Below are 115,343 nucleotides of genomic sequence, written 5' to 3' on the forward strand. Positions count from 1 at the left end.
ATGAAAATAATTTGTATCGATTTGCGGTTGTGTAAATGCTTTTACGCTCCCACCTAGCTGCGCGATAAGTGTATAGCATAATCGCTTAAAGTCTTTCCCATCTGGTTTTGGCAAATCATTTGAGTTTTGAGTTTTTCCTGTAATCCCTTTTTGGAGAATCACATAATCTCCTCCCTTATAGTGTTGACTGGCAACAAATACCTTACCAGATTACTTTAGCCTCCTCTAGCTTATCCAGCTCAACTGGGAGCTTTTGCATGGATGGGGGACAAACAGTATTATACTCTTTGATTTTCTTATTAATTTTCTTTATGTCTTTTTGCGTTTTAGCAGTTAACAACATGGCCGCAATTTGCTTTTGAATCTTCAGCCAATACGGCAAGTACCCTGCATCTTTTGCAATCTGCTGGAAGTTTTGAAAAATATCTCTTTCCACATATCCCTTTGGCAACGGCCTTCCCGCACCCTTTAAGTTAAAATTATCTTTTTCACCAGCTGCTTCGAGTATCTCACCGATTAAATCATTGTGTTTTTTGTCCATTGTTCATCTCCCCCTTTTCGGTTTACAACTAATAAGCTCTCACATAACTTTTATAGTATATAATATGCAATTATGCTTTAAAAATTGAACCAACAATTAAACGGTTGCGACAAGCTCCACCTTTATTCTATCTGGATCCTCGAAAAAAACAGCATAATGCTTCTTTCCACCAGCAAAGGGATGATGCTCCCTGTATAAAATGGAAATGCCCTTTTGCTCTAATCGCTTTGTCATTACATCAACATGTTCACGTGATTTAGCGTAAAAAGCAAGATGATTAAGACCAACACGCTTCCGATGGTAGGAAGCGTCTAGATAAATTTCCTCAGTTTGAACAAAAACGAGGTAACTGTCCTCTAGCTTCCAACTGCGTCCCTCGTTCCAACTTTGGTAAAGCTCATATCCCAATTCCTCCAATAACCAACCCCAAAATGCTATTGAATCTTCCAAATTTGACACGTTAATTTCCACATGATGAATAAGGCCCTTTGTCATCGTCTATTCTCCCTTAAAAAACTTTTCAATCTAACATATATATTTCGCTATTTCTTTCATGAATTCCTCTATTTGATAAAGGGCTTCCCTCTATTAACCACATTACACTTCGACAGCAAGCTAAAAGATTCTTGCCTATCCCCATCAAAAAATAAGCTTAGGGCAGTTCCAGCTGCACGCTAAGCTTATTTTCATTTTAATATTTATGCTGAATGCGTCTCCTGAATCTCATAGCTACTTGCATACACATAAAACCTATCACACCACCAAACGTATTTAAAAGTATATCATCGACATCAAATCCTCTCGCCCAAATAACTCCAAAATAACTGAGGATTAATTGGAAAACTTCAATTGCTAAATTGAGAATAACGATCATTAATGCTGCTTTGGAAATTTGTTTAACTTGAAATAAAAGTGCTAAATAGACTCCAAATGGTACGAGCATGATCAAATTATAGAATGTTAATTTCACCGAATTCCAAAAATAGAAATCTAAACCATTTGCCTGATAATGCATCACCCAGTCATTGACAAAAAAGAAAGGTATCCACTGCACTTTAATCATTCTCGCTTCCAACGGCGGTATGGTGATCCCTCCCATTGTAAGCTGCAGGACATACACAAAATAAAACATAAACGTATAAAAAATAAATTTCCTTAACAGATTTCTTCCTTTATTGCGAATCAAATCGATCACTATATATAAAAGTATTAATATTGTTCCAAAAAATGCAATGTTAATAGTCAAATGCATAAGCTTCGTTCCTTCCTACGAATGGATATTAAATTGTAAATCTTTTTGTCGATAAGCACTTAGAACAACACCAATAACAATTGCATGAATCAATGTTGGCATCAAGCCATAACTAATAAACGGCAGTGGCATACCAGTTAAAGGCAAGTACCCAAAATTCATCCCGATATTGTAGATCAATTCAATCGTAATGAGTGCAATTCCACCAATCGTCAGGAGTTTTCCAAACGAATCTTTCATCATATTACTAACAGCAATTAGTCTACTTATTAAAAGAAGCAAAATGAGAATGATAAAAAAAGACAGTACCAATCCGTACTGAGCTAACAGATTGAGAAAAACAAAATCGGTATGTCCTTCATATAGGAATAATTGCATATCGGACTTCCCAAACCAATTTAGATGCTGTAGTTGTTGTTTAATTATCAAATAAAAATAACCTTCGTCAGAGGCGAATTGCTCTGGTTTCGAGTATCCCATCAAGCGATTATGAATATTTTCGGCAAATAGCCATGTTCTTTTAGTAGTTGCTTCGCACGTCTTAATCGTGTTTTTACGGTATTGGAATTGATACCAGTTACGCTAGCAATCTCTTTAATTGGCATTTCTTCAAAGTAAAACAGATAAATAACTTCTCTAAATTCAACTGATAAAGACATGACAAGTGCGACTAATCGATCATCCTCATCCTGTTGAATCACTTTGCTCTCTAGTTGATTGGCTTCATCGAACTCAGAATCGAGAACCTCATTTGAAAGAACTACATTTTTGTTATACCAGCTTTTCAAATAATCTTTACAATGATTGATTGCAATACTCCAAAGCCAGGTTTTCAATTTAGCCTTCTTCCTGTAGGTATGTAAGTTCCGATAACATTTTATGAAAATATCCTGTGTCAAATCCTCTGCAATCGTTTGATTTTTCACGTACGAATAGACAAGCTGTAAAATATCTTGTCCATAATTTTTCATCATTGTATCAATCATAATTGCTTTATCATCAGATCCGATTGATTCTACGATATACTCATCCACAATTTCCCCTCCTATTAAGTTAGACGAAGCACAAACATGAAAAGTTTTCCCTTCAGCATCAGCATACTATGAAACTCTTTTCAACCCATATGTATAAACAGGCAATATTGTTGGCACAATTGTATCAAAATACTTTCTATTATCTTCCTCTCCATGTAAAATAGAAATAAAAATGGTCGAAAGTAGTGATATTGATTGGTTCATAAACGATGGTTTCAAGTAATGCTTTTTTTAATTATGCTTTTTCTCTTAATCTGGCTTGTTTCAATTACACATTTCATCTTTTTTCCTGTTATTAGATTGATTGGTGCTGTTGCACTCCCAATCATTGGCGCTGGAATTTTGTACTACTTAACGAAGCCATTAATGCATTTGTTCATGCGTCTAAAAATAAATAGAATATTTTCGATTATATTTGTGTACTTAACACTTATCTTAATTGCAACGTTATTCATTATTTTCATTTGGCCGATTGCGCAGAATCAGTTCTCTACAATGATTGACAGCATACCACAAATGGTAAAACTTGCTGAAGAAACAATTCAATGGGTACAAAAGAACTATGAAGCTATTCCAGAGCAGGCAGTTTCGATGATTAATGACTTCGTCGCTGACCTCCCAACACATTTGGAAGGGATAGCAAATAATATCCCAAGCTTTATTGGTGGCTTTTTAGGGCAAGTTGTTTCAATTGCAATGGGAATTGTACTTATTCCGTTCTTCCTTTTCTTCATGCTGAAGGATGGGGATAAATTAATTCCTTTTATCACACAAGTATTTAGTAAGAAAAAAGCAGCCAATGTTAGCAGTTTACTCGTTAAGATGGATAAGGTTTTATCTTCGTTCATTCAAGGACAGTTACTTGTTAGTTTCTTTGTAGGAGTATTGCTGTTAATTGGCTATCTCATTATCGGGTTGGAGTACGCTCTAGCATTTGCCCTTTTTGGGATGATTACCAATGTTATTCCTTTTCTCGGTCCGTATCTAGCTGTTATTCCCGCATTAATCGTAGGTGGATTTCAGGATCCGATGAATCTTATTTGGATTTCGTTAATTATGTTCATCGCCCAGCAAATTGAGAGTTCAGTCATCTCACCTAATGTAATGGGACAAGTATTGCAATTGCACCCGTTAACGGTGATAACAGTTATCCTTGCTGCCGGAAGCATTGCAGGCTTCCTCGGTATTTTGTTCGCGGTACCGTTCTATGCATTACTACGGACAATCATTATGCACTTCTATAATACGTATCGGGATTCTAAGAAAGATAAGGAAGATGCATTGATATAACGTTTCACTTCCACAAAACCGCAGAGAAATTTAATTTTCTCTGCGGTTTTTTTATGGATTCCGGTCACATGAAAGGTCACCAACAGACAATTTGATCGCTGAATGGATCCGCGGGCTATTTTTGTTGCTCTTCATTGCTGGTTTATCAGTTTTAGATTTATTAAAACTCTGATTTGTACTTACCTGCTCTAAATTAAGATTAATCAAAAATCAATTTGATAGTAATTCATGATGCTCCGCTATTCCTGGACATTTGGACTCGACTTCAGTGACCGAATAACACCACTCCTTCTATGATCAGGTCTTCATGCTGACTTTGAGTTACCGTATAAATTGAATATCTCTTCGCCCGGCTACTCATCACTACACCTGGTTTAAAATACTTATAGTTGTTGAACAAGATAATCAAGTACTTCTAGTTTTTAATAAATCGACAATAACACTTGCATTACAAGGTAATAAAACATATACTAAGCATATACCTTGTAATACAAGACTAATATTCCAGAAAACAAATATCTTGTTATACAAGATAAGGGAGGTTTGGTTATTGTGTCGACAACCCAAATGATGAAAGGGATCTTAGATGGTTGCATACTCGCCATCATTAAAAACAAAGAAGTCTACGGCTATGAGCTAGCTGAAAAATTGGAAGGATATGGTTTCTCTAACTTCAGTGAAGGTACAATCTACCCATTATTATTACGCATGCAAAAAGAAAAATTAGTAACCTCTACATTAAAGAAGTCCACAGCAGGACCGAAACGAAAATATTATCGCCTGACAGAAAACGGAGAACAAGAATTGCAAGATTTTATAGAAAGATGGGAGAACTTAAAGACGAACGTTAACCATGTCTTAAAACATGAAACGAAAAAGGAAAAGGAGATTAAACATGATGCCTAAAAACGTACCGCTATCCAAAAAAAGCAAACAATTTTTAGAAAACCTTCGCGTTTACCTTTTTTCAACTGGGAAAAAGGAAAAAGAAATTGATGAAATCGTCGAGGAATTAGAGGATCATTTAATGCAAGCAGAGAAAGATGGGAAATCAATTGAACATATTATTGGTCAATCGCCTAGAGCATACATGGAACAACTTGCTAGCGAAATGCCAATTGACCTTAAAGCTTGGATGAAGTATATTCCAATGATTCTATTTGGTGCTTTTTCGTTCACAGTTGTCAGAGATTTATTTGAAGGAACGCTTGCTTACTCCCTTTTAGAGATTATCGGATTTCTTATCATAGCCATCTTATTCTTAACAAGCATTTCACTTACATTTCGGTATATTGCTGGAAAAAACCTGTCTACCGGAAAACAATTTGCTATACTTTATCCAGTTGCACTGTTACCGATGGCCCTTTTTATCGGTCTGATTTTCCTTAACCAGCATGTTACGACACCAGTCATTAGCTTTGGCATGATTGGAACCATTATCATTGCAATCGTAACATTGATTTTTATAATTGGGATTTCCATTTGGTCTAAAACCTGGGTACTTCCAATTGTTTTAACTTTCGTTTCCCTGCCAGATTATCTGCTCGGCTTTACATCATTAACAGAATCTGCCCGATTAATTACAGGCACTTGTATTACATTTGGCGGCATTTTCATTTATCTTTGGATCTCAAGTAAACTGGCAAAAGCCTAACACACATGAAGGGGATTACCGATTATTCTCTGACTTGGTAATTCCCTTCTTTATGTTACGCATCTTCCCCTGCTTCATTTGGATATTTCTCCTGTAAAAACTCCACAGATTGATTGATCAATGCTTTCAAAACATCCACATTAATATCAGCAAGTTTATTAATATACACACAAGCTTTTCCGGTTGTATGCTTTCCGAAATCTGTCAGCAGATCCTCTCTTCTGTCATCACCGGCTGCAAAATATAAACTATGCTTTGCCCTGCGTGGCGAGAATCCGACTAATGGCGCATCTCCTTCATGACCAGATGCATATTTATAATGATAGGAACCAAATCCAATAATGGTTGTTCCCCACATTTTAGCCGGATATCCAGTTGTTTCTGTAAAAATTTCAAGCAGCTTATAAGCATCCTCTCGCTTTTTGGCATTGTCAATATCCTCAATAAATGCCACAACATCTCGATCATTTTCTTTCATTTTTTGCTCATACATCTTTCATTTCCCCTCTCTTTCCCTCTGCTTTATAATACATACGAATATTCCAATTAAACATTTTAGCAGTAACTCCTCCGGCTTGCAGCAAAGCCTTTCGCATTTTATCACTATATGGAATTGTTTTTACTTTTTTATCACCTAAGTATAGGCCAATTAAGCCTTGATGGATCATTTCATGAAATTTCCGATCTGGCAACCCGCGTACATCTGTTTTTGTCTGTTTAATAAAATAAAGGAAACGCTCTTTCATTTTATTCCAATCCTCATAATAACTACAAAAGTTAAGATCTCCTTCGTCACGATCCTCTTGTTGATCAATATAGTAATCAAGCAAGATATGCAGCCCCTGCATGTAAGGAAAATAGCCATCATAAATAGCTTGCGCTGTATTTGATTTGAGTTTTCCGCCAAGTCCGTAAGATACAAGACAAAAAATTCCCAAGGTTGAACCACTCGCAGCAGAAAATTCATACCATGAGAGATTTTCATTCGTATCTTTATTTTTTTCAAACCATGACGTTAACCGTGGAATTCTTTCTCTTAACTGTACATGCTTATGAACCTGTAAATCTGCGTATAATCCTTGGAGTTTGAGAAGCTGATTCTGGATTTGTTCAAAGGATGCTACATCTCTTAATGTTTCTTGACATGTTTGAACTAACTCCGCAAGATAGCCTCCATCAGCTTGATCATCTCGCAGTTCATAATAATTTTTCATTGGATTCATAGGCGTTAAAGCATCCTTCATCGCTTCATGCAACATACGGAAATCCTTAGGATCAAGCGAAGTGCTTCGATCACAAAGATTATCCAAATAATCACTGATTGTTTGATACGCAACAATAAAACGAACTGCTTTTTTCTCTCTTTCTCCAGCAAGCAGTGCATAAACACTTCCACCTTGACAGTGAAATCGTTTATCTTTTATGCTAGCAAGAGCTTGGGTGCGCAACTCATCATTCGGTATCTGCTCTGCTCTACGCTTCCAGTAATTCATTTCCTCATCAACCATTGGAAAGATTCGTTTAAACACGATTCTTAGTAATGTAATCGCATTTTTTGGTACCTTTGTCAATCTATTTCCTCCATTCCAATTGGTGAAATTTGCTATACTAATTATAGCATCATATACAATAGGAAAACAAAAAACAAGGGGATGTAAACATGATTAGGCCTTACAAAAATATTTATCCAACCATTCACGAAACTGCTTTTATTGCAAAAGATGCTGTAATAAATGGAGACGTTACGATTGATGAGGAATCTAGTGTTTGGTTTAAAGCAATTATCCGCGGTGATGTTGCGCCAACTCGAATTGGGAAACGGGTTAACATCCAGGATTTTTGTATGCTGCATCAAAGCCCAAATAAGACACTTCTCATTGAAGATGATGTCACAATCGGCCATCAAGTTACCTTACACTCTGCTATCGTTCGGAAAAATGCCTTAATTGGAATGGGATCGATTATCTTGGATGGTGCGGAAATCGGAGAAAATGCATTCGTTGGTGCAGGAAGTCTTGTGCCACCCGGAAAGAAAGTACCTCCTAACACGTTAGTAATGGGAAGACCGGCAAAGGTTGTACGCGAGCTATCTGAAAAAGATTATGCGGAAATGGAACGGGTTCGTACATCTTATGTAGAAAAAGGTAAATATTATAAGGAAAATACAAATATGGGACATTAATCAGTTAGGGGCTTGAAATAATAGATCAAGCTCCTCTGTTTATCACCCTAAAAGACCAAAGAACTCAGACCTCAACGCTACAATGACAAGTGTGGAAATAAATATAACTTGACTGAGCGTAAATAGATAATCATTTTTCCCTTCTAGGTATTTCCACTCCATGTATGCTCGAAACAATTCCTGTATACCAGTGAAGATCATGCCAAGTAAAAATAAATACAGCGTAACATCAGAACTCGAGGAAATAGTTGTATAAATGAAATAAAATCCAGCACCTATGTATGCAATGACAGCTATTAATCGTAACCTTTTATCATACTTTTCATGTATATCGTTCACATAATTATTAGAAAACCATTTTGGACGCTTCACGTGCAATAATATTCTCATGATCGAATTAAATATAAAAATAATAAGTGAAAGCACACCTATTAATATGACAATATCCAGTAGTAGACCACTATTATCTTCATAATAGTACATGAGCATTCCTCTCTTTCTAGATTATAAATCGTATGCTAGCCCAAACTCCATCAGCTAAACAAAAAGCTGCACAACTCAATAAGAGCTGTACAGCTATAATATTATTTTGTCAATGCGATTAACTCATCAACTTTATCTGTTTTTTCCCATGAAAATGCAACATCCGTTCTACCAAAATGACCATATGCTGCTGTGTTTTTAAATATTGGCTGACGAAGGTCGAGCATCCGAATAATTCCTGCTGGGCGAAGATCGAATAATTTGCGAACCGCAGCTACAAGTGTTTCCTCGCTTACCTTTCCAGTACCAAATGTATTAATCGCAATGGATACAGGCTCTGCTACACCAATTGCATACGCCAATTGAACCTCACATGACTTCGCAAGACCTGCAGCAACGATGTTTTTTGCAACATAGCGAGCTGCATATGCAGCAGAGCGATCTACTTTCGTTGCATCCTTTCCACTAAATGCTCCACCGCCATGTCGTGCATACCCACCGTATGTGTCTACGATGATTTTACGACCAGTAAGTCCTACATCCCCCTGTGGTCCCCCAATTACAAAACGACCAGTTGGGTTAATGAAATACTTTGTGTTTTCATCCAAGAGATCAGCAGGTACAACGGCACGAACCACATGCTCAATCATATCTTTTTCAATTTGTTCAGTAGTAGTATCTTGGTGATGCTGTGTAGATATAACGATTGTGTCGATTCGGATAGGCTGATCATTTTCATCATATTCTACAGTAACCTGTGTTTTCCCATCCGGGCGCAGGTAATCTACAATTTTTTCTTTTCTTACATCAGCAAGGCGCTTCGCTAATTTATGCGCTAATGAAATCGGTAGTGGCATAAGCTCTTCGGTTTCATCACAAGCAAAACCAAACATTAACCCTTGATCTCCAGCTCCTATTGCATCAATTTCATCCTCGCTCATTTTTCCTTGGCGTGCTTCTAGTGCGGTGTCAACACCGCCAGCAATATCTGCTGACTGCTCATCAATTGCCGTCATTACAGCACATGTTTCCGAGTCAAAACCATATTTAGCTCGAGTATAGCCAATTCCTTTTATCGTTTCTCTTACAATAGCAGGAATATCTACATATGTGCTTGTCGAAATTTCCCCCGCTACTAACACTAATCCAGTTGTTACAGTTGTTTCACACGCAACTCGTGCATTCGGATCCTTTTTTAAAATTTCATCTAGGATAGCATCTGAAATTTGGTCTGACATTTTGTCTGGATGACCTTCTGTTACTGATTCTGAAGTAAATAAACGTCGATTTACAGCCATTAGGCTAAACTCTCCTTTATTGTATGTTACGGAACTCTAATTTAAATGTTCTACATATATTATTCAAAGTACCTTCAAAAGGTAAAACTTTTCCCACTGACCAGGTCAATCGCTTTTCTATGAATATCATTTTATATATAACTTCTCTATAAAAAACAAAAAAGCCTTTCCTTCAAAGACATGAGGAAAGGGTATACTGGCCTTTCGCTCTTATTGTTCAAGGAAGTGTTCCTTGCATCAGGTTAGCACCAATTCACATCATGTGATGGTTGCTGGGTTTCATCGGGTCTGTCCCTCCACCAACTCTGAATAAGAGTATCCGTTCAACCTTTAGATTAACGAAAGTAGCTGTAGGTGTCAACTATTTTCGGATGGTGGGCTATTATATATTTTTTATAATTTATTTTTAAATAGTATGGACTAATAATATAAATGTGTTATACTAATAAGCATCTTAAGAAAATAAAAGTTGTCACAAACGTATAAAATCCTTAAAAAGGCAGGAGATAATGACATGAAAACGGTGGAGAGATCATTAATTAAAGAGTTAAATGAACACAATAATATGCATATTAATTTGTCGGTAGCACAATTAGTAGAAAAAATTTTACGTTATCAAGAAGGAAGTCTTACTTCTACGGGTGCAATTCGAGCAACTACTGGAAAATATACTGGGCGTTCTCCCGAAGATAAATTTATTGTAAAAGATGAGGTTTGTACAGATTTTGTTGACTGGGGAAAGGTAAACCGTCCAATCGAAGAAAAAGTATTTGATAATCTTTACAGAAAAGTAATAGATTATTTAAAAGAAAAAGATGAACTTTATCAGTTTCAAGGGTTTGCTGGTGCGGATAAAAATTATCGCCTGCCAATTCAAGTCATCAATGAATACGCATGGCATAATCTTTTCTCACGTCAATTGTTTATCACGCCAACAGATGAAGAGTTAGAAAATCACCAAGCAGAGTTTACTGTTGTTTCTGCTCCAAATTTCAAAGCAGATCCAGCTGTCGATGGAACAAATTCGGAAACATTTATCTTAATCTCCTTTAAGAAACGTGTTGTTTTAATTGGAGGTACTGAATATGCCGGTGAAATAAAAAAATCTATCTTCTCAGTGATGAACTACTTGCTGCCAAAGCGAGATGTTTTGTCCATGCATTGCTCAGCAAATGTTGGTCTAGAAGGTGATGTAGCCCTGTTCTTCGGCCTTTCCGGCACAGGAAAAACAACATTATCCGCTGATCCTTACCGCCGTCTAATTGGAGATGATGAGCATGGCTGGAGCCCGAATGGCGTGTTCAATATTGAAGGTGGATGCTATGCAAAATGTATTAACCTATCGGAGGAAAAAGAACCCCAAATTTTCAATGCCATTCGCTATGGTTCTGTACTCGAAAATGTCGTTTTAAATGAAAAATCACGAATTCCTGATTATGATGATACGACATTAACAGAGAATACGCGTGCTGCATACCCGCTTGAGAATATTGATAACATTGTGTCACCAAGCGTTGCTGGCCATCCAAATACAATCATCTTTTTAACAGCAGATGCTTCTGGGACACTGCCGCCAATCAGTAAATTAACGAAAGAGCAAGCAATGTATCATTTTCTAAGCGGCTATACGAGCAAACTTGCAGGTACAGAGCGCGGGGTAACAGAACCGCAAGCAACTTTCTCAGCATGCTTTGGCTCTCCTTTCCTACCTTTGGCACCAGCAAAATATGCTGAAATGCTAGGTGAAAAAATTGATATGTACAATTCAAATGTGTTCCTAGTTAATACTGGCTGGACTGGCGGATCTTACGGTGTTGGAAACCGTATGAAGCTATCCTATACGCGTGCAATGATTCACTCTGCTCTAGAAGGCGAGCTGAATTCAATGGAAACTGTAAAAGATGAAATTTTCGGATTAGAAATTCCAATGCATGTTCCAGGAGTTCCAGATGAAGTACTCATTCCGAAGAAAACATGGAATGATCAAACAGCATATGAGGAGACGGCAAAATCACTAGCATTAAAATTCCATGAGAATTTCAAAAAATTCAATAATGCAAGTGATGCAATTAAAGAAGCCGGCCCGGTTTACCAAGGGTAATAATTCTGTTTACTCATCCCAAAAGGATTTTATTTATATGAGTGGAGTCAGTATCAGCATCATGCTGATAGCCAGCCTGTTTTTATGGGCTGGCTTTTTATGTTCCTCCCTCCAATTTTTACTTATAACCGATAGATCGATTTCCCCCTTTGACTATAACTGTATATTTCGGATTTTTGCTCCATTTTACACACGCTATTCTATTGCCCAGGTTATTAGTCCAGACCCATGCACTAAGGCTCTGTAACCTTAAAAACCCGCACCACTATACTTAAATCTGCAGTTTCAAAACCTTTACTATTCCCTCTCGCCCTCACCTCAACTAGGCATTCACACATTTTCCAGTTTCGCATAAACTGTGTTGATAAATGATCACGTATTCTGAAAGGAACGAAACGCATGAGAAAAATTAAATTGATTGCTGTTGTAACAGTTGTTTTCCTCATTTTCCTTTCTGCTTGTAATTCAGCGCAGACAACTAAAATCAGCTTAGCAGAGGTCACTCGCTCCCTCTTTTATGCACCACAATATGTAGCGCTCGAGAAAGGTTTTTTTGAGGAAGAAGGACTGGAGGTAGAACTTCAGACAACATGGGGTGGAGATACGACAATGACGGCACTTCTTTCTGGTGGAGCGGATATCGCGCTCGTCGGGTCGGAGACTTCCATCTATGTGTATGCACAGGACTCTAAAGATTATGCGATTAACTTTGCACAGTTAACCCAGACAGACGGGACATTTTTAGTGGCAAAGGAGCCACAACCTGATTTTGAGTGGGAAGATTTAGAGGGTAGTAACTTTTTAGGACAGCGTGTTGGCGGGATGCCACAGATGGTTGGTGAATTTGTATTAAAGAATCATGGCATTGATCCACATGCGGATTTAGATCTCGTACAGAATATTGATTTTGCCAATATCCCTGGAGCATTTTCATCTGGTGATTATGAGTATGTCCAGCTATTTGAACCGACCGCTAGTATTTTAGAGAAAGAAGGTCAGGGACATATTGTTGCATCCTTTGGAGAAGAATCCGGTACAGTTCCATACACGGTATTCATGACGAAACAGAGCTTCATGGAAGAAAATGACGAGGCAGTTGAGAAATTCACCCGTGCGATTTATAAAGCTCAAGACTGGGTCGCGGAAAACAGTGCAGAAGAAATTGCTGAAGTTATTGAGCCTTATTTTGAAGACACAGATCTGGATATGCTTGCTGCATCGATTGATCGTTATAAAAGCCAGGATTCCTTCGCGATCGATCCAATTTTAGATGAAGAAGAATGGGAAAATTTAAAATCAATTATGGATGAAGCTGGTGAGCTTCCAGCAGATGTTCCATACACTGATTTAGTGAACACAGATTACGCTGAAAGAGTTATGTCTGATTAAAGGAGGAGATTTTGTGTCATTTCTGACGTTGGACCATGTCTCCCATCATTACTTTTCTAAAGAAAGCTATACAAAAGCAATTGACAACATTTCCATAGCGGTTAAAGAAGGTGAGTTTATTTCCCTGCTTGGTCCGAGTGGCTGTGGTAAATCCACGCTCTTATCCATTATTGCAGGGATTATCCAACAAACAGAAGGTACGGTTTCACTTCAAGGGAAATCAACTGCCGAATCTGAGATGGAAATTGGCTATATGCTTCAGCAGGATTATTTATTCCCATGGAAAACAATCCTGGATAATGTCTTACTTGGACCGAAAGTCAATCATACGCTGTCAGATGAATTGAAGAAAAAGGCGATTCAGCTATTAAAAGAGGTTGGACTGAAGGATGTTGAGATGAAATATCCGAGTGAGCTTTCTGGGGGAATGCGTCAACGTGTAGCATTAGTCCGCACTCTGATTAATAATCCAAAGATTCTGTTGCTTGACGAACCATTTTCTGCACTGGACTACCAGACAAAGCTTAACTTAGAGGATTTAGTTTCCGATTTGTTAAAAAGCTATCATAAAACAGCGATACTCGTTACCCATGATATTGGCGAAGCAATTGCAATGAGTGATCGAATCTTTATGATGAATGCCAATCCTGGATCCATCGCAAAAACTTATGAAGTTCCAATCGAGCTTCGCAATGAAGTACCATTTCTAGTAAGAAGACATCCAAAATATCAACTTATCTTTGATAAAATATGGGATGCTCTTGAATCAAAAGAATCACAGCAAAAGGTGGTGGATATTCCAGATGAATGATCACCACTTATTTGAAAATTACAAACGTGGATTAAAACGAGAGAAAAAGATAGTGCTCTTTTGGCAGCTTACCATTCTCCTTTCATTTTTCTCACTTTGGGAAATTGCTAGTCGCCTGTACTGGATTGATCCGCTTCTTTTCAGTTCACCAAGCAGCGTATTTGAATTACTTGTCACACGATTTGCAAATGGTTCGATTTTCAATCACTTACAAGTAACCTTGTTTGAAACCATTCTCGGGTTTATTATAGGGACAATAGGTGGAATTCTCATTGCAATCTCACTATGGTCATCTGCACGATTTGCTAAAATTATGGGTCCCTATCTCGTCGTACTAAATGCAATGCCTAAGGTTGCATTGGGACCAATCCTCATTGTTGCACTTGGTCCTGGTTATTTATCCATTATTGCAATGGGATTTATTATTTCTGTTATTGTCACTACACTCGTCGTCTACTCTGCATTTAACGAAGTGGATCCAAATTATGAGAAAGTGCTCCGAAGCTTTGGAGCAACAAGATGGCAATGTTTTAAGGAAGCAATTTTTCCAGCGGCAATGCCAGCAATGATTTCTACCCTTAAAGTAAATGTGGGACTTTCTTGGGTAGGTGTTATTGTTGGGGAATATCTTGTTTCCAAGCAAGGACTTGGCTATTTGATTATTTACGGATTCCAAGTATTTGATTTCACCCTTGTTATGTCAAGTCTCGTTATTATTGCGATACTGGCAGCTATTATGTATAAGGTTGTGGAGAAATTAGAACGATGGTTAATTCGCAATCGAAACACATAGCAAGTTTTGCTGTGTGTTTCTTATTTTTTGGGTTCGTTAAAGGGATTCTTAGAAAGTGTATTTTGCTTTCTAAGAATCCCTTTATATTTTGGCGTGCAAAGCTTTAGGCGAATTTCTTAGTTGCACTAATGCAGATCTGCCTATATAAAGAAGATCAAACCATCAGATTTAATCTCCCTTTACTTGACTTTATGATGTTTCAAATAATCCATACAGTTTTCCAGTACGCCATCTTTCATTATAAAACTATATTTCTTCATTTGCTTTACTCTATTCGGGATAAATTTTAACAAAACTGGCCCTTCTGTTTCATAGTAGGTTTCTTGCTTTTTAAGCTCGTCCACAATCGCATAATAGACATTTTTTACGACAATATCTTTCCGACCATTCACCTTATATTGACCAATATAGCTTATCTCCTGAACTTTACCACCAGTTTCTTCCCTTACTTCTCGAATAGCAGCATCACACGCTGTTTCTCCTTCTTCTACCTTTCCACCCGGGAATTCCAATCCTCGTTCCCGATGCTTCGTCAGCAACCAATTTCCCTTGTATTTACAAATTACCCACACATGCTTAGGCTCCTGAGAAAAAGGATGATCGTCAAAGGAAAGCTTCACTTCATTGTTGTAGTAGTCTCTAAATGTTATCAAGTCATTCAACTGCCTTCTATTGTACGAAGTTCAAAAGTCCGGTAAAAATGACACATCGAGAACAGAGGACTCTCGACTAAAAACCGACACGTTCTGTGTTGTGTCGAACGCTGAAGTCAAAACATCCTATGTAAGCCCGGTACGGCTACTTCGTCTCCTCGAATTTCGAGGCATAGGATGTGCTAGCGCCAGCATTGCAACACAGCTTTTCGATGGGGCGAGTAATTACATTCCCAAGACGAGACTATACCCGACCCCGGTCTTTTTATCCTTCTTTTGAACACGTTTATACGTAAAACTGATGATAGTTAACATCTGTTATTTTCCAACCGTTATCATAGGTAAATTCAAACTCCACCTTATAATCACCATAAAGTTCTGTTGTGTTCTCCTGTATAACCTTAACGGTCGAAGCATCTACTGGTATCATATCATAATCATTTTCTTCTATAAACCATGGTGGTGTTTCAGTTGGTAAAATATACATCCCATCCGATTCTTCCAAGTAATAAAATTCAACATAGTCTTGGGCTACTTCTTTTGTAGTAACTTGCTCAAATGCCCCTAATAACTCATCTTTTGTCTGGAACCCGATAACTCTATAATCGTTATCCACATCTTGAACGAGAATATCCATAAATGTATTGGTCAGCGAAACGACATTCTCATGTGTTAAGGTCGGTTCCTGCTGGGCAATAGGTTTCTCCTTCATTTGATAGGATATCATTTTCTGTTGGTTTTCAGCATTTACATGCTCTACTTCTATTGGATTACCGAACATAATAATACATGTAAGGATTGCAATGGTTAAGCTCCACTTTAATACGCTATGCCGCTTTTTTCTCATATAAAAAGCCTCCCTGTTTTATGAATAGATAAGTTATGAAAAAATGTTTCGTGGTAAACTATTCCTTTTTTTCAAGAGGCCTAAACACATTTATTGGATTGTTCAAAAAATCTGTTGAAAAGGACACTTTTTAAAATTATATTCCATTGCTTGTCTACATATGATTATCTCCTAAAATTCCCATTCCTTCAATATGAGAGCGGCTTTGTTCATCTCCAAGCTTATAAATCATTTCAAAAACCTTTGTCATGCTATCATCATAAGCGTCATTCGATTTATCATTGTGATAAAGCATGATTGGTACATGCGCACGTACATACGTATCTAATCCAGCCTTATCCATATTATCTAGCTTTGCTCGCAGCATTGTTACTTCCTCTGTTGTAGCATAAATTGTATAGTCATCATTATTCCCATAACGTACTAGTGAAATTTCACCTGCTGGTATACATACATAATACTTTTGTTTTTCCATAAGACACCTCCTACCATTAATTTGTCTCATCTAAAGAAAATTAAACAAAAAAAGAACATCTCCAATACGTGCAGATGTTCTCTTCGAAATCCAGCTTATGGTCGCTCCGGATCGGCGTCATCAATCGTTCCTTCTGTATATTTTGTTGGATTAACTTCTGTATCTACGATGTCATCCTCTGCTTGACGATTGCTTTTTTCTTTTACAATCGTTTCATCAATAGTTTTATCAAACTTGCGCAAGTACTTAGCAGCAAAGTCTTTTCCCCCTAAACCAAATGCAAGGCCGAATGCCAACGCAAGGCCACCAAGAATAAGGATAAACGCTGCATTCACAATCGCTGAGGCAATCCCTAATTGTGTTAATGCCATAAATCCTGCGAGCACAAGAATCGAATACTTCGCAAACGCAGCAAGCAGGTTAGCAGCTGGACCATCAAGTAGATTAACCAGCACTTTTTGAACGATGTTCGCTAAGATAACCGAAACACCTAATACGAGAACTGCTGCAAGCACATTCGGTAAATACGCTGTTATTGCTGCTGCAATTCCCACTAGGAAATGAAGCTCTATCAGATTTAGTGCTTGGACCGTTAAGAAAAAGACAATTAAAATTTGTACGATATACCCTGCAATTGCTGAAGGTGTCATTCTGTTGTCAGAAATGCTTTTTCCACCAATATGCAGTTGTGAAGCTAGCCGGTTGAAACCTAGACGTTGTAAGTAATTTTCAACAAATCCACCAATTAGTTTTCCTAACCAGATACCTACAAGAATGAGGGCTATGGCTATCAATATACTCGGAATCATCGTCATAACCGTATGCAGCATAGCAATTGCTGGGTCCGTAATACCTCTTAGCTCTAATTGTTCCAATGCAGCAATCGCAATTGGAATCATAATGACAATAAATACGACTTGCCCTACAAATGCTGCAAAGCTTGTTCCTTCAAAAAGCCTGGAAAGTTTTAAACGATTCATTAGCTTCTCTGAACCAACAGCTAGAAAGAGATTTGTAACAATGTTTTTCACTATTTTTGCGACAAACCAACCAACAGCAAAAATAATTGCAGCAGCAACTAACTTTGGAATGAATACAAGAATGGAAGATAGCAGCCCACTAAACGGCTCTGCAACTCCATGAATATTTAGTGCATCCAGCACACCTGGAATGAAAAGTAATAGTAATAAGTAAAAGGCAATATTGCCGAGTGTATCTATATATTTTTTAATTTCCGATTCTGTTTTTGCGATTTTCAACTTGAAAAACAGATGCTGCAAGTTAAGCTTTTTACTGCCCTGAACAATAAGCCATCTAGCAATGCTAGCAATAATCCACGCAAAAAGAAGAATTAACGCTGCAGCTAAAACTGCTGGGATTATACTCAGGAACGTGGATATCAAGTCAGAAAGTGGATTTGCAATCATATTCAGATTAAGCACATTAAAGAACAAGATAAATACAATCAAGAGAAGTATGTAATATACGACTTTCCCAATTACCTTCTCTGATTTTATTTCTTTATCACTCATACGAAACTTATGAATTAATTTATCGTCCCAATCGGTTTTGGAACATGCTTTTTCAACGGCATTTCCGATTGCTTTAGCAATAAGCCAACCAACCAGCAATATAATAAGAGCTACAACAAAATTTTGTAAACCCTGCATAAAGCTTGATGTAACATACTGATCCATAAAGTTATCCATAAAACAAATGCTCCCTTCCAGAATTTAATAATATATACCATAAGGGAGCAATCTTTAAACCTAATCTTTTATTAGTAAATTAATGGTTTAACTTGTTACGTACTAGTTTATTGCTTGCATTCCTTGGGAGATCATTGACAAAATAAAACTCCTTCGGTTGCTTATATTTAGCTAGACGTGTTTGGAGGTATTCTTTAATTTCTTCAATAGTTACATCCATCTCTTTCACGATAAAAGCAATTGGGACCTGTCCCCACTTGTCGTCCGATTTTCCAGTAACACCGGCTTCTTTAATTTGCTTCATCCCACTTAAAACACCTTCAATTTCCGAGGGGTAAATATTTTCCCCACCCGAAATAATTAAGTCCTTTCTACGATCCACGACATATAAATAGCCGTCTTCATCTAAATAGCCTAAATCACCTGTCGCTAGCCATCCCGCTTGAAACGATTCTTCATTTGCAGATTGCTTATGATAATATCCCTTGGTCACCATTGGACCTTTTACAAGAATCTCCCCAATTGAATCATCTGCTTGTGTTTCAATTTTAAGCTGGGCTGGAAATAATGCCTTCCCTGCAGAACCGAGCTTTTCCAGAGCATCCGTTGGACTCAGTGTAACGATTTGGGAAGCCGTTTCTGTCATGCCATAAGACTGAAAAACTGGCACGTTTTTTTCCTTTGCTCGCTCTAATAAAGCTTTTGGCGCTGGACCACCACCAAGCAGTATACAACGTAATTCCTTCGGATAGCTTGCTTTGCCAAGCTCATCGAGGAGTCGTTGAACCATCATTGTAACGACCGAAACAATTGTCACACCCTTTTCCATTAATGCGTAGTGAACTGCCTTCACATCAAATTTTTCTAGTAAGTAAATCGGCATCCCGTATATTACACTCTTTATCGAGGTTGATAAACCACTCACATGAAAAATCGGCAGTGGAATTAACCATTTATCACGCTTGTCAAGGCCAAGATTTAGAGCAGAGCCCATTGCACTCCACCAATGATTCCCATATGTATGTACAACACCTTTCGGAAACCCGGTCGTTCCTGATGTATACATAATTGTAAAAATAGCATCTAAATTCAGTTCGGTCTCTAATATCGCCTTCTTCTCTGGCAATACATCAATATCGGAAAAGGAATGGATTTTTTCTACTTGCAGCATGGAAGCTTGCTCTTTTAACGAATCTGCTGTTAAAAGGAAAGTAGCATTTGCATCCTTCAGCTGATAATTTAATTCATCATTCGTCAGTCTTGTATTGAGTAGAACACCAACTGCACCAAGATAGCTTAATGCATGAATCGCATTCAACATCGGAATTTGATTCGTGGAGAGGATCCCAACATGACTTCCTTTTTCAATTCCAAGATATGTTAATTTTCGAGCAAAACGCTGACTGCTTTCTCTTAGCTCATTAAATGTAACCATCGTACCGTCGTCCATTTCAATTGCTGGATGGTCTGGTGATAAGTCTGCTTGTTTCGTTAACCAATGCGGAATCGTATCCGTCATTTTTCATTCTCCTTAACTACATTATTTCAGCATGTTTCGCTCTCTGAACAACCTCTATCACATAAAGTGAAAAACCTTTGCCATTAGAAGCAAAGGTTTTGTACGATTAAACACCGATCAAGGGAAACGCGGGAACTGTTTGAAGTTTGGCTTTCTTTTTTCTTTGAAAGCATCGCGTCCTTCTTTTGCTTCATCTGTTGTGTAATAAAGCAATGTAGCATCTCCACCAAGCTGTTGTAATCCAGCAAGTCCATCTGTATCTGCGTTAAAGGATGCTTTTAGGAAGCGTAGTGCTGTCGGTGATTTTTCTAAAATTTCTTCACACCATTGTAATGTTTCTTCTTCTAACTTTTCAAGTGGTACGACAGTATTCACCATCCCCATTTCATATGCTTCTTCTGCATTATACTGGCGACATAGGTACCAGATTTCACGAGCACGCTTATGACCAACCATACGCGCAAGGTAGCCTGCGCCATATCCTGCATCAAAGCTTCCTACTTTCGGACCAGTTTGGCCGAAGATTGCATTGTCTGCAGCGATTGTTAAATCACACACAACGTGCAATACATGTCCGCCACCGATTGCATACCCTGAAACCATAGCAATTACCGGCTTTGGAATCGTACGAATTAAACGTTGTAAATCAAGCACATTTAATCGTGGAATTGTATCTGTTCCAACGTAACCGCCATGTCCACGAACGGATTGGTCTCCGCCTGAACAAAATGCTTTATCTCCTTCACCAGCTAAAAGAATAACGCCAATTTCAGAATCATCACGAGCATCCGAAAATGCATGAATCATTTCCTGTACGGTTAATGGTGTAAATGCATTACGCTTATGCGGGCGATTAATCGAGACCTTCGCAATTCCATTATATTTTTCATAAATAATTTCTTCATATTCTCTTACTTTTTCCCACTGCACTGTCATATTAAATCCTCCTTGAAAATTACTGCTAAAAGTGTTTATCCCTTCCTTTTAATCTGTAACCGAATCGATAAAGTGAACCTTCATTCAGTAAGGACCCTTCACCTACTAAATGCTAGGTACGACCTAAAGATCCTTGAACAGAGCCAGGAATTTACGGGCTGTTTTACCACCATTTTTACGCTTTGTCTTTCCAACACTTAAAGTTGGCGTATTACAGTCTGTTATGCGTGATAAACTTCCTTACTAGTTTACCAAAGATTTCAGGTTTTTCCACATGAACTGCATGTCCAGCATTATCACATATATTCATCTTACTTGATTTTAAGTGCTTCTGCATCTTTTTATTCATTGCAATAAACTTTGGATCAAGTTCTCCAACAATCAGTTTCACTGGACATTCAAAGCTTTCTAGATGACTCCACCACGGTTCTTGAGCCCCTGTTCCCATTGCACGCAATGATTGCGCCAAACCTTCTGTTGTTTGTGAAAGACGCTCACGCCGAATATCTTCCTGCACTTTGGACGGGAGGCTTTTTTGAGATACAAATAATGGGATATCCTGCCAATAATCAACAAATGCTTGTACGCCATCCCGCTCAATTCGTTCGGCTAACTTTTCATCAGCCTCCATTCGCAGACGTCGCTCTGATTCGTCTGCTATGCCTGGTGAAGCACTTTCCAATATTAACGATTGAATCATTGCAGGGTAGTTTAATGCATAGGATAATGCCGTTCGTCCTCCCATTGAATAACCAACTAAATGGATTTTTTCTAATCCAAGAAATTGAAATAACGCATGTAGATCTGTACAGCACATTTCCATTGTTCTAACGTGGGAAGCCTGTGTCTTTCCATGCCCTGGCAGATCAATGGCGATAATTTGATAGCCTGATCCGAAGGCGCTTTTCACATGCTGCCATGTCTTTGTGCTCCCTGTAAATCCATGAAGCATGACGATCGGGGTCCCTTCTCCATCTACTTCATACCAATACGTCGCTTGACCAATCGTGTGATACAATTTACCCATCCCAATCCTGCAAGATTTCCTTTTCAATTGCATTCCATTTTTCTTGATGCCATGTCACATTTTCTGTACGATCTGTTTTAATTTCAATAACAGAAAGTCCTTCATGCAGGTAACTTGCAGCAAGCAGCTCCTTCAAGTGGTCTTCTGTCATTGCTTGCATATATTCACCACCATACATTTCAATCGCCTTTTTAAATTCAATATCGACTGGTGTTCCAAATAACGCTTCAAAATGCCTCTTATCATTGGACTGTGGTAAAAACGAGAAAATGCCGCCACCATTATTGTTAACAAGTAAAATCGTTATATTTAATTTGTAGTGCTTCGCTGCAAGCAACCCGTTCATGTCATGGAAGAACGAAAGATCACCAATTAAGAGTGTCACTGTTCTCCCTGTTGCAGCAGCTCCAACACCACTAGATACGACTCCATCGATTCCATTCGCGCCTCGGTTAGCGAGAACCTGCACCTGCTTCGGTGTTGTCATAAAAAAGGTGTCAACATCGCGTATTGCCATGCTGTTTCCTACATATAGCGTGCTTTGATCCGGTATAACTTCACAAAGACCACGTACGGCCTCTCCCTCTGTTACCTGTGACTCCTTGCCGCTTAAAAGATGTTTCTTTGAAATTTGATTCATTTCCTGCCAACGATTTAGCCAGCTCAACTCCACCTCATTTATAGATGAAGTTGCTTGTATTGCACGACACAGCATTACTGGATCAGCAAAGATAAACTCCGTCCTATTTCCCGCAGGCTCTCGATAACCGCTGCTTCCCTCAACAATGTATTGTTTCACATGTGCATGCTCTTTCACATAAAAAAGATATGCCTTCGAAACTGGCATTGCACCGAAACGGATAATATAATCAGGTTCCAACTGTTCTCGTATCGTTTTGTTTCTTAGAAAAGCATCATATGCTTCAATCACATGATCCTTCTCATGGCTCCCAGCGCGGACTTGAGACAATGGATCGGCTAAAACCGGAAGCCTCCATTTCAATGCGAGTTCCGTAATCACTTGAGCAAATCGCTTATCTGTTTGTGGACCACAGACAATAAGTCCTTTTTTTCCATCAGCCAGTTTCTGAACAAGCTGTTCTATCTGCTGCTCGGATAAACGCTTCTCACCGTCCATAAAAGTATTAACGGTTTGCATTTCATCTGTCGCATCAGGGTTTTCCCATATGTTTTCCAATGAAAAGTCGGGTGTAAGCGGCTCACGAAACGGAAAATTCAAGTGGACAGGGCCTGGGTTTCCCTCGTTTGCCATATACACTGCACGAGCCGCTTTATTACGTGCGTAACTGAGCATATTTGGTGTTGCTTCAGGAAGTGCCATCTCATGAAACCACTTTGGATAGTCTCCGTAAAGCTTTAATTGCTCAATTGCTTGTGGTGCCCCAACATCACGCAACTCATGGGGCCGATCTGCTGTTAAAACAATTAATGGCACCCTACTATAGTAAGCTTCAACAATTGCTGGAAAATAATTCGCTGCTGCTGTACCGGACGTACAGACAAGCGCAACCGGTCGATCCAATTGTTTCGCAATTCCCATTGCAAAGAAAGCAGCTGACCGTTCATCAACGATAACCCATTCTTTGATATCAGGATGCTCTGTAAAGGTTAATGCAAGTGGAGTAGAACGCGATCCCGGCGAAATAACCACATCGATTACTCCACTTTTTACAATTTCATCAACTACATTAGCTGTATAACGTGTTAATTTTTCAATATGATCCATTGACTTTTATCCTCCTAAAACGGTAAGCATAGGAAGAAGCTTAATTTTTGTTTCTTCATACTCACTTTGTGGATCTGAATCTTTCACTACTCCACAACCTGCAAAAAGCGATGCCTGATTCTTTTGGATTAGTGCCGAACGAATTGCAACCGCAAATTCTCCATTATTAGAGCTGTCCATCCAACCGATTGGCGCGCCATACCAGCCACGGTCGAGTAATTCATGCTCCCTAATAAATGCAAGTGACTCTGCTTTTGGACTTCCGCCAAGCGCTGGAGTCGGGTGCAGTTGCTTAATAATATCTAATATTGTAAAGCCATCCCTTAGTTGTGCGGTAACCGGAGTATAAAGATGTTGTAAGTTTTTAAAAGGGCGAACAACTGGAACTTCCGGAATCGTCATCTCTGTACAATAGTCTTTTATTCCATGCTTAATCATCTGCACAACAAAATCATGCTCCTGACGATTTTTTTCATCATTCAGCAGCGCTTCACTAATTTTCATGTCTTCTTCTTCCGTTTTGCCACGTGGTGCAGTTCCTGCCAGACAAGTTGATAAAAGCTTGTTTTTCTCCACTTTAACAAGTCTTTCTGGGGTAGCACCAACAAAGCAATCATCCCCGATTTCATACGCAAAAATATAACTATTTGGCTGTGTCTTTAATAAATTATTTAAAATCGATGAAATCTCAGCGTGACGGTTGAATGTAAGGCGTAATTCACGAGCAAGCACGATTTTTTCCACGTGTTGGTTACGAATCTCATCTGTGGCCTGTCGAACAATATCCATCCATTTTTCAGGGTCCATTTCGCTTTCATCTACAATATGCAGTATATCATCTGGAACCTTCTGCCCCAGAAGCAATTTTTGTTCAATCTGCCTTAGTTCTTCAGCTAGTTGTTTCGCATGATCATTTTTTCTTACACATACATTTATCGTTAAATAGTACGAACTATCATATTTTGTAAGTAAAAATTCAGGAACTCTAAATTGACTGGGTCGAAATTTCTTCCATAATTCTGTCTGCGCATTTATTGGGTCAAAGGACATGCCACCAAGGGCAACAATCCCGGTTCCAGGAACCTCGTATGGATTATGGATATATGCTTCGTTTAGCATCTTGTTCCAAGCTGCTTCAATCACTTCAAATCGAGATTTATCTGCTCCCATTTCAAACGCATTGCCAACGCCTGTAAGCCAAAGCATTTGCGATGAGCTTGTCCAAAACGTACGATTTTCAAAAATATGCTTTGCCGCTTCAAAAAACTGCAGCGGATTTGTGGTCGCTATTTTTTTAGTAAAACTAACAAGTCTACGATCATCTTCTGCCTGAAGCTGCTCGATTGCTCCATTAAGCAATGATGCAAGTTGATCCTCTTTTATTTCAATCATTTATATAAACCTCCACAATGATGCTTTAAAGGTGTCATCCTTTCTATTTTATGCTATGCTCGCCAGTTTCTCAAGGAAAGCATCTAGATTTAGTTAGAAAACTTGACTTTCACCAAGCTTTAATGAATGCCTTTATACAAGACGTATAGGAATAAATCCTCCCCATCTTGCCAATATATGACACGAATAACAACTAGATGACATTGACACCCTTCTTTTATTTGCTAAAATTAGTATGATATCTATTGATAATTTGCAGGGGGAACTATTTGATGCAATCTACAGAAAAAACAACGATTAAACATGCTTTAAATGAACGTGAAGGATTTCACGTCTGGTGGAGACTTATGCGTCCACATACACTGACAGCCTCATTTGTCCCAGTATTTGTCGGAACAATGATTGCTTTTAATGAAGGTGCGATCAATTGGCTGTTATTTTCAGCAATGCTTATTGCATCCTTGCTTATTCAAGCTGCGACGAATATGTTTAATGAATATTACGATTTTGTACGAGGGCTAGATAACGACAATTCTGTTGGTATTGGCGGGACGATCGTTCGTGATGGTATTGCTCCCAAAAAAATACGCAACTTAGCTTTCATCTTTTATGGGATATCCATTCTTATCGGAGTTTATATTTGCATCGCTTCCAGCTGGTGGATTGCCGTTATTGGTTTAATATGTATGGCTTTCGGTTATTTATATACAGGAGGACCTATTCCAATATCCTATACACCATTTGGTGAATTATTTTCTGGTGTTCTAATGGGCATGGTTATTATTGGTATTACCTATTTCATTCAAACGGGCACAGTATCACTATCCATGATTTGGATTTCAATTCCCATTACGATATTAATCGGAAACATTAATTTTTCCAATAATATTCGTGATCGTGATGGCGATAAGCTTGGCGGCAGAAAAACAATAGCAGTTCTTATCGGCAGGGAAAAATCAATCACATTGCTTGCTACATTAATGCTCGTTGCATATGGTGTTACAGCATTGCTCCTTATTACGGGTATCTTACCATTATGGTCATTATTAACATTTTTAAGTGGCTTGAAGGCGCGTGAAGCAATCCGTAAATTCCGTGGAAAACAGACAGCAATTGAAATGATGCCTGCGATGGCAGCAACTGCGAAAACAAATACCATTTATGGATTTTTATTAGGAATCTCACTGCTTCTTGCAGAGCTCATCTAACTTAACCCGTAACCATCCCATCTAGAAAACTTGGTAGCCATAAGCTCTCAGGCTGATACCATGGTTAAACTTACACAGATAGGAATGGGATATACTTGCCTCTCTGCCAACGAAAGGAAGGATGTACATGAGTAACCCACTAAGCAAAGAGAAATTGAGTTATTTTAAAGAACAGCTATTACAGCTAAAGAAAGAAACAGAAGAAGAAATTAAAGCCGAAAATAATACCGGTCCGAATGAATCGGTCGGGGAACTGGCAAATTATGATAATCACCCAGCAGATATGGGTACAGAGCAATTTGAACAACAGCTTGATGCCGGATTCGACCTCATGCTTAGAGATCGCCTCCAGGAAATTAATGATGCACTTCGTCGAATTAAAGATGGAACATATGGAATTAGTGAAAAATCAGGAAAACCGATCCCTGTTGAACGATTAGAGGCAATGCCGACTGCACGGAATTTAGTGGAGGAAGAATAATCACCCTCACCCTTCAGATATAATATCCACCAAAAGGCTCAGAGATAAAGTTCTCTGAGCCTTTTTAATTCGTTCGTCACTTCCAACTTTCCTCTCTAACATCCAGTCATCCGATGTATACACTTTCACATGTTCCAGGTGCTGGTTCATAAAAACAATGTAATTTAAACTGTCCAGAAAAAGGCTGATCATACCATGTTGGAGGGCATGGACCATATGGGTTAAAATACCACAGCGCATATTTCGCCGGGTGTTGTCTCCAATGCTTCAGATTTTGTTCCGCTAACCGTCTTTCAGAATCTCTTGCTCTTTGATAAAACATATTCCCTTTTTGAACGGCTTCAAAAGAATAATTACCACCTTGCACTTGAAAAATAACATCCTCAATGTTTCTTAAATCGTTAAAATCCGGACAATCTGCCACAACACGGTTAACGATAACATTCCCTACATAGAGCATTCCCTGTTTTCCTTCACCTTCAGCCTCTGCTCTCATCATCCTTGCCATTAAGTCAACGTCTGCATCCCGGTAAGCGATTCTTGCCATTTTACCACCTCTAGAATAAAGTATGATAGAAATGCTTGTATTAATGTCATTGTTTTGAAGAATGTTTAGGAAAATGAGGGTCATTCTGTAAAAGCAACGAATGTAATATTCAAATCATGTGGACATACTGATCGCTTTTTTGTAGATAATAAGACTGTTTCACAATATAATTAGGAGGCTCAATATGCCACAAGATCAACAAGCTAATAAGACGTTGCATTCTAGTACGAAACCAGGTTTTGCCGGGACTGACACTAAAAAAGTAAAACAAGAAATCCAAAAGGATTTGAGCGAAGGACAAGGTGCAATGACTGCCCGTGAGGCCGGAGCGATGAGAGATTAAACGTAAGTGTTTCATGTTAAAGACGAACGACAGTCAAATTAATCATAGGAAATATACGTTGACTACTACAAGTGAACAAGGTAAACAAGCATAGGTGAGACGCCACAGTGCGATAGCACAAAAGGGCTCACCAGCCGCTTCTGGATGCACGAAGTATATTTCCTAACCAGTCTTCTTCCCTCGCAAAAAGAGGAAAATCGTATTCTTGAAGTAATTTACCGGTTAGTGCAATAACAGAATTTCTATGATTGGATTAAATTATTCTTTAAATCTTTTATCTCAATGCCTTCATTTTTTAATTTTAACTCTGCTTCTTCTTCCACAATGTCTTTGAAAAGCGTTAAAATAGTATTAAATTCAGTATGCTTACCAAGCAAAAAGCTCATCTTATATTCTATATCTATCCAAGTGCTAATATCTGCCTCATTATGTTGTATTTGAGCTTCAAGTTTATCTAAGGCATTTGCAACTTTTGCTTCAAATGTTTGTTTGTTTTCAAACTCAATCCATAGATTGTACAAACTTTCCCCTAAATCACCTTTCAGTGTTCCCCTAATATTCTCTATTGCTTGCATCTCATTAAATTCTTTCTCTTTCTTTTTCTCAGCGTTTTGCATCGTATCGAACGCTGGTATCCTGCGCTTCAGCTTCAACTAAATCGTGAATTATAATCATTTTTAATAATTTTGCTATGTCAACCTTTTTCTCTAAATATGGTTCTATCAGCATCGCCATTAAAGATACTCTCCAAGTATGTTCCGCAACACTTTCCTGCCTGCCATTGGACAGCCAACTGTGTCGTAGTTCATATTTCAGTTTCTCTCCTAATTTGATAACTTGCAGAATACCTAAAAGATTTTCTCGAATATTTTGTCCTCCTCGAAGTAAAATAATAGCTGATGTGGGACCTCATCTCAACTTCATACGTTAGCGCAATAATGAACGAGCAAACATTGATTGATCTTTAGTTATTCACCCATTAATTTAATAAGAAATATTGGCTTCATGCTCAAAGTTCGCACTAGCCCACGCACCTTCAATCTTAAATAAATCATATACAGCTTCACGGTCGGTCGGCGGTTCTTCTATCCAATTTATTAGTGTACGAATAATAGGCTTTTTAGCTGGGAAATGGTGGATATAGACTTCCGCTTGCTCGTAAAGCCGTGTCGACCAAATCTGAGAACGCACCATTACCATTGAATAGTATGTGCGAATAAGTTTACGGGCGAAGTTTTGTGAAATCACTTTAAAATCTTCATCGGAAGCTGTTTTTAACCTATTTAACGTTCGACTAAGAACCTCGCAAATATCACCATTGAAGCGAATAGCTATCTCTGAGGTAAGTTTGTACGGACCAAATCGATCCCCCAAATCCTCTCCGTAGACACAAACACAAAGTTCCTTAAGAAATGCATTTTCGAAATAATTTGAGGGGTCAACCGTATAGTCGTAATATGCAATAGCTATACCAATGTCACGAACCAGTGAACGATACTTTCCAGACAATTCTCCAGTAAGTTTCTTTAATTCAGCCAACTTAACGGAACTCAGTTTACCATCAAACATAGCAATAAGGTCTAAATCTGATTTTGAAGCAACCGCTTCACCTCTTGCTACACTACCGTACACATAAACACTGTGCAATTGTTGATGAAACAAATTGCTAAGACTCTCGACAGATTCTTGAATGCAAGAAACATAGATATGATCAATTTTATCTAAACTAACATCGCTTACAATAAATCCATTAGGGTCTAGTCCGTATCCAGCTCTTAGACTAACCAATCCAGTCCCCTCCCTTTTCTCTCACCCTTGCATTTAGACTCAATTAATCTACTTAGAACTTAAATTTTTTTAACAGAAAAAAAGTAAAAAATTCCACCGACCATCCAAAAAGGTTCCCAAAAAGTTAACCGCCAAAACGTTGCATAGGAGTCTAAATTAAAATCTAATATATCCAACGCACTTAAAGTAATCGTGACAAAATTTAGTAAACCATACAAGAATAATAACGCCCCTACAATTTTTGTCACGTAGTACAGTATTCTGGTTATTATTGAATTCTTCCATGTTACAAGAAGCATCGACAACAATACCACGCCGAGTAATTTAATAAAACCGGTAATCCATACAATAACGACGAACGAGGGGGCAGGGTTTAAGGACTTCTCGTAAATGGCCCCTCCTAATGACCTGACACCACCTAGGCCACCCATTGCCCAATAAAAACTTATGCCCGAAAAAACAACAGTCCAACTAATGCCCAAAGTGATGAACCAATAATTCCTCTTCACCAGAAAGAACCCACCTCTTCTATTACTACAGTATTTCCACCAGATATTCATGTAACGTTGTTCGTTGCCTTTTACAAAAGTTACATTTATCTTTTTGTTTAGGTTAGTACTAGTAGTCTATCAAAGATTATTTATTTTCCTGGATTGACTCTAAGGATCGTCCCACATGGATCAGAAATCCAATAACCGTCAGAGTTCTCGTGAATCTCTACTTCGTCTCTTCTACTAATATGATTGTCCTGCAAATAATTTGCTGCTGTTTTTAGATTGTCTGTCTGAATCTCAAGCCATACATATTGTTGGGAATAATTATCCATACAATCCAACCACAGAGTGGCATCACCAAACTGAAAGGCATGGGATTCAGACATGAAACCCAAATAGGGTAGCTTTATCACTTCCTTATAAAAATGCACTGTTTCGCTGTATTTGAATTTAGGAATCTTTATGGCGATATTATTTCCACCTTCGAATTCATTCATTGTCATTTTCAACTCCCCCTAGCGATTTTACTCGTTTGCAATCAAATATACCGGGACGATGAGGCACCACTTTTCCTTATTTTTAGGTTCACCTATTTCTCAAACCTTCTAACATGTTCTGTAAAACAATCATTGCTTCTTCTATCACGTCTTTCTGATTAAGGTGACCCGAAATCCACAATACCACTTCATTCATTGCTCCAGAAAGACAATGCGACATTGCCTCTACAGAAAAAGGCTTTATTAGGTCCTGCTTCTGCATAAACTGTAATTGTTCCTTCAGTGATTTCATCGAATATTTTTCGTCCATTATTCTAAAGGTATCCCAGCCTAATACGGCCGGGCCATCAATTAAAAGAATGCGTTGATTATGCGATTGTACTGCCCCTTCCAGAAAAGCCCGGCACCCGTTGATTAATTGCTGCCAGCTATCATTATTTTTTGCTGCCTCAGATTCTACATACTCCCTTATCTCTTTTTGAACCATTTCAAATACGGCAAGAAAAATCCCTTTTTTATTTTTAAAATGATGATATAAGGCACCCCTCGTTACATTTGCTTCTTTTGCGATCTCTTCTAAGGTAACGTTCGCATATCCACACGCTATAAAATGCTGTCTTGCTATTTCCAATAAATTTTGTATTGTTTGTTCTGTTTCCGTTTTATTTTTTCTCATGCTGTCTACACTCCTCACTCCACCTGACGCAATAACTCCAACGCATGTTCATCCTTTGATTTTATCAATGTTCTTAATCCGTTTTTAATAATTTTAGGGTTTATACCATTACTATCTGATATAAGCCTTTGTATCCATTTGAGGACTGCTTCGGGATTTTCTTTTGTTAAATCATTCATATGGTTTGCTACAGATTTTTGAACATAGCGGGAGCTGTCATGCATTAAATTCTCTAGCAAACGTAAATTGTATTGGACATTATCCTTTAACGGAGGAATCTTTTTAGCCCATGGGAGTCTTGGTCGAGTTCCTTCACTCACCAATCTTCTTACATGTGAATTAGGATCCTTTATCCAATCTTGAAAATAGGCCATACAGCGATCAGTATCTGCATGTAAATAAGGTCGGATAGCATACTCTGATGTATGCCGTTTTGTTATTTCATATATTGCATTTAAGGATAAGTCAAAATGCTCCAGTCCGTAGCTTTCGACAAATTTAGCGATCGGCATTAGAAAATAGCCCTTGGTAAACATGCCTTCTTCTGTATTATTTTCTGGTCCCAAAATCTTTAACAAGACAGCTAAAGCTTCTTTGTAATCAGTAGGGAGATGTTGTTTTAATGTGTCCGCAATTACCTCAACGCGAGCCTTTAATTCTATATTTTCAACTTCTATGGCTACAGTATCCACAAAAGACTTCTTGGTAAAATGAGGATACTGCGCCTGAATTAAATATGCCAGCCGAAGAGCCAATTCCCTATCAAAGTAATATTTTAATGGCGTATATCCACTCATAATGACTTCTACTCTCTCACTTCCTCTAAGTAATGATCTTGAAAGGACTGATCTGCAGTAATAACGGTAATGACATCAATCAATACCCCATTTGGGTCAATTGTAATAAAATGCCTTTGACCAAATGCCTCGTTACGTAAATCGAGATGTAATGGAAGCTGTTCTTCCTTAATCAATTGCTGATACACTTCGTCTACATTTTCTACTTCAAAATTAAGAATTAATCCTTGTACAGAATTTCCAAAAGAAGAGGGCACTGTTTCATGAGTAGACTGCAGGATTGCTAATTCATCACCAGTCTCTTCTTGCTTCAAACTCATGTACCAATCCGCTTCAAAAACACTTGAGAATCCAAAATACTGTTGATAGAATGCACTTGTTTCCTTTACTTTCTGTGTCATCAATACGGGGTAAAAACTACTTAGTCTCATTCACTTCACACCTCATCATAAGTTAAGTTTATTTTAACATACATACAATATGTATGTAAATGTTTACATTTATAGATTATTGTAACTATAAAGTTTGATAAAAACTTCACGCGATCATTGAATCCTTATGGTTTAGCCCATATCAAATATAGGCAACCCGCCATATAACGCTCTTCCTTAATAAGTTGTAAACTAGATTTTTTTACAATTTCACTAATATTTCTGTCCTGGTGGCACCCTACAAATTTTAATGCCAACGGATCCAATGATTTTTGTAGCCATGATAATGGTTTGTTCGTACTGATTCCATGCTCCATCATAAGTATTTTCCCTCCTGGCTTACACCATTTTTGAAAGTTGTTTAAGACAATGACAGGATTTTGATACGCGCATAAAGTTGTTGAAGATACAATCGTATCAAAAATGCTTTCGTTAAATTTCACAGACTCAACATCTTCTTTTATGAATGTAGCTTTAAAAGGAAATTCTTTTGCGGCCAATTGCGCTACCTTCATCATTTCACCACTGAAATCCACCCCAGTCAATTCAACGTCTTTATTATAGAAGGGAAAATTAAGACCAGAACCAATACCAACCTCTAAAACCTTTCCTTCTACATCTTGAAAAATCCGCTCACGAAACCGATAAGCACTATCGTTTTTGCGGCGTTTGTTATACTTATTTGCTTGTTTATCAAACTTTTTAATTAAGGATTTACGCTCCATATCTTATCCCTTTCTCGTAGTAATTTATGTGAAGATACATCATAATTTGAAACTTTATAATATTCCATAATATTTTAACATATATAACCAAATGCTTTCGTTAATTTTATATCAATGCGCATCTCAGATCACAAAAAATCACACGACTGAAAAGTTTAGTTCTATCCTTGTGAAGTTATTTATTACCAAAGGAAAATCAAACCCTAAAAACTTTATGATGTTTCAATTAACCAGGGGTCAAGTTCTGTTTTCTCCGTACAAAAAAAGCTAACCCCCTAGTCAGAGATTAGCTTTTAATATTTATATAAATTTCGTTTGCTGCTGTGTGATCCAGCTATGCATTTTTATAAATAATGGCACAAATAATAGTGCTACGATAATACCTTTTATAATGTTGAATGGCAGTACACCTGCTAAAACAGATGCCCAAATCACTTGATTTGTCATTTCCCATCCCATAAACCATCCATATGCAGGGAGGATGATAAAGTAATTTAATACACTCATTCCAATCGCCATAATAAGTGTTCCGGTAACCAAACCAGAAACAATGCTTTTAACACCTTTATATTTATGATATAAAATCGAAACTGGCACGACAAACATTACTCCTGCAAGGAAATTTGCTGCAACACCAATTGGATCGCCCGCTCCAGACACCGCAAGATAAAGTAAATTTTTCACCGCTACAACAATTATACCGGCAAGTGGTGAGAAAATGAGTGAAGCCATTAATGCTGGCACATCACTAAAATCAATTTTTAAATATGGTGGTAAAAATGGCAGTGGGAAATTCAAGAAAAATAATAAAAGTGAAATTGTCCCTAGTAAAGCCAAAATAATAAGTTTTAATAAATTTGATGATTGCTTGCTTGTGTTACGCATCATCTATTCCTCCTTCATCTTTATATCGATTCCACTCTCGTGATGAAGGACACTAGCCTAACAGACACAAAAACCCTAAAGCATAGAGGGGCTTTAGGGTTTAATTAATTGATAGTCAAATAATGGCGCATAACGGGCACCAAATCCGGCTCGATATCTTCTCCCATCCAGACTGTAACTGTCGGTCCTGGAGTTGCACCAGGTCAACCGCATGGCAATCAACCATGCAGTTCGCGGACTTAAAGCATCTCTGCTTATTACCGCCGGTCGGGAATTTCACCCTGCCCCGAAGATTGGAATCGATTATTTAATTGTTAAATTTATTATACACTATTTTTCTATCAATGCAAGGTAAAAAACTCGGAATTAAATGAATGTCACATAATAAGAGATTATAAAATGGGGTACTTTATTGATATGGATTTTAATGCGTCGGTGCCTTTGACGAGCAGGATTGACGTTTGGGCAAGCAGCCATAGAAAAAATGCGGGGACCAGAGCCCCGCATTTTCCTTATTCTGCATTAATGAATAGCTTGCCTTCTGCTTGTTCGCGTGTTTCGTTACCAAAAGCATCTACTACTTTTACTTCAATAACTGCTCCTTCAGCAACAACACTGCTTGTAGCTGTCCAGTAGCCTTCATAATGACCTTCAGATGTTTCCATCATTGGTAGCTCTGTTGCGTTAGCCGTTGTATTTGTTAATGGCATATGGATAAAATAGGTTGCTTTTAATCCAGGCTCACTATCAAATTCAAACTTAACACTTTCACCAGCATTGATATGGACATCTTCTGTAGGTGTTAGATTTTCAAGTTCAGGCGCTGTAAAATCAACCGCAATTGTTACAGATTCAGTTGTTGTATTTCCAGCTGAATCGCCTGCTGCAACTTCAATTGTGTTCTCACCTTCGTCAAGTAAAATTCGCTTCGAGTAGCTGCCATCTTCTACCGACGCTTCTTGGCCGTTTACTTCGACAAATTCAAGATTTTCATCAGCTACTGTACCTTCTACTGTTACACTTTCACGATTTACTTTATCGCCATCAGCTGGAGTATCGATTGTTAATTCAGGTGCTTCTGTATCCAAGGTTACCGTAACCGTTTCAGATTCCCCAACTTGAACACCATCAAGTAATGAGACAGCTTGGAATTCATTTTCACCTTCTGTTAACGCTACTGGTAGAGCAAAAGTACCGTCTTCACCGATTTCTTTAGTGCCTGCTTCTTCCCCATTATTCAATAATTGAACCGTGGTGGTATCAGAAGCAGTACCTTCTACTGTTAGTTCTGTTTCATTTGTAATGAAATCTTCTTCTGGTGAAGTAATCACTGGATTTTCTACACCATATGCTACACGTGCGCGAATCATATAGTTACCTTCTGCAGCTGGTGATGGTGACCAAGCTCCACCAACATATTGGTAACTGCGCTCAGCATTTGGTCCATTTTCATCGGTTGCAAGTCCTGGTACATTAGGATTTGCTCCTGTTTGAATGTAAACCATATAGAAATCGCCATCAACCTGAATTGCATGCTCAGATAAATCAACTACTGTCCATTCATCCAGACTTCTGATTGCTTCGGCATCAACTGGACCGGCTAGCCGCTCACCAGGCGTTCCATCAGGCCCACTAGCATCCCATACTTCAACGGCGAACTCTGTTCCACCTGGGCTTGGCCAATCCGTATCATGGAATTGGAAGACACCTTCTGTAACAAGTGCAGTTTCTTGCCCTTCAGGTAATGACATTTTCACAGCCCAGCCATTTCCCGCATCATAGAATGCACGTGCATTCTCTGCAGTACCATCATCGTAACCAATTTCTCCACCGGGAACCGTATAGAAAGGCTCAAGTTCTACATTGATTTCTGCATCTGATTCATTTAGGTCCACTTCAACTTCTTTACCATGGTAACCTGCCGCTAGAACCTTCAACGTATACGTACCTTGATAAGCAGTAAGTGTGAAGCTGCCTGAAGCATCTGTTTCTACCGGTGCAATATTTGCATCCTCAACGATCAGAACTGTTGCTCCTTCTACTGCTTCACCAGTGTTTTCATCCGTGATTGTACCGCTGACTGAATACTGGTCAATTTCTTCGAGTGTAAAGTCTGTTGTTGCTACACTATCATTTTCAATTGTTACGGATTGCTCCTCAGAATGGAAGCCATATGCTTCGGCAACTACTGTGAAGTCACCAGCTCCGTGAAGCAATGAATAGCTTCCAGTTGCTGGATCCGTATTTACTGTACGTCCACTTTCAAGCACACTTACTTGAGCACCTAGTGGAAGCAATGTCGGATGAATTGATTCATCTTTAATTGGTGCACTTTTTTTCGTTGATTGTTCTGGTGTTATTTTATTCGGGTCTACTTTTTCTTTTTTCAATGCATCTTTATCTGCTTTTGCATTGCCCGCTGCTTTTCCTTTAGCAGGGACAACATCGAGTGATGCACTGCTGCTGTTTGATGTATCAGCTAATGTGACATCATCAATATACCAGCCATCCCGTTGTACACTGCCATCCGTTGTAAGATTAAACCCTATATAGACACGCTCGCCACTATATTCAGAAAGATCAATTTCAGCAGCTTCCCATCCGTCAGAGGTATTGGTAATGCGTGCTAATTGTGTCCACTCTTCTTGATCAGTGGAAATAAACACATGACCAAAATCCCAGTTGTTTTCAATGTTATACCATTGATTGAATTGTAGATAGGAATCTCCATCTGGTAAATCAACCGGCGGCATCATAAGTGTCCCATTTTCATTGTTGTTATAGGTTCCTTCTGGGTTTGTTGCATAAACATACTCTCCAGAAGCTGCTTCTCCAGGTCCAGAGGTTGGTACACCCCTTTCCCAGCTACTATTGTTTCCAAAAGTTGTCCAGCCTGCTGGAGCTGTTTCAAAATCTGCCGAATACCCTGCTGTAATTCCTGGCAAGACCGTTACCTCGTAGCTATCACTTGTTACTTCATTATTTCCGAAGTCATTTATAACTAAATGGTAGGTAAACGAATCACCTGAAATTGCTTCACCTGGAATGGTTGCAACATATTCTCCAGATTTATAATCACCTGACACACGACTAGCCTCTACTGTTTCTCCATCACCATAGACGACTTCAACCGAAGCAACACTGATATTATCAGATACGTTAATTGCAAGATCTAAATTCATTCCTGCATACGTTTCACTTGGTGCCTCGTGTTCAAATGTTGGTGCTTCCGTGTCTTCTCCCTCTTTTGTAACTTGCCCTTCTAATGTGCCAAGACCAGTCACGACAGATGACACAGCATCATAAGCATTAACTAATCCATAGCCATATCCCATATTTGGTGATTCTGAGAATGTGCCGTCTGTTAATGGCGTTGCGGTTTGCATTAAAATTTCTTCAAGCTCGTCCACCGACAGGCTTGCATCTGCTTGAATTAATAACGCTGCGACTGCAGATACAGCCGGACCCGCCATCGAGGTTCCATTCCATCCACCTTCATAGCCACTACCTGGAACGGTTGACCGTATATTTACACCTGGAGCAGAAATATCCGGTTTTATATCGCCTTCATATGGTGAAGGACCTTGTAATGAAAAGTTCGCTAAAGCATCATTTATATCCGTGGCACCAGTTGCAAACGATTCAGGATAGTTCGCGGGTGTTGCAATTGACCCTGGACCACCGGGGTTAAATAGCGTTGTATTTCCCGCTGAGAACTCTGGGAAAATTTCAGCAGCTCTCCAAGCAGTAACAACATCACGATACCATTCATCTAAGCCTGGTCCTCCGCCCCAAGAGTTATTGACAACATCGGGTGCCATGCTTGCATCACCATTTGGAGCTAGAATCCACTCGGCTGCATTTAATAAATCGACATCGGTTCCACCTGCTGCTGTAAATGCTTTAACAGCAATCCACTGGGCACCTGGTGCTACACCAACCTGATTGGCTCCATCTGGCTCACTACCTACCATTGTTCCAGTTACATGTGTACCGTGACCTTGGTCATCATATGGCACATCTTCACTTGCAGTTGCATCATACCAGCTGTACGTGTGATCTACATCACCGGTTGCAGCATCATAACCGCGATACTTATCTTGTAAACCTGGGTGATCCCACTGTACGCCTGTATCGATACTAGCTACAACAACACCACTTCCATCAAATCCCATATCCCAAACTGCTGGAGCACCAACACGTTCAACATTCCACTCCACATTTGCAATTTCAGATTTAGGTGTCTCTGCATCTTTTGTAACGGTCGTATACAGCTCACGCGTTTCATTCGGAAGAATTTTCTCTACTTCAGCAAATGTTGCTATTTTCTCTGCAACTTCCTTTGTCGCTGTAACTGCTATTCCATTAACAATATGATACGATTTAAGATTTTCCGCATTTCCATTCTCTATTTCCTGCTCTAAATAAGCTTTTACATTTTGCTGGGAGCTAAGAGCAGTTGCTTTTAACTCAGAGATAACTGCGGATCGGCTGATATGTTCTACCTTTTGTGCGGATAGATTCGCCTTCGCAGCATTTGCTTTCGCTTCTGAAGCAACTTTTTTTACATCTGCGATTTCATTGAACTTCACAAGGAATGTCTGTTTTCCATCATCTTTAAATTCTGTTAATAAACGTTCACTTACTTTTGCTTCTGCAACCTTATTGGAATCATTTAGCGAATAATGCGGTTTGTTTTGCGACTCAGCTAATGTCACACCTGGTGTAATTAAAGAAAATGCCATTAAAAAAGTTGCTGCCATACTGAACGCCTTTACCTGCCTCTTTTTCTTTGTTCTCAAATCTTTTCCTCCCCTCAATTTTCGAACAGTACATTCCCTTAACTTTTCTAAAATCTCCTGCCCTCCTTTTCAAGAAACTTGTCGATCCCCTTCAATTTCCGATAGTTGTAGAATCTCGCTGTTAATGTCAGTATAGTAGATTGATAGAATGTTTTTTGTCGATTATTGTCATAATTAATCCGAATTTTCATAATTGAATAATTAGTACTAATTTTTCCTATTTCATGTCAATAACTATTTGCTCTCTTTTTACAAGGAAGATAAATAAACCTTTTATATTAAAAGGTTTTTTGAGGTAGAACGTTTTAATAGATTCATTTTCATATGAAAAATAAATCTAATTTACTACGGAAATGAGGAGGTGTATGGTATTTTTTTCTATAAAGCGGAAAACAGGGACTATATACCAGATTAGGATTTGTAATAAGAGGTATTTTGGAACAGTTATTCATAACATATAGGACTTTTTAATTTATCTGTTTTTTGGTTTAAAAAAGCCGACTGCTCCTCGTATGAGGGCAATCGGCACTTTTAGGAAACAGTTATATCTTCCCTACTCATTGTAAACTCAATTATCCAATGGATTTAGGCTCTCTTCTCCTGTCATATCAGCAATCATCGTTACAATTAATTCAATTTCTTGTTCGATGTCTTGGATACTCGCTGTTTCAACAGGAGAATGCATATATCTCAACGGGAGTGACACCAAGGAAACAGGCACTCCTTTCCCTGTAAGTCGCATTTTATCGGCATCCGTACCTGTCATACGAGGTGTTAACTCATATTGCACATCCATATTTAACTTCTTCGCTGCTTTTTCGAGCAACTGATTAATCTTAATGTTGATTGGTGCCCCTTTTGCAAAAACAGGGCCTCCCTCTAATGTTATATCTCCGTGCTTATTTTGATTAACTCCAGGGTAATCTGTTGCAAATGTCACATCACAAGCTATTGCCATTGTGGGTTCAATACCTGCAGCGGCAAAATATGCACCGCCCATATTCGTTTCTTCATTTACCGTGCTTGCTGCATATACCCCAACATTAATATCTTTTTCGGAAAGCTGTCTCAGTACTTCCGCAACAATAAATGCACCAGTCCGATTATCCAAGCCACGTCCAGCAATATAGCGATCCATTAAAATTTCAGGTTCTGTTTTATATACACAGAGATCTCCGATTTGTACGTGCTTTACGGCTTCTTCTTTGGATTTATAGCCACAATCAATGAACAAATCGGATAGGTCAAAGTCATTTTTCAGCCCGCCATGATGTTGTGCATTCACACCGATTACACCGGTCACGCTATCGTTATACCCAAGCACAGTTACACGCATACCAACCGCAGCTTTTGGATTAATACCGCCCATTTTATCGAAATGCAAATAACCATTTTCATCAATCCGGTTAATAACAAGCGCAATCTCATCGCAATGCCCTGCAAGCAAGATTTTAAAAGGAGCGTTCGCATTTAATACACCAATAGCATTTCCTGCATTATCCGTACGTATTTCATCGGCAAAATCCTTGACATAGTTTATCCATTTCTTCTGAATTTCCATTTCCATACTTGATGGAGATGGCGTGTTTAATAATTCCAGTAAAAACTGCTGATTTATTTGTGTCATCTATACTACCTCCTCAGGCTATTCATCCAACTAATTTCCATGATAGCAAAATTTGGATCAAAGGCGCAAGCGCCCATTTAGCAACGTACGAACTGGTGACTACGGCGTTCGACACATGACATGTCGGTTTTTATTTGAAGATCCATGTTCTCGATATGTCATTTTATCGGACTTTTTGAACAACCTCTCTAAATAAAGTTTACTGTCAAATTTTTATAACTTACCACCAAAAAAGAGCACATTTGTTTACGTATCATCATTTTAGCCTTACAATTTTACTCAGTACAAATTCGTAAAAGGAGTGATTGCTCATGCATCTTAATCAATGGTTTGAAAGAGGTATGAACCCAGACGCTTATATTGAATCCATGGAAAAGAACAAGGAAGATTTATTGCATATTTATGATCATTTTTCTTTACCAGTTGACGACGCATTTTTTAATGAAATCCGAGAAAAAAATCTTCGTGCTATTGTGTTGACGGAAGATTGGTGTGGGGATGCGATGCTGAATATCCCAATTTTATTAAAACTATCCGAGGCAGCTAATATGCAAGTTCGGATGCTTTTGCGTGATCAAAATTTAGAATTAATGGACCAGTACTTAACAAATGGTAAAGCGCGTTCTATTCCGATTTTCGTTTTCATTAATGAAAATGGAGAAGAAGTCGCTAAATGGGGACCGCGTGCAGCAGAACTCCAACAATTTGTTGATCATTCTCGTGCTTCCCTTCCCCCACAGGATGCGCAGGATCACGATGAAAAAGCAAAGGAAATGTATTTATTTATATCTAAGTCCTATCGGGATAACCAAGATTTTTGGCTTGCCGTTTATAACAGTTTAAAAGAAACATTAGCGAAAGCATAGATTCTAGTGAAGCGAGTACTGACAAAGAATAAGTATTGTCAGTACTCGGGATTTTCTTCTTGATAAGTTTGAATAACCCTGCCTTCTTAGCTCATACTAAACTGTAAATACATTTCGCTTAAAGGTGATGCTATGAGTATTCGCTTTCTTAAATATATTTACTTTCGTTTACCGACAGCCGTTAAGCTCCTGGTTACCATATTTATTCTAATGACATTCTTCGGAACAATGATTCACTTGTTTGAGCCGGCCCAATTCCCAACAATATTCGATGGTATTTGGTGGGCTTTTGTTACAGGGGCAACTGTTGGCTACGGTGATTATGTTCCCCTAACTCCGACCGGGAGAATCATCGCGATCCTACTTATTCTTTCCGGTGGTGGTTTAATTGCCTTTTATATTAGTTCATTATCTACTGCTACAGTAAAACATGAGCAGGACCTTGAAAGTGGAAGACTCCCATTTAGAGGGAGGAATCACTTTATCTTTATCGGTTGGAATGAACGCACCAAACAATTAATTCATATTGCCTCTGAAAATTACCCAACAACGCGTATCGTTCTTATTGACCGAACGTTGCGCCACCTTACCTTTCAGGAATATCCTGTTCATTTTATTCATGGGGATGCTAGCGAAGACACAATATTAGAAAAAGCCAATATTGATTATGCTGACTGTGTTCTAATAACATCGGAATTAAATAAAAGTGAGCGTCAAGCAGATAACTATACGATCCTAGCAACAATTGCTATTCGTGGGAATAATAGGAAGATACCAATCGTTGCCGAAATCTTGTCCAAAATCCAAATTGAAAATGCTTTGCGAGCTGGTGCAACGACAATTATCCGCTCGAATGATTTTATGAGTGGTTTATTTTTTCATGAGTTAAGCCATGCCAAAACCGCCACCCCGTTTGAAGATGTAATTCAATTATTGACACAGCAGCAATTTTCACATTTACTGCTGCCTCGTGAGTTAGAAGGCAAATCATTTCATCAGATTTCCAACCATCTGTTAAAAAAAGGATACTTAACGCTTGGATTTATTCGTGATGAAAAATACCACATACATCCTGATGCAAACCAAACCTTAAGAGGGAATGATACATTAATCTCCATCACACATTGGTAACCACTTCTATCATTTCTCAAGTATTCTTTTGCTAGAATTAATAGTTTGTGCTATAATCGTATATTGTGTAAAAAGAAACGAATTTATATATAGGAGTTGTTCAGCATGACAAACAAATTTGAAGCTGGTCAAATTATAGACGGAAAAGTTACAGGAATTCAGCCATACGGAGCATTTGTTGCTTTAGATGAAGAAAACCAAGGTTTAGTTCACATTTCAGAAATTACACACGGATATGTGAAAGATATCAATGAGCACTTAACTGTTGGTGACGAAGTGAAAGTAAAAGTAATGAATGTAGACGAAGCAAAAAACAAAGTATCCCTTTCAATCCGTGCTACAGAAGAGGCACCAAAGAAGCCTGCGAAAGAGAAAAAAGCACAACCTACTTTCCAACAAGACAATGATACAGCAGGATTTAACACACTTAAAGATAAGCTGCAAGAGTGGATCGATCAATCAGCAAAAAAATAAGAAACAAATTAAAACATACACATTGAAGGATTTAACTTCGTTGTGTATGTTTTTTGTATGCAAATCCAAATTGCATCATTCTTGATTTCACTATCCTTATCGGATAAAGTTAAGTTATGCAGTTGATTGCAATTAAAGGAGGATGTCAATGTCACACGTTTCATTTACCTATGATAAAGCTCTAAAATTTTTCGACCAGCACGAGGTTGATTACTTAAGCCCATTTGTGGAATCAGCACATCATATGCTACATGAAAAAACTGGCCCGGGTAACGATTTTCTTGGCTGGATTGATTTACCCGAAAACTATGATAAAGAAGAATATGCACGTATAAAGAAAAGTGCAGAGAAAATCAAAAATGATTCCGACATATTGCTTGTTATTGGTATTGGCGGGTCTTATCTTGGCGCACGTGCAGCACTAGAGATGCTCAATCATTCTTTCCAAAACCTACTTACGAAAGAGGAACGAAAAGTACCACAGGTTATCTTTGTTGGTCATCATTTAAGCTCAACTTATATGAGTGAACTATTAGAGCTATTAAAAGATAAGGACTTTTCTATTAACGTTATTTCTAAAAGTGGAACAACAACAGAACCTGCTGTTGCTTTCCGTATTTTTAAAAAATACTTAGAAGAAAAATATGGTGCTGAAGAAGCAAAAACTCGTATTTATGCTACTACAGACCGGGCAAAAGGCGCTTTAAAAACTTCTGCAGACCAAGCTGGTTATGAAACATTTGTAATTCCAGACGATGTTGGTGGCCGTTATTCTGTTCTTACCGCTGTTGGATTACTCCCAATTGCAGTAAGTGGCATTTCCATTGATGATATGATGCAGGGTGCTAAGGATGCAATGCATGACTTAGCTGAGCCAACACTGGCTAACAACCCAGCCTATCAATATGCAGCGGTTCGCAATGTTTTATATAACAAAGGCAAGGTTACAGAGCTTCTGATTAACTATGAGCCAAGCTTACAATACTTCTCCGAATGGTGGAAGCAATTATTTGGCGAAAGTGAAGGAAAGGATCAAAAAGGGATTTACCCTTCCTCTGCTAACTTCACAACAGACTTGCATTCACTTGGTCAATATATCCAAGAAGGGCGTCGCAATATATTTGAAACAGTTCTTCACGTGAATGCTGCGAAAAAGAATTTAACACTAGAAGCAGAAGAAAATGATTCAGATGGTTTAAATTATCTAGCTGGAAAAACCATTCATGAAATCAATGATAAAGCATTCCAAGGTACAATGCTCGCACACACGGATGGAGATGTTCCGAATCTCATCGTGGAATTGCCTGCACTTGATGCTTATACATTCGGTTACATGGTTTACTTCTTTGAAAAAGCATGTGCTATTAGCGGCTACTTACTTGGTGTGAATCCATTTGATCAACCTGGTGTAGAAGCGTATAAGAAAAATATGTTTGCACTGCTTGGCAAGCCTGGATTTGAAGAAGAAAAAGAAGCATTAGAGAAACGCTTGTAATTAATATTTGAAAAGCACCTTTGCATAACAGCAACGGTGCTTTTTTCCTCTTAATCGTATATTTCGACGTTTGCTACTTTCCACGTTTTGTCTTCATTAATTAGCTCTACTTCTGCTAATATCTTATTATCTTCCCATCTTACAAATTGATAGGTTTCTTGATGATTTGCATGGTCAACTCGAATAATAACCCCCGTTTGGAAAGCTAAATCCATGGCATTTACTTCACTTTGGTTATAATCAAGCTCAGCTACTGACATTGCTTCAACAATCTTTTCCTCTTCCCTTTCAATCGCATACAAATAGAGTGAGAGTATCTCCAGCGATGAAAGTTCTTCAAGAAATAACACATCTTGTTTTTCATCGTACGCTAAGTATGTCTTCGCGGTAGAAGATAACAACGGCCAAGTATTTGTTTCGTGAATATCCTCCATCTGTAAACCTGCAAATTTCTCATCGAAAAATAAAGACACGTGATTAATGAAAGAACCATTCTGACCCAAGTTTTTCCAATCACTTGATTCATACGTCTCTACAGCTGTGTTTACAATTTCCCAATACCTGGAGTCTCCATGATTGTTCACAAAGTTTAATAACTCTTCTCTTGCGTTTTGACTTAAGGTATATGGTGCATACTCACCAGCTTCAATGTACTCCCATAAATACAACTGTGCAATACTTAGTAGTTCCGTTTCTTCAACTAATACTTCCCTATCCTCTGGATAAGAATCAAACAAATCCTCGATTGCCAACAAGACCGTGTCTAACTCATCCCATGGTAATTTGCGTTCATTATAGATTCCGAGTGCATACGGTTCAATTTTTGATTCTACTAGTTCTATATAGCGTTCAAATCCTTCCATCTCCTGCAATCTTTCGTTATGTCGAGCAAGCCAAAGATAATCCGTACTAACTATTATTGCTGCCGAACCCAATTCTGCAGGCTTAAGAGCAAACCCTTGTTCATCCAGCAACTCTAAAAATGACTTTACCTCAGAAGGCCCACTATATTTCAAATTATTATGCTGTACTTCTAGTAAAGCCTTTTGTTCACCACTAGTAAACGCATATTTTTCAAATAGTTTACTCATATATGCCTGCAATGAAGCTTCCATTTCGTACATTTTATTTTCGAAATCATAATTTTGCCCGATTGATTCTCCAGCTTCATTCAATTGTTCAATTGCTTGCTCGGGAGTTGTAAATAAATAATCGATTTCCGACTTTATCTGTTCAAACGACTCTGCTTGACTTGTTAATTCAAACTGCTTCACAAGACGTTCTGCCTGTTTGACCTCCCGAAACGATTCCACACTTTCTATCCCAAGTTCCTTGCGAAAAGTTTCTTTCTTTTGCTGAAAATAAAGTTTCAAATATTCAGCTTCTCTATCCCCTTGATGTTCATCATTAATAAAAGGAAGTGCAACAACCATAAACAAAAGCATTCCCGCTATTATCGCAACAGTTGGCAACAACCGTCCCCACTTTGACCTTTTCCTAGCAAAAATAGAATGCATAACTGTTTTGGTATTTGTATATTCCGGCAATTTGTTATAGTCATCTTTCATTTCGTGAAGCATCTTTTCCAATGGCTTATCATCCATTCTGGTAAACCTCCTCTCCAATCGATGTTTCAAAAATCTCCTTTAATTTCGCTTTGCCTCGATGAATTCTAGTCTTCACAACGGATAGTTTAATATTTAGAATAAGCGCGATCTCATCATAGGATTTATCATGGAAATAATATAAAATTAATGGGATTTTATATTTCGCATCCAGTTTTTGTATACATTCATGCAAAAATAAATGCTCCTGTTTTTCGAAATAATAGCTATTTTTTATTGTTTGCAATTGGCTTTGCCTCGCCTTATCTATAAGCTTTCTGTCTCGTTTTTGCTTTCTGTATTGGTCTCGAACTACATTTAATGTAATTTGATAGACCCAGGTTGTAAATTTCCCTTTATGAAACTGATGTGATTTTCGATGAATTCTAATAAAAGTTTCCTGCACAATATCTGGAATATTTTCTTGTTTAACACCAAATTGATAAGCAAATCGTTCAATCACAGGTTTATATGTATCTATTAATTGCTCAAAAGCATCTTCATCCTTAATTTTTGCTCCGTTAACTAGCTCCGTTTCATCCACCTATACCCCCTCCTTTCTCCCACTATGTATGTAACGAAAGTTTCTTGGTAAATGTTTCTTAATTCATTAACTTTATAAAATTGGGTATTGTTTAATGTGTTTGGTGCTTCCTGGCTGAAATATCGCAGAAAAGAAAATATCTAGTTTATCTTCTTCTTAAAAAGGTTATCACGGTTGATTTTTCCTGCTACCTTTGTAAACTGATCGTGATAAGCCTTGTCTCGTTTTACTCTTCTATGAGTTACCGAATTCTCAGCGGCAAGAGCACACGTTCGAGTACCCCAATAAATGGTTTTCACGAAGTGTCTGAGATTGTCCCCACAAAAAGTTCGATTGCCTCGAACAGCCCGGGCGGCGGAAGCTACTAAAAACTTAACAAACAATAATTAGTTCGCGGTTTATATTTTTCACATAAAAAAATTTAAAAATCCCTGTTTATATTTTTTATTTCGGGGTAATACTATAACTGTAAGACTTTCTCGTATTCCCCCTGTAAGCAAGGCGTTTAACGCTTTGCTTTTTTTTTCGTTTCCTCTAAGCTTTTTTAGCAAGTAAGAAAGTAAAAACTTCCTGCTTGCACAAGTGCAACTAGCATCGCCGAAAAGCTTGGCAAATGTCAAGATTACTAATTATAATAGCATTAACGACTTTATAGGAGGCATTTTATGAGTATTTTCGAAGAATTATATGACCGTAAAAATACAAGATCTGTTAAATGGGATATGCTGCAAGCAATGTTCCAATCAGAGGACGTACTACCGATGTGGGTTGCTGACATGGATTTTAAAGCTCCCGAAGCTGTTAATGAAGCATTAATAAAACGCGCTCAGCATGGAATTTACGGATATACTATTATCGATGAGACAGTGTCAGGCTCAATCGTCAATTGGTTAGAAAAAAGACATAACTGGAAAATTGATCCTGCCTGGTTATCTTACAGTAACGGTGTTGTTACAAGCCTACATATTGCTGTACAAGCTTTCACAGAGCCACAGGATAAAATTCTCATTCAGACTCCTGTCTATCCACCATTTTATAATGTAATCGAAGCCCATGATCGTGAAGTAATCAAGAATCCACTCGTTAATAAGGATAATTACTATACAATCGATTTTGCAGACTTTGAAAATAAATTAAAACTTGGTGTGAAAGCATTCATCTTATGCTCCCCACACAACCCTGTTGGTCGTGTGTGGAGACAAGATGAGCTGGAAGAAATGGCAAGGTTATGTTTGAAATATGATGTTATGATTCTTTCGGATGAAATTCATGCGGACCTTGTGTTCCCAGGGCAGAAGCATATCCCGATTGCTTCACTTTCTGAAGAAGTTGCCAATCATACTATTACGTGTATGGCTCCATCGAAAACATTCAATCTTGCTGGACTGGATGCATCCTATGTGATTACAACCAATACCGAAAACCGAAAAAAGCTTGATGCATCATTTAATAAACAAGGCTTTCATAACCAATTAAATACAATGGGAAATACCGCAATGGAAGCAGCATATACACATGGCGAGCCTTGGCTTGAAGAATTAAACAGCTTGCTTGAAAGTCATACCAATTATGTAACTGAAATGTTCGACCAGCATATACCTGAACTAAAAGTTGTGAAAACGGAAGGTACTTACCTTCTTTGGATTGACTGCAGTGCACTAAATATGGATAGTAAGTCTTTGAATAAATTTATGATTGAAGAGGCAAAGGTTGGCTTGAATACTGGGGCATCTTATGGAGAAGCTGGCGAACAATTCATGCGTATGAATATCGCCTGTCCACGTGCAACTTTAGAAGAAGGTGTCAAACGGATAATCGGTGCCGTACAAACATTAACTAAATAAATACGATAAAACACATGATCACTCCAGTTGATCATGTGTTTTTTGCTAAAAAAATGGCGATCATTTTTTCCACCGCACCCAAGAAACAATAGAGAATGGAAGCGAAAGAATCAAAAAAAACACTAATAAAATCCATGGATACTCGATCACTACATCAGACTGCCATGGCCAGAGAAACCTGTTCATTCCATAACACTCCTTTATTTAGATGAGACTTTAGTAAATATCCTTCGTATGACAGTCACAACCAGCAATAGAAATGGTAAAACAATTAACAATGGAACCCATAAATGAAGGGGAAAAATATGAATACCGACATAGATATGTTCACTTAAATTTGTTGACATCGTCATTCCTAACATGTAGGTAATGATAGCTACAGGTAAAATTAGATATCGGCTCGAACTTAGATTCAATAACAATTGCATCGAACGAACTGCCGCAAAAAAATAAAGCGTTAATTTAGCAAAAGCAGTGAGAACCATAACTAAGCTTACGATTGCATCTAGGTTGTCAAGGAAATCAGCAATCGATATTTGTTGCATTAATGTATAAACGGGAAATAGGGTACGTTCTAAAATACTTTCTCCGAAGACGAGCGATTGCATCAGACTAAGTATAGCAATCGTTATTCCGGATACAATTGCTGCGATAATTGTTACCTTCATTACCTTTTCCGTTTCTTTGACTAATGGCCAAATCATTGCTAATGTTAATGTCTCCGCAAATGTTTGCGTGATACCTGTCGGCCATACGGCTGTCCAAATCTTTCCCCAACCTTGTCCAACCACGGGAAGGATATAGTTAATATTCACAACATCTGAAAAAAACAGTAGAATAACCTCAATCATGAAGATTATTAACACCATCGGTAACAAGTATTCGGTTAGTCGAGCGATAACTTCAATTCCAGATGAAACCCCATACAAAACAACTAATAAAAGCGAGAGAACAATGAACCATGATGGTGTCTGTGGAAGAATCGTAACAGGGATAATTGACTTTACATCGGCTAAAATTCGCCCTGCCACATACAAAAACAAAAGTGGATATAGCCAAGCAATCGGCATACCGATCCATTTTCCAAGTTGTGCCGGAAACCATTCCACAACTGTTAAACTTGGGTTCATTTTCATTAGAGCAATATACATTAAAATCAGCATAATTCCCAATGCAGTAGAGATTAGAATTGCTAGCCACGCATCTCTGCCAGCAGATGAAGCAAACCCAAATATTACAGATGAACCAAGCTGGAAAAACACTGTAATTGTAAAAAGCTGATACACCGATATTCGTTCCATAAGATCCTCCTAAGAACTTGACGGTAAAGGATTCTCCTTAATCTTTCTGATTTGAGAATATTATTGACTGGTTAGTAAACCCGGTACCCTTTATCTTGATTTCAGTTGCTATTTCGATTTCAATTTCAGGAAAAACTTCTGCCCACTTACTTTTATACATATCATTCCACAGTTTGGGATTCGAACGATAAACCGCATGTCCAATGCCAAAGACATCTGATTGTAATTCTTTTTGAGCTTTATTCACCGTTAATTCAAGCCTTTCTTTAACCTCATCTTCAAACATTTTTTTAACCTTTTGAATATTTTCTGGATCATTCAAATCGAACGTTGAGGAGTTTTCAAAGATTTCTACTTCTCCATAGCTATCGACTTTTATTTTCACGTTATCCTTCGATACAGTTGGCTTAATCTTAGATGATACTTGCAGTATTTCTGCCCCTATTTGCCCTCCGCCTTCATTACCTGGAACTGTCAGAGATATCGCTCCAGATACAAATTCATCGCGCATCCATAAAAGACCTCGAGATTCTTTATCATCCATCCATCCTACTAATTTATCTCCCTTAAAGATTGCTGCGCCATTTAGCGACGGAACCATATCTGAGGAATTATTCTCTTTTTCTAATGGCTCACTTGAAACTTCTGAAGCAAAGGGTTCATCACCATCAGCTAACATGCGGGTCAAAAAATCCCTTACCTTAACTTCCAGCCCCGCCCCTCTTTTTTCTTGTTCTCTAATTTCCTCTGTCGTCATACTTTCAATCTGAGGTTTTAAGTTTAACTTATCATTTGCCTTTCCCTTCGCAAATAAAATTGTGCTACCTAATTGCGGTTGCCTGAACCTTGTGAAGAAATCAAGTACAGAAGAAACACCTTCCGTTGCCAACTCTTCCCCTATAATAAGCACATTACTCTGACCAAAGAAAACCTCTCTGGACAACTTCAACTGAATTTGTCGATATGCTTCCATAATATCTTGCCCCTCTTCCGAGACCACTATTGTTGTTTCAGATCCCCCAGATCCTTTACCAGCTTGAGGGCCAAGGTTTTTTGGAACTGCAATTTGTAAGCTAAGCAGAATATTTTTATTTTCCCCTTTATCAATTGCAATACCAGTGACTAAGGCGATATCAATTACCTCGGTCCTACCCCAGCAACTCGTAAGGAGTGGTATCATCACGATAAGTAAGATTAACCTACATTTTCGTTTCATATACGTTTCCTTTCCGCTTCGACATAAGTTGTTAAATGGTTAGAAAACTTGGCATTTGTCTATTTAGGCGAATGCCTTAGTTGCACTTATTCAGAGAGGCTTCCCTCAAAGTTGGATAGAGGTTTTGAAAAAAAGTCGGTTTTTTCACCGATTTCTTCCAATCTGATCTACTACATCTGGAAAGCCGCATTAGCGTTTTTCTTATTGATTCGGACCAGGACGTGAATTATGCTTAATACGATTCGCTTTATTTTTCCCTAGATAGCCTGGGCGCTTGTTCATCGCCCACCATGGTGCCCTAACAAATATATCCTTCAAATTAGTTGTATCCAACGGAGCAACTGGTGAAAAGTATGGAACGCCAAACGACCGGAGTCGTAAAATATATATTTGTAACGTTATCACACCTAAAAAAACTCCATACAGACCCATAAATCCAGCAAGAAACATCATTGGAAAGCGAAGAATTCGAATAGTGTTAGCTTGTTCATATCCTGGAATAATAAATGAAGCAATCCCAGTTGTTGCGACAATAATGACCATTGGACTAGAGACAATCCCAGCGTCAACGGCAGCTTGCCCAATTACTAATGCCCCGACAATACTTACAGCCGATCCTACTGCTCGGGGTAGGCGAACTCCAGCTTCTCGCAATCCTTCAAAAGCAACTTCCATAATTAACGCTTCAATAAGTGCAGGAAAAGGAGTGGCCTCCCGTGCAACAGCTAAACTAAGTAATAAACTGGTTGGAAGCATTTCCTGATGAAAAGTTGTCACAGCAACATAGAGCGATGGTAACAATAGGGAGATAATTAAAAACAAATAGCGTAACATTCGAATAAACGAAGACGTAATATAACGCTGATAATAATCCTCAGGACTTTGAATCAATTGAAAAAACGTTTGTGGAGCAATTAGGCAAAAAGGCGTATTATCAATGATAATGCCGACGCTCCCTTCTAATAAGCTTCCAACTACTTTATCCGGACGCTCGGTATGACCAACTAAAGGAAAAACAGAAAATGGGTTATCGTCGATTAACTCTTCGATATATCCACTTTCTAAGATAGCGTCAATATCTATTCGATCAATCCTTTCATGAATCTCCTGAACTAACGAATCTTCCGCAATGCCTTCGATATATGTAATGACGAGATCAGTTTTCGATAATCGTCCTACTTTTTTTTGTTCCATTTTTAACCGAGGTGTTTTCAACCTTCTACGGATTAAACTCGTATTTGTCCTTAAGTTTTCTGTAAATCCATCCCGCGGCCCTCGAACTACTACCTCCGACTCTGGCTGTTCAATTGCTCGTTTCTCCCATCCCTTTATACTAATAAATAATGCATCTGGCATTTTATCAATTAATAAAACTGTATTTCCCGATAAAATATGATCGGTAACATCTTGCAGCTTTTGACTACTAGTAGCATCAGCTGTAGTAACAACTCGTTCTAACAGCTGTTTAATTGAAGTAATTCCCGCTTTTAACTCCTGTTCATCCCAATTCAATAACGGTTTCAATACGTCGGAATCCATTAATTGTTGGTTGACAAGCCCATCTAAAAAAATAAGCATTCCTTTTTTATTCCCGATATGCAGCTCACGATAGACGATATCCGAAGATTTTTCGAACACCGCCTTTAACTCGTTTACATCATTCTCCAATTCACCTTTAAGTACTTCGCTTTGAAATGGACTCGACTGTTCTTCAAGAGGGTGTTCACTGTTAAAAAATTTAAATAGCTTATTAATACTTTTAATGATAATATCCCCCCTCTATCAATCATACAAATTATTCTTACCTGTTTTTGGGGTATTATGTATGGTGGTGTAACATTTATCCTGTTCAATATTTATCACATTTCAATTGCTCATTATTTGTAGCCAAAAAAAATGGCTTGCTAATAAAATGGATAACAAGCCGATCGATTCTTTAATTTTTCTCATTCAATTAATATATTTCTACTATTCCTCTTGTTCCTCATTAAATTCTGTCGGGTCTGTTGGAGCATCTTCTGACTCCCCCGCTCCATCTTCTTTTTTAATCACACCACAAATAATTCTTGCTCCAGAATTCCCACTAGGCTGACTTACCCCATCATCTTGATTTTCTGTAACAATTAATGAGGTCCCACCTTTTTCAAAAAGCGAATTCTTCCCATCTAACAATGTCGCCTCTGCGAGCATTAGCTCTACATCAACAAGTCCTGCACCATCTGCTTCAATGTTCGGCAAATCACCAAGATGTGCACCATCCGGGTGCATAAGCCCATGCTCTTTCCCTTCCGGATCTAAATGATTTCCAGAGCTTTTAAAGTCCGGTCCTTTACAAGCCGGGTACTCATGAACATGAATTCCGTGAAAACCTGGAGCCAGCCCTTCAAGTGTAAGTTCGATTTGCACACCCTCTGCAGCTTCATTTAACAAAGCTGTTCCAACTCTATCTCCGGTGCCATTATACATTTCAACCGACTTACTCGTAATTTCATCGGAGGATTGGCAAGCAGTTAACAAAAGTAAGGTAATGAAAACAACCATAAAACGCATGTAAAAAATCTCCTTTTGCATTCCTTTATAATCAGTATTTGCAACAAGGTATTAATCTAAACAAAAAAGCCTCCTATTTTTAAAGAATAGGAGGCCTTGCTTTTACTTAAGTATGATCTGTCGTGTGTCGATTATTTTCCAATTGTTGCTGATACTGCTTATTAAATTTTCGTTCATCTTTTCTCGATTTTTTAACCATCAGGTACATTGCAACGACTGCTAAAATGATAAAAATTGTCAATGCAATAACAGCTGGAATATATTCCGTCTTATCTTCTGGAAAATAGAGAAACGGCATCATCAATCTTCACATCCTTCTCCATCAATTATAACAAACTTCTACTATTAGCCAACTAACAGAATTAAATATTCGCAAATTCGCCCTATTTTTGGCAAACTAGAGCTAAGGAAGGTGATTTGATGTCTGAAATTACAACTGGAAGTTTGGTAAAGGCGCATTACCGTTCAGGAACAGAACATATCTTGGTGTTGTAAATGAGCTTAGGGGCGAGAACTATCTGGTTGAAGTTCTAGCTGTCCAAAAACATCCATTACAGGGAGACCTACACAATTACGGAAAGCTAGATGACGTGTTTTTTCATGAACGAAAAGCATTAGCCTTTCACGAAAAAATGAACGTTAAAAAAGCAGCAGTTAAAAAGTATGAGGGTGAAATTCCAGACTACGGTAAATCTTTAAAAGAAGCAGTAGAGGAATATATGGAAAAACTAGCAGCAGAGGATATTCCATTTAACAAGTTGGCACGTCAAAAACTCGATAGTTTGGAGAATACGCATTACAGAAAATTGTACAATCAAAAAAATAAAAGCTAGAGATTAATATCATCTAGCTTTTTTCTTTACACTGTAAGCACCATACCTGTCCAGTTTGTAGTCGCTTACCTTGTTTTCATCTTATTCACCTAAATGTTCTTTAATTACTTCAGCAACACCGTTTAATGCTTCTTCCTCATCATTTCCAGTAGCACTGATTTCGATTTCAGATCCTTTTGGTATACCTAGTGACATAACACCCATAATTGATTTTAAGTTAACTTTCTTACCTTTATATGAAATTTCAACCTCAGAGTCATATTGGCCAGCTTTATTAACTAATAAAGTTGCAGGTCTTGCATGTACACCAGTTTCAGCAGTAATTGTAAATGTTTGTGATTTCATTATAAATCATCCTTCCAAATCTATTTTATACTATTTTTTCAAACATTTATGTTATGTGATTCACATAAACCTACATCTATTATATACAATTACAGAAATTAATGAAAGAAATAAGCTAAAAAAAATCGTACACTGCCGAAATTTGTCTTTCATTACCTGTTATGATAACGTTATTTTGAAACGAAATGCTTCAGATACAAGGAGGAAATTAAATGAGTGTTCACATAGGTGCAAAACAAGGTGAAATTGCCGATAAAATTCTTTTACCAGGAGACCCGCTTCGCGCAAAATATATTGCAGAAACTTACTTAGAAGACGCTAAAGTTTACAACGAAGTACGTGGGATGTTAGGTTATACCGGAACATATAAAGGGGAACGTGTTTCTGTACAAGGTACAGGAATGGGGGTACCATCCATTTCTATTTATGTTAATGAGCTAATTCAAAGCTATGATGTCAAAAAACTGATTCGCGTCGGAACATGTGGAGCGATTCAAAAAGATGTCAAGGTTCGGGATATCATTTTAGGACAAGGCGCAACAACGGATTCACAAATGAACCGATTAATTTTTAATGGCATTGACTATGCGCCAATAGCAGATTTTGAGCTACTTAAAAACACGTATGATGCCGGCATTGAAAAAGGCCTTAACCTTCGTGTTGGTAACATTTTTACCAGTGATACATTCTATCGTGATAATGCAAAAGAAGTAAATGAGTTGCTTGCGAAGTATAATGTTTTAGCAATTGAAATGGAATCAACAGCACTTTATACTCTTGCAGCAAAATACGGACGCAAGGCTCTGTCTGTACTTACGGTGTCTGACCACATCTTAACTGGAGAAGAAACAACAGCAATGGAACGTCAAACAACCTTTAATGACATGATGGAAATCGCCTTGGAAGCAATTATTAAATAAAGCTATTTATTAGGACAGTCTAACCACAGGCTGTCTTTTCCATTGTCACCCAAACCTTTTATTGGTTGACAGTATATAAAGCTGCCCTTATTATTTTCTTATAAGGGGGAATATCCATGAGATTACGTCCAATTGACTTAACGTTTGGGGCCATGTTTGTTTGTTTAATGGCAATCGGGGCGAATATTACTGTTTGGTTTCCATTTTTGGCGATTCCGATTGGAGGAGCAACCGTTCCTGTATCCTTACAAACATTCTTCGCTATCTTAGCTGGAATGATGCTGGGGAGAAAGCTCGGGTCCATTTCAATGGTAGTTTATGCCTTTCTTGGAGCAGCAGGCTTACCGATATTCGCTGGTTTAAAAGGCGGATTCTTTCAATTCATTAGTCCAACCGGAGGGTTTATACTTTCCTTTATTTTAATTGCCTTTTTCGTTGGCTGGATGACAGAGAATCGAAAAGCTCGTTCGATTCCATACTTTATCTTTGTTGCAATTATTGGTTTAGCGATTAATTACGGTGTTGGAACTACCTATATGTATTTGGCAATGAATACATGGCTTGATTTATCGATCTCCTATCCCGTTGCGTGGGCAGGGATGATTCCGTTTATGATTAAAGATGCGATATTATCAATTGTTGCAGCTCTTTTCATGCTTAGTCTTGCCAAACGGATTCCTTCCACCTTAAGGAATGTAAATATACAATAATGTCTATGCTATAGACATCCGTTTACCTAGTCAATTCTCTATGGTAAAATAACAGCAATATGGCACCAGCGAATATGCAGGTTTGATCAGTAAATTGCAGTAGGAAGGATGTTTTATAGCTTATGGAGTTATTTTTAAATTTCCCTTTATGGGCAGCTTTAGCAGCAATTGTTTTTGCTCAAGTAATTAAAATTCCAATTAAATTGATTTTCACAAGAGAGTTCCAACCAGGCCTTGCATTTAGTACTGGGGGAATGCCAAGCAGTCATTCCGCTGCTGTCACTGCACTGACAACTGCTATCGGTATCATTGAAGGTGTCACATCCAGTGTATTTGCGCTTGCATGTATATTTAGCGTGATTACGATGTTTGATGCTTCCGGTGTACGCAGACAGGCTGGGGAGCATGCAGCTTTGCTCAATCGATTAATTAAAGACTTTCAATACTTTACAGAAAGTGCGAAGGATTGGAATAAAAAAGAAGAATATGAAAAGCGCAGAGAATTGAAGGAACTGTTAGGACACCAGCCGATTGAAGTTTTTTTTGGCGGGTTAACTGGAATCGGTATTGCTTTCTTACTCTATCCGTTCTTTCAATGACACATATTAATAGAGGATGCTTTTTGTGTTAACAATAAAAAACTCCCGCTCGTTAGATTTCGGGAGTTTTTTTGTAGTTCATTAATCTTCGTTAAATTGTTGCCTGAATACTTGCATGGCTTCATCTTCATTTAATTTAATGAGTTGTTCTTCTGTCAACTCACCATTACCCATTTCAACAATATAGACTTCTAATTCCCTTTTCCCCCACTGTGCGAATACATCATCCACCGTGTGGTAAAATAAGTCAATTTTATTTCCTTTTATTGCACTACCTTTGTCAGCAACAACACCATATCCGTAATCCGGAATATAAAGAATTGTTCCTATTGGATAAATCGTCAAGTCAGCAGCAATGGTAGAATACAAGTCTCGCTTTACTTTTACTCCTGAAAACGTAATTCCATATTCTGGATGCTCTTCCGTTTTCCCGGTTGATTCGATTCCGGCCGTATAACCAGTTGCTACTACTGTCGCAACAGGATATTGGTCAAAGTCAATTGCTTCCTCAATCGTTTGCTGCGATGCAATTTCATCGCTTGAAATATAACGTTGCTTCGTTTTTGAAACGTTTAATCCCTTATGTTTTAATGTTGTTTGTCTGAGCTCTGCTGCCTTTGCCGTCATCACATTACCCGACTTCGGATGTTCTTCCCCAGCATTTGAAATGATTGTCACAGCCTGAACAAGCAAAATCATAATTAATGTCAACATTCCAACATGCAAAATAAAATTTTTGATTTTCATAATAACACCTCTTGGATGTCATCATTTCCAATCTAGTAAAATTTTATTCATCAACCTATTAGAAAACTACTTAGCATGTCACAAACTTTTGAAAAGATTTCTTCATTTTAACTATGTACATGGGATTAAATTCATTTTATAAACGGTTGCTTAGTGGATTGTTAAAACATTTGATAGCCGCTTTTACGCAGGATTTTTATAACAATCCCTGAGACAATTGCTCCAGCAAGTCCGGAAGAAAGGATAAAGATATCAGCGATCTTTAAGCTCAACAATTCTTGTCCTAATTGTGAAAATGCAGCACTTGTATTTGTAAAATATTCCATTGTTGATAGTTTATCAATAATCATAATTACAACAAACGGATAAAGGAATGCCATTAGCCATGTCCTTCTTAATAGCATGTTTAATATGAATGCGATTCCGAAAAAAATGACAAAATATAAAATAATGGAAACGATTAATTGTATCAATCCAGTAACTCCCCTCATGTAATCGATGTTAGCATACAACTGTCATTTTATACTAAAACAGAACAAAAGCGCAAGCATCCGGGGACACTGGAGTTAGACGCAACAAAAAAAGCAAAGGTTCTGCGCTTCCTTTGCTTTTTTTGTTATAGCTTACCTTATTTAATTCTAGTAAAAAATGTTAAATTTTCCTTTTTTCATTAAAAGACCAATACCGCCTAATTTAAGAAGGTAACGATTATCACTCATTTTTTTCATAACCGTTGCTTTCCAACCAAATAATTTGCGTCCTAGAACTTCAGCAATTGCATCATCATGACCAAGTGAAGCAATCGTACCTAATAGATTTGGCTCAAAAGATTGTAGCTGTTCTCCACGTACTGCCGCTCTTACATTATGCGCAACTGTGCCCGATTGCTGAATGGCAATTTGAGCTGTTGGAGGGAATGGTCTCCCTGTTTGCTCATTCATAATTAACGCACAATCACCAATGACAAACACATCATCATAATCTGGAGTACGCATATCTTTCCGAACTTCTACTTTGCCACGATTTGTTGCAAATCCAGACTGCTCAACAATTGAATTTGCCTTCACCCCCGCTGCCCAGACCGTTGTCATTGTCGGAATCTCGGTAATCTTTCCATCTTTTTCATATACAATACTATCTTCCTTACATTCCTTCAGCATTGCACCATTAATAAATTCAACACCACGAGCGGATAAGGAATTTACTGCATATTCTACAAGCTCTTCATCAAACCCTGGTAGAATTGTTGGTGCTCCTTCTACAACAATAACTCTGACTTGAGTTTTTTCAATGTCATATTCTGCACATAGTTCTGGAATTCGATTGATTAATTCACCGGCAAACTCTATTCCTGTGAATCCGCCGCCACCAACAACAATATTCAGGCGTGCATCGTTTTTTTCGGCTTCATTATGGTAATTCGCAAAGTTAAAATCCAAATGCTCTCTAACTAAACGAGCACTATTAATGTTATTAATCATTAATGCATGTTCTTCAAGTCCAGGAATACCAAATGTAGCTGATTCAAATCCTAAGCCAATAACGAGTACATCATATTTCAATTCTGTATTCGATAGTTTCACAGTTTTTTCTTCAGGTTTAATGCTAATCACTTCATCTAAAACAATATTGATTTTTCTTGAATTGATAACATCTTTTATTTTAATCTTTGTGCGGTCCGGGTGAAGTGTTCCTGCAGCATTTTCATGTAGCCAAGTTGCTTGATAGTGGTAATCATTTTTATTTACAAGGGTAATTTCAGCTTCGTTCATATGCATCGTTTTCTGTAGTTTCGAAGCTGTCATCATCCCACCATATCCTGCACCTAAAATTACAATGTGTGGTTTATTCATTCTTATTCACTACTCCATTATTTCAATTTACGTAGTCACCATAGGTCAATAAAACCTATGTGACATATTTCACTATTTACTCTTTGAAACATTGACATTCGTTTAAAAGGATACTGAAGAAGGCGTTCTTGCTTTCCTAGAACCCTCTTACTACATTGAAGTATAAGCCTCTTCCTGTTTGAACGCCTTAACTGAAAGACTATACTTTATTATTTGCCTATATAAAACCCAGGTTCAATCCAGATTCTCTTTTTCTATAATTATATTAAAACTAATTTGTCATCATTCTGTAATATTCCCTCATTTATATTAGCTTTTTTCAAGAATGTTTTCAACCCTATATGTTATTTTCCTAATTGTATATTTATTAACTGTTTTTCTTAAATACTCATAAAAACATTCTCAATTATACACTTCACGAACCGGTTGTGGTACGATAGAAATGTTGATATTTATCGAAATAAATCGGGGGTTTTTTTATCATGTCTGAACAAATCTATGATGTCACAATTATCGGATCGGGCCCTACCGGATTATTTACGGCTTTCTATGGTGGCATGCGCCAAGCAAGTGTAAAAATAATCGAAAGCTTACCACATACTGGTGGGCAGCTTACAGCCCTGTATCCGGAAAAATATATATACGATGTAGCTGGATTTCCAAAGGTTCGCGCTCAAGAGCTTGTCGATAGACTAGAAGAACAGGCAAACATGTTCAATCCTGAGATTGTGCTTGGCCAGGCTATTGAAACTGTTGAAAAGCTTGAGGATGACTCATTTAGATTAACTTCCAATACAGGTGAAGTGCACCTTACAAAAACAATTATCATTACAGCAGGAAATGGCGCATTCCAGCCACGTCGTCTGAATATTGGTGAAAGCGAACGTTTCGAAGGTATTAATTTACATTATTATGTAAAAGATATGAATCAATTTAAAGATAGAAATGTCGTTCTCTTAGGTGGAGGCGATTCTGCAGTGGACTGGGCACTTATGCTCGAAAAGGTTGCCAAGAAAGTGACACTCGTTCACAGGCGTGATGAATTCCGTGCACACGAACATAGTGTAGAGCAGCTAAAAGCTTCAACTGTTGAATTATTAACACCATTTACTCCTTCTGAAATTGTTACATCTGATAAAATCGATCAGCTTATTTTCCAAGAGGTAAAAGGCGATCGAACAGTTGAATTAGAAGCAGATGATGTTATTTGTAACTATGGCTTCATCTCCAGCTTAGGACCTATCAAAAACTGGGGGCTTGAAATTGAGAAGAACAGTATCCTAGTTAACACGAAAATGGAAACAAATATTCCAGGAATCTATGCTGCAGGTGATATTTGTACTTATGAAGGAAAAGTAAAACTAATTGTTACTGGTTTTGGAGAAGGACCGACAGCCATTAATAACGCTAAAAATTACATCGATCCAAAAGCGCGTATTCAACCAAAGCATTCAACAGCAATGTTTTAATCTATATAAGTCACCCGAATTTGGGTGGCTTTTTTATGTGTTAGGCAGGGATTCGAGGGAGGGTTAGCGAATGAGCATTATATCTGATTGTGAGATGCGTTCTTGTTTAAAGAAGTTTTTACGACTCTATTTTCCATTTATAAGAAAGATGCTTTGCTGAGAAGATTGCCTGCTTCCCATCCCCAAAGGGAGAGAATCGAACAAAATCTGAGTATCGCTTATGCAGGCAATCAAGGCGAACGTTCATTAGAATTCCATTTGAACTTTACCCGGATGATTATTACGCGATTTTCATCACCTCCGGCTTCCATGGATAAACGGTTACCATATCCAAATCGACCTATTGCTTGTTCCCCCTCCGTATATTTATTTTAGAAGTCAAGGATATAATGGGTAAGCTTTACTTCGACGATACTGCACAACAATTAATCCAGCAAGTCATCTTCTATATTACAGGCACCAAAAAATGCATCCCATATCTTTGAGTTTGTTGTTCCATCAGCAAATCTACCATTTAAAATCAACAGCTTGAAAAGCCGCTTTCCTACAAAAATTCTTCCCATCACCAGTTTGATGAACTAACCTCTCTACTGCTTAAAAATCACACAGCCTTAATCACCATTGAATTAGCGAAGTATCATATTCGCGATACGCAGTTAATCAAAGGTATACTATGTAACCAACGTCCGTTGAAGCGAGAATGGGGAACTTTGAAATGCAATCGCTGCGGCTCAGAAAACAAGCTTGCACATATCCAATCCCTGATGGATTATCTGCTTCTAATCGTTCAGGAAATAAAAAACAAAACAAACACTTTAGAGATTTCGCCCTGCTGCCGTCTAGTTCGATAACGTCGAAATTACTGAACATACTACCACTAAAGCATCGTGGCACCTATAAAAATCGAACCTACCTGCTTTATTTTGTAACACTATCAAGGCTAATCAACATGTAGAAGCATGCTTAGTTGGCTTGGGATGTATTTTATGCGCCCCTTTATTGGCGTGAGTGGGTTGTGTTTTGGTGTTTGTGGATTTGGATCGTATTTGGTGATTGGATCATATTTTACTTTATTCAGATTGTATTCTCTCCTATTTGGACTGTATTTCATCCTTGTTCGATCGTGAGCAAAGAGAGGCCCACGTACCCTCTCCAGTCCACAAAAAACGGAGCACCAGTCAGCGCTCCGCAATCTTTAACAATCTCCTGGTGTTCCGACTTTATCCTTCGTACGGAAAGATGAACCACATCCACAGGATACAATAGCGTTCGGGTTATCAATTGCAAACCCGCCACCCATCATGTTTTGTTTAAAATCAATAGTTGTTCCTTCAATAATCGGAATGTCCTGATTGAAAAAAACTACTGGAATTCCATTTATATCTTCTACAACGTCTAATTCTTCATTTATATCATATTCAAACCCTAGTGAATAAGATAATCCGCTACATCCTCCACCCTTAATTCCAAAGCGCAGATGTGCACCCGCGGATTCTTCCTGCATCATCTCTTTGATTTGGGCGCTGGCATTATCTGTCAACGTAATGACCATTTTGACGGACCTCCTCATTTCAGACTATATATTAAGTATACAAAGAGAAATCAAGTAGTTCAACTATTTCTGCTCGGCATATTGGAATATGCCTTTAGCAATGACCTGTGCATCACCAGTCATCCACACGTTTCCAGCCTCATCCCATTTAATCGATAGATCACCGCCAGCTAAATGAACCGTGATTGTTTCGTTCTGATTACAATAATGATTTAAAGTTGAAGCAACCACAGCTGCACACGCTCCTGTACCACATGCTTGTGTTACACCAGAGCCTCGCTCCCATACACGAAAATTCAGTTCATGAGGAGAAACAACCTCAACAAACTCCACATTAACACCCTCTGGAAAACGCGAATCTCTCTCAATAACAGGACCAAGCTCATACAATGGTGCTGCATCAATTGCATCTACAAAAAACACTGCATGAGGATTCCCCATCGATACAGCTGTCACCTCTAATTTTTCACCATTCACGTCAAAAGGCTCCGCAACTACTTTAGGATCATCACTTCCCATCATAGGAATATTCACCCGCTTCAATTGTGGTTGCCCCATATTAATTGTTATTAGTTCTACCTGTTCTGCGTCATTTTCAGTCACTTCAGCTGTCACAATATTTGCTCGCGTTTCGATTGTGAATTTTTCATTTGACACAATTCCATGTTCATATGCATATTTCGCTGTACAACGGAGCCCGTTTCCACAGCTTTTCCCTTCCGAACCATCCTTATTAAAGATCCGCATCCCAACATCAGCCTTTTCGCTGGGATGAATTAATATCATGCCATCTGAACCAATGCCAGTATTGACATTTGCTAGCTTTTGAGCAAGATCGGAAAAGAGATTTTCTTCTATGTTAAATTGGAATAAATCGATATAAATATAATTATTTCCAAGCCCATGCATTTTGATAAAAGGTATTTCCATTAATACTCCTACTTTCTATGACTGTAGTTGTACACCGTACTTATCTAAAGATTGATAAATTGTTTTCAGGCGCGGAATTCCCTCTGCAACCATATCATCATTTACAAATACAATCGGATAAAATAAATCTTCTGAAAAAATTTGCTCTACGAATGTCTTATGTTTATCCACATCCTGTGGCTGATTAATATCAATGTATTCATATGCAATTGGGTCAGCAACATATTTTCTAGCAATCGCTGCTTGAAGCCATTCGTACGTATCCTTTGAGCCAGGTGCTCCCACACAGCTTGCACAAATCTGCTCTGCTCCATAAACCGTTATGGTCACTTTTTTTGCATTCATACTCCCCCACCCCTTCTATATTATAGAGGTTGTTCAAAAAGTCCGGTAAAAATGACGCAAATCGAGATCAGGAGAACTTCGACTAAGTACCCACACGTCCCGTGTCGAACGTCGAAGTCACCACATCCTGCGGAAGCTCGTTGGCTAGCTTTTCCGTTCCTCACATAATAATTGCATACGTTCCGGCACTCAAAACTTCGCCGCCTCGAACTTCTCGGTCCTTTTCATCTTCCTTTTGAACACTTACTTATAGTTTATCTTAGTTTCTTTTATTTTACAAAAACCTCGTAAAAAGATAAAATATAAATAACTGGATCTAACTTAATAAATTTTTAGATAGATTTTTATAGGTAGTCATTCTATAATAAGAGTATGGAAAGGGGTTAGATGGATATGCATGAACAAGTACAAGAAGTATTAAATAAATTACGTCCATTCTTACTACGTGACGGTGGAGATGTTGAATTAGTTGATGTAGATGAAGACGGTGTAGTGCTCGTTCGTCTTATGGGAGCGTGTGGTAACTGCCCAAGTTCTACAATTACATTAAAAGCAGGAATTGAACGTGCGTTAATCGCAGAAGTTCCTGGCGTTAAAGAGCTTGAACAAGTATTCTAATAATATATCCTTTAAGGCAGACTGATGTCTGCCTTTTTTTATTTGATTGGAGTTATCGGCTTACTCCCATGCAGAACTACGCTGATGTTGTCCAAGCAAAGCTGAATCATCGTCGTGCGTGTCTCCACACTTGCAGATCCAATATGTGGCAGGCAGACGACATCATCTCTTCCAACGAACGGATGGTCAGATCGAATTGGTTCTTCACGGAATACATCAAGGCCCGCCGCTCGAATTTCACCTTTATCCAACGCCTCTAGTAATGCATCCTCATCAACAACTCCACCTCGGGAAATATTAATGAAAATCGCGCTTGTTTTCATCTTTGCAAAAGCTTCTTGATTGAAAGTATTCGCCGTTTCCTCTGTTAGTGGGACAACGGAAACGATAAAGTCTGATTCACTCAATAGCTCATCAAACCCTGAATAAATAACACCGAGTTCCTCTTCAACTGCTGGTTTTCGATTTCGATTATGATAGCGAACGTTCATATTAAATCCAGTAGCACGTTTCGCAATCGCTTCACCAATTCTCCCCATTCCAAGAATTCCGATTGTTTTGTGATGAATATCAGCTCCTGCAAGGAGGAATGGAGCCCATTCATTCCATTTATCTTGTTCAATAAATGCACTTGCCTCAACAATTCTTCTTGCTGTGGCCATTAAGAGTCCAAATCCCAAATCTGCCGTTGTTTCGGATAATACATCCGGTGTGTTAGTAACAATGACTTGATGTTTACTCGCTGCATCTACATCAATATTGTCAAAACCGACTGCTAAATTTGCAACGACTTTTAGATTTGGCGCTTGTGCTAAAAGCTCTTCGTCCACGTTATCACTAAGTACAGTCAACAAGCCGTCTGCATGCCTCGCCTCTTCAAGCAGCACATCACGAGGTACACGTTCATCCTCCTTCTCCCACATGCGGAATGAAAAGCTTTCTTGGTACGGTTTTAATAATGTTTCTGGAATTTTTCTAGTAATATAAATTGTAGCTTTTCCCATACTGTCCCTCTCTTTACCAACTATTGTACTTGCGCAACGACTTGCAATCCAACATTTAAGCGTTCCGTATATGAATCGCTCTAGTGACCGATTAAGTCATTTTCTAATAAGCAATTACAACCAGTGTACCATAGGTATCCCCCACGTTTCAGCATCCACGCCTGTTATTTCAAAAAATTCACTCAAAAAACTTTCAAACACAGATTGCTGTTCGATTATTTTTTCTAAGCCTTTTATATCTGGTGTGGTAAAGCCTCGCTCAATAAAATCAAACAAGTGAATTGGAAAAAGCAAACGCGCATATACTAGACGCCAACCAAAAACCGAAATTGGTGCTACTTGTTGATAGTCATTTAAAAATGCAATTGTCTTTTCGACTTTATCATTATTTAGAATGACACTACGTATATATTCAGCAATATCTCTTGCTGGATGATCATATACAAGCTGATCTGTCCAAATAACTGGAAAATCCAATGATTCATAGCGATTAAACGTAATGGTTCCTTGATCCGTTTCAAGTATTCGCCGTTCCCGCTCACTTTCTTGCAGAAACTGAATTGCATTTTCACTTATTCCAATTATATATGGCAAAAAATTCATCAGCGCTCGATTATATTCAGACTGTTTTTCCTTTGCTTCGCGCTCAATTCCAGTCTCAAAAGCTGTTAATTTATCTATCCATAATGCTTTCCACTTCCCATAGCTCGATATTGATTTCGGTTCATAACCAAATGCTGTTCCAATCTGATGAAACTCAGCAAGTCGAATTCCCGCAGGCTTTGCGGAATATTCTCGATTATCTACTTGCTGCATTTGGATAACCATCCATATGTTTTCACCATAGGATGTAAACCATTCTCCTTGTAAATTCGGGATTGGAAGTGTCATTATTTCCACTGGTTGTTCCTTTAAAAAATAAGTTACTGCCGCTTGCTCAGTAAGAATTGTTTCCTTGTTTCTTCCTGAAATGGTAAAATAAATACTATCACCTTGCTTGTATCCTTCTTTATTTCCAAATAATATTTTCCGCTCTGGATGGATACGGTAATAAATAGCAAGCATTCCTGTTAGTGGCAACATGATCTCCCCTTTTTCTTCTTTTATTAAAGTGTATGAATGTACCAAAGATATTTTAACTATAATAATGAAAAGGTGATTTTAAATGGCGAAGTATACGAAAAAAAGCGAACTTGAAGTGAATGCAAGAAAAGCGTTAAAAGACCGCGGGGTTAAAGTAGAGGATATCGCTGAGCTTGTTTATTATTTACAATCAAAATATCATAACGATTTGTCTATGGATGATTGCCTGCACAATGTTGAGCGTGTATTAACAAAACGAGAGGTACAAAATGCAATTTTAACAGGTATCGAGCTTGATATGCTTGCAGAACAAAAGAAACTAAGTCAGCCATTGCAAAAAACCATTGAGACGGATGAAGGGCTTTATGGAATTGACGAGGTAATCGCACTTTCCATTGTTAATGTATATGGATCAATTGGTATGACCAACTTCGGTTATATCGATAAACAGAAGCCCGGAATTCTGAAAAAATTAAACGATAAATCCAGCGGTGAAATTCATACTTTCCTCGATGATATTGTTGGAGCAATCGCTGCTGCTGCCTCAAGCAGATTAGCACATAGTGACGCAGATGCGCTAGATGATGTTGATGCATAATGCATAAAGAAAAGGAAGCTGGGACATTACAAAAGTGTTTAATGTTAAAGACGAACGATGCATAAGCTTAGCTTAGGAAATATACGTAGACTCCAGTGGGAGGTAAGGCATAGGTGAGACACCGTAGTGCGATAGCACAAAGGGGTTCACCAGCCGCCTCTGGATGCGCGAAGTATATTTCCGGAGTGAGTTATTTGCATCAATCATGTTCGGTTTTTATTTCAGAAAAAAACTTTTGTCTCAGCCTCTTTCCTAAATTTTATCAAGCCATTCTGTTAATTGGTGGACATAATATGTTGGCGGAATCTCCAAGCTATCTAAGTCTTCAAATGGAGTCACGCCAGTAAAAACCATTAATGTGTCAATTCCTGCACGGATACCAGCTGAAATATCAGTCTGATAATTATCACCAACCATCAATGTTTCTTCTCTCGTTAATCCCAATAGCTTAAGCGCCTCTTCCATAATTATTGATTCAGGCTTTCCAATAAATAGCGGATTTTCTCCAGTGCTAACCGAAACAACTGAAACGAGAGCACCGTTACCCGGAAGAAGACCACGTTCTGTAGGTATAGCGACATCACCGTTCGTAGCTATCAGCTTTGCTCCATTTCGGATAGCAAGACAAGCTTGTGTAAATTTTTCGTACGTTATTTGGCGATCAATTCCCATTACAACAAAATCGCACTCCGTATCCGTAATAATCATTCCACTTGCTTCCAATGCTTCTAGCAATCCTTTTTCACCAATAACAAAACAGCTCGCTTTTTCCTTGATGGATTTTATGTAATTGGCTGTTGCAGTAGCAGATGTTACAATTTGATTGGCTGCAGCTTTAATCTCCATCGCATTTAATTTGTTCGCTACATCCTCTGGAGTTTTAGAAGAATTATTCGTGACAAATAAATAAGGGATCTCCTTTAAGTGGAGCTCATTAATAAATTCTGCTGCTCCTGCAATCGCTTCTGTTCCACGATACATTGTCCCGTCTAAGTCAATTAGATAACCTTTATAATCTCTCATATATTAAACCTCTCCTCGAAATAAAAAGAAGATGATCTAGTCACCTTCCATTCGGATTTTTTATTTTCCATTTACAAACATGATCACCCTGTGTAATAAAGGAATACGCGCTGACTTCACTTCCAGGAAAGATTTCCTCATAGAGTTTTTGTTCGTTTGTACACATTTGGTGGTAGCACCTGGCAATAGCTGCGACCGGGCAATTGTAATTTCTAACCTCAAAGTCTCCTTCAGCCACCTTCTCAACCTCCACCATATATCCCCTTTCATTTTGAATCCGAACCATTTCCGCCACTTTTTTATCCAGGTCGTCCTCCTGTATTACGTTATCCATATAGGCTTTTTCCCGTTCGCCATGCTTATCTAATAACGCACGTACAGCTTGAGGTCCGTGCAATTCTTCTAAATCTTCAAGGAGCTCCACTGGAATTGATTTATACTGATTCGGAAATGTTTCATGACCCTTTTGTGTAAGATCATACGTAAGATATGGTCTACCGAGCTTTTGCTTATGGGACTGCTGCTTAACAAAACCTTGCTGGACAAGCTCATGAAGTTGTTTTCTGACAGCGATTTCAGAAATAGTAAAATGCTTCATGATTTCAGTAATTGTAAGGTCATTGGCCTTTTTTAAAATAGTTAATAGTCGCTGTTTTGTTGGCGTGCGCTTACTCATAATCCCACCTTCATTCGTTAGAAAATGCGTTTGCTACTCCTAGCTCATTATTCAAATACGTCCTAATTCTGCTGCTAAACTGGCTCCAAACCGGATGATATCCGTGTATTGCCTCTAACAAAGCATTATGGTTTACTTTTGTATATTCCGAAACAAGCATTTTACGAAGCGATACGAACGTTTTATATGCTCCTTCCTCATCCTGTGGCAGAACCTTTTCATCGACTAAAATATCAATGATATCATCATAGCTTCCCGGATCCCTCATAATAAATCCATCAATCATCATGTTCCCGACATCCAGCATTGCTTCAATACTTACATGAACCATACGTTCCAAACTTAATTTATCTGTGAAGCTAGTAGCTTGATGATTTTTTAACTGTTCTAAGATTTGGTCTAAATATAAAAGCGTATTTTCAATTTTGCTACGATCCACGAAATACATACATATTCCCCCCGATATCTGTCTATAATTTTATCATATCATATTCCATATGTTTATGAATCAAAACATGGTATATTTAAGCTATGAAGGTTTGTATAAATGAATAATTACAATTTTATAATGAGGGACGCACAATGAAAGAAAGTCAACTTGTTGCGATGGATGCAACATCAATAGCCGGTGCAATTCAAAATAAGCAAATTACGAGTAAAGAAGTTGTTTCAACGTATATTGCTCATATCTTAAAGACGAACCCAAACATCAATGCGATGGTTGAGGACCGATTTGAAGCTGCTTTATACGAAGCAAATGAATTAGATCAAATGCTAGCTAGAGGGGAAGTAATAGGGCCGCTTCATGGGGTCCCAATTTCAGTAAAAGAGTCACTACATGTCGCAGAAATGAAAACGACCGGTGGCTTAGAGCACCGGCAGGATTTAATTTCCAGGGAAGATGCCGAGGTTGTTGGACGTTTAAAAAAAGCTGGTGCCATAATTTTAGGAAAAACTAACACCCCTGCACTTTGCTTCTGTCAGGAAACAGATAATAAATTATATGGCAGAACAAATAACCCGTGGGATTTAAATAGAACTGCCGGGGGATCTTCAGGAGGCGAAGGTGCCCTTCTTGCTGTAGGTGGAGCTGCTGCAGGCATTGGATCGGACATTGGTGGGTCAATTCGTTTTCCCGCACATTTTAATGGCATCATCGGTTTCAAGCCGGGGATGTTCACTATCTCTAATGATGGCCATTTCCCAGCTGTTATGCATGATTTACAAGCCCGTATGCTAACTATTGGACCAATGGGAAAATCTGTTCAAGATATGCGACTGCTTTATAAGGTTCTTTCCGATGTTTCGTTAGAACTAAAACCTTTAAATCGATTCCGAATGGAGATCTTACCTAGTACAATTGATTATCCGTTATCTGAGAAAACAAAACATATACTTAACCAAACGGAGCTTTTTCTTGAGAAGACGTTCTCCACGAAACAATCCAGCCCTCCTTACTTCAGAGACAGCGCTCTAATTTGGCAGGAAATTTTATCGATGGAAGGAAGTAAATTGATTGAACAAGAAGCATATAACAATGACAGATCGAATGTATATACCTCTTTCTTTAAAGAAAAATTAACACAACGAACGAAGGTGCATCCATATCTTTCCTGGGCGATTATGGGCGCAAAAATGTTTCGCCCATCTAGAAAGCGCATTCGTGAAGTAGAAACAATTATCAAACAAGGTGACGAATTATTAAAAGCGTATTTAAAGAATCGCCTTCTTATTTTTCCTGTTTATCATTCTGGGGCTCTTCCCCACGGTCAAGTGTTTAAGGAAATATTCTCGATTCGAAAAACATTCTTACAGCATATGCCCTATGTAGCCTATGCAAATGTATGGGGACTGCCTGCATTAACCATTCCTGTTGGAACAGATGAAAACAATATGCCAATTAGTATTCAAATCATGAGTGCCATTGGTAATGAGGATGCTATATTCCGCCTAGGCAGATTAATTGAAAAGAAATTTAGAGGTTATATGCTTTGCAATAATGAAGTGGCACAGTCATTCTTATAAAATGGAATGACTGTTTTTTATACTTTTTTACTGTTTATAAGCTGTTTTTTATCGAATATGATTTAACGTTTAGCAAATACTATTCCTATCCACAAAATCACATCTATTTTGGAAAGAGGTGTACGATTATGTCAGAGAAAAAGAATAAGCATTTTTCGGATTTCTCAAATGTAGACAAACAACGTAATCAATTAATACCTGAAGAATTTCCAGAAGGACCATTTGGTTCTGCAATCAACGATAATGAAAAAGTATCAAGTAAATCTGAACCTTGGGGCGAGGGACAATATCGCACAAGCGCCTTTACATTTCCAGATAAAAGCCAGCATGCAGGCATCCCACGACAAGCAGATGGATCACATCCGACACATGACGAGTCAGGAAGCGACGAAAGGTAGCAGCTCAAATGTTTGAACTGCTACCTTTTACTTATGTACTTTCTTCAACACAAAATAGGCGCATCCAAAATTACAGTATTCAAATAAATAATCATCTAATGCATTTATTTTCGAATCGATTGATGCTTTTGCATTTCTCTCCTTATAAAATCCTTTTAATCGAAGCTGCTCATAGCCCCAGTCTCCTACAATATAATCATACTTAGCCAATATTTCGGAATAGCGATTTTTAATTGCTTCCTCTTGAAATCCATCTTTTATATTTTCTACAATTTCATAGCTTTTACCATTCAGTTCAATCAAACGATTCACCCCACTTTTCATGCACACATAAGTTGCTTCTAGTTTACCATACGTTCGGATATAGAAACCAGAAATATTTACATGCATTATTTTCGCCTTTTTAAAGAAACTAGGACTAATCAAATTATAATTGCGTGTTCAAGAGGGGGATGACACCGGACTGTTGAACAACCTTTTATATGTAGGAGGAAGAACATGAAAGCAATCCTTATTATAATGCTTACGATAACTACGATGCTTGTAGGTTGTACAACATTTGACAACTCAGAAGGTGATCGTGAACAAATACTTGATGAATTGGATCCTACAAGAAATGCGCCAGAACCCACGGATGATGAGCTTAGCTCAAAGCTGGGATACGTACGTTACACAAAGGATCAACTGGATAATGAACTGGAAAACGGTGAACAGCAGCTCACAATCGATCGTAATGAAATGGCTGATATGATTACGAAAATCATTCTTAGAAATAATGGTTTTGAGGAAGTTGCAACACTTGTTACGGACAAGGAAGTTTTAATTGCTTACCAAAGAAATGAAGAACTTTCAGCCGAGGAAGCATCCGATTTATGCAAGAAAACCGCTGCATCTATTTTACCAGGCTTTTTTAATATCCATGTTTCTGATAATGAAACACTCATGCAGGATATCCAAAGTCTGCATCAATCCACATCGGAAAACCGGAATTATGATAACACAATAAAAGCCATTATAAAAGAAATGGAAAAAACACCTAATAGGGAAACAGTGGAATAATCATTATCAATAAACTAATTATAGGAGGTGAATACATTGACGAACAGGCTTATCTTCTCCATTATTATTACCTTCTTTTTCTTGAACGCTAATGCAGTCAATGCCGAGAATGAGGAATCCGTTTATGATAAGCGAATGGCACTTTTTAAAAAGACTGAAGCACTAACACAAATTCCTTGGTACTATTTTGCTGCTATTGATAATTATGAACGTAACATAAAAAGCAGTGATGAACCTGAGCAAGTAATCTCAATAGGATTCGCTTCTGAATTATGGTTTGGCCCAGGGAATAGCTCACAAATAACGGACGTAACTATTATCGACACTTTCGATGGAGAAGGAAAAGATGGAAATGGTGATGGAAAGGCAGATCCAGCCAATGAAGAAGATGTTCTTTATACGATGGCAATGCTTATTCTAGAATATGGTCCTACAGAGGATGATATTAAAATTGCACTGTGGAATCATTATCAGCGTGATTTAACCGTTCAAACTATCATGAATACGGCAAAGGTATTTGCAACGTTCCAAGATATCAATTTAACAGATAGAGACTTCCCTGTATCGATTCAGCATAATTACAGTTATCGCAATACTTGGGGAGACCGAAGAGGCTTTGGCGGGCTGCGTATTCACGAGGGTACAGATATTTTCGCAAACTATGGTGTCCCTGTTCAGTCAACCACATATGGCGTAATTGAAATGATGGGCTGGAACCTATACGGTGGCTGGCGCATTGGAATACGTGACATTTTTAATATTTATCATTATTACGCGCATATGAGTGGTTATGATGATAATATAAAGCTTGGACAAGTTGTACAGCCTGGAGATGTGCTCGGCAGTGTTGGATCAACCGGCTATGGTCCACCAGGAACATCTGGAAAATTCCCGCCCCATTTACACTACGGGATGTATAAGGATAATGGGTATAGTGAATGGTCCTTTGACCCCTACCCTTACTTGCGAAAATGGGAGCGCATGGCTAGAGATAAACAATAGTTGGACCATAAATCCGACGTATAAGCAAAGGAGTCGTTACCATTCCGGTAACGACTCCTTTGTAACACTTTAATCTGTTTGCTTTGATTTTCTCATTGCGTTCCATACACTCGCAATCAGACCGCCCCAAATTATTATCATCCCAATTACCATTACAAAAATAGATGCACCACTCATTCGTTAGCCTCCTTTTTCTCGTCTATATCCTTTTTCCATTTGATTAACGACATCAAAATACCAATTACAAGTGCTGCTATCGCGATCGACCAACCACCATATAAGATAAATGTATTGGAGTACCCTTCATAGTTACCTGTGTCCGTTGCAAATTCCTTTAGGAGGTTCTGCTTAAATAAACCATACATCATGTATCCCATGACGATAGGCGTTATTACCCCTAAACTAATTGTCCACCATGAACCAAGTCGGATATCCGAAATCCCGTCTGCATGTTCTTTATACATTTTAACCTTACGGAGAATCCAAGCAATTAAGACAACCTCAACAAACCCAAGCATCGCTACACCGAATTGATTAATAAAATAATCAACTACATCTAGGAAGAACAGCCCGCCTTGTGTCGCAAACAGCAACGAGATAACAGCGGCTAAACCACCGCCTATTAGGACTGCTTTTTTCCTTGAGATTTGGAATTTATCCGACAAACCAGATACATACGTTTCTGTAATTGAGATTAATGAGGTTAATCCAGCTAACATTAACGAAACAAAGAATAATACCCCAAAAAGTTCGTTAAAGGCTGTGAATTCATTAATGATTGCTGGAAATGCTACGAATGCTAAGCCAACTCCACCACTTACAACTTCATTAATCGGCAAACCTGACTGTAAAGCCATAAATCCTAAAATACCAAACACACCAATACCCGCTAACAATTCAAAACCAGAATTCGCAAATCCTACGATAAAAGCGTTATTTGTAATGTCTGATTTCTTTGGCAAATAACTGGCGTACGTAATCATAATTGCAAAAGCAATGGATAAACTAAAGAAAATTTGTCCATATGCCGCAATCCATACATCCGGTGAAAAAATTTGGCCGAAATCAGGTGCAAAAAACGCATCCAATCCTTGCATAGCTCCTGGAAGGGTTAGTGCTCGAATAACAATGATGAGGAATATAATGACTAATGCTGGAATAAAAATACGATTTGCAATTTCAATCCCTTTCTTCACACCTTTAAATAGAATTCCTAATACCAGTGCCCAAACAATGATTAAAGGAATTAATACACCAGGAACCAGATTCCCTATCTGTCCTGGGACTTCTGCTAAATTTAGATAATCGCCATATAAAAATCCTTGTGTATCCTCTCCCCACCCTAAATTAAAAGAAAAAACAGAATACGATATGGCCCAGGCAACGATTACCGAATAATAGGTTGAAATAATAAATGCTACTGCAACTCCCCACCAGCCAACCCATTCTGTTTTTTTATGCATTCGTTTAAACGTTAATGGTGCAGAACCTCGATACTTATGTCCCATTGTAAATTCCAATATCAAAATCGGAATTCCGGCGGTGAGCAGTGCAAACAGATAAGGAATCAGAAATGCTCCGCCGCCATTTTCATAGGCAACTGCAGGAAAACGCCAAATGTTCCCAAGGCCGATAGCCGATCCGGCTGCCGCCAAAATAAAACCTGCCCTTGTCCCCCACTGAGAACGATTTTCCATGACCAAACCTCCCCTTTTTTATACAAGCTTTGTATTATTTATATTATGAAGGTTTTTAATAATTACTCTTTTCTGATATATTTATTGCATAGTTTCCTTACGAACAAAAGAAGATGTGTGATGACATTACTGTCATCACACATCTTAGAAATTTTTCAGCCTATATTTATTCCGCTGTTTTACTTTTTAAAACAGTACGATATACAAATACAATCCCAAAAAGGAATACAAGTGTAACTGCCAAGGAAAGCATAATTTGCCCTGTCAATCCAAGCAGTAAAAACCCTAGTATTGCTACAACTGCTGCAAGTATTGCATATGGCAGCTGCGTTAATACGTGATCAATATGGTTAGCCCCTGCTCCTGTTGAGGAGAGAATCGTCGTATCGGAAATAGGTGAGCAATGATCACCAAATACAGCTCCTGCAAGTACAGCTGCTAATGCCGGCAGTAATAACTCAACATTTGTATTGCTCATTACTTCTGCTGCAATTGGAAGCATGATACCAAATGTACCCCATGAAGACCCAGTAGACAATGCCATAATCGCTGCAATAACAAAGAATATTAACGGTAGATAGCTAACACCTATAGAGGAATCATTAACTAAATTCGCTAAATAGGTCCCTGTTTCCAATGTACCGATTACCGAACCGATCATCCAAGCTAAAATGAGAATATAAATAGCCGGAAGCATCGTTTTTGTCCCTTCAGCAAATATTTTTACAACATTTGCTTTTGGCTTACCTTGAAGGAGGTGAAAAATAAATGCAACGAGTACAGCTGAAACCCCACCAATTGCCAGTGATAAATTAACATCCGTATTTGCAAAAGCATCAAGAATCGTAGCTTTACCGTTTGTTGCAGCGATACCCGTTGTTATCATAGCTACAACTGTTGCTGCAAAAAGAACTAAGATTGGTATAAATAAATGGTATACCTTTCCGTTTTGATTTGGCTTAAACACATCGCCTAAATCCCCTGCAACCGTATTCTGCTCTGGATTCAAAAGCTCTCCTGTTTCCATCGCACGTTTTTCATGTGTACGCATTGGACCAATATTAAATTGAAAATACGCTACAATAAATACAAGCAGGACTGCTGCTATTGCATAAAAATTCATCGGAATCATCCAGATAAATGCCTCAATCGGCTGATATTCTGTAATTTCATTGGCAGCAAACAATCCACCAAGAATTCCAATAATATAAGCTCCCCAGCTTGAGATAGGCGAAATAACTGTTATCGGTGCTGATGTTGAATCAATATAATAGGCAAGCTTCGCTCTGGACACTTTGTGACGATCTGTTAATGGTCTTGCAATTTGACCAACTGCAAGGCTGTTAAAATAGTCATCAATAAAAATAATCAGTCCTAAAACGCCTGTCATTAACTGTGCACCTCTACGTGTTTTCACTCGTTTCATCATCCACTCACCAAAAGCTCTGCTTCCTCCGGATGCCTGTAAAAAGGCAGTCATCATACCTAATAATATCAAAAACCCAATTAACAGGAGATTCCCAGTATTTGGCTCACCCTCTGAAACAAAAATTTCATAAAATACATACCAAATTTCCTTCACTGCTTGCAACACATTAAAATCATGAATAAATAATGCTCCAATTATTATCCCTGATCCTAATGATAATAAAATTTTCCTCGTTGTAATAACGAGCACCAGCATGATTAATGCTGGAATAATCGAATAAATTGTACCTTCCATTGTAATCCCCCCATAATTATTTCTCAGATGTGGTTTTCGAGATAAACGAGTTGATGATGAAATGTTGGTTTACGACATATGTACGTGCTAGCTTCTTAAAAAAGCACACAAAAAAACAATGACAGAAAATAACCATCATTGTTTTTTACAATTACAATATACGTTATCCTCCATCTCGATCAGTAGTTCTCCATGCACATCCATTTCAGCGGTTGTTCAAAAAGTCCGGTAAAAATGACACATCGAGATCAGTAGACCTTCGACTAAGTACCGACACGTCCTGTGTCGAACGTCGAAGTCACCACATCCTGTGGAAGCTCGTTGGCTTGCTTTTCCGTTCCTCACGTATTAATTGCATACGTTCCGGTACGGGGAGCTTCGCCGCCTCGAACTTCTCGGTCCTTTTTATCCTCTTTTTTGAACTCTCACTTTAAGCATGACAGTACATCTCTTGTTCAAAGATGTACCAGCAAATAATAAGTTTGACTCTTATTACGCTTCGGCAAATACCCCTTTCACCAACCATCACTGTTGTCATTCTCCGGTGGATTACTTATAATATTTGCGCCTCTACCTCACCGATCTGATAAGGTTTATTATTGAGTTAAAGGATATTCATAAAGTCCGGTAAAAGTGACACTTCGAATTTCTTCGTTAGCTTGCTTTTCCGTTCCTCACGTATTAATTGCATACGTTCCGGTACGGGAAGCTACGCTGTCTCGAACTTCTCGGTCCTTTTTATCCTCCTTTTGAATACACATAGTTACTCCCATACTATACTAGATTTTTAGTTATTCTGCAAGTCGTCTTTTGGTATAGCAATTGACGGACCATCACTGCCACCACCATAGAAATCTGGAACCTTGCCCATAATGGCACTACCATCCAAGTATATCTCCGTATTAACTGTTGTTACATCGGATGTAAATGGGATGACAATCTGCACATCCGCCTCTACATTAATATAAAGCGATACCCAAGCACCATTAATACCAAATTCCTCAATTTCACGTACAACATTTGTCCGAACATTCCCTACAACCTCGAAATTAATCGGTATTTTCGGACCTAGGTTTGCAAGTACCGTATTTCCGGTAACCTGCCCTAAAGGGATTTCAACCAATGTCGGATCCTGTTTCGCCATATCTTCAGCACCATCACTATATTCATATGGTTCGGTAAGCGGATCTTCAAATTCCAATGGGTCACCGCGGTTAACGTTGATGAAAAATTCTTCCACCCTGTCTGTTGCGACTCGATTAATTTCACTGATGATAGAATTGTTCCAGTTATACGTTGAAAAATTCCCTTCATTGTCATATGTAATATTTACCATGTCATCAAAACTATAATCTTCAACATACCGAACGGCTGAATTGATCGCCCGCGTTGCAAACTCATCGACTCTTCTTTCCGCTATATGCATTAGAACTGGTTCAATTCGTTTATCAATTAATTGCATACTTAAAAATACACAGACTACAAAAATAATCATCGTTATGATTAAAATATGTTTCCCTGGAGGCAATGCTGTTCGTTTGCGAAAACGTTTTTTATGTCTCAACTCAGGAACCCCCTCTGGAATAATCCTATGCTTGTTCCACAGGGGGTAGACTAAGTAATTTATAAACATAATAAAAATGCCTCCCTAATGGAAGACATTTGCATTAATTATGATATTCTTAACAAAGCTTCTTTACCCGTCATACCAACTTCCCAGCCATAAGCTTTTGAAGCATCTGTTATCTTCTGTAATGGAGCGTGTAATAATTCATCGATCGTTCGCACACCCATCGCACGCCCCGCGATAACATTACGCTCCATTAATTTTGGAACTTCATTAAAAATATCTACATCCAATGCCGCACACATAATATAGCCAATGTCATTGGATATCGTCAGCAAATTCGTTTTTGGAAGCTCAACACGTACTGCCATAAAAATCATGCCGTCTACTTCAAGTGGATTTACCGTAATCATAATGAATTGCCCCCTTCGCAATGTACCATATATGTGTATGCATGAAGGGGCCAACATGTCACAAGCAGCGGCCTCTTAGGAATAATATGGAAATTTAGCACGAAGCGTTTTTGCGAGCAAATCCCTTAAAAATTCCGGGACAAAATATTGCTTCGAATCCGATTTCGCTACCTCCGGTAATAGACGGCCGAATGTGAAGGTATCGGCAGTCGCGATATAGTATGTTCGATCTGGATCGATCTCTTCTCCATTTTCTAACAGAACCTGTTTCACATACTCCTCACCATTTTTATGAAATCCTGTTTCTACCTGGAGTCCTGCAAACATCATTCTTCCCAGTACTTTCCCACGAAATCCAAAGCCTTTCAATGCCAGCTGCATAAATTCCTTTGTTAATGATACACGGACAACTTCGATCAATTCATTTCCTTTCAGATCCACAACAACAGGATTAATTGGATGTGGGCAAATCCGATGAATATCTCCATACGTGATAGCCCCTACTGGTAAGCTTTCCAATAACAGACCGTTATTCAACATCGCAGCATCGGCTTTTGTCCATTCCTTAACTGTATTCGTCAGCTCCTGCATGATTGGTGTATCCTTATACCAATTAACAGTCAATGGACTGTCAATCTGTACAACGGTTTCACCAAGCAAGCTATTAGCCTCATTTAGCATCACGTGTAATGTCTGCTCCGTTTCAGCATCTTTTTCCAAATGCGTAATGTCAGCTGTATATGCTTCTTTTTTCACCAATTTTTTCTGCTTATGGTCCCAAGTAAGAATAACTTCACCTATATAAGCGCAATGCTTTCCTGCTGCAGTAATCACAGCATTATTGATATATTCGCCACTACGAAGCAAATGATGTGTATGGCCACCAATAATCGCATCTACAGCATCATACCTTCTTGCAATTTCTTGATCGATGGTAATACCAAGATGCGACATGACAATGATTATATCAACGGATTGCTCTAGATCTTTCATATACTTATCCAAAACTTCGAATTCAGGTGAAACATACCAATTTAACAGCTCATAAAAGGCATTAAATGGCGCAGTTAAACCAATCATACCAATTTTCACACCATGCTTTGTCTCAATATTTACTGTCGGACGTAACCATGGTGGCTGCATGTTATCAGTACTATGCAGGTTCGCACATGTGACTTCGAATGCAGCTTCATCATATAAATGGTATAAATCCTGATGAGACATTGTAATCCCTTCGTTATTGCCGATGGTAACATAATCATAACCTGCATCATTTAATAGCTTGACATTCGCTTTTCCCATCGTTGCCTCTGTTATAGAATGAGATCGGTCTACATGATCTCCAATATCAATTGTCCAGTTTGATTCACCACGTTGATTCCGTAGCGCTCGTGCTTCTTTTAAATAAGTCACAACACGTGGCCATTGTTTAAAATCACTATGTAAATCATTCGTATAATAAAAGTAGAATTTCTCTTCCATTTACATAACCCCTTAGGATAATCCTTGATAAATCATACGCAATCCAATAAAAATTAGAATGATGCGCAATCCCCATTCCAATACTTTTCCAGGAAGAAGCTGATTCACCTTTGCACCTAACTTCCCACCAATCCAAGCACCTGGGATAAAGAATAACACATATTCCCATGCAATATGTCCAAGCACAATATGTGTACTAGCACCAACAATACTAACAAAGAAAATCATAAACATTGATGTTGCGGTTGCAATATGTGCAGGAAACCCGAACAACAGAATCATTGCCGGCACCATAATGGAACCACCACCAATTCCAAAAAGCCCGGATAATGTCCCAACAATTAAGGATAGCACAAACGCTCCTAAGATCGGTACACGATATCGATATGTTTCTCCGAATAATTCAAATGTACGGACACCTTTTTCATCCCCAGTGAATTCCTTTTTAGGATTCCGATCCCTTTTAATAAAGAAAAGAAGGGATATAACGATCATTAATACGCCAAAATATAATAAAAATGACTTCGAATCAACAAACTGATTTAACCATGAACCAATTGCTCCGCCTGGAATACATCCCGTCAGAAATAAAAGTCCAGTTTTATAATCAACTCGTTTCACTTTTGCATATGACAGTGTTGAGGATAGTGCTGTAACAATCATTGCAATTAAAGAAATCCCAACAATGGATTGTGGAGTCACCCAGGAAAAGCTATCTAAAAACGAGCTAACCAACAGTAACGTTGGTATAAGAATAATTCCCCCGCCAAGCCCCATGATTGATCCAACAAATGCGGTAATCAGACCAATCGTTAAACATATTAAAAAAACCAAAACAACCCCTACCATCTGTAATATTGTATCTATATCTTATCATATTGATGAATGAAACTCGCATTGTATCTTGTTGAAAATATTTCTCATTATACGAGTACGAATGAGTAAACCTTGTGTATCAAATGAATTACTAACTTAGCAACAAACAACACGATACTTTTTCTTAGTCATCGTAACGTTTCCTTATATTAATGCCTGTCAAAGTCTTCTTATAAATATACCGATCCATTATACCAGATCCTAAAATAACTCCCGTTACAATTAGAATAAAGCCAAAGAAATGAGCAACTGAAATTTGTTCACCAAGAAATAAAAAAGATCCCAGCAATGCAAAGAAAGGTTGTAAATTCATAAATATCGATGCTTTCCCTGGCCCTACATTTTGAATCGCATGATTGTACAGAAATTGACCAAGTGCAGTTGCAAAAATAGCGGAAGCAAGGAAAATAGACCACCCAACCAACGTCCCATCCTGCAAGCTCGATATTCCTTCTGGCTCCAAAACGAAACTGATACAAAATAATAAAAATGATCCTATCAATAAAGTTGTTGCAGTAACTAATCTCGCTCCCATCGTTTCTGTTGCTTTTTTTATGTAGATAAAACTTAACGCTTGAGATAGTACTGCAAGAAAAATATAAATATCACCGATATTCATTGTCAAACCATTTATATTCCCAACAAGAATAACGAAAGAAACACCGGACAAACCAAAAATAATGCCAATTATCCTCATTAAGGAAAGCTTATCTTTTAACATTTTACTTGCAAGTATGGAAGTAAATAACGGAACTGTCCCTAAAAGCAAACCTGAATTAGAGGCACTCGTTTGCGTCAACCCAACCGATAGAAAGAAATGATGGCCAACTACCCCTGTAACGGAAACAAGAATAATGTAAGATAATTCTTGTTTTTTAGGTAAACGTATTTGTTTTCTTGCCCATAAGATTAAATACACAACAACGGCTGCTAAGAAAATGCGAAAAGAAGTGATCGTCACTGCTGAAAATTGTCCTACAATCACTTTAATTGCAATTACATTAAATCCCCACATGACCATTACTAAAATAAGTTGCCCATACATTAGGGAATTCCCCATTTAATCCCTTCTTTCGTTACGTTTGCAACCATAGCTATCTAAATTCACTGCTAATTATAGATGATTTTTTACCGTATTACGTTTTCAGAACCATAGTTAAAGGCTGATTTTTATAAAATATGGTCGAGCATCCTAAGTTAGCCCGACCTGGTAACTATTTCTTATCTTCTACGATACCATATAATACTGCTCTATCCTTATATATCTGTAATACAAATCAATCAAATATTAACAACTATTTGTTCACACCTCTGCCCCCTCAATATATACATGTTCCGCTTTAGACAATAAATCAAAAGGACTCCCACTCCAAATAACGAAATCAGCATCCTTCCCTGGCTCAATGGATCCCACACGATCTTCAATACCTAGATGTTTTGCAGCATTTAATGTGATTGTTTGAAGTGCCTCCTGTTCACTTAGCCCATTCCGAATTGCATGAACAGCACTTGTAACAAGATAGTCAATCCCAACAACTGGATGATCTGTAGTTAACGAGCATGCTATTCCAGCATCCATTAACGTTTTAATTGTAGTCCAGCCTTTATCCTTTAATTCCACTTTCGAACGTGTAGACATCGTTGGCCCAACGGATACTTTCACGTCATGTTTAGCTATGAACGCTGCAATTTTATGTCCTTCTGTACAGTGTTCAATGGTCATATCGATATCAAATTCACGTTTGATACGCAATGCTGTCAGAATATCATCCGCGCGATGGGCATGAACACGTAATGGAATCTCCTTCTTCAATACTTTCGCTAAATTCTCTAAGTCTAGCTTTCGTTCCTTCTCCTCGTTATGTAAATAATTTTGTGCTTCGATTAATTTCTCCCTTAGCTGTGCAGCAACACCCATTCTCGTAACAGGCATTCTTCCTTTTCCACCGTGAAATCGTTTCGGATTTTCTCCTAACGCAGCCTTCATACCTGATGGAGATTTTACGACCATCTCATCTACAATATTTCCAGCGGTTTTTAATATTACCATTTCTCCCCCAATAACATTGGCACTACCCGGCATGATTTGGGCCGTGGTAACACCAGATTTTCTAGCATCCTCAAAACCTATTTCCATTGGATTAATTCCATCAATAGCACGCAAGCTAGGGGTAACGGAACTACTCGTTTCATTATAATCAGCTCCTTCTAACCCAACACCTTCTTCAGAAATCCCTAAATGGGTGTGAACGTCAATAAGACCAGGGGTTACTACTTTCCTTTGTGCATCGATTACATGATAAAAATCTGGGATCTTACTTGCAGGTACAAGCTTTGCGAACTTGCCATTTTCAATGATAAGATTTTGATCCTCGAATCTATTTCCTTTCCCGTCATAAATAATTGCATTGGTTATTGCTAACATGAATACCACTCCTACTATATTATTAGGTACAATTCTAAATTTCGCATAAAAAATAGCTTATAAGGCTTTTATCCTAACTATTTAAATAATTTCCGTTAGAAAGCTATTGTTTTATTCTAAAAGTTATTATATATTAATTATTATATCTTTTGTACAAATTTAGACATAATCCGACACGAAAGGAGCAAACAAAATTGTTTGAATCATTAAAAAAATACTCATTATCCTTGATTAGTATCCTTTTCTTAGCTATTTTACTTACAGCTTGTGCTAGTGAACCAGAGGAATCTTCTTCTATTTCAAACGGAGGGGATGAAACGGCAGGTGGCAAAGAATTAGTCATCTCTACCGCTTCGGATGCAATATCACTAGATCCTGCTGGTGCGAATGATGTTCCTTCATTCGATGTTCAAAACAATATTTTTGAAAGATTGGTATCTTACGATCAAAATATGGAGCTTCAACCAGGACTTGCAGAAAGCTGGGAACAAATTGACGAAACAACCTGGGAGTTTAAACTACGTGAAGACGTTACCTTCCATGACGGCTCTGAATTTAATGCCGAAGCTGTAAAAGCGAACATAGAACGTATCAATGATCCAGAAGTTGCTGCCCCTGCAGCATACTTACTTGATATGATTAACGAAGTTGTCGTTGTGGATGATTATACCGTTCAGTTCAAAACAGAATTCCCGTACTCTGGTTTACCATCCAACCTAAGCCATTCGGTTTCAGGTATGATTTCACCAGAACAAATCAGGGAAGATTATGCTGCTATGGGAGAAGGAGAATCTGTTGGTAGTGTTATCAATGCAAATCCAATTGGAACTGGCTTCTTAAAATTTGAAGAATGGCAGCCTGGACAGCTTATCCGTCTAGTGAAAAACGAAGACTATTGGGGAGAACCAGCTAAGATCGAATCGGTTACCTTTAAAGTCGTACCAGAAGATTTAACACGTATCGCTGAATTAGAAACAGGAGACACCCACATTTCTAATCCATTAAGTTCTTCAGATGTATCACAGATCGAATCTAAAGAAAATTTATCCGTTCTACAACAAGGAAGCCTTGCATTAGATTATGTTGGATTTAATACATCGAAAGAACCGTTTAATGACCAGCTTGTCCGTCAAGCAATTACAATGGTCATTGATAAAGATCAAATAATCAATGGAATCTACGAGGGATATGCACAAGTTGCGGAAGGTCCTCTACCACCAAATGTTTATGGTTATGATGAAAATGTAGAAGGACTATCCCGTGACCAAGGTAAAGCAAAAGAATTACTTGCTGAAGCAGGATACCAGGATGGATTTACAACAACTCTTATGACAAACGATACGCGTGAACGTATGGACATTGCAACGAATATTCAATCACAGCTTGCAGAAATTGGAATTACGGTTGAAATCGAGGTGTTGGAATGGGGAGCATATATCGAAAAACTGGATGCAGGCGAACAGGAAATGTTTATTTTAGGTTGGTCTAACAGTACTGCCCATGCGGATAATACGTTCTATCCATTATTCCACAGTGATAATCTTGGAGCATCTGGAAATACGGTATTCTTTGAAAACAGTGAACTAGATACCTTAATTGAAGAAGCTCGTCAAGCACAAGACGAAGCTGAGCAATTAGAGCTTTATAAACAAGCAGAAGAAATGCTTGTAGATCTTGCTCCAATGGCTTACTTAACGCACAAAGATTATTTATTAGGTGTACGTGATGAAGTGAAGGGATTAACAATGTATCCTTCAAAATTGCTAAATTTGAAAGAAGTATCTATTGAGGAATAAGTTTATTTGCTTTGGAGGCTGTCCGAGGGTTCGGGCAACCTCCTTTCATATAATAAATAACCCCGACACGTTTAATACATGTACTTACACTATCTTAATTTTGATTCGTTCCACTCACTTACGCAAGAGCTGATACTGAGGTAAGCTTGCAAAAATTTCTAACGCCAATTCTTCATTATACGTATGGACAGTTAAGTTACGATGGTCTACCATATTTAATCCAAGTATGGTTTCTCTTTCACTAAATATACCAACTTCTCGAGAAGAACGAATTACTCCTTTTGCTGCCATCGTTTGCAGCTGAACTCTCCTTAATCTTGAAGCAACCGAATTATAAATTCCTTTATATCTACAACACGTGGATATATTGGTTCCTCCTCGGTTCCTGTTATTATCAGTGGTACAAGAGATTCTTGTTTGTGCAAGGAACCGTGTGCTGCACCAGAAAGATGGACAGGTGATGATTGCGCCTTAAACTCACAGCCCGGTTTCGCATTGACGACAATGAAACGCCCCGAATGGGAGTTGAAAACACTATACAACCGAGCTAACGCATCTGGATAGTTACCATAGGTGACTCTTTTTTCAGTGGTCAGATTTAAATCTAGAATCTTAGCATCCCCTTCTATACTCCATGATTGATTATAAATATCAGTAAATTTCCCGGAAGGGCGATATTTCAGTGACCCTTCTTTCATACCAGATTCTACATGAATGGAGCTTTCATTTTTCCAGGCTATAATATCGATCCTCTCATCGTTTTTGAGCTGTTCGATAATAGCAGACAACGGCAGACTGTCATCCAGTACATAAATATAAGACATCCGCTGATTTACACATAGAACGATCTGATCTTTCTTATGTACTGGGCGTCTTATTCGGGAGATACGGTATTTTTTTAACCATTTTCTTAAATCAATGACAAATTCTCGATGATTTGTTCCTGTTGCAGAGTGACCATTATCCCCCATCACTAGCCATGCATTTTGATTAATTGCTTCCTTCCAGCTTGGATACAAATCCAATATTTTTTGAATTTCCTTATCAATCTTTGTGATACCTTTAATATCCATCGGCCCCTTTAAATGAATTCGGGCATCCATGTCCTGAAATATACAGAAGATAAATGAAGGAAGTTTGTTCTTTCTAATAAGATACTTAAGTTCCCGAGCAGTATATTTATAGTTTCCAGCAGCTATTTGCGTTGCGAATCCCCATGGACGTACTTTTGAAAAGGTTCCCAAAGAAAAGATATTTGCTGCTTCCGTTGTCCACTTTCCATTTTTAAATCGCGTCAAGGCACTGAATAACTTTGGTGTTTGCAACTTTTGCGGGGTGTTTCCACGATATACAAAGGAATTAATGGAAGCTGAATTCATCCCCCTTTTAGCTAATTCCTCATAAATTGTAGTGACTTCACTGCTCAGATGCTCATTATTCAGTCGGAAAAGCATATTATGGACCGTTCTGCGAATCCCTAACCTAAACGTTTCCCTAAAACCAGTACCGTAGTTAATAATCTCTTTTTTGGAATTATCGAACCAAGTTAAACCAGGTATATGATGTTGGTCAGCATAAGTACCTGTCAAAAGGCTGCTGTCGATTGTTACCGACATGGTTGGAAATGAAGTCACCATATTCGTAAAATAACTACCATTTTCCATCAAAAATTGTAAAGCAGGAGCTTGTCCTGTTTGAATAGCTAATTCCAGCGGTTCAGACATCAATGAATCGATGTTCAGCAAGATTACAGTTTTTTTCGATTGTGTGTTTTTTTTCATAATTACCATCCTCGCACGAGATTCAATATGTGAATTTCCCCCTCTTTGCTCTGAATCGGTTCTATTTTCTTTTAACCAACTATTCAAAGACCAGCAGGAAGCTTCAAAAATCTACTATAAAATAATGATTACTATGTGTTTAGCTTATAGAAATAATTCGAGAGGTTGTCCAAAACGTGAGCAGTTTTCAATCCAAAATAATAATTGGGTCCTATTTTATTATTTTGCACAGTATCTATAATTTCATGAATGCAAGATACTCAGCCATGCGCTCAACAAGCTCATTCGAATTGATTTGATATTGCATCAATATTAACTGCTACATATCACTTTCAACAATTAGGAACAAATAAAAATAACCCTGCCACAGATATTATCGTGACAAGGGTTTGCATTTTCCCTCTATAGTAGAATTTTATCTCATAAGGTATAACAACCTTGAACTACGAACAAGCTTGCTTTCTTTATAATCTATAATATCTATGCTTTATTGACATTTACATAGCATCGGCTTTTTCGCCAATCCGCTCTTTCCTTTTTCCATGCATGAAGAAATAAAGTACTATCGTAACGAAAACCATGAGCCCCATCATGAAATATAAGCTGCTATATCCAGTCAGCGGAATCAGATAGCCAAGTAAATAAGGACCGAATCCAAGACCAGCATCAAGCGCGATATAGTAAGTTGATGTTGCTAATCCAATCCGATCTGGCGGTGTCACTTTAACCGCTATTGCTTGGGTAATGGATTGCATGTTTCCGAATCCAAGACCAATAAGAACACCAGCTGCTAATAAAGCAAAACTATTCGTTGTAAAGCTTAGAAGCAGTAATCCTGCACCAAACAGAATAAAAGCTGGATACATAACAGTATTTTCACCTTTTAAGTCCATTAAGCGACCTGTAAATGGACGTGATACTAGGATAGCTACTGCATAAACAACGAAAAAGAAGCTTGCCACCTCGACAAGACCAATCTCGATTGCATAGAAATTAATAAAAGAAAGAACACTTGAATACCCAAGTGATACGATAATTACAATGAATGCAATCGGCAGTGCTCTTGGTTCCACAAAATCGGAAAACTTAATTTTCCTTCTTTCAGCTACATTTGCAGGTTTTCCTGCAAATGGTATCTTAACAAACAGAGATATGATAAAACTAATAATCGCTAATGCAAGACAAAAGCCAAAAATCACTTGATAGCTCGTATGTGAGCTCATGTATAGTCCAAAGAAGGGTCCAATGGCTGTTGCCAGCGTAATACTCATACTGAAGTAGCCAATCCCTTCACCTTTTCGATCATTAGGAATCAACTCAGCAATAATAGTTCCTGTAGCTGTACTTGCCACCCCTAATGCGATTCCGTGTAATAAACGAGTTACAAGCAGTATCTCTATCCCTGCATGAATAAAGTATAAAAGGGATGTCAAAATAAAAAAGGTAAGCCCAAAATATAATACTTTCTTGTACCCAATAGATGAGATCATTCGTCCAATAAACAAACGCCCTACTAATGTTCCTATGATAAATATACCTGTTATAAGACCAGCTACACTCTCTGAAACATGATATTTATCGACTGCATAAACAGCCATGGTCACTAATAATAAGTAAAAAACGAAATATAAGAAAAAATTTGCTGCTGCTATAATAATAAAATTCTTCGTCCATAATTGAGATTTTGTTTGTTTCACTGTTTCTATCACTTCACTTCTTAATATTATTTTTAATTTCTTCCATCACCCGAATAAAATCAATCAATTCTGATTCCGAGATGTCTTTTAGAATTTCCTTTTCAAACTGATCAATGGTCACACGTACTTCCTCATAAACAGCTGTTCCTTGCCCAGTCAGCTGCATGCGTTTTTCGCGCTTATTTCTTCCAGCCACCTGTTCGACATAGCTCATTTCCTCTAAACTGGCAAAGGTTCTAGTGATGGTAGGCTTCTCCACACCTTGATAATGAGAAATTTCCACAAGTGTTGAAGCTCCATAATTGTACAGATAATACAAAATGGTCCACTGTGCTCGATGCAGGTTATGTTTATTCAACAAGACATTAAGTCTATTTTCAAAAGGGCGATACAACATAATTAATTGATGGAAAAATTTCTGTGCAGATTTTATGGAAAACGCCTCCTATATGATTATCATAGATAATGGTTACCTAAGGTAACCATTATCTATGATAACAAAATTTCAGGAATTTGTCTATACGATGCTAAAGTTACTATTGCTAGAACAAAAGAAGCTGGGACAAAAGTATTTTTATGAAGTGAAAACCGAACATGATTGATGCAAATAACTCGCTCCGGAAATATAATTCGCTAAGTTTGTACATCGTTCGTCTTTAACATTAAGTATTTTAGTTATGTTTCAGCCTCTTCTACCTAATAAATAAAAACGAAACACAACTCTTACTAGAAAACAGTTTCTCTAATTTCCCTTTCCTCATAGTAATTCACTCTATAACCATATAGTTATCTACCTTTTTTACTATTTTCTATACTATTTAATCACGCTCCTTTCTGACAGTTTACGTAGAATATCGTAAATCAAAGAAAGGAGAAAGTGTATGTTAAATTTTTCAATGATTGACTTGGTCCGACGCAATGGAAAAAAAGTTGACAAAAATATAAGGGGAGAAATGGTTAACTTTTATCGGCCTTTTCGTTATATCCCTTGTTTCCTGCAAAGCTCCATAGAGCGTGTTAGAAAAAAAACAAAGAAATTACCCGTCGTAATAAAATTTGCCCCTGATTCCTTTTCTTCTGGGTTAAACGATGTAAAGGAAACAAAGTGTCGTTCTCTTCGCGAATACCCTTCTATTTCCTGTTGTTCAGCTAAATTATCCGTAAAAAATATTGAACATTTAATCACGAACTGCAACCATATCCAAAAAGTCTATTTAGACAGAAAGGTGACAACTTTACTAGATACCGCTTCCCCGGCAATAAACGCAAATGTTTTAAAAGATAATGGGTTAACAGGAGAAGGCGTAACCATTGCAGTAATCGATACTGGTATACATCCACATGAAGATTTACAAGATCGCATTATTGGCTTTAAGGATTTTGTTAATAGGAAATCTGATCCCTATGATGACAACGGTCATGGAACTCATTGTGCTGGAGATGCGGCTGGCAATGGCTTGTTATCGAATGGACAATATCAAGCTCCAGCATCCCAAGCTAATTTAGTAGGTGTCAAAGTACTAGATAAGATGGGAGCTGGTTCATTATCAACTGTTATTGAAGGAATCGAATGGTGCATCCAACATCAATCCGAATATAATATTGATATTCTTTCCCTTTCACTCGGTTCCGATGCTGTAGCACCTGCTGAAGATGATCCTGTGGTAAATGCGGTTGAAATAGCCTGGGATAACGGAATGGTTGTCTGTGTAGCCGCTGGAAACTCTGGTCCCGGAGAACAAACCATTGCAAGTCCAGGAATAAGCCCAAAGGTCATTACAGTCGGAGCAGCTGATGATAATAATACCGTTGACCGATCCGATGATTCAGTAGCTGATTTTTCAAGTAGAGGTCCGACGATTGATGGGCTTATTAAGCCAGATTTATTAACACCAGGAGTCGATATTATCTCTTTACGAGCTCCCAGATCTTTCCTTGATAAAACCAATAAAGCAGCACGTGTGGACACTCACTATATGTCCTTATCCGGAACGTCAATGGCTACGCCGATATGTGCAGGAGTAATTGCACAATTGCTTCAACGTGATCCAAATCTTACGCCTGATCAAGTCAAAGAAAGGCTTTTGGATGCATGCGACGATTTGGGACAATCCCCACATATTCAAGGTGCTGGTTATTTAAATGCTAGTGATCTGATTGAGGACTTTGCAAATGTCGAGTAGAGGCTTACGTGTTTCTTCACTCGTATAAGTTTTACTGTTTTGCTTTTTCAAACCCTCTGTCTCCTCTAGATACTATTAGGCAGAGTTAAATGTATGGTGTAAGAACAAAAAAAGTAAGCCAAATCATCCTAGGCTTTTTCAGATAGGAATGATTTGACTTACTTTTTACTTTCGCCTGATTCTTAAAATAGCTCATCAACTGCCCTTGAGCTTCTTATAGCCCAAATCAGCCGGGCGATAAAGGGAATTTAGGTATTTCTTCAAAAATGTTAACCCATTTGAAACGAGCCAAATAATTTTATTAATAAGACTAAAACATGAGCCCGGCTTCCACATATAGATTATTATCCCCGTTCAACCTTATCCGCCACTAATCCTTCTTCATTTTTCTTATCTTTATGGGGCACGATTCTTTTGCGTACCTTATAAATCACAATTAGCGCGATAAACCAAACGGGCGTTATCATCAACGAAACACGTGTATCTTCTGCAATTGCAAGCACAACAAGAACAAATGTCAGGAAGGCAAGGATTAAATAATTTGCAAATGGATAAAATGGCATCTTAAATTTATTCACTTTTGCCAGATCAGGTCTTGTTTTACGGTATTTCAAATGACTGATGACCGTAATCCCCCAAATAAATATAAAGCATACTGTAGAAATACTTGTAACGAGTGTGAATACTCCTTCTGGCATTACATAATTTAATGCGACTGAAATTAAAACAACTGCAGTCGAAAAGAACAATGCATTGGAAGGAACCTTTCTTTTATCAAGCTTGGCAAATTTTTCCGGTGCATTTTTCTCTTTAGCGAGTGAATATACCATCCGGCTTGTACTGAAGATGGCACTATTACATGCTGAAGCAGCAGAAGTTAGAACGACAAAATTGATGATACCAGCAGCACCAACGATACCAACTACCGTAAAGACTTGGACGAATGGACTTTCAGTTGGGCTGATAGCGGTCCATGGATACACACTCATAATAACAAGAAGTGCACCTATATAAAAAATGATAATTCGAATAGGAATATTATTTATCGCTTTAGGTATAACTTTCTCTGGATTTTCTGTTTCTCCCGCTGTAAGTCCTACAAGTTCGATACCAACAAACGCAAATACGACCATTTGAAAAGAGAGGATGAAACCATTTACACCATTTGGAAACATGCCTCCGTGGTTCCATAGATTCGTGAAACTCGCTCCACCTGCATCCGTGGAAAAACCACTTATAATCATAACAATACCTGTAACTATTAAGGCTAGAATTGCGATGACTTTAATTAATGCGAACCAGAATTCCATTTCTCCAAACAGTTTTACGGTGGCCAAGTTCATACATAATAAAATAACAAGCGCGATTAATCCTGGCATCCATTGTGGTATCGTTGGAAACCAATACTGGGTATAGAGGCCAACTGCTGTTAAGTCAGCCATTGCAATGGAAATCCAACAGAACCAATATGTCCAGCCAGTTAAAAATGCTGTCATTTCACCTAAATAATCTCTTACAAAGTCAACAAACGAATGATAGCTTAAATTACTTAACAGCAATTCTCCAAGGGCACGCATGATTAAAAAGAGAACAGCACCTGTAATCAAGTATGCGAATAATATGGATGGCCCTGCTAAATGTATTGATTTTCCTGCACCAAGAAATAATCCCGTACCAATTGCTCCACCAATAGCTATCAGTTGTACGTGTCTGTTTTTTAAACCCCTATCTAATTTTTGTTCTTGCATACAATTCCCTTCTCTCAACCTTTTTGATAATTATTAATTGATTTAGTTGCTAGTTCTTCAGTCTTTTATAAAATCATCATTTCAATTATATAACTGAAAAATCCCACATTTAAAAAAAGGATAGAGAAGGGCTATATTATTTCCATTCTCTGTCCTTTTACCTGAAAGTTTATCCTTCTATAATAGAAGGTCCCCTTTGGTGGCATAAATTGCACTCTCCAGAGTAGCGTCCTGTATTGGTGCTTTTACCTGAGAGATTAATTCCAATGGTTTTTTTGGAACTTGCTCCTTCGGTGGCGATATACTTCGCTCTCTCCCAATACAATCATCCGCAAGTTATGTAACTGTATAATATACTTAATTGTAATAACAATAGAATTTTTATTATAGCATATTATTTGATATCTCATCAATGTCATTACATTAAATTTAAAGCAGTTCCGAGATATAAATTCTTGTCCTGATCAAAACGATTATCGTGCTGCAGCACTGGAAAAAGCAAAAAAATGTTCAGTAAACCTTCAAGAATATTAAAAAGGTCAACGGCGTCTGAATCTGCCAAATATGTAAAGAGTTTAACATTTGATTCGTGCGGAAAAGTTGAGAAAAGAAGAAGAATGGATGTTATTAGATAACTAAGTAAACAGTCAAAAAATAACAGAACAGAGATTAGTAGGGCGTAAATTGGGCAATTACGTAACATTTAATAAAAAAAAACCTCGCCACAATTATAATTGTAACGAGGGTTTCCTATTATATTACCCAATAGAGCCTTCCATCTCGAACTTAATCAATCTGTTCATCTCTACTGCATATTCCATTGGAAGTTCTTTTGTAAATGGCTCGATGAAGCCCATTACGATCATTTCTGTTGCTTCTTCCTCTGTTAATCCTCTACTCATCAAGTAGAACAATTGCTCTTCAGATACTTTAGAAACTTTCGCTTCGTGCTCCAATGAAATGTTATCATTTAAAATTTCATTGTATGGAATAGTATCAGAGAACGATTCGTTATCCATGATTAGCGTGTCACATTCGATGTTTGCACGTGCACCGTCTGCTTTACGTCCAAAGTGTACAAGACCGAGGTACGAAACCTTTCCGCCTTGTTTAGAGATTGATTTTGAAACAATTGTTGAAGACGTGTTTGGTGCTAAGTGATGCATTTTTGCACCTGCGTGCTGTAATTGTCCTTTACCAGCAATAGCGATAGATAGCGTGTTACCACGTGCACCTTCGCCTTTTAATAAAATCGCAGGGTATTTCATCGTTAATTTCGAACCGATGTTACCATCAATCCATTCCATCGTTCCATTTGCATCAACTACTGCACGTTTTGTAACTAGGTTGTATACGTTGTTTGCCCAGTTTTGAATCGTTGTATAACGGCAATATGCATCTTTTTTAACAACGATTTCAACAACCGCACTATGAAGTGAGTTTGTTGTAAAGACTGGAGCTGTACAGCCCTCAACATAGTGTACAGATGCACCTTCATCAACAATGATTAATGTTCTTTCAAACTGCCCCATATTTTCCGAGTTAATACGGAAATATGCTTGTAATGGTGTTGATGTTTGAACACCTTTTGGAACATAGATAAATGATCCGCCAGACCATACGGCTGAGTTCAGTGCAGCAAATTTATTATCAGAATATGGAATAACTTTTCCAAAGTATTCTTTAAATAACTCTTCGTCTTCTTTTAGCGCTGTATCAGTATCCTTAAATACGATACCCATTTCTTGAAGATCTTCTTTCAAGCTATGATAAACAACCTCTGATTCGTACTGTGCAGATACACCAGCTAAATATTTTTGTTCTGCTTCTGGAATACCAAGCTTATCAAATGTTTCTTTGATTTCAGCAGGTACCTCATCCCATGTTCTACCTTGCTTTTCAGATGGTTTAACGTAATAAACGATCTCATCAAAATCAAGTTCTGAAAGATCTCCGCCCCATTGCGGCATTGGGCGCTCGTAAAAATGCTCTAATGCCTTCAAGCGGTAGTCAAGCATCCACTGCGGCTCTTCTTTCATTTTAGAGATTTCTTCAACGACTTTACGTGTTAATCCTCTTTCCGTTCGGAAAACAGAGACGTCTTTATCATGAAATCCATATTTATATTCTTCCATTTCAGGCATTTTTTTAGCCATTATATAACCTCCTCATTGTATTATCTAAAGCGGAATCGCCCGGTTAGCGACGTACGGACTGCGCCCCGTACTTTGGGGTGGTTCGACTTCGAACATTCCTACGTAGGAGATAAAGGAAACACGACGACCAAAGGAAGTCGATGTTGACTTTCACCGCAAGGGTATAAGTGCGACTAAGCCTCATGTTTTAGCCAGTCGGCAAGTCTTCTTTATCGTACGGAGGTGAGGGAAGTCTCGCTAGTCGCTGGGCGATGGAGCTGGACGTGGCTACTCATGCACAAGAAAAACATCCAGCAAAACTTTATATTTTTAAATTCATTTAATCTTGTTGTGCTCCCTTTTCCATTGCCTTCCATGCCAAGGTTGCACACTTGATTCTTGCTGGAAACTTGGAGACACCCTGCAATGCTTCAATGTCTTCCATATCCAATCCTTCTGTATCAATCTCTTTTCCAAGCATCATCTCAGAAAATGCTCTCGACATTTTAACTGCTTGTTCAAGACTTTTTCCTTTAATTGCTTGAGTCATCATCGAAGCAGACGACATACTGATTGAACAGCCTTCCCCTTCAAACTTGGCATCTTGTACAACACCATCTTCAACTTGCATTTGCAATTGAATACGGTCTCCGCATGTTGGGTTATTCATGTCGATTGTTACTGAATCACCTTCAATTTGCCCACGATTTCTAGGGTTTTTATAATGATCCATAATTACTTGTCTGTAAAGTGTATCGAGGTTATTAAAAGACATTCCCAAAATACTCCTTTGTTTTCAACAGTCCATTTACCAGCAGGTCAATATCCTCTTCCGTGTTGTAAAGATAGAAGCTGGCACGTGCTGTTGCTGTTACATCGAGCCATTTCATCAGTGGCTGTGCGCAATGATGTCCAGCACGAACAGCAATTCCTTCTGCATCAAGTGCTGTTGCTGTATCATGTGGATGCACATCATCGAGATTAAATGTAACAAGTCCAGCACGTTTTTCTGGACCATAGATTGAGATACCATCGATCGTGCGTAGTTGTTTCATTGCATAGTCTGCTAATTTTTGTTCATGATCTAAAATAGTTTCATTACCAATTTCATTCAGAAAGTCTATTGCTGCAGCCAGTCCGATTGCACCTGCAATAATTGGCGTACCACCTTCAAATTTCCACGGCAATTCCTTCCACGTAGAGTCATAAAGGTTAACGAAATCAATCATTTCGCCGCCAAATTCAATTGGTTCCATATTTTCTAGAAGCTCTTTTTTTCCGTATAAAACACCAATACCAGTTGGTCCACACATTTTATGAGCCGAAAATGCATAGAAATCACAGTCAAGATCAGCTACATCTACTTTTAAATGCGGAGCACCTTGAGCACCATCAACAAGCATAACCGCACCATGAGCATGGGCAATTTGAGCGACTTCCTTAATTGGGTTAATTGTACCCAACACATTGGAAACCTGTGTCATTGCTACAATCTTCGTATTTGCTGTTACCGTTTCGCGAACAGCTTCTAATGTTATAGTACCATCGCTTTGCAATGGGATATATTTGAGTGTTGCACCAGTTGCTTTTGCAGCTTGTTGCCAAGGGATAATGTTACTGTGATGCTCCATTGGCGTAATCACAATTTCATCCCCTGGTTTCAAAATCGCTCTCCCATAACTGGTAGCAACAAGATTAATTGCTGTCGTTGTTCCTCTAGTAAAAATAATTTCAGCTGTACTGCGTGCATTAATAAATTCACGAACCTTCTCGCGAGCGCCTTCGTATTTATCTGTTGCTCTTGTTCCTAACGTATGAACACCACGATGTACGTTTGAATTATCTTCACGGTAATACGTGTTAACCGCCTCAATAACTGACAGTGGTTTTTGCGAAGTCGCAGATGAATCAAGATAGACTAAAGGATGTCCATTAACTTCCTGATTTAAAATGGGAAACTGTTCTTTAATGGCTTTAACATCCATTAATTAACTTTCCTTTCAATTACTTGAGTCAATTGCTTACGAACAGACTCAATTGGAATTTGAGATACAACAGGCTCAAGGAACCCATGAATAACCAAGCGTTCAGCTTCTTCCTTAGTAAGTCCACGACTCATCAAGTAGTACATTTGTAAAGGATCAACACGACCAACAGAAGCTGCATGACCAGCAGTTACATCATCTTCATCAATTAATAGAATTGGGTTGGCATCCCCTCGTGCTTTTTCACTTAGCATTAATACACGTGATTCCTGCTCCGAATTCGACTTCGAACCACCATGCTCAATTTTACCAATCGCGTTAAAGATAGTAGTCGCACTACCTTTCATAACTCCACGTTGTAAAATAAATGCATCGGTTTGTTTACCGAATTGGCGAATGCTTGACGTAAAGTTCTGTGTTTGTTTCCCACGTCCAACAGTAACAGCTTTAGCCTCTGACGTTGCATTATCACCTAGTAAATAGGTAATGTTTTCGGAAACCGTATTTCCGTCATTCATTTGACCTAATGCCCAGTTAATCTTCGCATCACGTTGAGCTACACCACGACGATTTACATAGGTTGTTGTTCCTGCTGCAAAATGATCTACTGCACCATATGCAACTTGTGCATTATCATGAGCAAATACTTCTGTTACGATATTCGCTACCGTTTTTTGCTCTTCATTGTGAGAAACGTAGTTCTCCAAATAGGTGAGCGAGCTTCCTTCCTCCGCAACGATCAACACGTGGTTGAACAATGCTGTTTCAGGATCCTCTTGCCAGAAGATTGCCTGGACTGGTGCTTCGATTTGAACATTCTTAGGAACATAGATAAAGATTCCACCATTCATTAGTGCTGCATGAAGTGCTGTTAAACGATCCTGGTCAACAGAAACTGCTTCTTTCATGTAGTATTTTTCTACTAAATCACTATGCTCATTCAAGGCAGTAAAAATGTCTGTAAAAATAACACCTTTATCCTTTAAATCTTCATTTAATGTAGAAAATGCAACGGAATGATTTCGTTGAATCAACAAGTTTTCTGCTTTATTTTCTTCATCAAAGTATGCTTGTATTTCTTCAGGCAATTCAGTTGTAGTAGTAACAGCCTGACCTGATGTAAATTCATGTTTGAACGTATTGAAATTCCAATTACGGATATTGGTTTTATCCGGCTTTGGCATTTCAAGCGTGTTTACTTGAGAAAGCGCGCTCACGCGTAATTCAGACATCCACGCAGGTTCGTTTCGTTCTTTTGAAAACTGTTCTAAATAGTCTTTATCAAATGGCAGCTTTGTTTCGACAGTCATTTTACTCCTCCTAACGTTACGCGTTTTGTTCTACTGTTTCGTCTGTAATTCCTAACTCTTCTTTAATCCACTCATAACCTTCTTCTTCTAAACGTTTTGCAAGCTCAGGTCCACCTGATTTCACAACACGGCCCTGCATCATAACATGAACAAAGTCAGGAGTAATGTAGTTAAGTAAACGTTGGTAATGCGTAATCATTAGGCAACCAAAGTCTTCTCCGCGCATTTTATTGATTCCTTTAGATACAATTTTCAATGCATCAATATCTAATCCAGAATCGATTTCATCTAAAATCGCAATAGCAGGATTTATTTGCAATAATTGAAGGATTTCATTACGTTTCTTCTCCCCACCAGAGAAACCTTCGTTTAAGTATCGTGTAGCCATGTTTTGATCAATTTCAAGTAAATCTAAGTCTTTATCTAATTGCTTAATAAACTTCATTAGAGATACCTCATCGCCTTCTTCACGACGAGCATTGATTGCAGAACGAAGGAAGTCAGAAGTTGTTACACCACTGATTTCACTTGGATATTGCATAGCTAAAAACAGACCAGCACGAGCACGCTCATCTACTTCCATTTCTAGTACATCTTCACCGTCAAGGATAATACTTCCTTCTGTAACTTCATATTTGGGATGTCCCATAATTGCTGAAGCAAGGGTAGATTTACCTGTTCCGTTCGGCCCCATTATTGCGTGGAATTCTCCACCCTTTATCGTAAGGTTTACACCTTTTAATATTTCTTTGTCTTCAATCGATACATGAAGATTCTTAATTTCTAAAACTGATCCTGACATAAAACATACCTCCAAGTAAGCTATTTTCTAGTATGAAATGAATTGACATCATTCTCAACTTATTCTCATTACAATCTTAAAGCATTTCAAATTAATTATCAACTCTTTTAAGCGCACAGCTTATTACTGTTTCACCATATCAAATTAGATATAATTGTACAAATAAATAGTGCTGATGTCCGCATATTAAGACACCAGCACAAAGGTAATTATAAGTTTGTTATTTAGCTATTTGACCATCCATTCCTGCCACTAGCATTTTCGCTTCTTTGTATTCCCGTTCTCGTTGTTTTTCTACTTCCAGCCGTTTTTCAAGTTTCCTGCTGTACTCCTCGTAGCAAACATGACGGGACTTCGTCATTCCTTTTTCCATTTCCGAAGTGTAATTCAACCTCAGACCACTGTCAATAGTGAATCATCCTTTCGTTTTGGTTACATAAAATATAGTAACACTAGAAAGGTTCCCTTTACAATTCGGATTTAAACCTCTATGACTGGATTATTCTATATATGAATGATTCATAACGTGAAAACATAGAAACGACATTAAATAATGGCAAATAACGCACGTATCCTTTAAAATGCTATTAATAAATTATAATTACTTTTCGCCTTCCACTGGTAGAACTGCACCATCGTAGTTCTCCATCATAAAGTTTTGGATTTCTTCAGATTTTAGTACTTCAACCAGTTTCTTTAATGCTTCTTTATCAGCATCTTCAGACCTTACAGCAATAACGTTTAAATAGTCAGTTTCTTCGTCTTCAACAAACAATGCATCCTCTAATGGGTTAAGACCTATACCAATTGCGTAGTTTGTGTTGATAACAGCAAGCACATCTTCTTCTGAATTATAAAGCTCTGGTAGTAGTGCCGGATCATAATCTGGTGAGAAAACTAAGTTTTTAGGATTTTCAACAATATCGTCAATTGTTGCAGCGGATTTTTCTACACTTTCATCTAAAGTAATCAAACCTTCCCGCTCAAACAAAGTCAAAATCCGTCCATGATCGGAAACAGAATTGCTTAAAATAACTTCAGTTCCATCAGCAATGTCATCGACTGATGCAATTCCTTTTGAATAAACACCCATTGGTTCTACGTGAATAGCTCCAATCGATTCAATTTCATATCCTGTATCTTCCACTGTTTGATTCAAATACGGAATGTGCTGGAAGTAATTCGCATCTAACGTGCCATTGTCTAAATCATCATTTGGCAATATATAATCCTGATATTCTTCAATATGAAGTGTTACACCTTGTTCTTCAAGTAATGGCTGAGCTTCTTCTAGAATTTCCGCATGTGGTACACTTGAAGCACCTACAGTGATTTCATTTGTTTCTTCGGTTCCTTCTGACGAACCATTATCGGCTCCATCTTCTGATTCATTTCCACCGCCACAAGCAGCTAATATAAGTACAAGTGCGAATGTTACCAGGGCTAAAAGCTTTTTCATTCTGTTTCTTCCTCTCCATCTTGTTTTTATAATTGAAATAGGTTTTCCTATTTTCATCTATTGATAATGTTATCGTTTATCAAGCTTGTTTGTAATAAAGTCCCCAATAAATTGGAAAATAAACACGATAATTACAATAATGACCGTACAAAGAAATACAACATCAAAATCACGTCGTTGGAATCCAAAATAATACGCATAGTTTCCAAGACCACCTGCACCAATCGCACCTGCCATTGCGGTATACCCAATTAATGCAATCGAGGTAACCGTAAGGCCTGATACGAGTGCCGGCATTGATTCAGGGAGTAGAACACGGAAAATGATCGTACGTGTTTTCGCCCCCATCGCTTTGGCTGCTTCAATTACACCTTTTTCCACTTCGTTAAGCGCGATTTCAACGAGTCTCCCGTAAAACGGAGCTGATCCAATAATTAATGCGGGCAGTGCTGCATTTGGTCCGCGAATCGTTCCGATAAGGAAATCGGTAAATGGAAATAGCAATAAGATCAATATAATAAATGGGATGGCTCTAAATATATTCACAAGAGCCGCTACAACAAAATAAATATACTTATTTTTCCAGATGCCGTCTTTTTTCGTTAAATATAGAAGCAATCCTAATAATAGACCGAAAATACATGTACCAATAATAGCAATAATTGTCATGTAAAATGTTTCGTAAGTTGCTTCAACTAAATCCTCGTATTTAATATTTGGGAATAACTCAGCTAACATCCCGGATAACCTCCACTTCGACCGAGGTCTGTTCCTGTATAAAGCTTAATGCTCTATCGAATTCCTCTTGTTCGCCAATAACCTGTACGAATAATGTGCCATATCCGCCAGCTTGTGTTTGGGTGATTTTTCCTTGTAAAATATTTAAATCAATATCAAAACGCTTTGCCAGCTGGCTTATAAGGGTTTGATTTGTAGCCTCACCTAAAAATTGAAGCTTAAGAATAATACCATCTGCATTATTCTCAATAATATTGGTTATATCATCCTCTTCGTCACTTGGTCCCATAATTTGCTGAACAAATTTTTTCGTAACGTCTTGTACGGGATGGGTAAACACATCAAGCACATTTCCCTGTTCAACAATCCGTCCTTGTTCCATGACCGCTACTTGGTTACAGATTTTTCGAATAACATGCATTTCATGTGTAATCAAAATAATCGTTAATCCAAGCTTTTTATTAATGTCGACCAGCAAATTCAAAATCGCATTCGTTGTTTCTGGATCCAATGCAGAGGTTGCCTCATCACATAACAGCACTTTTGGATTATTCGCAAGTGCGCGAGCAATTCCAACACGCTGCTTCTGTCCACCACTTAATTGGGATGGATAAGCTTTTTCCCGTCCACCAAGGCCAACCAAATCAATGAGTTCCTGTACTCGCTTTTGCCTCTCCTGCTTTGGGACTCCTGCAATTTCAAGTGGGAATGCAATATTTGCCTCTACCGTTCTTGACCAAAGTAAATTGAAGTGCTGAAAAATCATGCCGATTCCTTGTCTTGCAAGGCGAAGCTGTTTTGAATTAAGTGTCGTTATTTCTTCATCATCAATAACAATTCGTCCTGATGATGGTTCTTCCAATCGGTTAAGCAGTCTGACGAATGTACTCTTCCCTGCACCGCTGTACCCAATCACGCCGAATATCTCACCGTCAGGGATAGTAAGGGTCAAATCATCAACAGCTGCTATGTCATCATTATTTAGTCTAAAGACCTTACGTAAACCCTCAATCGAAATCACGTTATGTCCTCCTCTTCGTTCTAACTTTTGTGCCTATAAACAAATTCTTTACTGTATGAATGCTGCAATACATTTTTTAACCAAAAAACAAAAAACGTCTTCTGTAAGAGAACAGAAAGACGTCATATCATTAAAAAGTCTCACGTTCTCTCATCTGTCAAAGTTTACTTTGCAGGAATTGGCACCTTTCAAAAGATTGAAGGTTGCCGCGGTTTCAAAGGGCCAGTCCCTCCACCGCTCAAGATAAGAGATAGATCGTATTTGATTTAGCAATTCAGTGACACTATAGTAGCATGCTAAAATACGCGTGTCAATCCTAAATAGGATTAACTTTTGTTAAAGTGAAACTTCAATCAAGAGCTTTTTCTCTCCACTGCATGATAGTACCACAGGAGTATGACTCCAAGCCCTTCCCCACCTTCTAATTTTAACTCTCTCACGCATAGATAGGGGGGATATTAGAGCCTTAATGAGTGGCAAATAATTCTGGCTTATATATCATCAAATAATTATATATATTACCTGTCGATTGAAAGGCATAAACTTTTTCTTTCACTTCATTACCTTCTTTAATTAAAAGGCATGGAACACTTTCAATTTTATTTTCTTGCATAAATTCAGGATACAAGGACGCATTCATCTCATAAAAGATATCTATTCCATGAACAGACTCGATTTTAGCAAGCATTGATCTTGCCACCGTACATGTTCCACAAAAAGGTGTATAAATATAAATTAACATGCGATCCTGTTCCAAACTTTTTTCTGTTATTTGCTGCATTTTTAACCACCTTAAGTTCAATCTATAAGAGGATATTCAAAAAACCCGGTAAATATCCTCTTTTTTGAACACACACTATAATAAAAATATAGGATGAACAGAGAAATGTTTACTCAGTAGTGTGCTTGCAAGTATTTTCTCTGGTGTCGCTGCAACCTCCCGATATTCACTGCTAATGTAAATATGCTCCGCATGCGGTAGCTCACGAGCCAGCTGCTTACGCAATTTCATTCCAGATTTATCCTCGTCAACTAGAATAAACACATCCTTTTCATCCAATTCGTATGTTTCCAGTAATTCATCAAATCGTTCTACACCGAATGTACCATTTGTACATACGATAGTAACCTCATCATTGATGACTTTTTCAATTTGCTTCTTATCTGTAAGCCCTTCGACAATAATCACTTTTTCAAACTCAGTAGTTATCATACATGAGCACTCCTTATGCAAGCAAAAAAGTTGCCTACGTAATTCGCGTTCAAAAGGAGGATGAAAAGACCGAGATCGGGTAAAGTTGCAATGTCCTATCGCAACACGAACACGTCCTGTGTGTGTCGAGGTTCGGTGACGTTGTTACTCTCGTCACGGAACGAATGCAATTAATACGTAAGTATAGAGCTTGAACAGAATGCGAACTTCTACAGGGACGTGAACAATTTTCATAGGAAGTTTTCTTTCGCCAACGTGTTCCACAGGAAGCGGTGACTTCAACGGTCTACACAGCACGTGTCAGGAGTTAATCGAAGAACACCTATCTCATTGTTTCATTTTCACCGGACTTTTTGAACAGCATCTATTTACATACATTATATGATTGAAAGAAGGCTAACTATACACTTTCACACGCGTAAGTTAGCCTTTGGGCATTATTCTTCAGTTAATTCTTGATATGCATCTGCAGATAATAATTGCTCAAGCTCAGCTACATCAGAGGGCTCAACAACAACCATCCATGCTTTTTCATATGGAGATTCATTTACAAATTCTGGGCTATCTTCCAATTCTTCATTTACTGCGACAACTTTCCCGCTGATTGGAGCATATAATTCAGAAACTGTTTTTACAGATTCTACACTACCAAACGGCTCGTCAGCAGTTATTTCGTCTCCTACTTCAGGCAACTCAACAAAAACGATATCGCCTAGCTCATCTTGGGCAAAGTCAGTAATTCCGATACGTACATTTCCGTCTTCCTTTTTTACCCACTCATGTTCTTTTGAATACAGCAAATCTTGTGGCAAACTCATTGTAATCCCTCCATTAATTCATTCCAATTTAACTATACAATTTAACCTTGTATTTTTCTAGTCTTTGTTTGAATTTGAACCCAAGGTTATTCATTAATAATAACTAGAGCCAATTTTCTTGAAATGTTTCTTCTTTAAATCCAACTGTCACCTTTGACCCGTCTGTGACAATCGGACGCTTGATTAACATTCCATCTGAAGCAAGGATTCCTGCCATTTCTTCTACACTTGCATCCATTATTTTCTCTTTAATATTTAACTCACGATATTTCTTTCCACTCGTGTTAAAGAACTTTTTAGCAGGTAAATCACTTTTGGAAATCAATTCAAGCAACTCTTCCTTTGTAGGTGTTTCTTCTACAATATGTATACTTGTATAATCGATGTTATGATCATCAAACCATTTCTTAGCTTTTTTGCATGTTCCGCAATTTGGGTACCAGTAAAATGTTAATGCCATGTACAAATCCTCCATTCCAAACTGTTTAGGAATTATTTTATCATGATTTGTATAAAAATATTAGTATAACTGCTCAGCAATCCAATTCATACTATCCAATAAGTAAAAATTAATATGCCATGAAGAAAACGGATAAAAAACTTTCCGATTTCCTTCATGGCTTTGACATTTATTGTTCTTCCTTTGTTGGACCCATTACACCAGGAACTCGCAATCCTGCTTGACGCAATAGCACGGTCATCTGCCCACGGTGATGGGTTTGATGGTCAATGAGTGTACGTAACAGAGCGCCTCTTGCGACAGATCCTCCCATCGCATTTACATGTTCTTCCAACTTTTCATTTGTTAATGTTTTTTCAACTTGAACTTTAACTGCTGTTGCTACTTTTTTATATGTTTGTACAATTTCATTTGCTTTTTCAGGGGTAGCATTTTTAGTTTCACCAGCGTCTATCTCCACACCTACAAGACCGGCAAAGAATACTGGGCTTGTTGCTAAATGCCACCCAAGCCATCCTAAGGTACTGTGGCCTTCTACAATTGCCTGATTCAGTTTATCATCTGTTAACGATTCAAGGACTGCAATCGTTCCATTTGCAGCATGATTCCAATCGTTCACAAAATCTTCTACAGTACGATACATGATTATCTCTCCTTTGTATTATTTCTGTTAAGTTGAGACTGTACGGGTTTCTTGTTATACACAGCGTAGTGTGTTTACAAGCGGGTATACGCACAATCTATTACTGCACATTAGTGCGCAGTTTCTTACAAATAAGAAAAACTCAAATAGCTATTTCTCTATCAAGATTAACAGTGCAACTATTTTTCATCAAATAATAAACGCTAACAATAATTCGTTCCGTCAATAAACAGAAAATGCCACTCCTGTTTGGTAAGAAGTGGCATAGAATATCAGACGATATATTTCTCTTCTTTTATAATACCTTTAGCAATCTCACGCTTTTTAGCAATGACATTAATTGGTGTATGACGCGTCAGTTTACGTAAGGACGAAAGCATCATTCTTAATGTATCACCTTCCTCGACTGCAATTAATGTTTCTTTTGCATCTGCTTCTATCCGATTAAATGCTTCCTGTACATAAACCTGCGTATACAGCAGTTTTTGCTTGCTCTTTTCTGCTCCGCCTTTGTTAATTGCTTTCTCTGTACGAAGAATTGCCGACTCGATATTGTAAACCTCAGCGACCATATCAGCTAGATTGACGAGGATTTCTTGTTCTTTCTCTAATTTCTGCATATACTTTTGTGCAGCTAATCCTGCACCAAGAAGGACGATTTTCTTCGCGTTACGCAGTAAATACTTCTCCTGCTCCAAAGGTTCTGTACCAACTTCCTCTGGCATCATCATCATTAACTCTTCTTGTAGCCCTTGAGCTTTTTGCAGCAGTGGCAGTTCGCCCTTCATTGCTTTTTTCAGCAATGTTCCAGGAACTAACAAGCGATTAATTTCGTTTGTCCCTTCAAAAATACGGTTGATTCGTGAGTCACGATAAATACGCTCTACTTCATACTCTTGCATAAAGCCGTAACCACCATGCATCTGCACTGCTTCGTCTGCAGTATAATCAAGCAATTCGGTTGCCATGTATTTCGTTATGGAGCACTCAATTTGGTATTCTGCAATTGCACGCGCTACTTCGCGTCCGTCCTTTAATTGTTCCTCCGTTAATGCTCCCATTCGCTGTTCAAATAATCCTACTGTACGATAAACCGCACTTTCGTTTGCATAGATTTCAGAAGCCATTGTTGCCAGCTTTTCCTGTGTTAAAGAGAAGCTGGAAATAGGTGTATTAAACTGCTTGCGCTCATTCACATAAGCTGCAGCAAGTTCAAGTGCACGCTTAGCACCACCAACTCCACCGACTGCAAGCTTATAGCGGCCAACATTTAAAATATTGAAAGCAATAATATGGCCGCGTCCTTTTTCGCCTAACAAATTTTCTATCGGGACCTCTGCATCTTCAAGGATCAGTGTCCGTGTTGATGAGCTTTTAATTCCCATCTTCTTTTCTTCCACACCAGTTGAAACACCTGGGTACTCTCTTTCAACAATAAAGGCCGAGAAATGCTCTCCATCAATTTTTGCATAGACAACAAACACATCTGCAAATGCCGAGTTCGTAATCCACTGTTTCTCTCCGTTTAAAATATAATGCGTGCCAGCTTCATTTAGCCTGGCGGTTGTTTTTGCACCTAGTGCATCTGATCCGGAACTTGGTTCAGTTAATGCGTAAGCAGCGATTAATTCACCAGTCGCAAGCTTCGGCAAATATTTTTGTTTTTGCTCATCATTTCCAAAGAATACGATCGGCAGTGATCCTATCCCTACATGAGCACCATGTGTGATCGAGAATCCGCCTGCACGTGAAAATCTTTCTGTAATTAAGGAAGAGCTAATTTTATCAAGTGCCAGACCTCCGTATTCTTCCGGTACATCAACTCCTAACAGACCAAGTTCTCCAGCTTTTTTTAACAGCTTAACTGAGTGCTCAAATTCGTGATTTTCCAACTGATCAAGTTTCGGCAAAACTTCACTCGTAATGAAATCATCTGTTGTTTTGGCAATCATTTGATGCTCTTCCGTAAAGTCCTCTGGTGTAATAATATCTTCACCAGTTAAATCCTCAACTAAAAATGCCCCACCCTTGAAAATTTTGTCCTTTGTTTCACTCATCCGAATCTTCCTTCCTATTATGGAGTGTTAAACAATCTCGCACACTTCAACATCATGTTTATTTGTTAACTTCAGCAATTTTACTGCAATCTTCATTATTTTCACTGCTAACTCCAGTAATTCCGCTAAGAACTTCAGCTTTTTCGCCTTGATCCTCAGTAGTGCTCATTTCAATTACAAGAGTTCAAAAACCCCAGCTGCTCCCATGCCGCCACCGATACACATAGTGACAATCCCAAATTGCTCGTTTCTCCGTTTCATTTCATGCATTAAGGATACCGTCAGCTTTGTACCCGTACATCCAAGCGGGTGTCCTAACGCAATCGCTCCACCATTTACATTTACTTTTTCCAGATCAAGATCAAGCGCTTGAATAACGCGTAAGGATTGAGAGGCAAATGCTTCATTAAGCTCAAATAATCCAATGTCTGATAGCTCTAACCCAGCAATCTTTAACGCTTTCGGTATCGCCTTAACTGGTCCGACACCCATAATTTCTGGTTCCACACCAGCAACTGCAAACGAGCGGAACTTCAGAATTGGAGTTAGCCCCTCTGCTTCAGCCTTTTCCCGATCCATCACTAGCACAGATGCTGCACCATCACTCATTTGTGATGCGTTTCCCGCGGTTACAGAACCTTTTGCATGGAAGGCTGGTCTCAATTTCGCCAAAATCTCTGTTGTTGTATCTGGGCGCACTCCTTCATCCACTGAAAACGTAAATTGTTTTTCCACTATTTTATTGTTCGAACCGACTTCGCGTTCAGTTACTTCCACTGGAACAATTTCATCGGAAAACTTACCTTCTTTTAACGCTTTTGCAGCACGCATGTGGCTTTGTACCGCAAATGCATCCTGATCAGCACGAGAGATAGTAAAGCGGTTAGCTACTTCTTCTGCTGTATGTCCCATCCCCATATAATAGCCAGGCAATTCCTGAACAAGCTTTGGGTTTGGTTTAATCACATGTCCTCCCATTGGGAGCATACTCATTGATTCTGCCCCACCTGCTATAATTGTATCGCTTGCTCCAACCATAATTCTCTCGGCCGCATAGGCAATGCTTTGTAATCCCGATGAACAATAGCGATTGATCGTAATGCCCGGCACATCATGCTTTAATCCAGCTAGCGCAGCCACATTTCGAGCCATATTCATACCTTGCTCCGCCTCCGGGGTTGCACAGCCTATAATGACATCATCTATATTTCCGGCATATCCTCCTGCGCGTTTTAATGTTTCTTTAATCGTTCGTGCAGCTAAATCATCTGGTCTAGTATTTGCAAGTGAACCTTTAAACGCCTTTCCAATCGGTGTTCTTGCACCTGCAACAATTACTGCTTCTTTCACGGTTTCTCCCCCTTTCAATTAGTTACGTAATGGCTTCCCTTTAACAAGCATGTGCTGCATGCGCTGTTGTGTTAATGGCTCTCCAATCAGACTTAAAAATGCCTCACGTTCAAGATCTAGCATTACTTGCTCGTCAATTTCAGTTCCCTCTTTAATTCGTCCACCTGATAAAACATAGGCCAATTTTCCAGCTATTTTCACATCATGTTCTGATGCATAGCCACTGTACTGCATCATTTTTGCTCCCATCAGCATGGCAGCATAACCTGCGTCACCAACTACCGGAACCTTTTCTCGCTGCGGTTTCCGGTAGCCTGCACTTGCTAGTCCCAGAACTCTTTGCTTCGCATCATATAAAAGATGACCAGGGTTAGTACTAATACGATCATTTGTATCGAGGTAGCCATTTTCAAATGCTTCTGCAGCTGATGTAGAAACCTTTGCTGTAGCTATCTTTTCAAATACATCGTTCGCAACCTTCGTTAAATCAAATGACACACCTTTTGGTAGATTGCGAAGCGCTTTTAAATACAATTCTTTTGTGCCTCCACCACCAGGGATAAGCCCAACACCAACTTCTACTAACCCAATATAGGTTTCAGGAGATGCTTGTATTGCAGCTGCTGGCAGCGATACCTCTGCACCACCGCCAAGCGCCATATTAAACGGTGCTGTGACTACAGGTTTTTCTGCGTACTTAATCGCCATAGTCATATTTTGAAACTGGCGGATAACCATATCTAGTTCAAAGAAATTATCATCCTGCGCTTCCATTAACATCATTGCTAGATTAGCTCCAACACAGAAATTCTTTCCTTGATTACCGATAACAAGTCCTTCGTAATTTTTTTCAACTTCTTCAATGGAATAGTTCACCATTTGAATAATATCCAGCCCGATTGCATTACTTCTAGAATGGAACTCTAATAGTAAGGCTCCATCCCCCATATCAATTAAACTTGCACCTGTATTCTTTTTGATAACCTTATTCGTTTGTTTAAGGCGTTTGATATGAATCTCTTTATGATTCCATTGTTGTTCCTTATATTCACCATTATCAAAGTAGTGGACAGTTCCTTCCTTCTCTTGATAAAAGGATTCCTTTCCGTTCTCAAGCATTGAATGCACCCATTTGGGTATATCTGCCCCTTCTTTTTGCATGCGTTCTACAGATTCACGAACTCCAATTGCGTCCCAAGTTTCAAATGGACCAAGCTCCCAGCCGAAGCCCCATTTCATTGCTTGATCAATAGAAATAATGTCATCCGCAATTTCTCCTAAAAGCTCTGCTGAATAAAGTAGCACTGGCTTGATAACTGACCAGACAAGGTCACTTGCCTTGTCACCAGGATTTGAGATAAGCGCTTTCATTTTATTTCGAGATCCCTTTGCTTGCTTAGCCATCTCTGTAGCAGCAGTTTTCAGCTTCTTACGCTCTTCATACTTCATCGTTTTTGAGTTCAATTCATAAATATCACGACCTTTTTTGATAAAAAAGCCTTGACCACTTTTGGCGCCGTACCAGCCTTTTTCCAGCATGTCATTCATAAAATCTGGTATAGTAAATAATGCTTTTTCGGGCCCTTCGACTTGGTCATATACATTTTTTGCGACGTGACTAAATGTGTCAAGCCCCACCACATCCAACGTTCGGAAAGTAGCGCTTTTGGGTCTACCAATTAACGTTCCTGTCACAGAATCAACCTCGCCAACCGAGAAATTCCCTTTCAACATCTCCCTTACCGTTACTAGCAAGCCATACGTCCCAATCCGGTTTGCAATGAAATTCGGTGTATCCTTTGCTTCGACTACACCTTTTCCAAGCACATCTTCCCCAAAACGTTTCATGAAAGCCAAAACCTCTGGGTCGGTATGAACAGTTGGGATAATCTCCAATAGCTTCAAATAGCGTGGCGGGTTGAAAAAGTGCGTTCCTAAAAAGTGCTTCTTCATATCTTCTGAACAATCTGCAATCATTGCTTCTACAGAAATCCCAGATGTATTGGAGCTTACAATCGCTCCCTCTTTGCGATACTCATCAATTCTAGCGAAAACCTTCTTTTTCACCTGCAAGTTCTCTACCACTACTTCAATAATCCAATCAACTTCAGCAACTTTTCCCATATCATCTTCCATGTTTCCGATTGTAATATTTTCCAGACTTTTATTTGTCGTGATAGGCGATGGTTTCTGCTTAAGCAATGCTTTTTTACTTAGAGCCGCGATTCGATTTCGAACTTCAGAGTCTTCTAAAGTAAGACCTTGTTGCTTTTCTTCTTCCGTTAAATCTGGTGGCACAATATCAAGCATCGTCACAGCTATTCCCAAATTTGCTAGATGCGCAGCAATCCCAGATCCCATCACACCCGAACCGAGAACTGCTGCTGTTTTTATTGAATGCTTCAACTTTTCATCCCCCAATCCAATATTGAATGAATACTCATTCATTTTAATCCAAAAAATAAAAGACAGTTTCCTATCCATCTAATTTATACTATAAACGAATATCTGACATTTCGCAATAAATTTAATTAATTTTTTATAGCATACCATAAGCGCTAAATAGGTTTAGAGTTTTCCCAAACCGTACCTATGAATTTATTCTCGTCGTAATCATTCCTATTTACAAAGCGTAATGATTACGTTATGATAGGAAAGAATTATTTATTTTATTGTTTATGAAGGGTTTGTATACATGAAAATTTTAAAAAATCTTATATTCCTCATTATATTAAGTATATTTATTGCTGGTTGTAGTTCAGCTGACGAAAGCTCAAAAGCAAATAATGAACAGCTTGAAATATACACATCCATCTATCCAATCCAATACGCTATTGAAAGAATTGGCGGGGATAGAGTAGAAGCTAAAACCGTATATCCACCAGGTGTAGATGCGCACTCCTATGAGCCTACGACAAAAGATATTACTGCCCTTGCAGACAGTGATGCATTCATTTATTTAGGCGCTGGAATGGAGAGTTTCGCTGAAAGTGCCGCAGATGCACTAGCCTCTCAGGATGTACAATTAATTGAAATTGGAGAACATGAAGAGCTCTTCCATGTTGAAGAATCACATCATGATCACGATGCAGATTCAGAAGAGAGCCATGACCATGAGCACGATGGGCATAGTCACGGTGACCATGATCCACATATTTGGATTGATCCACTTCGAATGATTGAAATGGCAGCCATTATAAAAGACGAGCTAATTGAGCTTAACCCTGACAAGGAATCCTATTACAATGAAAACTTTACTTCATTGAAAACAGATTTGCTTGCACTAGATGAAACATTCCAAGAAACATTAGAAGCAAAGGAAAATAAACACATTCTCGTTTCGCATGCAGCTTTCGGCTATTGGGAAGAGCGCTATGGAATAGAGCAAATCTCAATTAATGGATTATCTTCTGCTAGTGAACCTTCGCAAAAAGAATTAACTGAGATTATTGATCAAGCGAATAGCTATGATCTAGACTATATTATTTTTGAACAAAACAGTTCCAACCGTGTCTCTGAAATTATCCAGAATGAAATTGGTGCTGACGTCTTAATAATTCACAATTTATCTGTTTTAACAGAGGATGATTTAGATAATGGTGAGGATTATTTATCCTTAATGCAATATAATCTCGATGTTCTTGACCGAGCAACAAAATAATCACTTTATTAGCATCTGTTTTCTATGCAGATGCTTCCTTCATTTAATAGAAAGAGGTGTCAACATGGAATATCCTGCCGTAACAATGAAAAATGTTAGTTACGCCTATGAAAATAAAACTGTACTTGATCACATTAACTTTGAGGTTCCTAAAGGGGCTTTCATGGGAGTTGTTGGGCCGAATGGTGGTGGGAAGACAACCCTGATTAAGCTCATTCTTGGATTACTGAAGCCTGACAAAGGATCCATTAACATCTTTAATGAAAACGGAGAAAAGCTTCAAGATCGTAATAAAATTGGATTTGTTTCTCAAAAGGCAAACGCCTTTAATAAAGGATTTCCCGCAACCGTATATGAAGTAGTTTCCTCCGGGCTTACAGCAACAATCGGTTACTTCAAATTTTTTAATAAAACACATAAAGATAAAATACTACATGCAATCGATCAAGTTGGAATGCTTGATTACGCATATGAAAATATCGGCAACCTTTCCGGAGGGCAGCAGCAACGGATCTTTATTGCCCGTGCACTGGTTAGTGATCCCGAATTAATTATTCTGGACGAGCCTACAGTTGGTATCGACTATGAAAATGTTAAACGATTTTATGAGCTATTGCACCAATTGCATCAAAAACAAAATAAAACATTGTTGCTGGTAACACACGATACGGGCACCATGACAGAATATGCTACAGATATCGTTTGTCTCAATAAAACATTACATTTTCATGGAAAACCAGAAGAATATACGTCCTTAACCGAAAAGGACTTGTCACAATTTTATGGTCATCCCGTAAATATTGTTAGCCACAATCATTGATTTTGGAGGAACTATTATGCTAGCAGACTTTTTTCAATATGATTTTTTACGATACACATTTTTAACGGGATTGCTTATTGGGGTTATCGCTCCGCTCCTCGGTACCTTTATCGTAGTGCGGCGCTTATCTTTAATTGCAGATGCATTGTCCCATGTAACTTTAGCTGGAATCGCCTTTGGACTAATGGCAGAAAAGAAGTTTGGACTAATGATTGGACCATTATATAGTGGTATGGCCTTTTCCGTTCTTGGATCCATTCTCATCGAAAAGCTCCGTTCCGTGTATAAAGCTTTCCAGGAGCTTGCGATTCCAATTATTTTATCCAGCGGAGTTGGATTAAGCGTCATTTTCATTTCTGTTGCTGATGGCTTTAATACGGATTTATTTAATTATCTATTTGGGTCAGTCTCAGCTGTTAGTCAAAATGACTTTTTGATGATACTTACGATCGCAATTTTTGTTATACTAGTAGTAGTACTTTTTTATAAGGAGCTTTTCACATTATCTTTTGATGAAGAGCATGCAACGATATCAGGACTACATTCCAAACAGATTCATTTACTTTTTATCGTGCTTACTGCACTGGTTATTGCAGCATCGATACGAATAGTCGGTGTACTGCTTGTTTCCGCATTAATGACATTACCAGTTGCGGCAAGTATGCGACTTGCTAAAGGTTTTAAACAAATGATGCTCTTATCGATCTTGTTTGGAGAGCTATCCGTCATTATTGGACTCATATCGGGATACTATTTATCCATCCCACCAGGTGGTACGATTGTAATGGTATCCATTATAATTTTATTAATTGCTATTGGAATAAAACGACTTAAAATTCGTGTTTGAACTGCCTCTTAGCCCAAACGAATACAGGAGGGGATTTAGCGTGAACATCAATGAAGCGATTGATTTATTAAAAAATAAAGGCTATAAAACAACAGGGAGACGTAAAGATATCCTCGCATTTTTTGAAAAGGCTGATGGATACCGTACTGCCAAGGATTTAATCAATCATTTGGAAGAAACGTATGAGGGTATCAGCTTCGATACAGTCTACCGTAACCTTCATTTATATAATGAAGTAGGAATACTTGAAACAACAGAACTAAATGGTGAGAAACAATTCCGTATGAATTGCACACATCATCACCATCACCATTTTATCTGTAATGCCTGTGGAAAAACAAAGGAAATTGAAGTTTGTCCAATGGATGAAGTGCAGCAAACACTTGCCAACTATGCTATTGAAGGACATAAGTTTGAAATTTACGGTTTATGTCCACTATGCCAAAGCGCATGAGTGTAAAACTGTTCTTATTTGTAGGGGCAGGCGGTATGCTTGGTACAGGGGGGCGTTATTGTATTTCCTTGCTGTTTGGAGATACAGACGGATACCCCTTTGCTACATTAACTGTAAATTTAATTGGATGTTTTTTGCTTCCTTTCCTTTTAAACCATCCAAATGTCAAACAAAAGTTAGCACCAGAATTATTAACGGCACTTACTGTCGGTTTGATTGGGTCATTTACAACCTTCTCTACACTAGCTGTAGAGACAGCTAGATTATGGAATGAAAGTGTTACGATGGCTATTGGTTATATTATGATTTCTTTTTTAATCGGGCTTGCATTATGTTTTCTAGGTTATCGTATTTCTACTAGAAAGCAGGTAAACGAATGAATTTACTACTCGTCGCACTTGGTGGTTTTATCGGAAGTATTGCTAGGTACTCTATCTCGCTTAAATTGAATAAACGAATATTTTCTACATGGATTGTCAACATAAGTGGCTCCATGTTTTTGGCGTTTTTATTTAAATTCAACCAAGATGGAATGATTTCTAATAGCATTTGGCTATTTCTTGGTGTAGGTTTTTGTGGAGCATATACTACGTTTTCAACTTTTGGCAATGAAACATTAAACCTTCTAGTGAAAAAAAGATATTGGAAGGCTATCAGCTATGTCTTCAGTTCATTTTTTGTTTCCATCGCCGTAGTTCTGATTATTCTTCGATTGTTTTGATTCTTTGATTTCTTCTTTTCCTTTTTCTATTATTTCATGTATACTATCTTCTAGATAATAGTTTTTGTGTGTTCAAAGAAAGGATGAAAATGACCATGGCTGCCTGCAGACATTTTGGTTATTAATCATGGGTCCACTGTTTCCGCGTGTCATTTTCATCTAACTTTTTGAACTACCGCTTTAGGAGTAGTGAGAAATGGATAGAAAAAAGGG

At 38.2% G+C, this 115,343-nt stretch carries 118 protein-coding genes, 1 pseudogene and 6 riboswitches (2 of these 125 cut by a window edge); of the genes and pseudogenes, 36 read left to right on the top strand and 83 right to left on the bottom strand.

Features of this window, described 5'->3' with window-relative positions; genetic code table 11:
• From NST46_RS19115 to NST46_RS19140, 6 genes are all read right to left on the bottom strand, one after another.
• On the bottom strand, nt 1-162 hold the 5' end (the start) of the coding sequence (locus tag NST46_RS19115) for a hypothetical protein (RefSeq protein WP_341137599.1). Its footprint begins 309 nt before the window's first position; 162 of the gene's 471 nt are visible here — the first part of the coding sequence; the start codon lies at nt 160-162; the stop codon falls past the left edge of the window.
• A 40-nt stretch (nt 163-202) separates the two neighbouring features.
• Nucleotides 203-541 (bottom strand): DUF1992 domain-containing protein, encoded by a 339-nt coding sequence (locus tag NST46_RS19120; protein WP_095309120.1) that lies wholly within the window; start codon nt 539-541, stop codon nt 203-205.
• A 96-nt stretch (nt 542-637) separates the two neighbouring features.
• Nucleotides 638-1,036 (bottom strand): VOC family protein, encoded by a 399-nt coding sequence (locus tag NST46_RS19125; RefSeq protein ID WP_095309122.1) that lies wholly within the window; start codon nt 1,034-1,036, stop codon nt 638-640.
• Between the two features lie 196 nt (nt 1,037-1,232).
• Nucleotides 1,233-1,793, bottom strand: a complete 561-nt coding sequence (locus NST46_RS19130; RefSeq protein WP_341137600.1) for a VanZ family protein — start codon at nt 1,791-1,793, stop codon at nt 1,233-1,235.
• A gap of 15 nt (nt 1,794-1,808) precedes the next feature.
• Nucleotides 1,809-2,273, bottom strand: a complete 465-nt coding sequence (locus NST46_RS19135; protein ID WP_341137601.1) for an FtsW/RodA/SpoVE family cell cycle protein — start codon at nt 2,271-2,273, stop codon at nt 1,809-1,811.
• Nucleotides 2,273-2,827 (bottom strand): sigma-70 family RNA polymerase sigma factor, encoded by a 555-nt coding sequence (locus NST46_RS19140; protein WP_341137602.1) that lies wholly within the window; start codon nt 2,825-2,827, stop codon nt 2,273-2,275. The genes NST46_RS19135 and NST46_RS19140 overlap by 1 nt, the downstream gene beginning before the upstream one ends.
• Before the next feature lie 195 nt (nt 2,828-3,022).
• Here NST46_RS19140 and NST46_RS19145 point away from each other — a divergent pair, with 195 nt between their 5' ends.
• From NST46_RS19145 to NST46_RS19155, 3 genes are all read left to right on the top strand, one after another.
• Nucleotides 3,023-4,117, top strand: coding sequence for an AI-2E family transporter (locus NST46_RS19145; protein WP_095309133.1), 1,095 nt, complete (start codon nt 3,023-3,025; stop codon nt 4,115-4,117).
• 549 nt (nt 4,118-4,666) lie between these two features.
• Nucleotides 4,667-5,023, top strand: coding sequence for a PadR family transcriptional regulator (locus NST46_RS19150; RefSeq protein ID WP_303448032.1), 357 nt, complete (start codon nt 4,667-4,669; stop codon nt 5,021-5,023).
• Nucleotides 5,013-5,771, top strand: a complete 759-nt coding sequence (locus NST46_RS19155; RefSeq protein WP_303447886.1) for an HAAS domain-containing protein — start codon at nt 5,013-5,015, stop codon at nt 5,769-5,771. The genes NST46_RS19150 and NST46_RS19155 overlap by 11 nt, the downstream gene beginning before the upstream one ends.
• Before the next feature lie 55 nt (nt 5,772-5,826).
• On the opposite strand, the gene NST46_RS19160 is transcribed toward NST46_RS19155, so the two are convergent.
• Nucleotides 5,827-6,264 (bottom strand): DUF1801 domain-containing protein, encoded by a 438-nt coding sequence (locus tag NST46_RS19160; protein ID WP_095309139.1) that lies wholly within the window; start codon nt 6,262-6,264, stop codon nt 5,827-5,829.
• On the bottom strand, nt 6,257-7,279 hold the full coding sequence (locus NST46_RS19165; protein WP_095309284.1) for a tetraprenyl-beta-curcumene synthase family protein: 1,023 nt from the start codon (nt 7,277-7,279) through the stop codon (nt 6,257-6,259). Before NST46_RS19165 ends, NST46_RS19160 begins: the two co-directional genes overlap by 8 nt.
• Before the next feature lie 152 nt (nt 7,280-7,431).
• On the opposite strand from NST46_RS19165, the gene NST46_RS19170 reads away from it, so the two are divergent.
• A complete protein-coding gene (locus NST46_RS19170; protein ID WP_303447887.1) occupies nt 7,432-7,953 on the top strand; it encodes a gamma carbonic anhydrase in 522 nt (173 codons plus the stop codon).
• Nucleotides 7,954-7,995: 42 nt separating this feature from the next.
• Here the strand turns inward: NST46_RS19170 and NST46_RS19175 are convergent, their stop codons facing one another.
• Both NST46_RS19175 and metK read right to left on the bottom strand, forming a co-directional pair.
• Nucleotides 7,996-8,436, bottom strand: coding sequence for a DUF4181 domain-containing protein (locus NST46_RS19175; RefSeq protein WP_251661355.1), 441 nt, complete (start codon nt 8,434-8,436; stop codon nt 7,996-7,998).
• A 101-nt stretch (nt 8,437-8,537) separates the two neighbouring features.
• Nucleotides 8,538-9,734: a methionine adenosyltransferase gene (gene metK / locus NST46_RS19180; RefSeq protein WP_251661357.1), complete on the bottom strand. Its 1,197-nt coding sequence runs from the start codon at nt 9,732-9,734 to the stop codon at nt 8,538-8,540.
• Nucleotides 9,735-9,941: 207 nt separating this feature from the next.
• A riboswitch (SAM riboswitch) is annotated at nt 9,942-10,050 on the bottom strand.
• 198 nt (nt 10,051-10,248) lie between these two features.
• Here metK and pckA point away from each other — a divergent pair.
• The 4 genes from pckA to NST46_RS19200 all read left to right on the top strand — a co-directional run bounded on the left by pckA (nt 10,249) and on the right by NST46_RS19200 (nt 14,828).
• The gene (gene pckA / locus NST46_RS19185; RefSeq protein WP_303447888.1) at nt 10,249-11,835 is read left to right on the top strand and encodes a phosphoenolpyruvate carboxykinase (ATP); all 1,587 of its coding nucleotides are present in this window, start codon (nt 10,249-10,251) and stop codon (nt 11,833-11,835) included.
• 399 nt (nt 11,836-12,234) lie between these two features.
• Nucleotides 12,235-13,224, top strand: a complete 990-nt coding sequence (locus NST46_RS19190; RefSeq protein WP_251661361.1) for an ABC transporter substrate-binding protein — start codon at nt 12,235-12,237, stop codon at nt 13,222-13,224.
• A gap of 13 nt (nt 13,225-13,237) precedes the next feature.
• Nucleotides 13,238-14,035 (top strand): ABC transporter ATP-binding protein, encoded by a 798-nt coding sequence (locus NST46_RS19195; protein WP_118888818.1) that lies wholly within the window; start codon nt 13,238-13,240, stop codon nt 14,033-14,035.
• Complete coding sequence (locus NST46_RS19200; protein ID WP_095309153.1) at nt 14,028-14,828, top strand: ABC transporter permease; 801 nt, start codon at nt 14,028-14,030, stop codon at nt 14,826-14,828. Before NST46_RS19195 ends, NST46_RS19200 begins: the two co-directional genes overlap by 8 nt.
• Nucleotides 14,829-15,007: 179 nt before the next feature.
• Here NST46_RS19200 and ytkD read toward each other — a convergent pair whose 3' ends face one another.
• The 9 genes from ytkD to NST46_RS19245 all read right to left on the bottom strand — a co-directional run bounded on the left by ytkD (nt 15,008) and on the right by NST46_RS19245 (nt 25,133).
• Complete coding sequence (gene ytkD / locus NST46_RS19205; protein WP_095309155.1) at nt 15,008-15,481, bottom strand: RNA deprotection pyrophosphohydrolase; 474 nt, start codon at nt 15,479-15,481, stop codon at nt 15,008-15,010.
• A 286-nt stretch (nt 15,482-15,767) separates the two neighbouring features.
• Nucleotides 15,768-16,328 carry a hypothetical protein gene (locus NST46_RS19210; RefSeq protein ID WP_095309157.1) on the bottom strand — a complete coding sequence of 187 codons (561 nt, stop codon included), beginning with the start codon at nt 16,326-16,328 and terminating at the stop codon, nt 15,768-15,770.
• Nucleotides 16,329-16,482: 154 nt separating this feature from the next.
• A complete protein-coding gene (locus NST46_RS19215; RefSeq protein ID WP_303447890.1) occupies nt 16,483-16,803 on the bottom strand; it encodes a hydrolase in 321 nt (106 codons plus the stop codon).
• Between the two features lie 95 nt (nt 16,804-16,898).
• Nucleotides 16,899-18,512 (bottom strand): mechanosensitive ion channel, encoded by a 1,614-nt coding sequence (locus NST46_RS19220; protein WP_341137603.1) that lies wholly within the window; start codon nt 18,510-18,512, stop codon nt 16,899-16,901.
• A 79-nt stretch (nt 18,513-18,591) separates the two neighbouring features.
• Nucleotides 18,592-20,031 carry an o-succinylbenzoate--CoA ligase gene (locus NST46_RS19225; RefSeq protein ID WP_303447892.1) on the bottom strand — a complete coding sequence of 480 codons (1,440 nt, stop codon included), beginning with the start codon at nt 20,029-20,031 and terminating at the stop codon, nt 18,592-18,594.
• 117 nt (nt 20,032-20,148) lie between these two features.
• Nucleotides 20,149-20,967, bottom strand: coding sequence for a 1,4-dihydroxy-2-naphthoyl-CoA synthase (menB, locus tag NST46_RS19230; RefSeq protein WP_095309165.1), 819 nt, complete (start codon nt 20,965-20,967; stop codon nt 20,149-20,151).
• Between the two features lie 211 nt (nt 20,968-21,178).
• The gene (menH, locus tag NST46_RS19235) at nt 21,179-21,994 is read right to left on the bottom strand and encodes a 2-succinyl-6-hydroxy-2,4-cyclohexadiene-1-carboxylate synthase (RefSeq protein ID WP_341137604.1); all 816 of its coding nucleotides are present in this window, start codon (nt 21,992-21,994) and stop codon (nt 21,179-21,181) included.
• Complete coding sequence (gene menD, locus NST46_RS19240; protein ID WP_303447896.1) at nt 21,987-23,741, bottom strand: 2-succinyl-5-enolpyruvyl-6-hydroxy-3-cyclohexene-1-carboxylic-acid synthase; 1,755 nt, start codon at nt 23,739-23,741, stop codon at nt 21,987-21,989. The genes menH and menD overlap by 8 nt, the downstream gene beginning before the upstream one ends.
• A 6-nt stretch (nt 23,742-23,747) precedes the next feature.
• Complete coding sequence (locus NST46_RS19245) at nt 23,748-25,133, bottom strand: isochorismate synthase (RefSeq protein WP_303447897.1); 1,386 nt, start codon at nt 25,131-25,133, stop codon at nt 23,748-23,750.
• A 272-nt stretch (nt 25,134-25,405) separates the two neighbouring features.
• Here NST46_RS19245 and NST46_RS19250 point away from each other — a divergent pair, with 272 nt between their 5' ends.
• Nucleotides 25,406-26,341, top strand: a complete 936-nt coding sequence (locus tag NST46_RS19250; protein WP_118888810.1) for a 1,4-dihydroxy-2-naphthoate polyprenyltransferase — start codon at nt 25,406-25,408, stop codon at nt 26,339-26,341.
• A gap of 127 nt (nt 26,342-26,468) precedes the next feature.
• Nucleotides 26,469-26,822 carry a hypothetical protein gene (locus tag NST46_RS19255; RefSeq protein ID WP_118888809.1) on the top strand — a complete coding sequence of 118 codons (354 nt, stop codon included), beginning with the start codon at nt 26,469-26,471 and terminating at the stop codon, nt 26,820-26,822.
• A 106-nt stretch (nt 26,823-26,928) separates the two neighbouring features.
• On the opposite strand, the gene NST46_RS19260 is transcribed toward NST46_RS19255, so the two are convergent.
• Nucleotides 26,929-27,369: a cell wall hydrolase gene (locus NST46_RS19260; RefSeq protein WP_341137605.1), complete on the bottom strand. Its 441-nt coding sequence runs from the start codon at nt 27,367-27,369 to the stop codon at nt 26,929-26,931.
• Nucleotides 27,370-27,553: 184 nt separating this feature from the next.
• Between NST46_RS19260 and NST46_RS19265 the strand changes: the two genes are divergently transcribed.
• Nucleotides 27,554-27,712, top strand: a complete 159-nt coding sequence (locus NST46_RS19265; protein WP_168927280.1) for a hypothetical protein — start codon at nt 27,554-27,556, stop codon at nt 27,710-27,712.
• Nucleotides 27,713-27,954: 242 nt separating this feature from the next.
• Here the strand turns inward: NST46_RS19265 and NST46_RS19270 are convergent.
• From NST46_RS19270 to NST46_RS19320, 11 genes and pseudogenes are all read right to left on the bottom strand, one after another.
• Nucleotides 27,955-28,558, bottom strand: a pseudogene (locus tag NST46_RS19270) (HD domain-containing protein).
• Between the two features lie 138 nt (nt 28,559-28,696).
• Nucleotides 28,697-29,500 carry a nucleotidyltransferase domain-containing protein gene (locus NST46_RS19275; protein WP_341137606.1) on the bottom strand — a complete coding sequence of 268 codons (804 nt, stop codon included), beginning with the start codon at nt 29,498-29,500 and terminating at the stop codon, nt 28,697-28,699.
• A gap of 59 nt (nt 29,501-29,559) precedes the next feature.
• Nucleotides 29,560-30,009, bottom strand: a complete 450-nt coding sequence (locus tag NST46_RS19280; RefSeq protein ID WP_341137607.1) for a DUF3995 domain-containing protein — start codon at nt 30,007-30,009, stop codon at nt 29,560-29,562.
• A 131-nt stretch (nt 30,010-30,140) separates the two neighbouring features.
• The gene (locus tag NST46_RS19285) at nt 30,141-30,497 is read right to left on the bottom strand and encodes a hypothetical protein (RefSeq protein WP_341137608.1); all 357 of its coding nucleotides are present in this window, start codon (nt 30,495-30,497) and stop codon (nt 30,141-30,143) included.
• 82 nt (nt 30,498-30,579) lie between these two features.
• Nucleotides 30,580-31,167, bottom strand: a complete 588-nt coding sequence (locus tag NST46_RS19290) for a TetR/AcrR family transcriptional regulator (RefSeq protein WP_341137609.1) — start codon at nt 31,165-31,167, stop codon at nt 30,580-30,582.
• Between the two features lie 14 nt (nt 31,168-31,181).
• Nucleotides 31,182-31,964, bottom strand: coding sequence for a DNA alkylation repair protein (locus NST46_RS19295; RefSeq protein ID WP_118888807.1), 783 nt, complete (start codon nt 31,962-31,964; stop codon nt 31,182-31,184).
• Between the two features lie 8 nt (nt 31,965-31,972).
• The gene (locus tag NST46_RS19300) at nt 31,973-32,395 is read right to left on the bottom strand and encodes a VOC family protein (RefSeq protein WP_341137610.1); all 423 of its coding nucleotides are present in this window, start codon (nt 32,393-32,395) and stop codon (nt 31,973-31,975) included.
• Between the two features lie 125 nt (nt 32,396-32,520).
• Complete coding sequence (locus tag NST46_RS19305) at nt 32,521-33,120, bottom strand: class I SAM-dependent methyltransferase (protein ID WP_118888805.1); 600 nt, start codon at nt 33,118-33,120, stop codon at nt 32,521-32,523.
• A 300-nt stretch (nt 33,121-33,420) separates the two neighbouring features.
• Nucleotides 33,421-34,005: an ECF transporter S component gene (locus NST46_RS19310; RefSeq protein ID WP_095309203.1), complete on the bottom strand. Its 585-nt coding sequence runs from the start codon at nt 34,003-34,005 to the stop codon at nt 33,421-33,423.
• A gap of 151 nt (nt 34,006-34,156) precedes the next feature.
• Nucleotides 34,157-34,303: riboswitch (FMN riboswitch) on the bottom strand.
• Between the two features lie 214 nt (nt 34,304-34,517).
• Nucleotides 34,518-38,807: a S8 family serine peptidase gene (locus NST46_RS19315; RefSeq protein WP_341137611.1), complete on the bottom strand. Its 4,290-nt coding sequence runs from the start codon at nt 38,805-38,807 to the stop codon at nt 34,518-34,520.
• 568 nt (nt 38,808-39,375) lie between these two features.
• Nucleotides 39,376-40,434, bottom strand: a complete 1,059-nt coding sequence (locus NST46_RS19320; RefSeq protein WP_118888803.1) for a M20/M25/M40 family metallo-hydrolase — start codon at nt 40,432-40,434, stop codon at nt 39,376-39,378.
• Between the two features lie 311 nt (nt 40,435-40,745).
• On the opposite strand from NST46_RS19320, the gene NST46_RS19325 reads away from it, so the two are divergent.
• The 4 genes from NST46_RS19325 to NST46_RS19340 all read left to right on the top strand — a co-directional run bounded on the left by NST46_RS19325 (nt 40,746) and on the right by NST46_RS19340 (nt 44,400).
• Nucleotides 40,746-41,300 (top strand): thioredoxin family protein, encoded by a 555-nt coding sequence (locus NST46_RS19325; protein WP_095309209.1) that lies wholly within the window; start codon nt 40,746-40,748, stop codon nt 41,298-41,300.
• 132 nt (nt 41,301-41,432) lie between these two features.
• Nucleotides 41,433-42,431: a potassium channel family protein gene (locus tag NST46_RS19330; RefSeq protein ID WP_118888801.1), complete on the top strand. Its 999-nt coding sequence runs from the start codon at nt 41,433-41,435 to the stop codon at nt 42,429-42,431.
• A 105-nt stretch (nt 42,432-42,536) separates the two neighbouring features.
• Nucleotides 42,537-42,905 (top strand): S1 domain-containing post-transcriptional regulator GSP13, encoded by a 369-nt coding sequence (gene yugI, locus NST46_RS19335; protein ID WP_095309214.1) that lies wholly within the window; start codon nt 42,537-42,539, stop codon nt 42,903-42,905.
• Nucleotides 42,906-43,053: 148 nt separating this feature from the next.
• Entirely contained in the window at nt 43,054-44,400 is a 1,347-nt protein-coding gene (locus NST46_RS19340) for a glucose-6-phosphate isomerase (protein WP_095309216.1), read from the top strand.
• A gap of 50 nt (nt 44,401-44,450) precedes the next feature.
• Here the strand turns inward: NST46_RS19340 and NST46_RS19345 are convergent, their stop codons facing one another.
• Together NST46_RS19345 and NST46_RS19350 are read right to left on the bottom strand one after the other, a co-directional pair.
• A complete protein-coding gene (locus tag NST46_RS19345; RefSeq protein ID WP_341137612.1) occupies nt 44,451-46,004 on the bottom strand; it encodes a hypothetical protein in 1,554 nt (517 codons plus the stop codon).
• Nucleotides 45,997-46,548, bottom strand: a complete 552-nt coding sequence (locus NST46_RS19350; RefSeq protein WP_251661368.1) for an RNA polymerase sigma factor — start codon at nt 46,546-46,548, stop codon at nt 45,997-45,999. The genes NST46_RS19345 and NST46_RS19350 overlap by 8 nt, the downstream gene beginning before the upstream one ends.
• 665 nt (nt 46,549-47,213) lie before the next feature.
• On the opposite strand from NST46_RS19350, the gene NST46_RS19355 reads away from it, so the two are divergent.
• Entirely contained in the window at nt 47,214-48,392 is a 1,179-nt protein-coding gene (locus tag NST46_RS19355) for a MalY/PatB family protein (RefSeq protein WP_118888798.1), read from the top strand.
• 200 nt (nt 48,393-48,592) lie between these two features.
• On the opposite strand, the gene NST46_RS19360 is transcribed toward NST46_RS19355, so the two are convergent.
• The 5 genes from NST46_RS19360 to NST46_RS19380 all read right to left on the bottom strand — a co-directional run bounded on the left by NST46_RS19360 (nt 48,593) and on the right by NST46_RS19380 (nt 53,760).
• The gene (locus NST46_RS19360; RefSeq protein WP_118888797.1) at nt 48,593-49,693 is read right to left on the bottom strand and encodes a GerAB/ArcD/ProY family transporter; all 1,101 of its coding nucleotides are present in this window, start codon (nt 49,691-49,693) and stop codon (nt 48,593-48,595) included.
• A 37-nt stretch (nt 49,694-49,730) separates the two neighbouring features.
• Nucleotides 49,731-50,909, bottom strand: a complete 1,179-nt coding sequence (locus NST46_RS19365) for a Ger(x)C family spore germination protein (RefSeq protein ID WP_251661370.1) — start codon at nt 50,907-50,909, stop codon at nt 49,731-49,733.
• A gap of 201 nt (nt 50,910-51,110) precedes the next feature.
• Nucleotides 51,111-52,547 carry a spore germination protein gene (locus tag NST46_RS19370; RefSeq protein WP_341137613.1) on the bottom strand — a complete coding sequence of 479 codons (1,437 nt, stop codon included), beginning with the start codon at nt 52,545-52,547 and terminating at the stop codon, nt 51,111-51,113.
• Between the two features lie 330 nt (nt 52,548-52,877).
• On the bottom strand, nt 52,878-53,459 hold the full coding sequence (locus tag NST46_RS19375; protein ID WP_095309232.1) for a superoxide dismutase family protein: 582 nt from the start codon (nt 53,457-53,459) through the stop codon (nt 52,878-52,880).
• A 106-nt stretch (nt 53,460-53,565) separates the two neighbouring features.
• A complete protein-coding gene (locus tag NST46_RS19380) occupies nt 53,566-53,760 on the bottom strand; it encodes a hypothetical protein (protein ID WP_095309234.1) in 195 nt (64 codons plus the stop codon).
• 217 nt (nt 53,761-53,977) lie between these two features.
• On the opposite strand from NST46_RS19380, the gene kapB reads away from it, so the two are divergent.
• Nucleotides 53,978-54,292 carry a sporulation phosphorelay system protein KapB gene (gene kapB / locus NST46_RS19385; RefSeq protein ID WP_341137761.1) on the top strand — a complete coding sequence of 105 codons (315 nt, stop codon included), beginning with the start codon at nt 53,978-53,980 and terminating at the stop codon, nt 54,290-54,292.
• Between the two features lie 81 nt (nt 54,293-54,373).
• Here the strand turns inward: kapB and NST46_RS19390 are convergent, their stop codons facing one another.
• The gene (locus NST46_RS19390) at nt 54,374-54,637 is read right to left on the bottom strand and encodes a phosphocarrier protein HPr (RefSeq protein ID WP_095309239.1); all 264 of its coding nucleotides are present in this window, start codon (nt 54,635-54,637) and stop codon (nt 54,374-54,376) included.
• A 212-nt stretch (nt 54,638-54,849) separates the two neighbouring features.
• Between NST46_RS19390 and deoD the strand changes: the two genes are divergently transcribed.
• From deoD to NST46_RS19405, 3 genes are all read left to right on the top strand, one after another.
• On the top strand, nt 54,850-55,557 hold the full coding sequence (gene deoD / locus NST46_RS19395; protein WP_095309241.1) for a purine-nucleoside phosphorylase: 708 nt from the start codon (nt 54,850-54,852) through the stop codon (nt 55,555-55,557).
• 116 nt (nt 55,558-55,673) lie between these two features.
• Nucleotides 55,674-56,267 (top strand): biotin transporter BioY, encoded by a 594-nt coding sequence (locus NST46_RS19400; RefSeq protein WP_303447905.1) that lies wholly within the window; start codon nt 55,674-55,676, stop codon nt 56,265-56,267.
• Nucleotides 56,268-56,389: 122 nt separating this feature from the next.
• The gene (locus tag NST46_RS19405) at nt 56,390-56,866 is read left to right on the top strand and encodes a divergent PAP2 family protein (protein ID WP_095309245.1); all 477 of its coding nucleotides are present in this window, start codon (nt 56,390-56,392) and stop codon (nt 56,864-56,866) included.
• 81 nt (nt 56,867-56,947) lie between these two features.
• On the opposite strand, the gene NST46_RS19410 is transcribed toward NST46_RS19405, so the two are convergent.
• The 3 genes from NST46_RS19410 to NST46_RS19420 form a co-directional block, all read right to left on the bottom strand.
• A complete protein-coding gene (locus tag NST46_RS19410) occupies nt 56,948-57,613 on the bottom strand; it encodes a 3D domain-containing protein (protein ID WP_095309247.1) in 666 nt (221 codons plus the stop codon).
• A gap of 161 nt (nt 57,614-57,774) precedes the next feature.
• Entirely contained in the window at nt 57,775-58,086 is a 312-nt protein-coding gene (locus NST46_RS19415; protein ID WP_095309249.1) for a YuiB family protein, read from the bottom strand.
• Between the two features lie 165 nt (nt 58,087-58,251).
• Nucleotides 58,252-59,466 (bottom strand): NAD(P)/FAD-dependent oxidoreductase, encoded by a 1,215-nt coding sequence (locus NST46_RS19420; protein ID WP_095309251.1) that lies wholly within the window; start codon nt 59,464-59,466, stop codon nt 58,252-58,254.
• A 482-nt stretch (nt 59,467-59,948) separates the two neighbouring features.
• Here NST46_RS19420 and NST46_RS19425 point away from each other — a divergent pair, with 482 nt between their 5' ends.
• Nucleotides 59,949-60,935 carry an NAD(P)/FAD-dependent oxidoreductase gene (locus NST46_RS19425; protein WP_118888793.1) on the top strand — a complete coding sequence of 329 codons (987 nt, stop codon included), beginning with the start codon at nt 59,949-59,951 and terminating at the stop codon, nt 60,933-60,935.
• A gap of 425 nt (nt 60,936-61,360) precedes the next feature.
• Here the strand turns inward: NST46_RS19425 and NST46_RS19430 are convergent, their stop codons facing one another.
• The 4 genes from NST46_RS19430 to NST46_RS19445 all read right to left on the bottom strand — a co-directional run bounded on the left by NST46_RS19430 (nt 61,361) and on the right by NST46_RS19445 (nt 63,762).
• Nucleotides 61,361-61,501: a hypothetical protein gene (locus tag NST46_RS19430; RefSeq protein ID WP_341137614.1), complete on the bottom strand. Its 141-nt coding sequence runs from the start codon at nt 61,499-61,501 to the stop codon at nt 61,361-61,363.
• Between the two features lie 629 nt (nt 61,502-62,130).
• Nucleotides 62,131-62,487 (bottom strand): HesB/IscA family protein, encoded by a 357-nt coding sequence (locus tag NST46_RS19435; protein WP_095309255.1) that lies wholly within the window; start codon nt 62,485-62,487, stop codon nt 62,131-62,133.
• Nucleotides 62,488-62,550: 63 nt separating this feature from the next.
• The gene (gene dapF, locus NST46_RS19440; protein WP_341137615.1) at nt 62,551-63,417 is read right to left on the bottom strand and encodes a diaminopimelate epimerase; all 867 of its coding nucleotides are present in this window, start codon (nt 63,415-63,417) and stop codon (nt 62,551-62,553) included.
• Between the two features lie 15 nt (nt 63,418-63,432).
• Nucleotides 63,433-63,762 (bottom strand): YuzD family protein, encoded by a 330-nt coding sequence (locus NST46_RS19445; protein ID WP_341137616.1) that lies wholly within the window; start codon nt 63,760-63,762, stop codon nt 63,433-63,435.
• Nucleotides 63,763-64,155: 393 nt separating this feature from the next.
• Between NST46_RS19445 and NST46_RS19450 the strand changes: the two genes are divergently transcribed.
• Nucleotides 64,156-64,380, top strand: coding sequence for a NifU family protein (locus NST46_RS19450; RefSeq protein WP_095309261.1), 225 nt, complete (start codon nt 64,156-64,158; stop codon nt 64,378-64,380).
• 38 nt (nt 64,381-64,418) lie between these two features.
• On the opposite strand, the gene NST46_RS19455 is transcribed toward NST46_RS19450, so the two are convergent.
• Both NST46_RS19455 and NST46_RS19460 read right to left on the bottom strand, forming a co-directional pair.
• A complete protein-coding gene (locus tag NST46_RS19455; RefSeq protein ID WP_341137617.1) occupies nt 64,419-65,384 on the bottom strand; it encodes a 2-hydroxyacid dehydrogenase in 966 nt (321 codons plus the stop codon).
• A gap of 114 nt (nt 65,385-65,498) precedes the next feature.
• Nucleotides 65,499-66,464 carry a hypothetical protein gene (locus NST46_RS19460; protein ID WP_095309265.1) on the bottom strand — a complete coding sequence of 322 codons (966 nt, stop codon included), beginning with the start codon at nt 66,462-66,464 and terminating at the stop codon, nt 65,499-65,501.
• Between the two features lie 85 nt (nt 66,465-66,549).
• On the opposite strand from NST46_RS19460, the gene NST46_RS19465 reads away from it, so the two are divergent.
• The gene (locus NST46_RS19465) at nt 66,550-67,065 is read left to right on the top strand and encodes a phosphatidylglycerophosphatase A family protein (protein ID WP_095309267.1); all 516 of its coding nucleotides are present in this window, start codon (nt 66,550-66,552) and stop codon (nt 67,063-67,065) included.
• 252 nt (nt 67,066-67,317) lie between these two features.
• On the opposite strand, the gene NST46_RS19470 is transcribed toward NST46_RS19465, so the two are convergent.
• From NST46_RS19470 to NST46_RS19480, 3 genes are read right to left on the bottom strand one after another with little or no spacing between them, the layout of a single operon-like run.
• Nucleotides 67,318-68,088: a TIGR01457 family HAD-type hydrolase gene (locus tag NST46_RS19470; protein ID WP_303447911.1), complete on the bottom strand. Its 771-nt coding sequence runs from the start codon at nt 68,086-68,088 to the stop codon at nt 67,318-67,320.
• A gap of 40 nt (nt 68,089-68,128) precedes the next feature.
• Entirely contained in the window at nt 68,129-68,764 is a 636-nt protein-coding gene (locus NST46_RS19475; protein WP_341137618.1) for a helix-turn-helix transcriptional regulator, read from the bottom strand.
• A 10-nt stretch (nt 68,765-68,774) separates the two neighbouring features.
• Entirely contained in the window at nt 68,775-69,212 is a 438-nt protein-coding gene (locus NST46_RS19480) for a DUF86 domain-containing protein (RefSeq protein ID WP_251660433.1), read from the bottom strand.
• A 134-nt stretch (nt 69,213-69,346) separates the two neighbouring features.
• Here NST46_RS19480 and NST46_RS19485 point away from each other — a divergent pair, with 134 nt between their 5' ends.
• Complete coding sequence (locus NST46_RS19485; RefSeq protein ID WP_341137619.1) at nt 69,347-70,789, top strand: amidase; 1,443 nt, start codon at nt 69,347-69,349, stop codon at nt 70,787-70,789.
• 128 nt (nt 70,790-70,917) lie between these two features.
• Nucleotides 70,918-71,187 carry a hypothetical protein gene (locus NST46_RS19490; RefSeq protein ID WP_341137620.1) on the top strand — a complete coding sequence of 90 codons (270 nt, stop codon included), beginning with the start codon at nt 70,918-70,920 and terminating at the stop codon, nt 71,185-71,187.
• A 27-nt stretch (nt 71,188-71,214) separates the two neighbouring features.
• Here the strand turns inward: NST46_RS19490 and NST46_RS19495 are convergent, their stop codons facing one another.
• Nucleotides 71,215-71,490: a YutD family protein gene (locus NST46_RS19495; RefSeq protein WP_095309286.1), complete on the bottom strand. Its 276-nt coding sequence runs from the start codon at nt 71,488-71,490 to the stop codon at nt 71,215-71,217.
• A 195-nt stretch (nt 71,491-71,685) separates the two neighbouring features.
• On the opposite strand from NST46_RS19495, the gene NST46_RS19500 reads away from it, so the two are divergent.
• On the top strand, nt 71,686-72,246 hold the full coding sequence (locus NST46_RS19500; protein WP_095309279.1) for a YhcN/YlaJ family sporulation lipoprotein: 561 nt from the start codon (nt 71,686-71,688) through the stop codon (nt 72,244-72,246).
• A gap of 81 nt (nt 72,247-72,327) precedes the next feature.
• Nucleotides 72,328-73,248, top strand: a complete 921-nt coding sequence (locus NST46_RS19505; RefSeq protein WP_341137762.1) for a M23 family metallopeptidase — start codon at nt 72,328-72,330, stop codon at nt 73,246-73,248.
• 69 nt (nt 73,249-73,317) lie between these two features.
• Here the strand turns inward: NST46_RS19505 and NST46_RS19510 are convergent, their stop codons facing one another.
• From NST46_RS19510 to NST46_RS19550, 9 genes are all read right to left on the bottom strand, one after another.
• On the bottom strand, nt 73,318-73,425 hold the full coding sequence (locus NST46_RS19510; protein WP_118888790.1) for a methionine/alanine import family NSS transporter small subunit: 108 nt from the start codon (nt 73,423-73,425) through the stop codon (nt 73,318-73,320).
• The gene (locus NST46_RS19515; protein WP_341137621.1) at nt 73,422-74,945 is read right to left on the bottom strand and encodes a sodium-dependent transporter; all 1,524 of its coding nucleotides are present in this window, start codon (nt 74,943-74,945) and stop codon (nt 73,422-73,424) included. Before NST46_RS19515 ends, NST46_RS19510 begins: the two co-directional genes overlap by 4 nt.
• Nucleotides 74,946-75,111: 166 nt before the next feature.
• Nucleotides 75,112-76,668 (bottom strand): Na+/H+ antiporter NhaC family protein, encoded by a 1,557-nt coding sequence (locus tag NST46_RS19520; RefSeq protein WP_095309291.1) that lies wholly within the window; start codon nt 76,666-76,668, stop codon nt 75,112-75,114.
• Between the two features lie 411 nt (nt 76,669-77,079).
• Nucleotides 77,080-77,246, bottom strand: a riboswitch (Lysine riboswitch).
• A 209-nt stretch (nt 77,247-77,455) separates the two neighbouring features.
• Nucleotides 77,456-78,232, bottom strand: a complete 777-nt coding sequence (gene yunB / locus NST46_RS19525; RefSeq protein ID WP_240033736.1) for a sporulation protein YunB — start codon at nt 78,230-78,232, stop codon at nt 77,456-77,458.
• A gap of 107 nt (nt 78,233-78,339) precedes the next feature.
• A complete protein-coding gene (locus tag NST46_RS19530; RefSeq protein ID WP_095309296.1) occupies nt 78,340-78,648 on the bottom strand; it encodes a YunC family protein in 309 nt (102 codons plus the stop codon).
• A 75-nt stretch (nt 78,649-78,723) separates the two neighbouring features.
• The gene (locus NST46_RS19535) at nt 78,724-80,130 is read right to left on the bottom strand and encodes a bifunctional metallophosphatase/5'-nucleotidase (RefSeq protein WP_095309298.1); all 1,407 of its coding nucleotides are present in this window, start codon (nt 80,128-80,130) and stop codon (nt 78,724-78,726) included.
• A 12-nt stretch (nt 80,131-80,142) separates the two neighbouring features.
• Nucleotides 80,143-80,964: a sulfite exporter TauE/SafE family protein gene (locus NST46_RS19540; RefSeq protein WP_341137622.1), complete on the bottom strand. Its 822-nt coding sequence runs from the start codon at nt 80,962-80,964 to the stop codon at nt 80,143-80,145.
• 166 nt (nt 80,965-81,130) lie between these two features.
• Entirely contained in the window at nt 81,131-82,051 is a 921-nt protein-coding gene (locus tag NST46_RS19545) for a DMT family transporter (RefSeq protein WP_341137623.1), read from the bottom strand.
• A 258-nt stretch (nt 82,052-82,309) separates the two neighbouring features.
• Complete coding sequence (locus NST46_RS19550) at nt 82,310-83,431, bottom strand: amidohydrolase (RefSeq protein WP_341137624.1); 1,122 nt, start codon at nt 83,429-83,431, stop codon at nt 82,310-82,312.
• Nucleotides 83,432-83,625: 194 nt separating this feature from the next.
• On the opposite strand from NST46_RS19550, the gene NST46_RS19555 reads away from it, so the two are divergent.
• The gene (locus NST46_RS19555) at nt 83,626-85,227 is read left to right on the top strand and encodes a glutathione ABC transporter substrate-binding protein (protein ID WP_341137625.1); all 1,602 of its coding nucleotides are present in this window, start codon (nt 83,626-83,628) and stop codon (nt 85,225-85,227) included.
• Between the two features lie 114 nt (nt 85,228-85,341).
• Here the strand turns inward: NST46_RS19555 and NST46_RS21885 are convergent, their stop codons facing one another.
• The 4 genes from NST46_RS21885 to NST46_RS19575 form a co-directional block, all read right to left on the bottom strand.
• Entirely contained in the window at nt 85,342-85,638 is a 297-nt protein-coding gene (locus NST46_RS21885; protein ID WP_445321746.1) for a nucleotidyltransferase substrate binding protein, read from the bottom strand.
• On the bottom strand, nt 85,539-87,008 hold the full coding sequence (locus tag NST46_RS19565) for an alkaline phosphatase family protein (protein WP_341137627.1): 1,470 nt from the start codon (nt 87,006-87,008) through the stop codon (nt 85,539-85,541). Before NST46_RS19565 ends, NST46_RS21885 begins: the two co-directional genes overlap by 100 nt.
• Nucleotides 87,009-87,505: 497 nt before the next feature.
• Entirely contained in the window at nt 87,506-88,705 is a 1,200-nt protein-coding gene (locus NST46_RS19570) for an MFS transporter (protein ID WP_095309510.1), read from the bottom strand.
• Nucleotides 88,706-88,718: 13 nt separating this feature from the next.
• The gene (locus NST46_RS19575; RefSeq protein ID WP_341137628.1) at nt 88,719-89,063 is read right to left on the bottom strand and encodes a MarR family winged helix-turn-helix transcriptional regulator; all 345 of its coding nucleotides are present in this window, start codon (nt 89,061-89,063) and stop codon (nt 88,719-88,721) included.
• A 523-nt stretch (nt 89,064-89,586) separates the two neighbouring features.
• Between NST46_RS19575 and NST46_RS19580 the strand changes: the two genes are divergently transcribed.
• Nucleotides 89,587-90,888 carry a S8 family peptidase gene (locus NST46_RS19580; RefSeq protein ID WP_341137629.1) on the top strand — a complete coding sequence of 434 codons (1,302 nt, stop codon included), beginning with the start codon at nt 89,587-89,589 and terminating at the stop codon, nt 90,886-90,888.
• Between the two features lie 344 nt (nt 90,889-91,232).
• On the opposite strand, the gene NST46_RS19585 is transcribed toward NST46_RS19580, so the two are convergent.
• From NST46_RS19585 to NST46_RS19670, 18 genes are all read right to left on the bottom strand, one after another.
• Nucleotides 91,233-92,636, bottom strand: a complete 1,404-nt coding sequence (locus NST46_RS19585) for an amino acid permease (protein ID WP_341137630.1) — start codon at nt 92,634-92,636, stop codon at nt 91,233-91,235.
• Nucleotides 92,637-92,783: 147 nt separating this feature from the next.
• Nucleotides 92,784-92,860, bottom strand: a riboswitch (glycine riboswitch).
• A gap of 3 nt (nt 92,861-92,863) precedes the next feature.
• Nucleotides 92,864-92,965, bottom strand: a riboswitch (glycine riboswitch).
• 429 nt (nt 92,966-93,394) lie between these two features.
• Entirely contained in the window at nt 93,395-94,792 is a 1,398-nt protein-coding gene (gene sufB, locus NST46_RS19590; RefSeq protein WP_095309318.1) for a Fe-S cluster assembly protein SufB, read from the bottom strand.
• Between the two features lie 319 nt (nt 94,793-95,111).
• Entirely contained in the window at nt 95,112-95,546 is a 435-nt protein-coding gene (gene sufU, locus NST46_RS19595) for a Fe-S cluster assembly sulfur transfer protein SufU (protein ID WP_095309320.1), read from the bottom strand.
• Entirely contained in the window at nt 95,536-96,756 is a 1,221-nt protein-coding gene (locus tag NST46_RS19600; RefSeq protein WP_341137631.1) for a cysteine desulfurase, read from the bottom strand. Before NST46_RS19600 ends, sufU begins: the two co-directional genes overlap by 11 nt.
• Complete coding sequence (sufD, locus tag NST46_RS19605; protein WP_095309324.1) at nt 96,756-98,066, bottom strand: Fe-S cluster assembly protein SufD; 1,311 nt, start codon at nt 98,064-98,066, stop codon at nt 96,756-96,758. Before sufD ends, NST46_RS19600 begins: the two co-directional genes overlap by 1 nt.
• A gap of 16 nt (nt 98,067-98,082) precedes the next feature.
• Nucleotides 98,083-98,868, bottom strand: a complete 786-nt coding sequence (gene sufC / locus NST46_RS19610) for a Fe-S cluster assembly ATPase SufC (RefSeq protein ID WP_095309326.1) — start codon at nt 98,866-98,868, stop codon at nt 98,083-98,085.
• Between the two features lie 220 nt (nt 98,869-99,088).
• Nucleotides 99,089-99,241 carry a hypothetical protein gene (locus NST46_RS19615; RefSeq protein ID WP_341137632.1) on the bottom strand — a complete coding sequence of 51 codons (153 nt, stop codon included), beginning with the start codon at nt 99,239-99,241 and terminating at the stop codon, nt 99,089-99,091.
• Between the two features lie 228 nt (nt 99,242-99,469).
• Nucleotides 99,470-100,327, bottom strand: coding sequence for a MetQ/NlpA family ABC transporter substrate-binding protein (locus tag NST46_RS19620; protein WP_095309328.1), 858 nt, complete (start codon nt 100,325-100,327; stop codon nt 99,470-99,472).
• Between the two features lie 69 nt (nt 100,328-100,396).
• Nucleotides 100,397-101,065 carry a methionine ABC transporter permease gene (locus NST46_RS19625; RefSeq protein WP_095309330.1) on the bottom strand — a complete coding sequence of 223 codons (669 nt, stop codon included), beginning with the start codon at nt 101,063-101,065 and terminating at the stop codon, nt 100,397-100,399.
• Nucleotides 101,055-102,086: a methionine ABC transporter ATP-binding protein gene (locus NST46_RS19630; protein ID WP_095309332.1), complete on the bottom strand. Its 1,032-nt coding sequence runs from the start codon at nt 102,084-102,086 to the stop codon at nt 101,055-101,057. The genes NST46_RS19625 and NST46_RS19630 overlap by 11 nt, the downstream gene beginning before the upstream one ends.
• Before the next feature lie 147 nt (nt 102,087-102,233).
• Nucleotides 102,234-102,336: riboswitch (SAM riboswitch) on the bottom strand.
• Nucleotides 102,337-102,552: 216 nt separating this feature from the next.
• A complete protein-coding gene (locus NST46_RS19635; RefSeq protein WP_341137633.1) occupies nt 102,553-102,867 on the bottom strand; it encodes a thioredoxin family protein in 315 nt (104 codons plus the stop codon).
• Nucleotides 102,868-102,942: 75 nt separating this feature from the next.
• Nucleotides 102,943-103,299, bottom strand: a complete 357-nt coding sequence (locus tag NST46_RS19640) for a toprim domain-containing protein (protein WP_095309334.1) — start codon at nt 103,297-103,299, stop codon at nt 102,943-102,945.
• Between the two features lie 437 nt (nt 103,300-103,736).
• A complete protein-coding gene (gene gcvH / locus NST46_RS19645; protein ID WP_095309336.1) occupies nt 103,737-104,117 on the bottom strand; it encodes a glycine cleavage system protein GcvH in 381 nt (126 codons plus the stop codon).
• Nucleotides 104,118-104,220: 103 nt separating this feature from the next.
• Nucleotides 104,221-104,577, bottom strand: a complete 357-nt coding sequence (locus NST46_RS19650) for an arsenate reductase family protein (RefSeq protein ID WP_095309338.1) — start codon at nt 104,575-104,577, stop codon at nt 104,221-104,223.
• A 169-nt stretch (nt 104,578-104,746) separates the two neighbouring features.
• Complete coding sequence (locus tag NST46_RS19655; protein ID WP_341137634.1) at nt 104,747-105,220, bottom strand: DinB family protein; 474 nt, start codon at nt 105,218-105,220, stop codon at nt 104,747-104,749.
• A gap of 272 nt (nt 105,221-105,492) precedes the next feature.
• Complete coding sequence (locus NST46_RS19660; protein ID WP_095309342.1) at nt 105,493-107,277, bottom strand: acyl-CoA dehydrogenase family protein; 1,785 nt, start codon at nt 107,275-107,277, stop codon at nt 105,493-105,495.
• A 174-nt stretch (nt 107,278-107,451) separates the two neighbouring features.
• On the bottom strand, nt 107,452-108,627 hold the full coding sequence (locus NST46_RS19665; RefSeq protein ID WP_341137635.1) for an acetyl-CoA C-acetyltransferase: 1,176 nt from the start codon (nt 108,625-108,627) through the stop codon (nt 107,452-107,454).
• Nucleotides 108,628-108,645: 18 nt separating this feature from the next.
• Nucleotides 108,646-111,033 carry a 3-hydroxyacyl-CoA dehydrogenase/enoyl-CoA hydratase family protein gene (locus tag NST46_RS19670; RefSeq protein ID WP_341137763.1) on the bottom strand — a complete coding sequence of 796 codons (2,388 nt, stop codon included), beginning with the start codon at nt 111,031-111,033 and terminating at the stop codon, nt 108,646-108,648.
• A 289-nt stretch (nt 111,034-111,322) separates the two neighbouring features.
• On the opposite strand from NST46_RS19670, the gene NST46_RS19675 reads away from it, so the two are divergent.
• From NST46_RS19675 to NST46_RS19705, 7 genes are all read left to right on the top strand, one after another.
• A complete protein-coding gene (locus NST46_RS19675) occupies nt 111,323-112,288 on the top strand; it encodes a metal ABC transporter solute-binding protein, Zn/Mn family (RefSeq protein ID WP_341137636.1) in 966 nt (321 codons plus the stop codon).
• Nucleotides 112,289-112,352: 64 nt separating this feature from the next.
• Nucleotides 112,353-113,108, top strand: a complete 756-nt coding sequence (locus tag NST46_RS19680; RefSeq protein WP_095309350.1) for a metal ABC transporter ATP-binding protein — start codon at nt 112,353-112,355, stop codon at nt 113,106-113,108.
• Between the two features lie 16 nt (nt 113,109-113,124).
• Nucleotides 113,125-113,955 carry a metal ABC transporter permease gene (locus tag NST46_RS19685; protein WP_251660442.1) on the top strand — a complete coding sequence of 277 codons (831 nt, stop codon included), beginning with the start codon at nt 113,125-113,127 and terminating at the stop codon, nt 113,953-113,955.
• Nucleotides 113,956-113,995: 40 nt separating this feature from the next.
• Complete coding sequence (locus NST46_RS19690) at nt 113,996-114,409, top strand: Fur family transcriptional regulator (protein WP_095309354.1); 414 nt, start codon at nt 113,996-113,998, stop codon at nt 114,407-114,409.
• Nucleotides 114,394-114,789, top strand: a complete 396-nt coding sequence (locus NST46_RS19695; protein ID WP_240033734.1) for a fluoride efflux transporter FluC — start codon at nt 114,394-114,396, stop codon at nt 114,787-114,789. Before NST46_RS19690 ends, NST46_RS19695 begins: the two co-directional genes overlap by 16 nt.
• Nucleotides 114,786-115,130 carry a fluoride efflux transporter CrcB gene (crcB, locus tag NST46_RS19700; protein ID WP_118888781.1) on the top strand — a complete coding sequence of 115 codons (345 nt, stop codon included), beginning with the start codon at nt 114,786-114,788 and terminating at the stop codon, nt 115,128-115,130. Before NST46_RS19695 ends, crcB begins: the two co-directional genes overlap by 4 nt.
• Nucleotides 115,131-115,326: 196 nt before the next feature.
• On the top strand, nt 115,327-115,343 hold the 5' end (the start) of the coding sequence (locus NST46_RS19705; protein WP_118888780.1) for an SH3 domain-containing protein. 430 nt of this gene lie beyond the right edge of the window; 17 of the gene's 447 nt are visible here — the first part of the coding sequence; its start codon is at nt 115,327-115,329; its stop codon lies off the right edge, out of view.

Source organism: Oceanobacillus sp. FSL W7-1309, from assembly GCF_038002145.1.
Taxonomy (GTDB): Bacteria; Bacillota; Bacilli; order Bacillales; family Amphibacillaceae; genus Oceanobacillus; species Oceanobacillus profundus.

Excerpts from the sequence above, each read along its gene's own strand:
- NST46_RS19120 (WP_095309120.1), bottom strand. The coding sequence starts at position 541 with ATGGACAAAAAACACAATGATTTAATCGGTGAGATACTCGAAGCAGCT.
- NST46_RS19125 (WP_095309122.1), bottom strand. The coding sequence starts at position 1,036 with ATGACAAAGGGCCTTATTCATCATGTGGAAATTAACGTGTCAAATTTG.
- NST46_RS19130 (WP_341137600.1), bottom strand. The coding sequence starts at position 1,793 with ATGCATTTGACTATTAACATTGCATTTTTTGGAACAATATTAATACTT.
- NST46_RS19135 (WP_341137601.1), bottom strand. The coding sequence starts at position 2,273 with ATGGGATACTCGAAACCAGAGCAATTCGCCTCTGACGAAGGTTATTTT.
- NST46_RS19155 (WP_303447886.1), top strand. The coding sequence starts at position 5,013 with ATGATGCCTAAAAACGTACCGCTATCCAAAAAAAGCAAACAATTTTTA.
- NST46_RS19160 (WP_095309139.1), bottom strand. The coding sequence starts at position 6,264 with ATGTATGAGCAAAAAATGAAAGAAAATGATCGAGATGTTGTGGCATTT.
- NST46_RS19165 (WP_095309284.1), bottom strand. The coding sequence starts at position 7,279 with ATGGTTGATGAGGAAATGAATTACTGGAAGCGTAGAGCAGAGCAGATA.
- NST46_RS19170 (WP_303447887.1), top strand. The coding sequence starts at position 7,432 with ATGATTAGGCCTTACAAAAATATTTATCCAACCATTCACGAAACTGCT.
- NST46_RS19175 (WP_251661355.1), bottom strand. The coding sequence starts at position 8,436 with ATGTACTATTATGAAGATAATAGTGGTCTACTACTGGATATTGTCATA.
- metK (WP_251661357.1), bottom strand. The coding sequence starts at position 9,734 with ATGGCTGTAAATCGACGTTTATTTACTTCAGAATCAGTAACAGAAGGT.
- pckA (WP_303447888.1), top strand. The coding sequence starts at position 10,249 with ATGAAAACGGTGGAGAGATCATTAATTAAAGAGTTAAATGAACACAAT.
- NST46_RS19190 (WP_251661361.1), top strand. The coding sequence starts at position 12,235 with ATGAGAAAAATTAAATTGATTGCTGTTGTAACAGTTGTTTTCCTCATT.
- NST46_RS19200 (WP_095309153.1), top strand. The coding sequence starts at position 14,028 with ATGAATGATCACCACTTATTTGAAAATTACAAACGTGGATTAAAACGA.
- NST46_RS19210 (WP_095309157.1), bottom strand. The coding sequence starts at position 16,328 with ATGAGAAAAAAGCGGCATAGCGTATTAAAGTGGAGCTTAACCATTGCA.
- NST46_RS19215 (WP_303447890.1), bottom strand. The coding sequence starts at position 16,803 with ATGGAAAAACAAAAGTATTATGTATGTATACCAGCAGGTGAAATTTCA.
- NST46_RS19220 (WP_341137603.1), bottom strand. The coding sequence starts at position 18,512 with ATGGATAACTTTATGGATCAGTATGTTACATCAAGCTTTATGCAGGGT.
- NST46_RS19225 (WP_303447892.1), bottom strand. The coding sequence starts at position 20,031 with ATGACGGATACGATTCCGCATTGGTTAACGAAACAAGCAGACTTATCA.
- menB (WP_095309165.1), bottom strand. The coding sequence starts at position 20,967 with ATGACAGTGCAGTGGGAAAAAGTAAGAGAATATGAAGAAATTATTTAT.
- menH (WP_341137604.1), bottom strand. The coding sequence starts at position 21,994 with ATGGGTAAATTGTATCACACGATTGGTCAAGCGACGTATTGGTATGAA.
- menD (WP_303447896.1), bottom strand. The coding sequence starts at position 23,741 with ATGGATCATATTGAAAAATTAACACGTTATACAGCTAATGTAGTTGAT.
- NST46_RS19245 (WP_303447897.1), bottom strand. The coding sequence starts at position 25,133 with ATGATTGAAATAAAAGAGGATCAACTTGCATCATTGCTTAATGGAGCA.
- NST46_RS19250 (WP_118888810.1), top strand. The coding sequence starts at position 25,406 with ATGCAATCTACAGAAAAAACAACGATTAAACATGCTTTAAATGAACGT.
- NST46_RS19255 (WP_118888809.1), top strand. The coding sequence starts at position 26,469 with ATGAGTAACCCACTAAGCAAAGAGAAATTGAGTTATTTTAAAGAACAG.
- NST46_RS19260 (WP_341137605.1), bottom strand. The coding sequence starts at position 27,369 with ATGGCAAGAATCGCTTACCGGGATGCAGACGTTGACTTAATGGCAAGG.
- NST46_RS19265 (WP_168927280.1), top strand. The coding sequence starts at position 27,554 with ATGCCACAAGATCAACAAGCTAATAAGACGTTGCATTCTAGTACGAAA.
- NST46_RS19285 (WP_341137608.1), bottom strand. The coding sequence starts at position 30,497 with ATGACAATGAATGAATTCGAAGGTGGAAATAATATCGCCATAAAGATT.
- NST46_RS19290 (WP_341137609.1), bottom strand. The coding sequence starts at position 31,167 with ATGAGAAAAAATAAAACGGAAACAGAACAAACAATACAAAATTTATTG.
- NST46_RS19295 (WP_118888807.1), bottom strand. The coding sequence starts at position 31,964 with ATGAGTGGATATACGCCATTAAAATATTACTTTGATAGGGAATTGGCT.
- NST46_RS19300 (WP_341137610.1), bottom strand. The coding sequence starts at position 32,395 with ATGAGACTAAGTAGTTTTTACCCCGTATTGATGACACAGAAAGTAAAG.
- NST46_RS19305 (WP_118888805.1), bottom strand. The coding sequence starts at position 33,120 with ATGGAGCGTAAATCCTTAATTAAAAAGTTTGATAAACAAGCAAATAAG.
- NST46_RS19310 (WP_095309203.1), bottom strand. The coding sequence starts at position 34,005 with ATGCGTAACACAAGCAAGCAATCATCAAATTTATTAAAACTTATTATT.
- NST46_RS19320 (WP_118888803.1), bottom strand. The coding sequence starts at position 40,434 with ATGACACAAATAAATCAGCAGTTTTTACTGGAATTATTAAACACGCCA.
- NST46_RS19325 (WP_095309209.1), top strand. The coding sequence starts at position 40,746 with ATGCATCTTAATCAATGGTTTGAAAGAGGTATGAACCCAGACGCTTAT.
- NST46_RS19330 (WP_118888801.1), top strand. The coding sequence starts at position 41,433 with ATGAGTATTCGCTTTCTTAAATATATTTACTTTCGTTTACCGACAGCC.
- yugI (WP_095309214.1), top strand. The coding sequence starts at position 42,537 with ATGACAAACAAATTTGAAGCTGGTCAAATTATAGACGGAAAAGTTACA.
- NST46_RS19340 (WP_095309216.1), top strand. The coding sequence starts at position 43,054 with ATGTCACACGTTTCATTTACCTATGATAAAGCTCTAAAATTTTTCGAC.
- NST46_RS19345 (WP_341137612.1), bottom strand. The coding sequence starts at position 46,004 with ATGGATGATAAGCCATTGGAAAAGATGCTTCACGAAATGAAAGATGAC.
- NST46_RS19355 (WP_118888798.1), top strand. The coding sequence starts at position 47,214 with ATGAGTATTTTCGAAGAATTATATGACCGTAAAAATACAAGATCTGTT.
- NST46_RS19360 (WP_118888797.1), bottom strand. The coding sequence starts at position 49,693 with ATGGAACGAATATCGGTGTATCAGCTTTTTACAATTACAGTGTTTTTC.
- NST46_RS19365 (WP_251661370.1), bottom strand. The coding sequence starts at position 50,909 with ATGAAACGAAAATGTAGGTTAATCTTACTTATCGTGATGATACCACTC.
- NST46_RS19375 (WP_095309232.1), bottom strand. The coding sequence starts at position 53,459 with ATGCGTTTTATGGTTGTTTTCATTACCTTACTTTTGTTAACTGCTTGC.
- NST46_RS19380 (WP_095309234.1), bottom strand. The coding sequence starts at position 53,760 with ATGATGCCGTTTCTCTATTTTCCAGAAGATAAGACGGAATATATTCCA.
- NST46_RS19390 (WP_095309239.1), bottom strand. The coding sequence starts at position 54,637 with ATGAAATCACAAACATTTACAATTACTGCTGAAACTGGTGTACATGCA.
- deoD (WP_095309241.1), top strand. The coding sequence starts at position 54,850 with ATGAGTGTTCACATAGGTGCAAAACAAGGTGAAATTGCCGATAAAATT.
- NST46_RS19400 (WP_303447905.1), top strand. The coding sequence starts at position 55,674 with ATGAGATTACGTCCAATTGACTTAACGTTTGGGGCCATGTTTGTTTGT.
- NST46_RS19405 (WP_095309245.1), top strand. The coding sequence starts at position 56,390 with ATGGAGTTATTTTTAAATTTCCCTTTATGGGCAGCTTTAGCAGCAATT.
- NST46_RS19410 (WP_095309247.1), bottom strand. The coding sequence starts at position 57,613 with ATGAAAATCAAAAATTTTATTTTGCATGTTGGAATGTTGACATTAATT.
- NST46_RS19420 (WP_095309251.1), bottom strand. The coding sequence starts at position 59,466 with ATGAATAAACCACACATTGTAATTTTAGGTGCAGGATATGGTGGGATG.
- NST46_RS19425 (WP_118888793.1), top strand. The coding sequence starts at position 59,949 with ATGTCTGAACAAATCTATGATGTCACAATTATCGGATCGGGCCCTACC.
- NST46_RS19435 (WP_095309255.1), bottom strand. The coding sequence starts at position 62,487 with ATGGTCATTACGTTGACAGATAATGCCAGCGCCCAAATCAAAGAGATG.
- dapF (WP_341137615.1), bottom strand. The coding sequence starts at position 63,417 with ATGGAAATACCTTTTATCAAAATGCATGGGCTTGGAAATAATTATATT.
- NST46_RS19445 (WP_341137616.1), bottom strand. The coding sequence starts at position 63,762 with ATGAATGCAAAAAAAGTGACCATAACGGTTTATGGAGCAGAGCAGATT.
- NST46_RS19450 (WP_095309261.1), top strand. The coding sequence starts at position 64,156 with ATGCATGAACAAGTACAAGAAGTATTAAATAAATTACGTCCATTCTTA.
- NST46_RS19455 (WP_341137617.1), bottom strand. The coding sequence starts at position 65,384 with ATGGGAAAAGCTACAATTTATATTACTAGAAAAATTCCAGAAACATTA.
- NST46_RS19465 (WP_095309267.1), top strand. The coding sequence starts at position 66,550 with ATGGCGAAGTATACGAAAAAAAGCGAACTTGAAGTGAATGCAAGAAAA.
- NST46_RS19470 (WP_303447911.1), bottom strand. The coding sequence starts at position 68,088 with ATGAGAGATTATAAAGGTTATCTAATTGACTTAGACGGGACAATGTAT.
- NST46_RS19475 (WP_341137618.1), bottom strand. The coding sequence starts at position 68,764 with ATGAGTAAGCGCACGCCAACAAAACAGCGACTATTAACTATTTTAAAA.
- NST46_RS19480 (WP_251660433.1), bottom strand. The coding sequence starts at position 69,212 with ATGTATTTCGTGGATCGTAGCAAAATTGAAAATACGCTTTTATATTTA.
- NST46_RS19485 (WP_341137619.1), top strand. The coding sequence starts at position 69,347 with ATGAAAGAAAGTCAACTTGTTGCGATGGATGCAACATCAATAGCCGGT.
- NST46_RS19490 (WP_341137620.1), top strand. The coding sequence starts at position 70,918 with ATGTCAGAGAAAAAGAATAAGCATTTTTCGGATTTCTCAAATGTAGAC.
- NST46_RS19500 (WP_095309279.1), top strand. The coding sequence starts at position 71,686 with ATGAAAGCAATCCTTATTATAATGCTTACGATAACTACGATGCTTGTA.
- NST46_RS19510 (WP_118888790.1), bottom strand. The coding sequence starts at position 73,425 with ATGAGTGGTGCATCTATTTTTGTAATGGTAATTGGGATGATAATAATT.
- NST46_RS19515 (WP_341137621.1), bottom strand. The coding sequence starts at position 74,945 with ATGGAAAATCGTTCTCAGTGGGGGACAAGGGCAGGTTTTATTTTGGCG.
- NST46_RS19520 (WP_095309291.1), bottom strand. The coding sequence starts at position 76,668 with ATGGAAGGTACAATTTATTCGATTATTCCAGCATTAATCATGCTGGTG.
- NST46_RS19530 (WP_095309296.1), bottom strand. The coding sequence starts at position 78,648 with ATGATTACGGTAAATCCACTTGAAGTAGACGGCATGATTTTTATGGCA.
- NST46_RS19535 (WP_095309298.1), bottom strand. The coding sequence starts at position 80,130 with ATGGAAGAGAAATTCTACTTTTATTATACGAATGATTTACATAGTGAT.
- NST46_RS19545 (WP_341137623.1), bottom strand. The coding sequence starts at position 82,051 with ATGTATGGGCAACTTATTTTAGTAATGGTCATGTGGGGATTTAATGTA.
- NST46_RS19550 (WP_341137624.1), bottom strand. The coding sequence starts at position 83,431 with ATGTTAGCAATAACCAATGCAATTATTTATGACGGGAAAGGAAATAGA.
- NST46_RS19565 (WP_341137627.1), bottom strand. The coding sequence starts at position 87,008 with ATGAAAAAAAACACACAATCGAAAAAAACTGTAATCTTGCTGAACATC.
- NST46_RS19580 (WP_341137629.1), top strand. The coding sequence starts at position 89,587 with ATGTTAAATTTTTCAATGATTGACTTGGTCCGACGCAATGGAAAAAAA.
- NST46_RS19585 (WP_341137630.1), bottom strand. The coding sequence starts at position 92,636 with ATGCAAGAACAAAAATTAGATAGGGGTTTAAAAAACAGACACGTACAA.
- sufB (WP_095309318.1), bottom strand. The coding sequence starts at position 94,792 with ATGGCTAAAAAAATGCCTGAAATGGAAGAATATAAATATGGATTTCAT.
- sufU (WP_095309320.1), bottom strand. The coding sequence starts at position 95,546 with ATGTCTTTTAATAACCTCGATACACTTTACAGACAAGTAATTATGGAT.
- NST46_RS19600 (WP_341137631.1), bottom strand. The coding sequence starts at position 96,756 with ATGGATGTTAAAGCCATTAAAGAACAGTTTCCCATTTTAAATCAGGAA.
- sufD (WP_095309324.1), bottom strand. The coding sequence starts at position 98,066 with ATGACTGTCGAAACAAAGCTGCCATTTGATAAAGACTATTTAGAACAG.
- sufC (WP_095309326.1), bottom strand. The coding sequence starts at position 98,868 with ATGTCAGGATCAGTTTTAGAAATTAAGAATCTTCATGTATCGATTGAA.
- NST46_RS19615 (WP_341137632.1), bottom strand. The coding sequence starts at position 99,241 with ATGGAAAAAGGAATGACGAAGTCCCGTCATGTTTGCTACGAGGAGTAC.
- NST46_RS19620 (WP_095309328.1), bottom strand. The coding sequence starts at position 100,327 with ATGAAAAAGCTTTTAGCCCTGGTAACATTCGCACTTGTACTTATATTA.
- NST46_RS19625 (WP_095309330.1), bottom strand. The coding sequence starts at position 101,065 with ATGTTAGCTGAGTTATTCCCAAATATTAAATACGAGGATTTAGTTGAA.
- NST46_RS19635 (WP_341137633.1), bottom strand. The coding sequence starts at position 102,867 with ATGCAGCAAATAACAGAAAAAAGTTTGGAACAGGATCGCATGTTAATT.
- NST46_RS19640 (WP_095309334.1), bottom strand. The coding sequence starts at position 103,299 with ATGATAACTACTGAGTTTGAAAAAGTGATTATTGTCGAAGGGCTTACA.
- gcvH (WP_095309336.1), bottom strand. The coding sequence starts at position 104,117 with ATGAGTTTGCCACAAGATTTGCTGTATTCAAAAGAACATGAGTGGGTA.
- NST46_RS19650 (WP_095309338.1), bottom strand. The coding sequence starts at position 104,577 with ATGGCATTAACATTTTACTGGTACCCAAATTGCGGAACATGCAAAAAA.
- NST46_RS19655 (WP_341137634.1), bottom strand. The coding sequence starts at position 105,220 with ATGTATCGTACTGTAGAAGATTTTGTGAACGATTGGAATCATGCTGCA.
- NST46_RS19660 (WP_095309342.1), bottom strand. The coding sequence starts at position 107,277 with ATGAGTGAAACAAAGGACAAAATTTTCAAGGGTGGGGCATTTTTAGTT.
- NST46_RS19675 (WP_341137636.1), top strand. The coding sequence starts at position 111,323 with ATGAAAATTTTAAAAAATCTTATATTCCTCATTATATTAAGTATATTT.
- NST46_RS19680 (WP_095309350.1), top strand. The coding sequence starts at position 112,353 with ATGGAATATCCTGCCGTAACAATGAAAAATGTTAGTTACGCCTATGAA.
- NST46_RS19685 (WP_251660442.1), top strand. The coding sequence starts at position 113,125 with ATGCTAGCAGACTTTTTTCAATATGATTTTTTACGATACACATTTTTA.
- NST46_RS19695 (WP_240033734.1), top strand. The coding sequence starts at position 114,394 with ATGCCAAAGCGCATGAGTGTAAAACTGTTCTTATTTGTAGGGGCAGGC.
- crcB (WP_118888781.1), top strand. The coding sequence starts at position 114,786 with ATGAATTTACTACTCGTCGCACTTGGTGGTTTTATCGGAAGTATTGCT.